This window comes from Corynebacterium doosanense CAU 212 = DSM 45436 (assembly GCF_000767055.1).
Taxonomy (GTDB): Bacteria; Actinomycetota; Actinomycetes; order Mycobacteriales; family Mycobacteriaceae; genus Corynebacterium; species Corynebacterium doosanense.
In genome coordinates this window covers 559,038-671,516 of sequence record NZ_CP006764.1, presented here as the reverse complement: position 1 = coordinate 671,516, position 112,479 = coordinate 559,038, and the positions used below count along the sequence as shown (strand labels likewise).

113 protein-coding genes (2 of these 113 running past the window's edge) are annotated in these 112,479 nt (G+C 67.8%); 30 read left to right on the top strand and 83 right to left on the bottom strand.

Annotated features, from left to right (window positions below):
* The 4 genes in view from CDOO_RS03390 to CDOO_RS03375 are tightly spaced (at most 14 nt apart) and all read left to right on the top strand, a layout consistent with a single transcriptional unit that may run on beyond the window.
* Positions 1-139, top strand: partial view of an acyl-CoA carboxylase subunit beta gene (locus CDOO_RS03390; protein ID WP_018021155.1) — the 3' portion only. It extends 1,403 nt beyond the left edge of the window; the window shows 139 of its 1,542 coding nt (coding positions 1,404-1,542); its start codon lies beyond the left edge, outside the window; the stop codon is at positions 137-139.
* A gap of 14 nt (positions 140-153) precedes the next feature.
* Positions 154-360 (top strand): acyl-CoA carboxylase subunit epsilon, encoded by a 207-nt coding sequence (locus CDOO_RS03385; RefSeq protein ID WP_018021156.1) that lies wholly within the window; start codon positions 154-156, stop codon positions 358-360.
* Positions 361-999 (top strand): Maf family protein, encoded by a 639-nt coding sequence (locus tag CDOO_RS03380; RefSeq protein WP_018021157.1) that lies wholly within the window; start codon positions 361-363, stop codon positions 997-999.
* Between the two features lie 14 nt (positions 1,000-1,013).
* On the top strand, positions 1,014-1,427 hold the full coding sequence (locus tag CDOO_RS03375) for a DUF3151 domain-containing protein (RefSeq protein ID WP_018021158.1): 414 nt from the start codon (positions 1,014-1,016) through the stop codon (positions 1,425-1,427).
* Positions 1,428-1,429: 2 nt separating this feature from the next.
* Here CDOO_RS03375 and CDOO_RS03370 read toward each other — a convergent pair whose 3' ends face one another.
* The gene (locus CDOO_RS03370; protein WP_018021159.1) at positions 1,430-2,524 is read right to left on the bottom strand and encodes an MFS transporter; all 1,095 of its coding nucleotides are present in this window, start codon (positions 2,522-2,524) and stop codon (positions 1,430-1,432) included.
* 249 nt (positions 2,525-2,773) lie between these two features.
* Here CDOO_RS03370 and CDOO_RS03365 point away from each other — a divergent pair, with 249 nt between their 5' ends.
* From CDOO_RS03365 to CDOO_RS03355, 3 genes are all read left to right on the top strand, one after another.
* Positions 2,774-3,649: a sulfurtransferase gene (locus CDOO_RS03365; protein ID WP_018021160.1), complete on the top strand. Its 876-nt coding sequence runs from the start codon at positions 2,774-2,776 to the stop codon at positions 3,647-3,649.
* 95 nt (positions 3,650-3,744) lie between these two features.
* Positions 3,745-5,316 carry an alkaline phosphatase D family protein gene (locus tag CDOO_RS03360; protein WP_018021161.1) on the top strand — a complete coding sequence of 524 codons (1,572 nt, stop codon included), beginning with the start codon at positions 3,745-3,747 and terminating at the stop codon, positions 5,314-5,316.
* Between the two features lie 286 nt (positions 5,317-5,602).
* Complete coding sequence (locus tag CDOO_RS03355; RefSeq protein ID WP_018021162.1) at positions 5,603-7,372, top strand: acetyl-CoA carboxylase biotin carboxylase subunit; 1,770 nt, start codon at positions 5,603-5,605, stop codon at positions 7,370-7,372.
* A 58-nt stretch (positions 7,373-7,430) separates the two neighbouring features.
* Here the strand turns inward: CDOO_RS03355 and CDOO_RS03350 are convergent, their stop codons facing one another.
* The 6 genes from CDOO_RS03350 to prpD all read right to left on the bottom strand — a co-directional run bounded on the left by CDOO_RS03350 (position 7,431) and on the right by prpD (position 16,325).
* On the bottom strand, positions 7,431-8,072 hold the full coding sequence (locus tag CDOO_RS03350) for a PadR family transcriptional regulator (protein ID WP_018021163.1): 642 nt from the start codon (positions 8,070-8,072) through the stop codon (positions 7,431-7,433).
* 133 nt (positions 8,073-8,205) lie between these two features.
* A complete protein-coding gene (locus tag CDOO_RS03345) occupies positions 8,206-9,153 on the bottom strand; it encodes a Dyp-type peroxidase (RefSeq protein WP_018021164.1) in 948 nt (315 codons plus the stop codon).
* A 25-nt stretch (positions 9,154-9,178) separates the two neighbouring features.
* On the bottom strand, positions 9,179-12,604 hold the full coding sequence (locus CDOO_RS03340; RefSeq protein ID WP_018021165.1) for a pyruvate carboxylase: 3,426 nt from the start codon (positions 12,602-12,604) through the stop codon (positions 9,179-9,181).
* A 107-nt stretch (positions 12,605-12,711) separates the two neighbouring features.
* Entirely contained in the window at positions 12,712-13,851 is a 1,140-nt protein-coding gene (locus CDOO_RS03335) for a bifunctional 2-methylcitrate synthase/citrate synthase (protein WP_018021166.1), read from the bottom strand.
* Positions 13,852-13,863: 12 nt separating this feature from the next.
* Complete coding sequence (gene prpB / locus CDOO_RS03330; protein WP_018021167.1) at positions 13,864-14,823, bottom strand: methylisocitrate lyase; 960 nt, start codon at positions 14,821-14,823, stop codon at positions 13,864-13,866.
* Positions 14,824-14,825: 2 nt separating this feature from the next.
* Complete coding sequence (gene prpD / locus CDOO_RS03325) at positions 14,826-16,325, bottom strand: 2-methylcitrate dehydratase PrpD (RefSeq protein ID WP_018021168.1); 1,500 nt, start codon at positions 16,323-16,325, stop codon at positions 14,826-14,828.
* A gap of 176 nt (positions 16,326-16,501) precedes the next feature.
* On the opposite strand from prpD, the gene CDOO_RS03320 reads away from it, so the two are divergent.
* Positions 16,502-17,824: a helix-turn-helix domain-containing protein gene (locus CDOO_RS03320; RefSeq protein ID WP_018021169.1), complete on the top strand. Its 1,323-nt coding sequence runs from the start codon at positions 16,502-16,504 to the stop codon at positions 17,822-17,824.
* Between the two features lie 5 nt (positions 17,825-17,829).
* Here CDOO_RS03320 and CDOO_RS03315 read toward each other — a convergent pair whose 3' ends face one another.
* From CDOO_RS03315 to upp, 4 genes are all read right to left on the bottom strand, one after another.
* Positions 17,830-19,236, bottom strand: coding sequence for an NAD(P)H-quinone dehydrogenase (locus tag CDOO_RS03315; RefSeq protein ID WP_018021170.1), 1,407 nt, complete (start codon positions 19,234-19,236; stop codon positions 17,830-17,832).
* A 78-nt stretch (positions 19,237-19,314) separates the two neighbouring features.
* Positions 19,315-20,481 (bottom strand): amidohydrolase, encoded by a 1,167-nt coding sequence (locus CDOO_RS03310; RefSeq protein WP_018021171.1) that lies wholly within the window; start codon positions 20,479-20,481, stop codon positions 19,315-19,317.
* A 100-nt stretch (positions 20,482-20,581) separates the two neighbouring features.
* Positions 20,582-20,944: a helix-turn-helix domain-containing protein gene (locus tag CDOO_RS03305; RefSeq protein ID WP_245616239.1), complete on the bottom strand. Its 363-nt coding sequence runs from the start codon at positions 20,942-20,944 to the stop codon at positions 20,582-20,584.
* 115 nt (positions 20,945-21,059) lie between these two features.
* Positions 21,060-21,695 (bottom strand): uracil phosphoribosyltransferase, encoded by a 636-nt coding sequence (gene upp, locus CDOO_RS03300; protein ID WP_038573601.1) that lies wholly within the window; start codon positions 21,693-21,695, stop codon positions 21,060-21,062.
* Positions 21,696-21,762: 67 nt separating this feature from the next.
* Between upp and CDOO_RS03295 the strand changes: the two genes are divergently transcribed.
* Genes CDOO_RS03295 through CDOO_RS03285 form a run of 3 tightly spaced genes read left to right on the top strand, consistent with a single transcriptional unit; the run spans position 21,763 to position 24,194 of the window.
* Positions 21,763-22,062, top strand: coding sequence for a hypothetical protein (locus CDOO_RS03295; RefSeq protein ID WP_018021174.1), 300 nt, complete (start codon positions 21,763-21,765; stop codon positions 22,060-22,062).
* Entirely contained in the window at positions 22,059-22,937 is an 879-nt protein-coding gene (locus CDOO_RS03290; protein WP_018021175.1) for a C40 family peptidase, read from the top strand. Before CDOO_RS03295 ends, CDOO_RS03290 begins: the two co-directional genes overlap by 4 nt.
* A gap of 21 nt (positions 22,938-22,958) precedes the next feature.
* Positions 22,959-24,194, top strand: coding sequence for a hypothetical protein (locus CDOO_RS03285; RefSeq protein WP_018021176.1), 1,236 nt, complete (start codon positions 22,959-22,961; stop codon positions 24,192-24,194).
* A gap of 11 nt (positions 24,195-24,205) precedes the next feature.
* On the opposite strand, the gene CDOO_RS03280 is transcribed toward CDOO_RS03285, so the two are convergent.
* Complete coding sequence (locus tag CDOO_RS03280; protein ID WP_155861282.1) at positions 24,206-25,171, bottom strand: adenosine deaminase family protein; 966 nt, start codon at positions 25,169-25,171, stop codon at positions 24,206-24,208.
* 38 nt (positions 25,172-25,209) lie between these two features.
* Between CDOO_RS03280 and CDOO_RS03275 the strand changes: the two genes are divergently transcribed.
* Positions 25,210-26,424, top strand: coding sequence for a D-alanyl-D-alanine carboxypeptidase family protein (locus CDOO_RS03275; RefSeq protein WP_018021178.1), 1,215 nt, complete (start codon positions 25,210-25,212; stop codon positions 26,422-26,424).
* A gap of 5 nt (positions 26,425-26,429) precedes the next feature.
* Here CDOO_RS03275 and CDOO_RS03270 read toward each other — a convergent pair whose 3' ends face one another.
* Together CDOO_RS03270 and trpS are read right to left on the bottom strand one after the other, a co-directional pair.
* Entirely contained in the window at positions 26,430-27,512 is a 1,083-nt protein-coding gene (locus CDOO_RS03270; RefSeq protein ID WP_018021179.1) for a YhjD/YihY/BrkB family envelope integrity protein, read from the bottom strand.
* Between the two features lie 88 nt (positions 27,513-27,600).
* Positions 27,601-28,611 (bottom strand): tryptophan--tRNA ligase, encoded by a 1,011-nt coding sequence (trpS, locus tag CDOO_RS03265; RefSeq protein WP_018021180.1) that lies wholly within the window; start codon positions 28,609-28,611, stop codon positions 27,601-27,603.
* A gap of 151 nt (positions 28,612-28,762) precedes the next feature.
* Here trpS and CDOO_RS03260 point away from each other — a divergent pair, with 151 nt between their 5' ends.
* Complete coding sequence (locus tag CDOO_RS03260) at positions 28,763-30,001, top strand: SLC13 family permease (RefSeq protein WP_018021181.1); 1,239 nt, start codon at positions 28,763-28,765, stop codon at positions 29,999-30,001.
* Positions 30,002-30,054: 53 nt separating this feature from the next.
* Here CDOO_RS03260 and CDOO_RS03255 read toward each other — a convergent pair whose 3' ends face one another.
* The 4 genes from CDOO_RS03255 to CDOO_RS03240 all read right to left on the bottom strand — a co-directional run bounded on the left by CDOO_RS03255 (position 30,055) and on the right by CDOO_RS03240 (position 33,020).
* A complete protein-coding gene (locus CDOO_RS03255) occupies positions 30,055-30,243 on the bottom strand; it encodes a hypothetical protein (protein ID WP_018021182.1) in 189 nt (62 codons plus the stop codon).
* A gap of 90 nt (positions 30,244-30,333) precedes the next feature.
* Complete coding sequence (locus CDOO_RS03250; RefSeq protein WP_018021183.1) at positions 30,334-31,227, bottom strand: exodeoxyribonuclease III; 894 nt, start codon at positions 31,225-31,227, stop codon at positions 30,334-30,336.
* Positions 31,228-31,236: 9 nt separating this feature from the next.
* Positions 31,237-31,791, bottom strand: coding sequence for a DUF4126 domain-containing protein (locus CDOO_RS03245; RefSeq protein ID WP_018021184.1), 555 nt, complete (start codon positions 31,789-31,791; stop codon positions 31,237-31,239).
* On the bottom strand, positions 31,791-33,020 hold the full coding sequence (locus CDOO_RS03240) for an MFS transporter (protein WP_245616237.1): 1,230 nt from the start codon (positions 33,018-33,020) through the stop codon (positions 31,791-31,793). The genes CDOO_RS03245 and CDOO_RS03240 overlap by 1 nt, the downstream gene beginning before the upstream one ends.
* A gap of 152 nt (positions 33,021-33,172) precedes the next feature.
* Here CDOO_RS03240 and CDOO_RS03235 point away from each other — a divergent pair, with 152 nt between their 5' ends.
* Together CDOO_RS03235 and CDOO_RS03230 are read left to right on the top strand one after the other, a co-directional pair.
* A complete protein-coding gene (locus tag CDOO_RS03235; protein WP_018021186.1) occupies positions 33,173-35,362 on the top strand; it encodes an NADP-dependent isocitrate dehydrogenase in 2,190 nt (729 codons plus the stop codon).
* A 167-nt stretch (positions 35,363-35,529) separates the two neighbouring features.
* A complete protein-coding gene (locus tag CDOO_RS03230; protein ID WP_018021187.1) occupies positions 35,530-36,843 on the top strand; it encodes an O-acetylhomoserine/O-acetylserine sulfhydrylase in 1,314 nt (437 codons plus the stop codon).
* Between the two features lie 262 nt (positions 36,844-37,105).
* Here CDOO_RS03230 and CDOO_RS03225 read toward each other — a convergent pair whose 3' ends face one another.
* Genes CDOO_RS03225 through CDOO_RS03215 form a run of 3 tightly spaced genes read right to left on the bottom strand, consistent with a single transcriptional unit; the run spans position 37,106 to position 41,040 of the window.
* Entirely contained in the window at positions 37,106-37,897 is a 792-nt protein-coding gene (locus CDOO_RS03225; RefSeq protein WP_018021188.1) for an SPFH domain-containing protein, read from the bottom strand.
* A gap of 10 nt (positions 37,898-37,907) precedes the next feature.
* Positions 37,908-38,534 carry a hypothetical protein gene (locus tag CDOO_RS03220; RefSeq protein WP_018021189.1) on the bottom strand — a complete coding sequence of 209 codons (627 nt, stop codon included), beginning with the start codon at positions 38,532-38,534 and terminating at the stop codon, positions 37,908-37,910.
* A 7-nt stretch (positions 38,535-38,541) separates the two neighbouring features.
* The gene (locus CDOO_RS03215) at positions 38,542-41,040 is read right to left on the bottom strand and encodes a nitric-oxide reductase large subunit (RefSeq protein WP_018021190.1); all 2,499 of its coding nucleotides are present in this window, start codon (positions 41,038-41,040) and stop codon (positions 38,542-38,544) included.
* Positions 41,041-41,261: 221 nt separating this feature from the next.
* On the opposite strand from CDOO_RS03215, the gene CDOO_RS03210 reads away from it, so the two are divergent.
* On the top strand, positions 41,262-41,510 hold the full coding sequence (locus CDOO_RS03210) for a hypothetical protein (protein WP_018021191.1): 249 nt from the start codon (positions 41,262-41,264) through the stop codon (positions 41,508-41,510).
* Between the two features lie 132 nt (positions 41,511-41,642).
* Positions 41,643-42,788 (top strand): homoserine O-acetyltransferase MetX, encoded by a 1,146-nt coding sequence (metX, locus tag CDOO_RS03205; protein ID WP_018021192.1) that lies wholly within the window; start codon positions 41,643-41,645, stop codon positions 42,786-42,788.
* Here the strand turns inward: metX and CDOO_RS03200 are convergent.
* Both CDOO_RS03200 and CDOO_RS03195 read right to left on the bottom strand, forming a co-directional pair.
* On the bottom strand, positions 42,785-43,120 hold the full coding sequence (locus tag CDOO_RS03200; RefSeq protein WP_018021193.1) for a DUF3017 domain-containing protein: 336 nt from the start codon (positions 43,118-43,120) through the stop codon (positions 42,785-42,787). The two genes, metX and CDOO_RS03200, sit on opposite strands and share 4 nt — an antisense overlap.
* Before the next feature lie 6 nt (positions 43,121-43,126).
* The gene (locus CDOO_RS03195) at positions 43,127-43,981 is read right to left on the bottom strand and encodes a bifunctional methylenetetrahydrofolate dehydrogenase/methenyltetrahydrofolate cyclohydrolase (RefSeq protein WP_026159256.1); all 855 of its coding nucleotides are present in this window, start codon (positions 43,979-43,981) and stop codon (positions 43,127-43,129) included.
* A gap of 24 nt (positions 43,982-44,005) precedes the next feature.
* Between CDOO_RS03195 and CDOO_RS03190 the strand changes: the two genes are divergently transcribed.
* The gene (locus CDOO_RS03190) at positions 44,006-44,476 is read left to right on the top strand and encodes a tRNA (cytidine(34)-2'-O)-methyltransferase (protein WP_018021195.1); all 471 of its coding nucleotides are present in this window, start codon (positions 44,006-44,008) and stop codon (positions 44,474-44,476) included.
* Here the strand turns inward: CDOO_RS03190 and CDOO_RS03185 are convergent.
* The 4 genes from CDOO_RS03185 to CDOO_RS03170 are packed head-to-tail and all read right to left on the bottom strand — an operon-like array spanning position 44,473 to position 50,027.
* Positions 44,473-45,111, bottom strand: a complete 639-nt coding sequence (locus CDOO_RS03185; protein ID WP_018021196.1) for an MOSC domain-containing protein — start codon at positions 45,109-45,111, stop codon at positions 44,473-44,475. The genes CDOO_RS03190 and CDOO_RS03185 overlap by 4 nt on opposite strands.
* Positions 45,071-46,435, bottom strand: a complete 1,365-nt coding sequence (locus tag CDOO_RS03180; protein ID WP_018021197.1) for a PH domain-containing protein — start codon at positions 46,433-46,435, stop codon at positions 45,071-45,073. Before CDOO_RS03180 ends, CDOO_RS03185 begins: the two co-directional genes overlap by 41 nt.
* The gene (locus tag CDOO_RS03175) at positions 46,432-46,881 is read right to left on the bottom strand and encodes a PH domain-containing protein (protein ID WP_018021198.1); all 450 of its coding nucleotides are present in this window, start codon (positions 46,879-46,881) and stop codon (positions 46,432-46,434) included. The genes CDOO_RS03180 and CDOO_RS03175 overlap by 4 nt, the downstream gene beginning before the upstream one ends.
* Positions 46,882-46,898: 17 nt before the next feature.
* Entirely contained in the window at positions 46,899-50,027 is a 3,129-nt protein-coding gene (locus CDOO_RS03170) for an error-prone DNA polymerase (RefSeq protein WP_425389148.1), read from the bottom strand.
* Positions 50,028-50,154: 127 nt separating this feature from the next.
* Here CDOO_RS03170 and CDOO_RS03165 point away from each other — a divergent pair, with 127 nt between their 5' ends.
* The 4 genes from CDOO_RS03165 (at position 50,155) to CDOO_RS03150 (ending at position 53,460) form a co-directional block, all read left to right on the top strand.
* Positions 50,155-51,018, top strand: coding sequence for a MetQ/NlpA family ABC transporter substrate-binding protein (locus tag CDOO_RS03165; RefSeq protein WP_018021200.1), 864 nt, complete (start codon positions 50,155-50,157; stop codon positions 51,016-51,018).
* Positions 51,018-52,022, top strand: a complete 1,005-nt coding sequence (locus tag CDOO_RS03160) for a methionine ABC transporter ATP-binding protein (RefSeq protein ID WP_018021201.1) — start codon at positions 51,018-51,020, stop codon at positions 52,020-52,022. Before CDOO_RS03165 ends, CDOO_RS03160 begins: the two co-directional genes overlap by 1 nt.
* A complete protein-coding gene (locus tag CDOO_RS03155; protein WP_018021202.1) occupies positions 52,019-52,699 on the top strand; it encodes a methionine ABC transporter permease in 681 nt (226 codons plus the stop codon). Before CDOO_RS03160 ends, CDOO_RS03155 begins: the two co-directional genes overlap by 4 nt.
* A 173-nt stretch (positions 52,700-52,872) precedes the next feature.
* Entirely contained in the window at positions 52,873-53,460 is a 588-nt protein-coding gene (locus CDOO_RS03150) for an AMIN-like domain-containing (lipo)protein (protein ID WP_026159258.1), read from the top strand.
* Here CDOO_RS03150 and CDOO_RS03145 read toward each other — a convergent pair.
* The 3 genes from CDOO_RS03145 to CDOO_RS03135 all read right to left on the bottom strand — a co-directional run bounded on the left by CDOO_RS03145 (position 53,457) and on the right by CDOO_RS03135 (position 56,968).
* Entirely contained in the window at positions 53,457-54,692 is a 1,236-nt protein-coding gene (locus tag CDOO_RS03145) for an HNH endonuclease signature motif containing protein (RefSeq protein ID WP_018021204.1), read from the bottom strand. The two genes, CDOO_RS03150 and CDOO_RS03145, sit on opposite strands and share 4 nt — an antisense overlap.
* Before the next feature lie 103 nt (positions 54,693-54,795).
* On the bottom strand, positions 54,796-56,313 hold the full coding sequence (locus CDOO_RS03140) for a DNA polymerase Y family protein (protein ID WP_018021205.1): 1,518 nt from the start codon (positions 56,311-56,313) through the stop codon (positions 54,796-54,798).
* 1 nt (position 56,314) lies between these two features.
* Positions 56,315-56,968 (bottom strand): hypothetical protein, encoded by a 654-nt coding sequence (locus CDOO_RS03135; protein WP_018021206.1) that lies wholly within the window; start codon positions 56,966-56,968, stop codon positions 56,315-56,317.
* 55 nt (positions 56,969-57,023) lie between these two features.
* Between CDOO_RS03135 and CDOO_RS03130 the strand changes: the two genes are divergently transcribed.
* Positions 57,024-57,446 (top strand): hypothetical protein, encoded by a 423-nt coding sequence (locus tag CDOO_RS03130; protein WP_018021207.1) that lies wholly within the window; start codon positions 57,024-57,026, stop codon positions 57,444-57,446.
* A gap of 3 nt (positions 57,447-57,449) precedes the next feature.
* Here the strand turns inward: CDOO_RS03130 and CDOO_RS03125 are convergent, their stop codons facing one another.
* Together CDOO_RS03125 and CDOO_RS03120 are read right to left on the bottom strand one after the other, a co-directional pair.
* Positions 57,450-58,097: a LuxR C-terminal-related transcriptional regulator gene (locus CDOO_RS03125; protein WP_018021208.1), complete on the bottom strand. Its 648-nt coding sequence runs from the start codon at positions 58,095-58,097 to the stop codon at positions 57,450-57,452.
* Positions 58,094-59,266 (bottom strand): ATP-binding protein, encoded by a 1,173-nt coding sequence (locus tag CDOO_RS03120; RefSeq protein WP_018021209.1) that lies wholly within the window; start codon positions 59,264-59,266, stop codon positions 58,094-58,096. Before CDOO_RS03120 ends, CDOO_RS03125 begins: the two co-directional genes overlap by 4 nt.
* Before the next feature lie 123 nt (positions 59,267-59,389).
* Here CDOO_RS03120 and CDOO_RS03115 point away from each other — a divergent pair, with 123 nt between their 5' ends.
* Entirely contained in the window at positions 59,390-60,730 is a 1,341-nt protein-coding gene (locus CDOO_RS03115; protein ID WP_018021210.1) for a PspC domain-containing protein, read from the top strand.
* Here CDOO_RS03115 and thpR read toward each other — a convergent pair.
* Genes thpR through guaB form a run of 5 tightly spaced genes read right to left on the bottom strand, consistent with a single transcriptional unit; the run spans position 60,714 to position 67,386 of the window.
* Positions 60,714-61,256: an RNA 2',3'-cyclic phosphodiesterase gene (thpR, locus tag CDOO_RS03110; protein WP_018021211.1), complete on the bottom strand. Its 543-nt coding sequence runs from the start codon at positions 61,254-61,256 to the stop codon at positions 60,714-60,716. The genes CDOO_RS03115 and thpR overlap by 17 nt on opposite strands.
* A gap of 1 nt (position 61,257) precedes the next feature.
* A complete protein-coding gene (gene guaA, locus CDOO_RS03105) occupies positions 61,258-62,817 on the bottom strand; it encodes a glutamine-hydrolyzing GMP synthase (protein WP_018021212.1) in 1,560 nt (519 codons plus the stop codon).
* A 25-nt stretch (positions 62,818-62,842) separates the two neighbouring features.
* The gene (locus CDOO_RS03100; RefSeq protein ID WP_018021213.1) at positions 62,843-64,669 is read right to left on the bottom strand and encodes an APC family permease; all 1,827 of its coding nucleotides are present in this window, start codon (positions 64,667-64,669) and stop codon (positions 62,843-62,845) included.
* Between the two features lie 47 nt (positions 64,670-64,716).
* Positions 64,717-65,847, bottom strand: coding sequence for a GuaB3 family IMP dehydrogenase-related protein (locus CDOO_RS03095; protein ID WP_018021214.1), 1,131 nt, complete (start codon positions 65,845-65,847; stop codon positions 64,717-64,719).
* Between the two features lie 18 nt (positions 65,848-65,865).
* Positions 65,866-67,386, bottom strand: a complete 1,521-nt coding sequence (gene guaB, locus CDOO_RS03090) for an IMP dehydrogenase (RefSeq protein WP_018021215.1) — start codon at positions 67,384-67,386, stop codon at positions 65,866-65,868.
* A gap of 107 nt (positions 67,387-67,493) precedes the next feature.
* Between guaB and CDOO_RS03085 the strand changes: the two genes are divergently transcribed.
* Positions 67,494-67,883: a DUF5319 domain-containing protein gene (locus CDOO_RS03085; protein WP_155861283.1), complete on the top strand. Its 390-nt coding sequence runs from the start codon at positions 67,494-67,496 to the stop codon at positions 67,881-67,883.
* A gap of 7 nt (positions 67,884-67,890) precedes the next feature.
* Here the strand turns inward: CDOO_RS03085 and CDOO_RS03080 are convergent, their stop codons facing one another.
* Positions 67,891-68,664: a hypothetical protein gene (locus CDOO_RS03080; RefSeq protein WP_018021217.1), complete on the bottom strand. Its 774-nt coding sequence runs from the start codon at positions 68,662-68,664 to the stop codon at positions 67,891-67,893.
* Positions 68,664-69,248, bottom strand: a complete 585-nt coding sequence (locus CDOO_RS03075; protein ID WP_018021218.1) for a sigma-70 family RNA polymerase sigma factor — start codon at positions 69,246-69,248, stop codon at positions 68,664-68,666. The genes CDOO_RS03080 and CDOO_RS03075 overlap by 1 nt, the downstream gene beginning before the upstream one ends.
* A 330-nt stretch (positions 69,249-69,578) precedes the next feature.
* On the opposite strand from CDOO_RS03075, the gene CDOO_RS03070 reads away from it, so the two are divergent.
* Positions 69,579-69,878: a WhiB family transcriptional regulator gene (locus tag CDOO_RS03070; protein ID WP_018021219.1), complete on the top strand. Its 300-nt coding sequence runs from the start codon at positions 69,579-69,581 to the stop codon at positions 69,876-69,878.
* A gap of 70 nt (positions 69,879-69,948) precedes the next feature.
* Here the strand turns inward: CDOO_RS03070 and groL are convergent, their stop codons facing one another.
* From groL to glmS, 10 genes are all read right to left on the bottom strand, one after another.
* Entirely contained in the window at positions 69,949-71,571 is a 1,623-nt protein-coding gene (gene groL / locus CDOO_RS03065; RefSeq protein ID WP_018021220.1) for a chaperonin GroEL, read from the bottom strand.
* A gap of 21 nt (positions 71,572-71,592) precedes the next feature.
* On the bottom strand, positions 71,593-71,892 hold the full coding sequence (gene groES, locus CDOO_RS03060; protein WP_018021221.1) for a co-chaperone GroES: 300 nt from the start codon (positions 71,890-71,892) through the stop codon (positions 71,593-71,595).
* A gap of 149 nt (positions 71,893-72,041) precedes the next feature.
* Positions 72,042-72,467, bottom strand: a complete 426-nt coding sequence (locus CDOO_RS03055) for a hypothetical protein (protein WP_018021222.1) — start codon at positions 72,465-72,467, stop codon at positions 72,042-72,044.
* 72 nt (positions 72,468-72,539) lie between these two features.
* The gene (gene tsaD / locus CDOO_RS03050) at positions 72,540-73,586 is read right to left on the bottom strand and encodes a tRNA (adenosine(37)-N6)-threonylcarbamoyltransferase complex transferase subunit TsaD (protein WP_018021223.1); all 1,047 of its coding nucleotides are present in this window, start codon (positions 73,584-73,586) and stop codon (positions 72,540-72,542) included.
* Positions 73,583-74,074, bottom strand: a complete 492-nt coding sequence (gene rimI / locus CDOO_RS03045) for a ribosomal protein S18-alanine N-acetyltransferase (RefSeq protein ID WP_018021224.1) — start codon at positions 74,072-74,074, stop codon at positions 73,583-73,585. Before rimI ends, tsaD begins: the two co-directional genes overlap by 4 nt.
* Positions 74,071-74,733: a tRNA (adenosine(37)-N6)-threonylcarbamoyltransferase complex dimerization subunit type 1 TsaB gene (gene tsaB, locus CDOO_RS03040; RefSeq protein ID WP_018021225.1), complete on the bottom strand. Its 663-nt coding sequence runs from the start codon at positions 74,731-74,733 to the stop codon at positions 74,071-74,073. The genes rimI and tsaB overlap by 4 nt, the downstream gene beginning before the upstream one ends.
* Positions 74,734-74,751: 18 nt before the next feature.
* The gene (locus CDOO_RS03035; RefSeq protein WP_018021226.1) at positions 74,752-75,225 is read right to left on the bottom strand and encodes a hypothetical protein; all 474 of its coding nucleotides are present in this window, start codon (positions 75,223-75,225) and stop codon (positions 74,752-74,754) included.
* A 13-nt stretch (positions 75,226-75,238) separates the two neighbouring features.
* Entirely contained in the window at positions 75,239-75,727 is a 489-nt protein-coding gene (gene tsaE / locus CDOO_RS03030) for a tRNA (adenosine(37)-N6)-threonylcarbamoyltransferase complex ATPase subunit type 1 TsaE (protein ID WP_018021227.1), read from the bottom strand.
* Positions 75,724-76,815 (bottom strand): alanine racemase, encoded by a 1,092-nt coding sequence (gene alr / locus CDOO_RS03025; protein ID WP_018021228.1) that lies wholly within the window; start codon positions 76,813-76,815, stop codon positions 75,724-75,726. Before alr ends, tsaE begins: the two co-directional genes overlap by 4 nt.
* A 13-nt stretch (positions 76,816-76,828) precedes the next feature.
* Positions 76,829-78,706: a glutamine--fructose-6-phosphate transaminase (isomerizing) gene (gene glmS, locus CDOO_RS03020; protein ID WP_026159259.1), complete on the bottom strand. Its 1,878-nt coding sequence runs from the start codon at positions 78,704-78,706 to the stop codon at positions 76,829-76,831.
* Between the two features lie 108 nt (positions 78,707-78,814).
* Between glmS and CDOO_RS03015 the strand changes: the two genes are divergently transcribed.
* Entirely contained in the window at positions 78,815-79,675 is an 861-nt protein-coding gene (locus CDOO_RS03015; RefSeq protein WP_051063991.1) for a poly(ethylene terephthalate) hydrolase family protein, read from the top strand.
* A 7-nt stretch (positions 79,676-79,682) separates the two neighbouring features.
* Here CDOO_RS03015 and CDOO_RS03010 read toward each other — a convergent pair whose 3' ends face one another.
* The 10 genes from CDOO_RS03010 to rplM form a co-directional block, all read right to left on the bottom strand.
* A complete protein-coding gene (locus tag CDOO_RS03010) occupies positions 79,683-79,892 on the bottom strand; it encodes a hypothetical protein (RefSeq protein ID WP_018021231.1) in 210 nt (69 codons plus the stop codon).
* Positions 79,889-81,247 carry a hypothetical protein gene (locus tag CDOO_RS14140; RefSeq protein ID WP_018021232.1) on the bottom strand — a complete coding sequence of 453 codons (1,359 nt, stop codon included), beginning with the start codon at positions 81,245-81,247 and terminating at the stop codon, positions 79,889-79,891. The genes CDOO_RS03010 and CDOO_RS14140 overlap by 4 nt, the downstream gene beginning before the upstream one ends.
* The gene (locus CDOO_RS03000; RefSeq protein WP_018021233.1) at positions 81,244-81,552 is read right to left on the bottom strand and encodes a hypothetical protein; all 309 of its coding nucleotides are present in this window, start codon (positions 81,550-81,552) and stop codon (positions 81,244-81,246) included. The genes CDOO_RS14140 and CDOO_RS03000 overlap by 4 nt, the downstream gene beginning before the upstream one ends.
* A gap of 139 nt (positions 81,553-81,691) precedes the next feature.
* Positions 81,692-83,035, bottom strand: a complete 1,344-nt coding sequence (glmM, locus tag CDOO_RS02995) for a phosphoglucosamine mutase (RefSeq protein ID WP_020384553.1) — start codon at positions 83,033-83,035, stop codon at positions 81,692-81,694.
* A gap of 28 nt (positions 83,036-83,063) precedes the next feature.
* On the bottom strand, positions 83,064-85,202 hold the full coding sequence (locus tag CDOO_RS02990; protein ID WP_018021235.1) for a beta-glucosidase: 2,139 nt from the start codon (positions 85,200-85,202) through the stop codon (positions 83,064-83,066).
* Between the two features lie 102 nt (positions 85,203-85,304).
* Positions 85,305-86,342 carry a MinD/ParA family ATP-binding protein gene (locus CDOO_RS02985; protein ID WP_018021236.1) on the bottom strand — a complete coding sequence of 346 codons (1,038 nt, stop codon included), beginning with the start codon at positions 86,340-86,342 and terminating at the stop codon, positions 85,305-85,307.
* 100 nt (positions 86,343-86,442) lie between these two features.
* Positions 86,443-86,682 carry a hypothetical protein gene (locus CDOO_RS13875; protein ID WP_155861285.1) on the bottom strand — a complete coding sequence of 80 codons (240 nt, stop codon included), beginning with the start codon at positions 86,680-86,682 and terminating at the stop codon, positions 86,443-86,445.
* Complete coding sequence (locus CDOO_RS02980) at positions 86,601-87,152, bottom strand: cytidine/deoxycytidylate deaminase family protein (RefSeq protein ID WP_051063993.1); 552 nt, start codon at positions 87,150-87,152, stop codon at positions 86,601-86,603. Before CDOO_RS02980 ends, CDOO_RS13875 begins: the two co-directional genes overlap by 82 nt.
* A 110-nt stretch (positions 87,153-87,262) precedes the next feature.
* Entirely contained in the window at positions 87,263-87,832 is a 570-nt protein-coding gene (rpsI, locus tag CDOO_RS02975) for a 30S ribosomal protein S9 (protein ID WP_018021238.1), read from the bottom strand.
* Positions 87,832-88,275 (bottom strand): 50S ribosomal protein L13, encoded by a 444-nt coding sequence (gene rplM, locus CDOO_RS02970; protein WP_018021239.1) that lies wholly within the window; start codon positions 88,273-88,275, stop codon positions 87,832-87,834. The genes rpsI and rplM overlap by 1 nt, the downstream gene beginning before the upstream one ends.
* 424 nt (positions 88,276-88,699) lie before the next feature.
* Between rplM and CDOO_RS02965 the strand changes: the two genes are divergently transcribed.
* A complete protein-coding gene (locus CDOO_RS02965; RefSeq protein ID WP_018021240.1) occupies positions 88,700-89,044 on the top strand; it encodes a hypothetical protein in 345 nt (114 codons plus the stop codon).
* A 224-nt stretch (positions 89,045-89,268) separates the two neighbouring features.
* On the opposite strand, the gene CDOO_RS02960 is transcribed toward CDOO_RS02965, so the two are convergent.
* The 4 genes from CDOO_RS02960 to CDOO_RS02945 form a co-directional block, all read right to left on the bottom strand.
* The gene (locus CDOO_RS02960; RefSeq protein WP_018021241.1) at positions 89,269-89,556 is read right to left on the bottom strand and encodes a WXG100 family type VII secretion target; all 288 of its coding nucleotides are present in this window, start codon (positions 89,554-89,556) and stop codon (positions 89,269-89,271) included.
* 44 nt (positions 89,557-89,600) lie between these two features.
* Positions 89,601-89,918, bottom strand: coding sequence for a WXG100 family type VII secretion target (locus tag CDOO_RS02955; RefSeq protein WP_026159261.1), 318 nt, complete (start codon positions 89,916-89,918; stop codon positions 89,601-89,603).
* A gap of 116 nt (positions 89,919-90,034) precedes the next feature.
* Positions 90,035-91,051: a type VII secretion-associated protein gene (locus tag CDOO_RS02950; protein WP_018021243.1), complete on the bottom strand. Its 1,017-nt coding sequence runs from the start codon at positions 91,049-91,051 to the stop codon at positions 90,035-90,037.
* Entirely contained in the window at positions 91,048-94,707 is a 3,660-nt protein-coding gene (locus CDOO_RS02945) for a type VII secretion protein EccC (protein ID WP_038573227.1), read from the bottom strand. The genes CDOO_RS02950 and CDOO_RS02945 overlap by 4 nt, the downstream gene beginning before the upstream one ends.
* Positions 94,708-94,876: 169 nt before the next feature.
* Between CDOO_RS02945 and eccD the strand changes: the two genes are divergently transcribed.
* Both eccD and CDOO_RS02935 read left to right on the top strand, forming a co-directional pair.
* On the top strand, positions 94,877-96,244 hold the full coding sequence (eccD, locus tag CDOO_RS02940) for a type VII secretion integral membrane protein EccD (protein WP_162138659.1): 1,368 nt from the start codon (positions 94,877-94,879) through the stop codon (positions 96,242-96,244).
* Positions 96,245-96,420: 176 nt separating this feature from the next.
* Positions 96,421-97,482: a S8 family serine peptidase gene (locus tag CDOO_RS02935; RefSeq protein WP_018021246.1), complete on the top strand. Its 1,062-nt coding sequence runs from the start codon at positions 96,421-96,423 to the stop codon at positions 97,480-97,482.
* On the opposite strand, the gene CDOO_RS02930 is transcribed toward CDOO_RS02935, so the two are convergent.
* The 20 genes from CDOO_RS02930 to rpsH all read right to left on the bottom strand — a co-directional run.
* Positions 97,400-97,834 carry a TIGR02611 family protein gene (locus tag CDOO_RS02930; RefSeq protein WP_026159263.1) on the bottom strand — a complete coding sequence of 145 codons (435 nt, stop codon included), beginning with the start codon at positions 97,832-97,834 and terminating at the stop codon, positions 97,400-97,402. The genes CDOO_RS02935 and CDOO_RS02930 overlap by 83 nt on opposite strands.
* An 81-nt stretch (positions 97,835-97,915) precedes the next feature.
* On the bottom strand, positions 97,916-99,148 hold the full coding sequence (gene eccB / locus CDOO_RS02925; protein ID WP_026159264.1) for a type VII secretion protein EccB: 1,233 nt from the start codon (positions 99,146-99,148) through the stop codon (positions 97,916-97,918).
* Positions 99,149-99,221: 73 nt separating this feature from the next.
* Positions 99,222-101,351, bottom strand: a complete 2,130-nt coding sequence (locus tag CDOO_RS02920) for a DUF6541 family protein (protein ID WP_018021249.1) — start codon at positions 101,349-101,351, stop codon at positions 99,222-99,224.
* A gap of 50 nt (positions 101,352-101,401) precedes the next feature.
* Positions 101,402-102,280 carry a tRNA pseudouridine(38-40) synthase TruA gene (gene truA / locus CDOO_RS02915; RefSeq protein ID WP_018021250.1) on the bottom strand — a complete coding sequence of 293 codons (879 nt, stop codon included), beginning with the start codon at positions 102,278-102,280 and terminating at the stop codon, positions 101,402-101,404.
* 99 nt (positions 102,281-102,379) lie between these two features.
* A complete protein-coding gene (gene rplQ / locus CDOO_RS02910; protein WP_018021251.1) occupies positions 102,380-102,988 on the bottom strand; it encodes a 50S ribosomal protein L17 in 609 nt (202 codons plus the stop codon).
* Positions 102,989-103,044: 56 nt separating this feature from the next.
* Positions 103,045-104,061 (bottom strand): DNA-directed RNA polymerase subunit alpha, encoded by a 1,017-nt coding sequence (locus tag CDOO_RS02905; protein WP_018021252.1) that lies wholly within the window; start codon positions 104,059-104,061, stop codon positions 103,045-103,047.
* 130 nt (positions 104,062-104,191) lie between these two features.
* Positions 104,192-104,797, bottom strand: a complete 606-nt coding sequence (rpsD, locus tag CDOO_RS02900; protein ID WP_018021253.1) for a 30S ribosomal protein S4 — start codon at positions 104,795-104,797, stop codon at positions 104,192-104,194.
* Positions 104,798-104,817: 20 nt separating this feature from the next.
* A complete protein-coding gene (gene rpsK / locus CDOO_RS02895) occupies positions 104,818-105,222 on the bottom strand; it encodes a 30S ribosomal protein S11 (protein WP_018021254.1) in 405 nt (134 codons plus the stop codon).
* A 3-nt stretch (positions 105,223-105,225) separates the two neighbouring features.
* Positions 105,226-105,594, bottom strand: coding sequence for a 30S ribosomal protein S13 (gene rpsM / locus CDOO_RS02890; RefSeq protein WP_018021255.1), 369 nt, complete (start codon positions 105,592-105,594; stop codon positions 105,226-105,228).
* Positions 105,595-105,770: 176 nt separating this feature from the next.
* On the bottom strand, positions 105,771-105,989 hold the full coding sequence (infA, locus tag CDOO_RS02885; protein ID WP_018021256.1) for a translation initiation factor IF-1: 219 nt from the start codon (positions 105,987-105,989) through the stop codon (positions 105,771-105,773).
* Between the two features lie 156 nt (positions 105,990-106,145).
* Positions 106,146-106,907 carry a L,D-transpeptidase gene (locus CDOO_RS02880; protein ID WP_026159265.1) on the bottom strand — a complete coding sequence of 254 codons (762 nt, stop codon included), beginning with the start codon at positions 106,905-106,907 and terminating at the stop codon, positions 106,146-106,148.
* A gap of 63 nt (positions 106,908-106,970) precedes the next feature.
* Positions 106,971-107,759: a type I methionyl aminopeptidase gene (gene map / locus CDOO_RS02875; protein ID WP_026159266.1), complete on the bottom strand. Its 789-nt coding sequence runs from the start codon at positions 107,757-107,759 to the stop codon at positions 106,971-106,973.
* 85 nt (positions 107,760-107,844) lie between these two features.
* Entirely contained in the window at positions 107,845-108,390 is a 546-nt protein-coding gene (locus CDOO_RS02870) for an adenylate kinase (protein WP_018021259.1), read from the bottom strand.
* Positions 108,390-109,712, bottom strand: coding sequence for a preprotein translocase subunit SecY (gene secY / locus CDOO_RS02865; RefSeq protein ID WP_018021260.1), 1,323 nt, complete (start codon positions 109,710-109,712; stop codon positions 108,390-108,392). The genes CDOO_RS02870 and secY overlap by 1 nt, the downstream gene beginning before the upstream one ends.
* A gap of 249 nt (positions 109,713-109,961) precedes the next feature.
* A complete protein-coding gene (gene rplO / locus CDOO_RS02860) occupies positions 109,962-110,411 on the bottom strand; it encodes a 50S ribosomal protein L15 (RefSeq protein WP_018021261.1) in 450 nt (149 codons plus the stop codon).
* A gap of 7 nt (positions 110,412-110,418) precedes the next feature.
* A complete protein-coding gene (gene rpmD / locus CDOO_RS02855; RefSeq protein WP_018021262.1) occupies positions 110,419-110,604 on the bottom strand; it encodes a 50S ribosomal protein L30 in 186 nt (61 codons plus the stop codon).
* Positions 110,605-110,607: 3 nt separating this feature from the next.
* Positions 110,608-111,285: a 30S ribosomal protein S5 gene (rpsE, locus tag CDOO_RS02850; RefSeq protein ID WP_018021263.1), complete on the bottom strand. Its 678-nt coding sequence runs from the start codon at positions 111,283-111,285 to the stop codon at positions 110,608-110,610.
* Between the two features lie 37 nt (positions 111,286-111,322).
* The gene (gene rplR, locus CDOO_RS02845) at positions 111,323-111,727 is read right to left on the bottom strand and encodes a 50S ribosomal protein L18 (RefSeq protein ID WP_018021264.1); all 405 of its coding nucleotides are present in this window, start codon (positions 111,725-111,727) and stop codon (positions 111,323-111,325) included.
* Positions 111,728-111,730: 3 nt separating this feature from the next.
* Entirely contained in the window at positions 111,731-112,267 is a 537-nt protein-coding gene (gene rplF / locus CDOO_RS02840) for a 50S ribosomal protein L6 (protein ID WP_018021265.1), read from the bottom strand.
* 15 nt (positions 112,268-112,282) lie between these two features.
* On the bottom strand, positions 112,283-112,479 hold the final stretch of the coding sequence (rpsH, locus tag CDOO_RS02835) for a 30S ribosomal protein S8 (RefSeq protein ID WP_018021266.1). 202 nt of this gene lie beyond the right edge of the window; 197 of the gene's 399 nt are visible here — the last part of the coding sequence; its start codon lies beyond the right edge, outside the window — the gene reads right to left on this strand; it ends in the stop codon at positions 112,283-112,285.

The window sequence follows — 112,479 nt, the reverse complement described above, 5'->3', positions numbered from 1 at the left end:
CCTCGCCGCCGAGTCCGGCCTGGTCGACACGGTCATCGAGCCGTCGGCCACCCGATCGCACCTCGTGGAGGGCCTGCGCCTGCTCGACCGCAAGGTCATCACCCGTCGCCCCAAGAAACACGGGAACATCCCCCTGTAGGAATGAGGAACACCATGACCGACCCCAACCCCCTGTTCACGGTGACCAAGGGCAACCCCACCGACACGGAGATCGCCGCCCTCACCGCCGTGCTGTCCACCCTCGCCGCCGAGGCGCGCTCCGGGTCGGACTCCGTGCGCAACCTGTGGGGCCGGCGTGAGATGCCGCACCGCGACACGGTGTTCAACCCCAACGCGTTCCGCAACGTCTCGTTTTACTAGATGCCCCGGATAGTCCTCGCCTCCCAGTCGCCGTCGCGCCTGGCCATCCTCCGCTCCGCGGGCGTGGAACCGGTCGTGCGCCCGGCACACGTCGACGAGCGCGCCATCGAGGCCGCGCACACCGATCCCCGCGAGACCGTGCAGGCACTGGCCGTGGCCAAGGCCGCGGCGATCTCCCCGGACTTCCCCGACGATGTCGTCATCGGCTGCGATTCCCTGCTGCTTATCGACGGCCACCTGCAGGGTAAGCCGCACACCCCTGAGGCCACCGTCGACAGGTGGCACCAGCAGGCCGGCCGCAGCGCCGAGCTGCTCACCGGCCACTGCATCACCTTCCGCGGGGAGTCCTTCGTGGACACCGGCGCGACCCGCATCGACTTCGCCGCCGCCTCCGACAACGACATCGAGGCCTACACCCGGACCGGAGAGCCCCTGGAGTGCGCGGGTGCCTTCACGCTGGAGGCGCTCGGCGGCTGGTTCATCGACCGCATCGAGGGCGACCCCTCCTCCGTCATCGGCCTGTCCCTGCCGCTGGTCCGGCGCGCGCTGTATTCGTTCGGCCTGGATGTGTCGGATTTTTGGGGACGGGATGCCGGAGGCGCTGACGCCGGGATCGACCGTCGAGATGCGCTCTTCTGATTAAGGTGGCGGGCATGGACATCAACGACATGCTCGCCCCCGCCCCCGTCGAACTCCCGCAGGATCCCGCGGCGGGCAAGGATCTCACCGACCCCGCCACGCTCATCGCACACCCGCAATCTCCCCTGGCCTGGGCCGTGCGCGCCGAGACCGCGCTGGCCGCGGCAGAGTCCGACGAGGACAAGCTCGCCACCTACGCCTTCGCACGCACCGGTTACCACCGCTCGCTGGATCGTCTGCGCGCCAACGGGTGGAAGGGCTGGGGCCCTGTGCCCTTCACCCACGAGCCCAACCAGGGCGTGCTGCGTGCCATCGCCACCCTCGCGCTCGCCGCTCGGGCCATCGGCGAGAACGACGAGTACGACCGCTGCCGGCAGATGCTCTCCGACGCGGATCCGGCGAGTGTGGAGAAGCTTCTCGACGCCTGAGATCAACCCCTCGCTCTAGCGCCAGACCACGCCTGCAGGCCGAGGATGCCCAACAGGCCGGCGGAGATGGACCAGAACGCCAGGTGGTGCGACTCCAGGAAGACCGGGAGCACCACCAGCGGCGTCAGCGCGGCCCCGTAGAAACGGAAGGCCTGCACGCTGGAGAGCAGGCTCGATCCGCCCGGTGAGCCGAGCACGATGAGGTTGACCGTCATCTGCAGGCCCTGCGCGGCGAGGATAGCCAGCGCCCAGCACACCGCGACCAGCCAGACCATGGGGGCCACGGGGATTAACGCCGTCGCCGCGGCACCGACCAGCAGACTGCCGAGCAGGACGGGGCGGGGGCCACGGGCGTCGGCAAGCTTTCCTATCCGGCGCGAGAGGAAGAACGCGCTGAGGCCGCCACACATCACCACCAGCCCGCGGCCGAAGGGATCCAGTCCGAATCTTTCGCCGACGATGAGCGCCACCAGCATGCCCGCGCCGATCAGGCCCAGTCCGATGGCCAGGCAGGTGAGCATGTGCACGACGGTCGCGCCCCAGCGGATGCGGCCGCTGATCTGCCGGTCCGCGAGCACGGGCGGCGGGGTGTCCGGCAGCCCCACGAGCACGACCCACACCGCGGCTACGAGCACCACCAGGAACATCAGCTGCCAGTGCACCGCGGCGGCAAGACCCGCGACGACCGGCGCGAACAGCATGCCGAAGGACTGCATCGCCGCGTAGGTGCCCAACGCGGAACCCAGGCGGGAGGGCGGCACGAGCTGGCGGATCATCACCTGGAACACGGGCATGGTGAAGGCGTTGGCGATCCCCATCAGCGCGAACGCGACCGCGAAGAGCCACCAGTACGGCGTGAGAATCACCACGAGGGTGCAGGGGATGGTCACCGCGTAGGCGGCGAGGATGACCCGGCGCGGGCGCAGCGAACGCACGAGGCGGGTGGACACGAGCATGACCGTGGCGAAGGGCACGAGGTACACCGACATCGTCAGCGCCGCCTGCTCCAGCGAGATCGCGAACGTTCCCGCGACGACGGGGAGGATGACGGCCAGGGACTGCCCGGCGAAGGGCCCGATGAACCCGCCGAGATACATCGTCCACATCTGCAGACGGCTCGCGGCTTCGGGCGCTGGGCGAGAGGTCACGGGCCTGCCTTTCTTCCCGGGGAGGTGCTGGTCGGTGATCCGTCTGAATCTAGCGCACGACCGGCACTGGCCCAGTCCAGTGATGAACGCCACTTTCCACCCCGTCACGTGAGCAACTTCCCCGGTGCCGGGTATCGTGGACGCAGTTTCGCCCATCACGCCCACCTCCGGGCAGAAAGGTGCCCAGGTACCGTCATCGTGGCCATTGATTTTGACCCCTCCTCCACCGAAGCGGGCTTCGCGCACCCCCATCGCATCGTCTCCGCCGCCTGGCTCTCCGCTCGCCTGGGCACACCCGGACTCAAGGTCGTCGAGTCGGACGAGGACTCCCTGCTGTACAACATCGGCCACATCCCCGGCGCGGTGCGCATCGACTGGGCAGCCGACCTCAATGACCCCGTCACCCGCGACTTTATCGACGGCGAGGCCTTCGCAGCCCTCATGGACGCCAAGGGCATCGCCCGCGACGACACCGTGGTGATCTACGGCGACAAGTCCAACTGGTGGGCCGCGTACACCCTGTGGGTGTTCGAGCTCTTCGGCCACGAGGACGTCCGGCTTCTCGACGGCGGCCGCGACGCCTGGATGGGCGAGGAACGCGACACGTCCTTCGAGGTCCCCGACTACACCTCGACCGGCTACCCCGTCGTCGAGAGAGACGACACCACCCACCGGGTCTTCGCCCCCGAGATCCGTGAGGCCCTCGGCTCCGAACTGCAGATCATCGACGTGCGTGAGCAGGACGAGTACATCGGCCGCGACGCCCTGGGGCCGGAATCAGCCATCGCCCCCGGTGTCCTGCGCACCGGCCACATCCCGGGTGCGGTGAGCATCCCCTGGGGCGAGTCGGTCTACGCCAACGCACGATTCCGCAAGGTCGACGACATCCGCCAGCGCTACGCCGACCTCGACCCCGAGGCCGACACCCTGGTGTACTGCCTGCTCGGCGACCGTTCTGCGCACACCTGGTTCATTCTCAAGTACGTGCTGGGATTCTCCCGGGTGCGCAACTACGACGGCTCGTGGGCCGAGTGGGGCAACGCGGTGCGCGCCCCGATCGCGCGTGGCAACTGAGTTCCAGACCTGTTCAACTCAGGTTCATGAGCTAGCGATGTCACACCTTTAGCCTCAAGCAGGTTGCTCTCCCCTTTCCTAGGAGTTTCCTGCTCATGGCTCTTTCTCGCCGCGGCTTCCTCGCCGCCTCCGGCCTCACCCTCGCCAGCGGCCTCATCCTGCCCTCCGCATCGGCCCAAAGCTCCGTCACCTCGTCGTTGTCCGGCGGTTCCTCCCTCTCCCCCGGCCTCCTGCTCAACCGCCCCGCGATCACCCACGGAGTCGCCTCCGGAGACATGCGTATCGACGGCGCCACCATCTGGACCCGTTCCGACCGGCCCGCCCGCATGGTGGTGAGCACCTCCGCCACCGAGTCCTTCGCCAACCCGCAGGTCTTCCGCTCCGCCGCGGTGCTCAGCCCGGACACCGACGGCACCGGCAGTCTCCGGCTGACCGGACTGCCTGCGGGCCAGGACATCCACTACCGCGTCCACCTGGAGGATCTCTACACCGGGATCCGCTCCGAGCCCGTCGACGGCGTCTTCCGCACCGCCCCCGCCGAGGCCGCGGACATCCGCTTCCATTGGTCCGCGGACGTCGCGGGACAGGGCTACGGCATCAACCCGGACCTGGGCGGCATGATCGGGTGGAGCGCCATGGCCGCGCGCGACCCCCACTTCTTTCTGCACTCCGGCGACGTCATCTACGCCGACGGCCCCATCGAGGCCGAGGTCCCGCTGAAGGACGGCCGGGTGTGGCGCAACGTCACCACGGAGGCCAAGTCCCACGTCGCCGAGACTCTGGATGATTTCCGCGGCAACTACGCCTACAACCTCCTGGACGAGAACTACCGGGCCTTCAACGCCAAGGTGCCCCAGATTGTCCAGTGGGACGACCACGAGACCACCAACAACTGGTACCCGGGCGAGATCATCACGGACGAGCGCTATACCGAGCGCAACGCCGACGTCCTGGCCGCCCGCGGCTACCGGGCGTTCAAGGAGTGGCAGCCGGTCGACGAGCAGATGACCGTCGACGGGCGGGTCTACCGCAAGGTCTCCTATGGGCCGCTTCTCGACATCTTCGCCCTCGACATGCGCAGCTACAAGGATTCGAATTCCCGCCACACCGCCGGCAACACCGAGGCGGGCTGGATCCTCGGGGGCGCCCAGCGCGACTGGCTCATCGACGCCGTCACCCACTCCACTGCCACATGGAAGGTCATCGCCAACGACCTTCCGCTGGGCATCATCGTCCCCGACGGCGAGGAGCAGGAGAGCGTCTCCTCCGGCACCCCGGGTGCGCCGGTCGGCCGTGAGGCGGAGCTGGCCACCGTCCTCGCCGCGCTGAAGGACGTGCCCAACATCGTCTGGCTGACCGCCGACGTGCACTACTGCGCCGCCCACGAGTACCACCCGGATCGCGCGGCCATCCAGGACTTCTCCCCGTTCTGGGAGTTTGTCGCCGGCCCGCTCAACGCCGGCGCGTTCGGGCCGAACAAGATGGACCCGACCTTCGGGCCGCGCGTGGACTTTGTCCACGGCCCGGAGCACCCGAACCAGTCCCCGCTCGATGAGATCCAGCACTTCGGCGAGGTCAACATCGACGCGGAGAGCAGGGAGCTCAGAGTCAGCCTGATCACCACCCGGGGGAACACCCTGTACACGAAGACCCTGCCTGCCCGTTGACGGCTTCGTCGGTTCTAGTGTCGGTTACCATGAGTGTGTTTTGAATGGTTTCACCCGACGGAAAATCTGGCCCGAAATCATTTTGCGCGCCAAACCTGGCTATTGTTACGCTATCGTAGGTTATAGCGATGTACATCAGTGAGGTCCTTGCGCCGCACATGCCCGTGCGCGCAGTGACAGAGCAATTCCCCCGCCTCCACCAGGAGGTGGGCCAACCAATTGAGTAGTGGACACCTTCACCGGCGACAGCAGGTTCGCTGCCGGGGATCCCAGGAGGGTTACGTAAGTGGCTGTTGAGACGAAGAAGATCACCAAGGTGCTGGTGGCGAACCGCGGCGAGATCGCCGTGCGTGTGTTCCGCGCCGCCAAGGACGCCGGCCTGGCCTCGGTCGCGGTGTACGCCGAGCCGGATGCGGACGCCCCGTTCGTCGAATTCGCCGACGAGGCCTTCGCCCTCGGCGGGCAGACCTCGGCCGAGTCCTACCTGAACTTTGACAAGATCCTCGACGCCGCCCAGCGCTCCGGCGCCGACGCGATCCACCCCGGCTACGGCTTCCTCTCGGAGAACGCCGACTTCGCCCAGGCCGTCATCGACGCCGGCCTCATCTGGATCGGCCCCCCGCCGAAGGCCATTGCCGACCTCGGCGACAAGGTCACGGCCCGCCACATCGCGGAGCGGGCCGGCGCACCCATGGCCCCGGGCACCAAGGACCCGGTGGCCGACGCCTCCGAGGTCGAGGCCTTCGCCGACGAGCACGGCCTGCCCATCGCCATCAAGGCAGCCTTCGGTGGCGGCGGACGTGGCATGAAGGTCGCCTACGAGCGCGGCGAGGTCGCTGAGCTCTTCGAGTCCGCCACCCGCGAGGCCGTCGCCGCCTTCGGGCGCGGCGAGTGCTTCGTCGAGCGTTACCTGGACAAGGCGCGACACGTCGAGGCCCAGGTGCTGGCGGACCAGCACGGCAACGTCGTTGTCGTGGGCACCCGCGACTGTTCGCTGCAGCGGCGTTTCCAGAAGCTCGTCGAGGAGGCGCCTGCCCCGTTCCTCACCGACGAGCAGCGCGAGCGCATCCACTCCTCCGCCAAGGACATCTGCCGCGCCGCCGGTTACTACGGCGCCGGCACGGTGGAGTACCTCGTCGGATCCGACGGCCTGATCTCCTTCCTCGAGGTCAACACCCGCCTGCAGGTCGAGCACCCCGTCACCGAGCAGACCGCCGGCATCGACCTCGTGCGGGAGCAGTTCCGCATCGCCGAGGGCCAGCAGCTGCGTCTCAGCGAGGATCCGGAGGCCCGGGGCCACTCCTTCGAGTTCCGCATCAACGGCGAGGACGCCGCCGCCGGCTTCATGCCCGCGCCGGGCACCGTCACCGCCTACTCCGAGCCGACCGGCCCCGGCGTGCGTGTCGATTCCGGCGTGCGCCAGGGTTCCGTCATCGGCGGGCAGTTCGACTCCATGCTGGCCAAGCTCATCGTCACCGGCGAGACCCGGCAGGAGGCGCTGGAGCGCTCCCGCCGCGCACTCGCCGAGTTCCGCGTCGAGGGCATGCCCACGGTCATCCCCTTCCACCGCGCGGTCATCGAGGACCCCGCCTTCGTGGGCGACGAGAACGGCTTCGACGTCTACACCCGGTGGATCGAGGAGGAGTGGAAGAACGAGCTCGCCCCCTACGTCGACCCCGCCGACATCGACGAGAACGAGCCCGCCCCGAAGCAGAAGTTTGTCGTCGAGGTCGCCGGCCGACGCATCGAGATCGCCCTGCCCGCCGGCTTCGGCGTGAGCGGCGGCGCCACCAAACCCAAGAAGCGCAAGCGCGCCAAGGGTGGGGCGGGCAACGCGGCCTCCGGTGATCAGGTCACCGCGCCCATGCAGGGCACCGTGATCAAGGTCGCCGTCGAGGAGGGTGCCGAGGTCTCCGAAGGCGACGTCATCGTCATCCTCGAGGCCATGAAGATGGAGAACCCCGTCAAGGCGCACAAGTCGGGCACCGTCACCGGCCTGGCGGTCGAGGCTGGCCAGCAGGTCAACAAGGGCGTCGCCCTGCTGGAGATCAAGTAGCCGCAGCAATGCCCCGGGGAGTCCACACGTGTGGACTCGCCGGGGCATTGTTCTCTTCCTAGGAGAGCTTCTCGACGTCCTTGGCAGCCCGTTCCAGAATGGCCACCACCTCGTCGCGACGGTCTTCGTCTACTGCGCTAACGGCCTTGAACAGCCGCTCAAACGCGGACCGCCAATCAACAGGATCCGAAGCAATACCGAAAAATCGTCTGGCCTCCTCGATGATCGGACTCGACCCAGGGCGGCCGTATGGTTCCCGCGGCCCTCGCCCACCATGTCGGGGCCCCTCGTCCCCCGGCTGCGAATACGCCTGCCAGAGCTGCTCGCGCTCCGCGGTGAACTCCTCGGCGGCCACGCGTCCCTCGTCGGTGAGGTGGGCAACCTTCTTGCCGTCGACAGGCTCGGTGCGAATGAGGCCCTCATCCTCGAGCTGGCTGAGCTGCGGGTAGATCGCGCCGGCGCTGGGCTCCCAGCGCTGCTCGGTGCGCTCGGCGATGGTGGTGATGATCTCGTAGCCATGCATGGGTTTGTCGGCGAGGAGGATGAGGATGACCTTGCGCAGGTCCCCCCGGCGGGCGCGGCCGCCGCGTCCCCTGCCGCCGCCGAATCCCGGGTGCGGGAACTCACGGTGCTGCTCGTGTCGGAGGTGACGTCCGGAGAAAAAGTCGGCGCCGCCGTTGAAGTAGAAGTTGTTGTGCATGAGTGTGAACCTTTCGTGTGCGCGCCTCGACTCGGTGCCGCGGCGTCTGGCTAAACGATATATCGCTATCGTTATTATGTCAACGATATATCGTTAATTTGCATAAACCGCTGGTCACACCGCCAGCGGAAACTTAGCGCCGGGCCACGCCGTCGTTGTTGGCGGTCGCCAGGAAGTCGTACGTGGGCACGAAGAACGTCGCCCCGGTGTGCGCCGTGGAGTAGTCGAGGATCCGGTCGTAATTGCCCTCGGGCCGGCCGATGAACATGTTGCGCAGCATCATCCGGATGATCTCCGGCTGGTGGGTGTATCCAATGGAGAACGTGCCGAAAGTCCGCTCCGCCATCGACCCGAACGGCATGTTCAGCCGGTAGATCTTCAGCTCCTCCCCCGATTCGTCCGTCACGGTGTTGAGCGCCACGTGCGAGTTGCTGGGCCGTTCGTGGGCGGGGAAGGCGACGTCGGAAAGCTTTGTTCTCCCTATCACCCGCTCCTGCTCCTCCACGGTCTCCGCGTTCCAGCTGGAGAGGTCGTGGGAGTAGCGCTGCACCGTGACATAGGTCGAACCCTCCCAGGGCTCACCCTTAGGGATGTAGACGGCCTCGAGGGAGCGCTCGGTGCGCGGGTTGGCCGTGCCGTCGACAAATCCCAGCAGGTCACGTTGATTGAAGTACTTAAATCCCCGCACCTCATCGGTCACCCGCGCGCCCTCGCCGAGGTTGTCCAGCGGGATGCGGGCGAGCTCGAAGCACATGTCCTCGTGCTCGGCGCGCAGGTGGATGAGCAGGTCTCCCCCGGTCGCCGGCGCGACGTGCTTCGCGCCCCGGATCTCCTCGAACTCGGTGAGATCCACCGGGCGCGGCAGGGAAAACAAGCGGTCCCAGGCCCGCGCGCCGATGCCGACCACGGCGGTGAGGCCGTCCTCCGGGTGCCGGAAGCCGACGGATCTGGTGAAGGCGTCGAAACGCGAGAGGGTGTCGCGCGCGGCCTCCTCCGCCTCCCGGGTGTGGTCGATCTCGACAACAAGAAAGACACCCGACCGGGACGGCTTCTCCACAATGTCCTGCCGCATGATTCCCATGTCCGGGTGTCCTTTTCTTCGGGGGCTACTTCTCCCTGATCACCACGATCAGGTCTCCGCCCTCGACCTTAGTCGCCTCGTTGAGCGCGACCTGATCGATGGTGCCCGTGACCGTCGCGGAGATGGTGGCCTCCATCTTCATGGCCTCGATGGTGGCCACGGGATCGCCCGCGGAGACCTCGTCACCCACGGCAACGGTCACGTTGACCACGCCGGCGAAGGGGGCGGGAACCTGGCCGGGCTGGGAGGTGTCGGCCTTGCGCACCTCGGCGACCCGCGACTCGACGCTGCGGTCGCGCACCTTGAGCGGGCGGATCTGACCATTGACGTTGAGCACGACCCGGCGCATGCCCTTCTCGTCGGGCTCGCCGACGGCGTCGAGACGCACCACCATTCCCGCGCTGGACTCGCTGTGCGCCCCGGTGCGCAGAACGGACTCCTCGCCCTCGACGAGGCCGTAGAAGAAGAGCTGGTCCTCGAGGCGGGAGAGGTCGCCGTAGGTGCGGCGGTGCTCGACGAACTCGGCGGCCTGCTTGGGGAACATCAGCCGGTTGAGTGAGGAACGGCGGGTCGCCTGATCCTCGGATACGAGCTTGTCGGCCTCCTCCGCGGGTACCTCGACCATGGCCTGCTGGCCCTGGCCGCGGCCGGCGAGGATGCGCTCGGTGATCTCCGGCCAGCCACCGGGAGGGGTTCCCAGCTCGCCGCGGAGGAAGGAGATGACGGAGTCGGGGATGTCGTACTTCTGCGGATCCGCCGCGAAGGTCTGCGGATCCACGCCGGCACCCACGAGCGAGAGGGCGAGGTCACCCACCACCTTGGAGGAGGGGGTCACCTTGGTCGGGCGGCCGAGGATCTCGTTGACCCCGGCGTAGGTGTCCTCGATGAGCTCGAACCGGTCCGCCAGGCCCAGGGCCGCGGCCTGCGTGCGCAGGTTGGAGAGCTGACCGCCCGGGATCTCGTGCCGGTAGACCCGGCCCGTGGGACCCGGGATGCCCGACTCGAAGGGGGCGTAGACCTGGCGCACGCCCTCCCAGTAGGGCTCCAGCTCGGAGACCGCCGCGAGCGAGATACCCGTGTCCCGCTCGGTGTCGGCGAAGGCCGCGACGATGGCGGACAGCGAGGGCTGCGAGGTGGTGCCGGCGAGCGGGGCGGAGGCGCCGTCGACGACGTCCGCGCCGGCCTCCGCGGCCGCGAGGTAGGTGGCCAGCTGGCCGCCGGCGGTGTCGTGGGTGTGGATGTGGATGGGCAGGTCGAACTCGGCGCGCAGGGCGGTGACCAGCTTCTTCGCCGCTGCCGGGCGCAGCAGTCCGGCCATGTCCTTGATGGCCAGGATGTGCGCGCCGGTGCCGACGATCTCCTCGGCCAGCTTGAGGTAGTAGTCCAGCGTGTACAGGTCCTCCTTCGGGTCGAGGAGGTTGCCGGAGTAGGCCATGGCGACCTCGGCCACGGAGGAACCCGTCTCCAGGACCGCGTCGATGGCCGGGCGCATCTGGGAGACGTCGTTGAGCGCGTCGAAGATGCGGAAGATGTCCACGCCGGACCGCGCCGCCTCGTTGACAAACGCCGTGGTCACCGACTCCGGGTAGGGCGTGTAACCCACGGTGTTGCGCCCGCGCAGCAGCATCTGGATGTTGGTGTTGGGCAGGGCCTCGCGCAGCGCGTCGAGCCGGGCCCAGGGGTCCTCGTAGAGGAAACGCATGGCCACGTCGTAGGTCGCTCCGCCCCAGGCCTCCACGGAGAAGAGCTGCGGGGTGAGCTGCGCGGTGGCCACGGCGGCGTGCACGAGCGTGTCCGTGCGGATGCGGGTCGCCAGCAGGGACTGGTGGGCGTCGCGGAAGGTGGTGTCGGTGATCCCCAGCGCGCTCTGCCGGCGGATCTTCTCGGCGAAACCGGCGGGGCCGAGCTCGAGGAGGTCGTTGCGTGAGCCGCGCGGGGCGGTTTCGTCCAGCTCGATGTGCATGAGCTTGCGCCACGGCTGGATCAGCGTGGGGGCGGCGCCGTGGGGTTTGTTCACCGTGACGTCGGCGACGTAAGCGAGGATGCGGTCGTTCTCGTCGATCTCGACCGGTGCCTCGAGGATCTCCGGGTGCTCGGCGATGAAGCTGGTGGGGATGCGTTTGTTCTGGAAGTCGCTCTCCTTGAGCAACGCGCGCAGGAAGCCGATGTTGGTGGACACGCCACCGACGTTGAACTCGTTGAGCGCGCGCAGCGAACGCTGGACCGCCTCGCGGAAGTTCACGCCGCGGCAGGTCATCTTCACCAGCAGCGAGTCGAAGTTCGGCGTGATCTCCGTGCCCACGGCCACCGATCCGTCGAGACGCACACCCGCACCACCCGGGGAGCGGTACGCGGTGATGGTGCCGGAGTCGGGGCGGAACCCGTTGTGCGGGTCCTCGGTGGTGATGCGGCACTGCAGCGCGGCGCCGGTCAGGGTGATCTCGTCCTGGCGCAGGCCGAGGTCCTCGAGGGAAGCGCCGGCGGCGATGTAGAGCTGGGACTTGACGATGTCCACCCCGGTGACCTCCTCGGTAACCGTGTGCTCCACCTGCACGCGCGGGTTCATCTCGATGAAGACGTGGTTGCCCTGCTCATCCACGAGGAACTCCACCGTGCCGGCGCCCTCGTACTTGATGTGCTGACAGAACTTCACGGCGTCGGCGCAGATCTCGTCGCGCAGCTCCTCCGTGATGTGCTGGGCGGGGGCGATCTCCACGACCTTCTGGTGGCGCCGCTGCAGCGAGCAGTCGCGCTCGTAGAGGTGGATGACGTTGCCCTGTGCGTCGGCGAGGATCTGCACCTCGATGTGCTGCGGGTTGATCACGGCCGTCTCGAGGTAGACATGGCCGTCACCGAACGCGGCCTCGGCCTCGCGCGAGGCCTCGGCGATCCTGTCGCGCAGCACCTCGGGCTTCTCGACGAAGCGCATCCCGCGCCCGCCGCCTCCGGCGACCGCCTTGACGAACAGCGGGTAGGTGAAGTCCTCCGAGTAGCAGGCCAGCTCGTCGATGTCCTCGGACGGCTTCGAGTCCTGCAGCACCGGCAGGCCGGCCTCGCGGGCGGCCTCCACGGCCGCGGACTTGTCGCCGGTGAGGTCGAGGGTCTCCGGGGTCGGGCCGATGAACTTGATCCCGTTGTCGCGACATGCCGCGGCGAGCTCGGTGCGCTCGGAGAGGAAGCCGTAGCCGGGGTAGATGGCGTCCGCCCCGGTCTCCTTGGCCGCGCGGATGACCTCGTCGATGTCGAGGTACGCCTTGACCGGCGCTCCTTCCACGCCGATGCGTACGGCCTCGTCGGCGAAGGGGCGGTGGAAGGAGTTTCGGTCCTCGCGCGGGTACACGGCGACGGTTTTTGCCCCGGTCTCGAACGCGGCGCGGAAGGCGCGGACGGCGATCTCTCCGCGGTTGGCGACCAGCACTTTGATGAAGGACGGGAGGTTGGAGGTGTCCACGCAGAACTTCCTTTCATAGGAGACCCTATCCAGGGCCTAAGCATTTTCATCTTAACGCACGAACCGGCCCAGCCACAGGTGGTGGAGGGCCGGCACATGCACTGGTACTACGGGCGGGCGGGAACCTCACGCTGGTCCGGCCCGACGTACTCGGACAGCGGGCGGATGAGCGAGTTGTTCTCGTACTGCTCGATGATGTGCGCGGTCCATCCGGTGATGCGCGCCATGACAAACAGCGGGGTGAAGAACGGGATGTCGAAGCCCATGAGGTAGTAGGCCGGGCCCGCCGGGAAGTCGAGGTTCGGGCGGATCCTGATGGAGGTGTTCTCGTACATCGTCTCGGCGAGGATGTCGTACATCTCCACCCACTTCTCCGAACCCTCGTGCTCGGTGGCGAGCTTCTTGAAGGCGGCCTCCATCGTCGGAACGCGGGAGTCCCCCTTCTTGTAGACGCGGTGCCCGAAGCCCATGACCACGTCTTTGGCGGCGAGTTTGTCCTTGGCCCACTGCTCGGCCTTGGCCGGATCATCGATCTCGATCATGTTGTGCATGACCGCCTCGTTGGCGCCGCCGTGCAGCGGGCCCTTCAGTGCGCCGATGGCGCCGGTGACCGCGGACCACGTGTCGCCGCGGGTCGAGGTGATCACCCGGGCGGTGGAGGTCGAGGCGTTGAAGGAGTGCTCGGCGTAGAGGATCATGGACTTCTCGAAGCACTCGACGTCACCCGGCTTGTTCAGCGGGGAATCCGGGCCGTCGCCGAACACCATCCACAGGAAGTTCTCCGAGTAGCCCAGCTCCGGGTTGGGTTCGACGTATCCCTCGCCCCGGCGCCGGCGGATGTCCAGGGCGACGATGGTGGGCAGCTTGGCCAGCAGCTCCAGGCCGATCTCCCGGATGTGGTCGCTGTTCGGCGTGAAGTGCTGGGGATCCAGAGTGCCGAGGAACGAGACCGCGGTGCGCACGGCGTCCATGGGGTGGCAGTCCTTCGGCATGGCCTCGATGACCGCGATGGTCGCCTCGTCGAGTCCGCGCCGCGCGCGGCCGGCATCCTGGAACTCGCTCAGCTGCTCCGCGGTGGGCAGCTCCCCGTTCCACAGGAGGTAGGCCACCTCCTCGAACCTACGGTCCTTCGCCAGCTCGTCCACGGGGTAGCCGTAGTAGAGCAGGGAGTTCGTCTCCGGGTTGACCTTGGAAACCTTGGTGGTGTCGGCGTAGACGCCGGCGAGACCCTTCTTGATGTCGGCCATGATGAGTTCTCCTTAACTCGAGGGATCGCTGGTGGGGCTGGTGGGGATGTTGAAGGTGGGCTGGTAGCTGTCGGCGGAATAGGTGAACACCTGCTGGTCGAACTCGTTGTAGTCCTCGTAACGCACGAGCTCGTAGAGCCGCGAGCGGTGCTGCATCCGGTCGACCCAGTCGCGCTGGGTGCCGGTCTCGGCGATGTCGCGCAGCGCGTCCTCCGTGGCCCCCATGGCGATGCGCAGCGTGGTCACCGGGTAAATCACCGCGTTATAACCCAGGTCCTGGAGCTCGCCCGCGGACAGCAGCTCGGTCTTGCCGAACTCCGTCATGTTGGCCAGCAACGGCGTATCGACGGCCTTGCGGAACTTCTCGAAGTCCGCGGGCGAATAGAGTGCCTCGGTGAAGATGAGGTCGGCGCCCGCGTCGGCGTAGGCTTTCGCCCGCTCGATGGCGGCGTCGATGCCCTCCACCCCGGCGGCGTCGGTGCGGGCGCAGATGACGAAGTTCTCGTCGCGCCGCTCCTTCACTGCCGCGGAGATCCGGCGGACCATGAGGTCGGTGGGGATGACCTCCTTACCGTCGAGGTGTCCGCAGCGTTTGGGGTTGACCTGGTCCTCGAGGTGGCAACCGGCCAGGCCGGCGTCCTCGAACTCGGAGATGGTGCGGGCGGCGGACATGGGTTCGCCGAAGCCGGTGTCGGCGTCGACCATCACCGGCAGGCTCGTGGCGCGGGCGATCTGGCGTGAGCGGGCGGCCACCTCGGTGAGCGTCGTCAAGCCGATGTCCGGCAGGGCGAGGTCGTTGGCGAGCACGGCGCCGGAGACGTAGACACCCTCGAAGCCGCCGATGTCCTCGATCAGCCGCGCGACCAGCGGGGAGAAGGCGCCCGGCAGCTTCTGGATCGTGCCCGAGTTCAGGCCCGCGCGAAACGCCTTACGTGCCTCGGCGGGATTGCTGGAGTTGTACAGCCCGGCCATGACTAAAGGAGTCCTTCCTGGGTCTCGGGCGCCTTCGCCAGCACGTCCGGGTCGATGGTGATGTTGAGCTCGGAGAGGTCGGTGAGCTCGGCGGTGTTCTCCGCGGCAGCGAGGAAGCGGTCCTGCTCCTCCGGCGCGATGACACCCTCTGCGAGCGTGCGGAACTTGTTCACGTACTGCTCACGGGCGAAGGGACGGGCGCCGAGGGGGTGGGCGTCGGCAATGGCCAGCTCCTCCTGGACGACGCTGCCGTCCTTCATGGTGACGATGGCCCGGCCACCGAACGCCTTCTCCGCCGGGTCGGTGCTGAGGTAGCGACGGGTCCACTCGGGATCCTCGACCGTGGTGATCTTGTGCCACAGCTCGACGGTCTCGGGGCGGTGCGCGCGCTCCGGGGAGTAGGAGCGCTCGTGGTGCCACTCGCCGTCCTCGAGGGCGACGGCGAAGATGTACATGATGGAGTGGTCCAGGGTCTCGCGGGTGGAGTCCGGGTCCATCTTCTGCGGGTCGTTGGCGCCGGTGCCGATGACGTAGTGGGTGTGGTGCGAGGTCTGCAGGACGATGTTGTCCACCTGCGTGAGGTCGTCGATCCGGCCGCGCATGAGCCGGGCCAGGTCGATGATGGCCTGCGCCTGGTACTCCGCGGAGTGCTCCTTGGTGAAGGTGTCCAGGATGCCGCGCTTGGCCTCACCCTCCTCCGGAAGCGGGATGGTGTACTCGTGGTCCGGGCCGCCCAGCAGCCAGGCGATGACGCCGTCCTCGCCCTCCCAGATCGGGGCCGGCGCGCCCTCGCCGCGCATGGTGCGGTCGACGGCCTCGATGGCCATCTTTCCGGCGAAGGACGGGGCGTAGGCCTTCCAGGACGAGATCTCGCCCTTGCGGGACTGGCGGGTGGCGGTCGTCGTGTGCAGCGCCTGGCCGATGGCCTGGTAGATGCGGTCGACGTCGAGGCCCAGCAGGGTGCCGATGCCCGCGGCCACCGAGGGGCCGAGGTGGGCGACGTGGTCGATCTTGTGGGCGTGCAGGCACATGCCCCGCACGAGGTCGACCTGGATCTCGTATCCCGTGGCCACGCCGCGCAGCAGGTCACGGCCGTTTTTGCCCGAGGTCTGCGCCGCGGCGAGGATCGGCGGGATGTTGTCGCCGGGGTGGGAATACTCCTCGGCGAGGAAGGTGTCGTGGAAGTCGAGCTCGCGCACGGCGGTGCCGTTGGCCCAGGCGGCCCACTCGGCGGAGTAGGTGCCGGAGAGGCCGAAGACGCTGGCGCCCTTGCCGGAGGTGGGGTGAGCCTCGGCCTGGCGGCGGGCCACGGTGACGGGCCGGCGCAGGACGGAGGCGGCGGAGACGGAGGCGTTGTCGATGATCCGGTTGATGATCATCTCCTCGACCTCGGGGAGGACATCCACGGGGTCGGCGGCGACACGGGCAATCTTGTGGGCCAGGTGTTCCTCGTAGGGGAACTCCTCGGCGGAGCGGCGGGTGCGGACACTGTGGTTGATCAAGACTTCTCCCTCAGAGACAGATTCGGGGTTTTTCCGGTTGTGACCCCCAACCCTAGGAGCTTTGGTTGTGTGATTCGACACCCTCACGTGGTGTAAGTTTGTGAACGTAACTTGCGGGTTCGGTGAAACCTGTGGAAATCACTGCACACAGGCGCTTTCAGAGGGGGGCGAGGTCCATGACCAAACACTTTGCGGGGGCAAAGATCCGCACCCTACGCAGACAGCACGAGCTCACCCAGACCGACATGGCCGCGCGCCTGGGCATGTCCACGAGTTACCTCAACCAGCTCGAGAACGACCAGCGCCCGCTCACCGTCGCGGTGCTGCTCTCTCTGACCGGCACGTTCGACGTGGACACGTCGTTCTTCTCCGGCGACCGCGAGGCCGCCACGGTCGCCGAACTCGCCGAGGCGTTCCCCCTGGTACCGGGCACGGAGCTCGCCGACCTCGCGGCCCGCTACCCCACGCTTGTCGACGACCTGCTCACCCGTACGCGGGAAACCACCGGAGACGGCCTCAACCCCTACGAGCGGGTGCGCGACTACTTCTTCGACGCCCGCAACTACATCCACGAACTCGACACAGCGGCCGAGGAGCTGGCCGGCTCCCTGGGGCGCCAGCAGTTCCGGGTCAGCCGCCTCGCCGCCCTCTTCGACGAGAAGTTCGGCGTCACCGTGCGTTTCCACGGCCCCACCGACGGCCCGCGCCGCCACTTCGACCACCTCAACCGGGAACTCACGCTGCGCACCGGGCTCACGGAGGCCCAGCAGTGTTTCCAGCTCGCCCTGCAGTACGCGCTGACACGCCACCGGGACCTGCTGGGGGAACTCTCCGCCATGCTTCCCGACGACGGTTCCCGCGATCTCGCTGCGCTGGGCCTCGCCCAGTACTTCGCCGGCGCGGTGACCATGCCCTACACCGAGTTTCTCGACTACGCCGAGCAGGTGCGCTACGACATCGACCTGGTCGCCGAGCGCTTCGGCACCAGCTTCGAGTCGACCTGCCACCGGCTGTCCACGCTCCAGCGGCCGGGCTCACGCGGGGTTCCGCTGTTCTTCATCCGCACAGACCGCGCGGGCAACATCTCCAAGCGGCAGTCCGCCACCCGGTTCCACTTCTCCCGCCGCGGCGGATCTTGTCCCTTGTGGGTGCTGCACCGGGCGTTCGAGACCCCCTCACGCATCACCCGGCAGGTGGCGGCCATGCCCGACGGGCACCATTACCTGTGGGTGGCGCGCTACGTCTCGGGCGCGACGAGCGGCTTCGGCCGCCCGCGCAAGGAGTTTGCCGTGGCTCTGGGCTGTGACCTGGACCAGGCTCACCGGCTGATCTACTCCGACGGCCTGGAACTGACCTCCCAGGCGGCCACGCCGATCGGGCCCGGCTGCACGGCGTGCCCCCGCACGTCCTGCCCGCAGCGGGCCTTCCCCGCCACGGGCCACGGGATCGGGGTCGACTTCAACGTCTCCCACGAGGCCCCGTACGTGACGGGGAGCTAGCTCAATTAATCCAGGTGCTCGTGCTTGACCAGGCGACGTGCCGCCTCGGTGATCGAGCCCGACAGCGACGGGTAGACCGAGAAGGTGTTCGCCAGGTCCTCCACGGTGAGACCCTTGGCCACGGCCAGGGTGACCGGGAGGATGAGCTCGGAGGCGGTGGGGGCGACGATGACGCCACCGAGAATGCGGCCCGAGTACTCGGAGGCGAAGAGTTTGACAAAACCGTGGCGCAGGGAGCGCATCTTCGCGCGCGGGTTCGAGGTCAGCGGCAGCATGATGGTGCGGGTGCCGGCCCCCTGATCAGAGATCTCGCGCTCGCTGACGCCGACGGTGGCGATCTCCGGGCGGGTGAACACGGCCTGGGAGGCGGTCTTCAGGCGCAGCGGCTGGACGCTGTCGCCGAGGGCGTGGTTCATGGCGATGCGTCCCTGCATCGCAGCGACGGACGCCAGCGGCATGAGGTCGGAGCAGTCGCCGGCGGCGTAGATCTCAGAGATGTTGGTGCGTGAGACCCGGTCGACGTGGATGTGGCCGGACTCGGTCACCTCCACCCCGAGGTTCTCCAGGCCCAGGCCCTCGGTGTTGGGGATCGCGCCGATGGACATCAGGCAGTGCGAGCCGGTGATCTCGCGGCCGTCCTGCGTGCGCACGATGACACCTTCGCCGGTGTTCTCCACCGACTCCACTCGCGCGTCCTTCTCCAGGAGCACGCCGCGCTCACTGAGCACCTTCTCCAGGGTGTCAGCGGCATCCGCGTCGTCGTGGGGAAGGATGCGGTCGCGGGAGGCGACCATGGTGACCTTGGTGCCCAGCTCGGCGAAGGCGGAGACGAACTCCGCACCCGTGACACCGGAGCCGACCACGACGAGGTGGGACGGCATCTCTTTGAGGGAGTAGATCTGCTGCCAGTTGAGGATGCGGTCGCCGTCCGGCTTGGCGGAGGGGAGCACACGCGGGTGGGACCCGGTGGCGATGAGCACGATGTCCGCCTCGATGACCTCCGTGTCACCGTCCGCGAGATCCACGGCGACGCGGTGCAGTGTCGTGGTCGACTGCTCCTCGGCGAAGTAGGCGCGGCCGGTCACCACGCGCACCCCGACGCGCTTCATCTGCGCCTGGATGTCCGCGGACTGGTTCTGCGCGAGCTCGGTGACACGGGCATTGAGCGCGGTCAGCGACAGCTTCGCCTCGGCGAGCGCGTCGTTGAGGCCCATCTCGTCGGCACGACGGAGGTCGGTCTTAATGTTGGAGCCGGCAATGAAGGATTTCGAGGGGACGCAGTCTAGCAGGACGGAGTTTCCGCCCATCCCCTTGTCTTCGACGATCGTGACATCCGCGCCCTGCGCGTATCCGACCAGGGCAGCCTCGTAGCCGCCCGGACCACCGCCGATGATGACAACTCGCTTCTTCACTACGTCGATTCCTCCGTTGATGCCTATAAGTCAGTTACGCAAAACTGACTCTACAGTCCACGGGGGCTGTGCGCGCAGTCAGGGAGCGGCGGAATACTCGTCGAGAAGCGCAGCGAACACCGACACCCCGACTGTGATGGCACCCTCATCCACGAGAAGATCTCCCTGGTGGAGGTCGTGCCTGTCCCCCTCGCCCGACCAGCAACCCAGCCGGGCCATCGACCCGGGCACGTGCTCGAGGTACCACGAGAAGTCCTCGCCACCCGAGGACTGCGGCGACTCGACGATGGACTGCGGGTCCATGCGTTTGCCGGCGGCGGCGAACAGCGCAGTGGCCACGTCGTCGTTGAGCACCGGGGGAACACCCCGCGTGTACTCGAGTGTGTGGCTGCAACCGGTCGGCGCGAGCACCTGACCGATGAGCTCGGACAACAGCGGCTCCATCGTCCGCCACGTGTGAATGTCCGCGGTGCGCAACGTGCCGCGGAGCCGGCCGGTGTCAGGCATGGCGTTGGGGGCGATGCCGGACTCAATCTGGCCGAACACCAGCACCGTGCCCGTGCGCGGATCCACCCGGCGCGAGAGCAGCGCGGGCAGCTGCGTCGCCAGCGCGCCGAGCCCGTAGATGACGTCCGCGGAGAGGTGCGGGCGGGAGGTGTGCCCGCCGGGGCCGTGGACCACGATGTCGATGACGTCGGAGGCCGAGGTGATCGCCCCGGCGCGGATGCCGATACGACCAACCCGCAGCTTCGGCTCGACGTGCAGGGCGAAGATGGAGTGCACGCCGTTTAGCACGCCGCAGCGGATGACCTCCTCGGCGCCGCCGTCCATGACCTCCTCGGCCGGCTGGAAGATCATGCGCACGCCGTACTCCAGCTCCACGTCGGCCAGCGCGCAGGCCAGGGCCAGGACGACGGTCGTGTGCACGTCGTGCCCGCAGGCGTGGGAGATGCCGTCGTTGAGTGAGGAGAACTCCAGCCCCGTGGACTCCGGCAACGGGAGGGCGTCGATATCGGCGCGGAAGGCCACCCGTTCTGTGTCGTTCGGCCCGATGTCCACCATGAGGCCGGTGCCCGGGAAGAGCACGGGCTCAAACCCGTGGGCACGCAGAACGGTGGCGAGGAACTCCGTGGTCTGGTGCTCCTGGTTGGACAGCTCGGGGTGGGCGTGAATGTGGCGACGCCAGCCGAGGACCTCGTCGCGGTGGGCGCGCATCCATGCCTCAACCTGGGCGGTGACAGACATGGCGTGGTCCTTTCGTCCTATCGCTTCTGCGCCTGCCGGGAAGGCACGCGCGGTCCGGGGAGACTCTCCGCAGAAGTCTACAACTAGACCAAGCGGTTCGTTAATCGCCCCCGGGGACCACGAACTCGGGCTCGTCGCCCGGCTCGGCCAGGGCGAGATGCCGTGGTGAGAACCGTCGGAGATCCGCCGGGTCCGCTGGCCAGCGCATCGCCACCGGCAACTCCTCCGGCGGGCACACGTGGAGGATCCGCTCCCCCACACCGGGCAGCAGCGCAGCGGGCGGGACGGCCAGCGCCTGCGCCAGGCGGTACACCGTGGACAACTGCGGATCGGAGGGTTTGCGCCCCGCGTTCTCATTCCTCTCCAGGTTGGAGATGACGTTGCGCGAGACTCCCGCGAGCTCGGCGAGCCGGGTCTGGCTCATCCCCCGTGCCGTCCGGACCGCGCGCAGCCGTCTGGCCATGGTGTGGCCGTAACTCCCCCAGTGTGCCCATTGCCCCGCCATGTGAACGTCCCCCCGACAACCACCCGACCTGTGCCCCCGAGTCTAGGGGCTCACCAGGTCTGGCGCAGGGTTCTCACAGGTCGATGTTGCGCGGTCCGTAGAGCCGGTCGCCGGCGTCGCCCAGCCCGGGGACGATGTACGCGTCGTCGTTGAGCTCGGGATCGATGGCGGCGGTGACCAGGCGCACCGGCAGGCCGGAGTTGGCGAGCGCGTCCACGCCCGGCTGGGCGGAGACGACACACACGGCGGTGATGTCCGTGGCGCCGCGTTCGGCGAGCAACCGGACGGCGTGCAGCAGCGAACCGCCCGTGGCCAGCATGGGGTCGACGACGAAGACCGGCTGGTCGGTGAGGTCCTGCGGCAGCGCCTCAAGGTAGGGCACGGGCTCGTGGGTCTGCTCATCCCGGGCAAGACCGATGAAACCCACCTGGGCGTCGCGGATCATGGCCAGGGCAGGATCGATCATGCCCAGCCCGGCGCGGATCACCGGAACGATGATCGGCGGCTGCTCCAGGCGGGTGCCCTCCGTCTGTGCCACGGGCGTCGCCAGCGGGAACTTCTCCACCGCCAGGTCGCGGCTCGCCTCGTACACCAGCATCATGGCCAAGTCCGAGAGCGCGGAGCGGAAGGCCGCGTTCTCGCTGCGTGCGTCGCGCAGGAGGGTGAGGCGGGAGGCTGCGAGCGGGTGATCGACCACGGTGATGTCCATGGCCTCCATGCTAGGCCACGGGTGGATGGCCGGGAACCATTCCCGCAGGGGGAGGGTCTAAGAGACCATGAGCATGCTTGACCACGACCACGACCTCGACATCGACACCGAACGCACCCGCGCGCTGGCCCGGGACCTCCGCTCCGCCGCCACCCTCACTCCCCTGCCGGCCTATTCCCTGCCCGCTCTCCCCGGCCCGACTGCCGCAGTGACTTCCTCCCTCGGCTCGGCGTTGGGGGCACTGCAGCGACGCTCGCGGATCTTCGCCTCGCATCTCGACGCCCTCTCCACCGACGCCGAGACCTTCATCGGCAATGTCCGCAGCACTGATTCCTCGCTGGGCGGGACGTTTGGGGCGACGCTGTGAAACAGGTCGTCGACGCGCTGCACACCCTGTCCGCCCTCGAACCACCCCGCCTGCCCGCGCCGTCGATCCCGGCGCTGCCCGATCTCGCCGCGGTGGGACCGCTCGCGGCCGACATGAGCGCGGACGCCACTGGGCTGCTCTCCGCACTCGAGCTCCATGGCCGGGAGCGGGACACGGTGACCGAGCTCGTCTCCCGGGCCGGTCCCCTGATCGAGGCCGCCGCGCGCGACCTCATTGCCATCGGCGTCGGCCTAGTGCGGCGGGCGATCCCCGTCGCGGCGGGCTTGCTCACTCCCAGCCTGGCCGGCAACGCCGCGGCGCACGCCGAGCTGACCCTGCTCGCCACCGAGGCCGTGGGCAGCGCGCAGTCCCGCCTGCGCCAGCTCGAACTAGAACTGCAGCCCGTGGTCGCCGGGCTGGACCGGGTGAGCGATGCCGAGGAACCCCGCCTGCGCACGGTTCCCGAACTGCAGTCGGTCACCGGTGCCGGGCACCCGCCCACGCCGGCACCCTCCACCCCGACCGGTGGCTCGGCGGCGGGGCAGGCGGCGGCCGATGCCGCGCTCAGCCAGGTGGGCACCCCCTATGCCTGGGGCGGGACGGGAAACGGCGGGTACGACTGCTCCGGTCTGACGCAGTGGGCGTACCGGCAGGCTGGGGTGGAATTGCCCCGCCTCGCCCAGGAGCAGGACATCGGCCGGCAGGTGAGCGCCGAGGAGTTACAGCCCGGGGACCTGGCCGTGTGGGACGGTCACGTGGCCATGTACACCGGCAACGGGATGATGGTGGAGGCTGGCGATCCGGTGCAGACCAACCCGGTGCGCACCTCCAATATCGGGATGGGTTTCCAGGGCTTCTGGCGACCGACCGGGTAGTTGTCCTCTAGACTTCCGGCCATGAACAACCGCACCATCGTGCCTGTCCAACTCTCCCTGAAGTCCGGCGACGTCTACACCCTGTGGGCGCCCACCTGGACGGAGCGGGGATCCGAGTGGCAGGCCTTCCTCGGGGACCGGGACAACATTCTCGCCTTCCCCACCACGGAGGACCTGCTGCTCTACATCGAGACAAACGACCGTCACGATCTCGTCGACCACCCGCACTGGGCAGCCTTCTCCGCCCGCCCGGACGACCGTGTCGTGCCCGGCAAGAAGGACCACTACGACCTCGTCGGCCTGCCCGACGCGCTGGCCGGTCGGGCCTCCTACGAGAACGTCTCCACCGCCGCCGGGGTCTTCGAGATCACCGAGGCGCTGGCGAACGTGGGCACCGCCGAGGAGGCCTCGATCTTCTTCGCCTCCCATTCGGTGCTCCGCGGAGCCCAGCTCGGTTCGGAACACTTCAGTGGCCCGGAGGGCCTGATCGAGTGGACCGCCATCGGCCGCGCCGTGCTCTCCGGCTGGGCCAAGGTCCTCGATTCCGTCGACGGTGTCGTCCGTGTGGTGGAGACGGATTTCACCGAGGACCGGCGCGCCGAGGCGCAGTCACGGATCTCGGGCGCCGCGGCCAGCGCGGAGGCCGCCCGCCGGGAGGCCGAGGAGCGTCGCCAGACGGAAATGGACCGGGCGGATCCCTACGACACCTCCGTGTGGGCGCAGGCCGGCATCGATCCCGTGAAAATCTCCCTGCAGGGCAAGAGTGTGTACACCCTGCGCACCTACCTGGGTAAGGATCCCGTGTTCCTGGGGCGCTACGGGGACATCTTCACGTTCCCCACGGCCAAGCAGCTGAGCCGCTGGATCCTGGAGAACGACGAGCACGACCTCGCCGGCCTGTCCACCTGGGAGGACATCAAGACCAGCGCGACCGCCGGTGAGCTGGAGGTCTCGGTCCATGAGGACAACGCCTACTCCTTCGCCGGCCTGGCCGACGACATCGCTACCGGGCCCGAGGCCGTGGACAAGGTGCAGATGAACCGCGCCTACGAACTCATGGCGGACGCGGCGGACTGGGCCAACGACGATTCGCTCAATTCCTACCTGCTGGCCAACCCGCGTTTCCAGGACTACCTCTCCTACATGCTCGGCGGCTCGGGTTCCTCCGGCTACGTGCCGTCGAAGCCGTTCACCGATAAGGCGAACAGCTGGAAGGATCTGGAGAACATGCTGGTCAAGCGCTTCACCAAGTTCTAGGCCCGCGTGCTTCAGGAGGGGTCCGCCAGCTGGCTGAAGCTGGCGTCCTCGTTGTAGGCGCCGGAGAGCTCGTCGTAGGCGGGGAGGATGCGCTGCGCGAGGATGGCCGTCCGCTGGGGAACGGGGGCGAAGGCGTTCTCCATGGCGGTGCGGGTGAGCTCGAAGAGCTCGTCGTAGCCGTAGTCGAAGGTCTCCACCAGCCGCATCATCTCGTCGGTCAGCGAACTCACCGTGGACTGGCCGGGGTTGAGCGTGCACGTGAAGCCGAGCTGCTGCAGCAGGCTGAAGGGATGGTCCTCGTAGGAGTCGACCACCCCCATCTCCACCTCGAGCGCAGGGGCCATCTCCAGGACGATGCCGCGGTCGCGGACCCAGGAGGCCACCGGGCCCGCGCCGATACCGTCGATGTCCGCCGTGAGGTCCTCGAAGATCCTCGTTCCATGGCCCAGCCGCAGCGCCCCGAGGCGGAGTGCCTCGGCGATGGAGTCAACTCCCTCGTGTGCCCCGGCGTGGAGCGTGACGGGGATATAGGCGTCGCGTAGTTTCTCCAGCGTCTCGGCGTGCGGAGCCGGGGAATCCTCCGGCCCGGCCAGGTCGAAGCCGACCACGATGCCCCGCGGGTACGCGGCAAGGGTCTCGTCCGCGACGTCGGCGACATGACTGGCGTGGCGCATCGCCGTGAGGATGAGCCGCGCATCGATGCCCTCGACGCTGGTGGCGCCCCGCTCGGCGGCCGCGACGATCTTGTCCAGGGGGAGCACGTCGAGGTTGAGCTCGGGTGAGATCCGGAGCTCCGCGTAGACGACCCCGTCCGCCGCCAGCGCCCGCACCCCGGCCCGCACCGCGGCCTCCACGTCCGCCTCTCCGCGGGCGCCGGTGGTGTCGACATGATCGTGGAGGACCACCTTCGGCAGCGCGGCGACCTGCTCGCGGGTGACCTGCTTGTGCAGCGGACTGACGTTTGGCGAGTTGCGCATGCGGCCCATGGTAACCGGCGGTCTAGGATGTCACTGCCATGAAATCCCACCTTCACCGAATCACCGCAGCCAGTGTCTCCGCCTCCCTGCTCCTCGCCCACCCGGCGACGGCCCAGGAGTCCGAGACCCCCGGGGTTCAGACCACCATCGAGTCCACGACCAGGGAGCAGGCGCCGAACACCGACGACTGCCCCAACGCCCTGGTCCCCCCGGAGCCGACCACCACCTCGGAGGCTCTGGCCCCGGGGATGAGCAGCCCCGCTCCCCTGCCTCCCGCCGGCGACACGCAGTGCGGAGTCTCGGCCATCCCCGGTTTTGTCGTCCCGAACGAGGTCCTCGCCAGCGCGTGGATCGTCGCGGACCTGGATTCCGGCGAGATCATCGCCCAGAAGGACCCGCACGGGCGCTACCGCCCGGCATCGATCATCAAGGCGCTCCTGGCGCTGGTTGTCATCCACGAGCTGGACCCGGCCAAGCCGGTGACCGTGAGCCACGAGTCCGCGTCGCAGGACGGTTCCGCGGTGGGCATCGGCGAGGGCGGGGTCTACACCGTCGAGCAGCTGCTCGAGGGCCTGCTGCTGGCCAGCGGCAACGACGCCGCGCACGCGCTGGCGCAGGAACTCGGCGGCGACGAGGCGACGTTGCGCAAGGTCAACGACCTCGCCGCCCAGCTGGGTACGACCGACACCCGCGTGGTCACCTACTCCGGGCTGGACGCCCCGGGCATGTCCTCCTCGGCGCACGACCTGGGCCTGATCTACCGCGCCGCGTTCGCCGATCCCACCTTCGCCCGGATAGTGGGCACCGAGTCCGTCGATTTCCCCGGTTACGAGGACCACGAGGGTTATGAGGTCTGGAACGACAACGGCCTGTTCATGAACGACCCCGACGGCATCGGAGGCAAGACCGGGTTCACCGACGACGCCCACCACACCTTCGTCGGCGCGATGGACCGCGGCGGTCGTCGTCTCGTGGCCATTCTCCTCGACACCACCATCGACAGCGGTCGTGCCTGGGAGCAGGCCCAGCGGCTCCTGCACGAGGCGTACACGCACCCGGCGGGCACGAATGTCGGCACCCTCGCCCAGCCGGCGGCAGCCACCGGCACCGCCGCGGCCCCCTCCACCGAGGCGACCCCGGTTCGTGCCGGGGCACAGGAAAACCGCGGGATCCCGCTCCTGGGAGTCGGGATCACCGCGGTGGTGATTCTCCTTCTGCTGGCGGCCGCCGCGCTCATGCTGCGGCGTCGCTAGCGGGCTTATCGACGCCCGGTTGCCCACGTCGCCAGCGCGGCACCCGCCACGCCGATGGCCGCGCCGAGTCCGACGAGAGCACCGGATCCCGGTGCCTCCTTGACCTCGGTGCGCACGTGGATCACGGCCGGATCCGGGGCGTGCCGCGGGGCGATGGCGAGGGATTCCTCGGTGGTCGCGGCCCAGGCGGAGAGGTACATGACCACGCGCCAGATCAGGTAGAAGATGAGCATGAGACCGATGACGGGGCCGAAGACCGCGCCGGCGGGGTTGCCCAGCAGCGCGCCGAAGATCAGCGTGGAGAACTGTTTGATCACCTCGAAGAGCAGCGCCCCGATGAGGGCGGCCTTCACGCCGGAGTTGCGCGGCACCTTGGTGCGCGGCAGTGCGGAGAGCATCCAGTAGAAGACCAGGAAGTTGGCCAGGATGCCCACGACGAGGCCGACGAAGAAGATGACGATGCTCATGCCGGGGAAGCCGTCGATGTGCATGCGCTCGAGCACCCTCTCGGTCAGTCCCGAGGAGCCGATGATGGTCACGCCGAAGGCGACGAGGAAGGCCAGGAGCAGGCCGATCAGGGCGACGAGGTCGGCGATCTTCTTCATCAGGAAGTTGCCGCCCTCGGTCGGGTCGAGGTGCCACATGGCGGACACGCCCGCGCGCAGGTTGGTCATCCAGCCGAGGCCCGACCACAGGGCGGTGAGGCCGCCGATGCCGATGACGGCGCTGCGCTGCTCGATCGCCTGCTCGATCACCTGGTTGACGGTGCTGCCCAGGTCGTCGGGCAGACTGCCGGCCACCTGGTCCTGGATCTGCTGGAGCACGTCCGGGCGCCCGGCCAGGAAGACGGCCAGCCCGCCGAAGGAGAGCATGGCCAGCGGAATGATGGCCATCACGGAGAAGTAGGTGATGCCCGCGGAGAACTGGTTGCCGCCCTCGGAGGCAAAGCGGTCGTTCATCCGGAGGAGATGGTCCAGTACGGGGGACTTCTCCCGGACCTTCTCCACCGCGCCGGGCTCGTCCGCGTTGACGCGTTCGATTCCGTAATGGTCGGTGTGCCGGCTGTCGGGTGCGGTTCTCGTCGCCATGGCTAGGGGTGCCTCGTCTTCTTGATTGTCGGGTTCGTCAGACTCATCAAAGGTAGACAATACCGGGCGACGACGCACCCCCGGGTTCTCAGCGACGCGGGGCGAGGAAACCGACCTTCTCGTAGACGTCCGCGAGCACCGGCTCGGCGACCTCACGGGCACGCGCGGCACCGCGGGCGAGGATCGCCTCGAGCTCGCCGGGGTCGGACATGAGTTCGTCGTAACGCGCCTTGAGCGGGGTGGTGAACGCCTCCAGCGCCTCGGCGGTGTCCACCTTCAGCGAGCCGTAGCCCTTGCCCTCGTAGCCGGCGACCAGGTCATCGACGGATGTGCCGGTCAGCGCCGACTGGATGACCAGCAGGTTCGACACACCGGGTTTGTTCTCGCGGTCGAAGGCGATCTCGCTGCCGGCGTCGGTGACGGCGGACCTGATGCGCTTGGCGGAGGTCTTGGGATCATCGAGCAGGTTGACCATTCCCTTGGGGTTCGACCCGGACTTGCTCATCTTCGCCGTCGGTTCCTGCAGGTCGTAGATCTTGTTCGCGCCCTGGGGGATGAACGCCTCCGGCACGACGAAGGTCTCCCCGAAGCGGGAGTTGAAGCGCTCCGCGAGGTTGCGCGTGAGCTCCAGGTGCTGGCGCTGGTCCTCCCCCACGGGCACGAGCTGGGGTTTGTACAGCAGAATGTCCGCGGCCATGAGGACGGGGTAGGTGAACAGGCCGACGGTGGTGCGGTCCTGGCCCTGCTTGGCGGACTTGTCCTTGAACTGGGTCATGCGACCGGCCTCGCCGAAGCCGGTGAGGCAGTTGAGTACCCACGTCAGCTCCGCGTGCTGGGGCACGTGCGACTGCACGAAGAGGGTGGACTTCTCGGCGTCGATGCCCAGGGCGATGAGCTGCGCCGCGCCGGCGATGGTGCGCTGGCGCAGCTCCGCCGGGTCCTGGTCGACGGTGATGGCGTGCAGGTCGGGGATGAAGTAGAACGCCTCGTACTGGTCCTGCATGTCGATCCACTGTTTGACCGCCCCGAGGTAGTTACCCAGGTGGTAGGAGTCCGCGGTGGGCTGGATTCCGGACAGGACGCGCTGCAGAGTGCTCATGGGCTAGGAGTCTAACCGCCCTGCGTGAGGCGATGACGGCCTGACCCCGGCCCCGCCCTAAGGTAAGACGACACACCCCCGCACCATCCCCAGCGGCACCACCCCTCGTCGCCGGTTGCACCCGCAGACCCGTCAGATTCAGGATCCCCCCATGCAGCTGGAACTTGTCACCATCGCCGTCCTTGTCATCATGTTCATCATCGGCACCGTCCGCGATCTCAACATGGGGGTGCTCGGCCTCGCGGCGGCTTTCGCCGTCGGCCTCGCCGGCGTGGGGATGGAGGTGGACGACATCTTCGCCGGCTTCCCGGTGGATCTCTTCCTCGCCCTGATGGGCCTGACGTTCCTCTTCGGCTTCGCCCAGCAGAACGGCTCCATCGACCTCATTCTGCAGTGGAGCCTGCGGGCGGTCCGGGGCCGGATCGCCGCGGCCCCGTGGATCTTCTTTGCCCTCGCGGGCCTGCTCATGGGCATCGGCGCCATCTTCGCCATCGCCGTGGTCGCCCCGCTGGCGATTCCCTTCGCTCGGAAATACCGCATCAACCAGTTGATGATGGGCATGATGGTCGTGCACGGTGCCATGGCGGGCGCGTTCTCCCCGATGAGTGTCTACGGGGTGTTCATCAACGGCTTCCTCGCCCAGCAGGGCATCGTGCAGGACAGGTTCCTGCTCTTCGCGGCCTCGTTTGTGTTCAACACGGTTATCGCCGTGATCCTCTACGTGACGCTCGGCGGGCGCTCCCTGCTCGGGCGGCGTATCGACGACACCGACCCCGCCGACCCCTCCCCCTCGCTGCGCCCCGATGCCTACCAGGTGCTCACGCTCGTCGGACTCGCCGCAATGGCCGTGGGCACCGCGGTCTTCGGCCTCGACATCGCCGTCCTGTCGATCGGCATCGGCACCCTGTTGGGCATCGTCAACCCGGGGGACGCCAAGACCTCGCTGGCTGGAGTCAGCTGGGGGACGGCGATTCTCGTCTCCGGCGTCGTCACCTACATCCACGTGCTCCAGGAGGCGGGCACGGTGGAGTTCACCAGCAACGGGATCGCCGCGCTGGGCATGCCGCTGCTGGCCATCCTCCTGCTGTGTTACCTCGGGGGTGTGGTGTCGGCGCTGGCGTCGTCGATAGGCACCATCGGGATCACCGTGGCAATTGTGGCCCCGTTGCTCGCGGGCACCGAACTCAATCCCGTCGCGGTCGTCGCGGCGCTGGCGATCTCGGCGACGGTCGTCGATGTCAGCCCCTTCTCCACCAACGGTGCCATGGTGCTGGCCAACGTGGACAAACAGCAGCAGGGGCTGTTCTTCCGCCAGATGATGATCTATTCCGGAATCATCGTGGCGCTTGGGCCGCTCGCCGCCTGGCTGGCCGTCTTCCTCCCGGCATGAGAAAAGGGCCGGGTGGGAGCGAACTCCCCCCGGCCCTCAACTGAGGCAGGGTGTTAGATCTTCCTGCTGGTGGGCGCGAACAGATCCAGGCCCACCGCCATGCCGGAGATGCTCAGCGCGCCGCCCGTGGCGGTGGTCAGCATGGCCAGGATGGCCCACACGGAGTGGCCGGCATCGTTGATCCACCAGATGCCGGCGGCCAGCAGGATGAGGCCGGGGATGAGGAAAATGAGAGCGCGCATCTACGTCCACCTTAAGACTTATACAGGAGCGGTTTGAAACTATCCCGCTCAGATTAGCAGGTCAGTGCTCTCCGCAACCGGTCTGCACCGTCAGTCGGCGTAGGTGACCAGCAGGGGCGAGTGATCGGACCAGCGGGTCTCCACGCTGTCGGCCTTCTCCACCCAGCTGGACTGCGCCTTGTCCATCATTGACCTGGTGGCTGCCTGGACGTCGATACGCCACCCGGCGTCGTTGTTGAAGGCCTGGCCCCGGAAGGTCCACCAGGTGTAGCCGGCGTCTTCGGGGTGCAGCCGGCGGGCGACGTCGAACCACTGCGGGTCGGAAGTGGCCTCACGCACCGGGCGGTGCGGGTAGTCGACCACGCCGAAGAATTCGCCGAGGCCTTTCTTCTCCTGCGGCTGCTCGTCCGGGAAGGCGCCGAAGACGGAATCCATCCAGGCGCGCTCGTCCGCGAGGTGGCCGGACTTCTTCTCGTTGGACTTCGAGTTCTTCAGGTCCTGCACGCGGTGGCAGATGTTCCAGTCGCCGCCGACGACCATGTCGGGGTGAGTTTCGGCCCGTTCGGACAGCACGTCGGAGAACTCGTCGAGGAAGCGGTACTTCTCGTCGAGTTTCGGCGTGCCCACGGAGCCCGAGGGCAGGTAGAGCGATGCAACCCGCACGTCGCCGAAGGTGCCCTCGATCCACCGGCCGGAGCCGAGGAAGTTGCCGAAACCCACCTCGACGTCCGTGAGCGGCTCGCGGCTGAGGATGCCCACTCCGGCGCGCCCCTTGGCCTCGGCGGAGGCCACCTCGAGGTGCCAACCCGCCTCGAGCGCGGGGGCGAGGGACTTCGCCGCCTCCTCCGGGGTGGCGCGCACCTCCTGCATGAGCACGACGTCCGCGCTCGTGCCCTCGAGCCAGGCGAGCATGCCGGGGTTGTCGTCGTTGCGGACCTTGGTGGCCGCACGGATGCCGTTGACGTTGACGCTAGCGATGATCATGGCCACACCCTATCTAATGCGCCGGACACCCAGCACTCCCAGCGCCGCCACCGCGGCGACCATCAGCGCAGCCGCGATGCCCGGCGCGAGCAACGCCAGCAGAGTGACGGTGAGCGAAGTGGTGTCCTCCACGGTGGAGAGCACCGGGGCGCCGACACCGGCGGTGGAGGCGTTGACCACCGGCCGCGCCGTGGACTTCAACAGGTGGATGGCCAGGGCAATGAGCACCCCGGCGATCACCGCCACCCAGTTGATCTCCGTGCGACCGTCGACAACCTCCGCGGCGCCGAGCCCGGAGGCGAAGACGATGCCGCCGGAGGTGGGCCTGACGACGGTCTGGATCACGTCATTGACCGAGTCCACCACCGGGATCTTGTCGGCGACGAGCTCGACCACGAGCAGCGCGGCGACCACCCCGAGCAGCACCGGGTGGGTCAGCCACAGCCACTCCGGGGGAAGATCCACCAGGTCCGTGCAGCGGGCGAGCAGGCCGAAGACCAACAACGGGATGTAGGCGTTGAGCCCGGCCGCACCCGCCAGGCTCAACGCGGTCATGATCGACATCATGCGCCCTGCACCTCGCGACGACGCAGCGCTGCCGTGGGGACCCACAGCGCGATGGCGAGGAGTGCCAGGCCCGCGCCCGCGATGGCCGGGGCGGCGAAGTTGAATCCGGCGGCGATGACCGCGCCACCGATGGCCGCGCCGACGGCGTTGGCCAGGTTGAGCGCGGAATGGTTGAGCGACGCGGCCAGGGTCTGCGCGTCGCCGGCGACGTCCATGAGCCGCACCTGCAGGGACGGCGTGATGGAGGCACCGAAGAGGCCGATGAGCAGGAAGTTGATCGTGCCCAGCACCGGGTCGAGGCTGGTGAAGTAGAAGGCGACCAGGACGATGAGGATCATGATGAGCGAGAAGAGGATGCCCCGGTCCAGGTTGCGGTCGGCCAGCCGGCCGCCGAGCAGGTTACCCAGCACGTTGCCGATGCCGTAGGCCATGAGCACGATCCAGATCCAGCTCTCGTCCATTCCGGCCCGCTCGGTCATGGTCCACGTGATGTAGGTGTACACGGCGAACATGCCGCCGAAACCCACGGTACCGAGCGCGAGCGTGAGCCACACCTGCGGGCGTTTCAGCGCCCCCAGCTCGGTGCGCACCCCGGTGGGTTTCATGTTCACCATGTGGGGCATGAGGAAGAAGAGCAGGAGGAATGTGGTCAGGCCGATGCCGGCGACCAGCACATACGCCGACACCCAGCCGAGCGCCTGGCCCATGGCCTGCGCGGCGGGAACGCCGATGACCGTGGCCACCGAGAGGCCGAGACCGATGAAGGCGACAGCCCGGCCGCGCTGACCGGGCGGGGACAGCGAGGCGGCGGAGAGCCCGGCGATGGAGAAGTACGCCCCGTGCGGGAGCCCGGCGATGAAACGTGCCGCCATGAGTGTCCAGTAGTTGTCGGCGAACAGGGCGAGCAGGTGCGCGAAGGTAAACACCAGCATGAGCGCGAGCAGGATGCGCCGGCGCGGGATCGAACCCGTGAGCGCGGTAATGAGCGGGGCACCGATGACCACGCCGAGGGCGTAGGCGGAGATGACGTGCCCGGCCTGGGACTCGGTGATGCCGAAGTCGCCGGCGATCATGGGCAGCAGGCCCATGGAGACGAACTCGGTGGTGCCGATGGCGAAGGAACCCAGTGCCATGGCGACCATGACCACCCACCGGCGGGTCGGGGATATGTCGGTCTGACGCGGCACGCGGGGTGGGGAATTGGGGTGATCATTGGTTGACGCCATAGCGGCGTACCGTACCCCGGCGACCCCTCCGACGCACGTCAGATGGCCGGAAGCGGTTCCCCGGCCCGGCGCTAACGGTACGGCCGTTCTGCTGGATCGCGGGTTGCGCGGTATGGTAGAGGAAAACATTTGCTAACTCATAGGGAGAAATTTTGAGCACCATCATCTGGACCCGCACCGACGAAGCACCTCTGCTGGCGACCATTTCGCTCAAGCCCATCGTCGAGGCATTCGCGGCACCGGCTGGAATCAACGTCGAAACGCGAGACATTTCCCTCGCCGCCCGCATCGTCTCCCAGTTCCCGGAGCGTCTCACCGAATCCCAGCGCGCCGATGATCACCTCGCCGAACTGGGTGAACTAGCAAAGACCCCCGAAGCCAACATCATCAAGCTCCCCAACATCTCGGCGTCGCTGGTGCAGCTGAAGAAGGCCATCGCCGAGCTGCAGGCCGACGGCTACGACCTCCCCGACTACGAGGAAGCCAGCGAGCGCTACGACGCCGTCAAGGGCTCCGCCGTCAACCCCGTCCTGCGCGAGGGCAACTCCGACCGACGCGCCCCGCAGGCCGTGAAGAACTTCGTGCGCAACCATCCGCACTCCATGGGCGAGTGGTCGGCGGACTCCAAGACCGCCGTGGCCACCATGACCGAGGGCGATTTTCGCCACAACGAGAAGTCCGTGGTGATGCCCGACGCAGACACCCTCACCATCAAGCTGGTCAAGGCCGACGGCACCGAGGACGTGCTCAAGGACGACCTTAAGGTACTCAAGGGCGAGGTCATCGACGGCACCTTCCTATCGGCCTCCGCCCTCGACTCCTTCCTCGCCGAGCAGGTCAAGCGCGCCAAGGACACCGGCGTGCTGTTCTCCGCCCACCTCAAGGCCACGATGATGAAGGTCTCCGACCCCATCATCTTCGGCCACGTCGTCCGCGCCTACTTCGAGGAGGCGTTCCGCACCTACGGCGACACCCTCTCCGCCAACGGCCTCAACGGCGAGAACGGCCTGGCCAACATCCTCACCGGCCTGGGCGGCCTGGACAACGGCGAAGAGATCAAGGCGCTGTTCACCAAGGGCCTGGACGAGGGCCCGAGCCTGGCCATGGTCAACTCCGACAAGGGCATCACCAACCTGCACGTCCCCTCCGACGTCATCGTCGACGCCTCCATGCCCGCGACGATCCGCTCCTCGGGCAAGATGTGGAACAAGGACAACGCGCTCCAGGACATCCTGGCCGTCATCCCCGACTCCTCCTACGCCGGCATCTACGAGGTCGTCATCGAGGACTGCAAGGCCAACGGCGCCTTCGACCCGGCCACCATGGGCACCGTCCCCAACGTGGGCCTCATGGCGCAGAAGGCCGAGGAGTACGGCTCCCACGACAAGACCTTCAAGATCCCCGCCAGTGGCACCGTCCAGGTGGTCAACTCTGCCGGTGACGTGCTCATGGAGCACGACGTCGAGGCCGGCGACATCTGGCGCGCCTGCCAGACCAAGGACGCCCCGATCCGCGACTGGGTCAAGCTCGCCGTCAACCGCGCGCGTCTGTCCGGCATGAAGACGATCTTCTGGCTCGACCCGACCCGCGCCCACGACGCCAACCTCATCAACCTGGTGAACACCTACCTCGGCGACCATGACACCGAGGGCCTGGACATCTCCATCGAGTCCCCCGTCGACGCCACGCGCATCTCCATCGAGCGCATCCGCAAGGGCGAGGACACCGTCTCCGTCACCGGCAACGTGCTGCGTGACTACAACACGGACCTCTTCCCCATCCTCGAGCTGGGCACCTCCGCCAAGATGCTCTCCGTCGTTCCGCTCATGGCGGGAGGCGGCCTCTTCGAGACCGGTGCCGGCGGCTCCGCCCCGAAACACGTGCAGCAGGTGCTCAAGGAGAACCACCTGCGCTGGGACTCCCTCGGCGAGTTCCTCGCCCTGGCCGAATCCCTGCGCCACGAGAAGAACGAGCGTGGCAACGCCAAGGCCGGCGTCCTCGCCGACGCCCTGGACAAGGCCACCGAGCGCCTGCTCAACGAGGGCAAGTCCCCCTCGCGTGTCGTCGGTGAGATCGACAACCGCGGCTCGCACTTCTACCTGGCCGCCTTCTGGGCGAAGGAACTGGCCAACCAGACCGAGGACGCCGAACTCGCCGAGGTCTTCGGCCCCGTCGCTGAGGAACTCGCCGAGAAGGCCGACTCCATCAACCAGGGGCTTATCGACGTCCAGGGCCAGCCCGTCGATCTCGGCGGCTACTACTGGCCGTCCATTCCGAAGATGCTCGAGGTCATGCGCCCGGTCGACGAGTTCAACCAGATCATCAACCAGCTGCGTAAGTAGCTGACCCAGCCAGTCCCCGCCCTCTCCGTGAGGACGGGGATTTGTTGTGCGGCCCTCACCCGAAAGAGACCGCTCGGTCTAATTTTATTCATGCGTATGTACTGGTGATGGCGTCGTCACGCCAGAGGTGCTTAACAAGGCTTGAGAGCCTGCCTAACCTCACAGCCATGCCTCAGTACGACAACTCCAACGCCGCCGAGTGGTCCTTCGAGACCCGTTCGATCCATGCCGGGCAGTCCGTCGACTCCGACGCCGGATCCCGCAACCAGCCCATTCATATGACCACGTCCTACGTCTTCAACGACGCGGAGCACGCGGCCAACCGCTTCAACCTCTCCGACCCGGGCCCGATCTACACCCGCATCACCAACCCCACCCAGGACGCGCTCGAGGCCCGCCTCGCCTCCCTGGAGGGTGGAGTCGCCGCGACCGCGTTCGCCTCGGGCATGGCCGCCGAGCACGCGGCCATCGCGACCCTGGCCTCGGCGGGCGACCACATCGTCACCTCCCCGCGCCTCTACGGCGGCACGGAGACGCTCTTCCAACACACCCTGCCGCGCCTCGGCATCGAGTTCACCTTCGTGGACAACCCCGACGACCCGCAGTCCTGGCAGAATGCGGTGCGCCCCAACACCAGGGCGTTTTACGGGGAGACCTTCGGCAATCCGCAGGCGGATGTCCTGGACATCCCGGCCATTGCCGAGGTGGCCCACGCGAACCAGGTGCCGCTCATCGTGGACAACACCGTGGCCACGGCCGCGGTGGTGCGCCCGCTGGAGCTCGGTGCCGACATCGTGGTCAACTCGCTGACCAAGTTCTACACCGGCAACGGCGCGGCCATTGGTGGAGTCATCGTCGACGGCGGCAGGTTCGACTGGGCCGTCGTGCGCGACGGCGAGCCGGTCTTCCCGTACTTCGTCACCCCCGACCCCGCCTACCACGGCCTGAAGTACGCCGATCTCGGCGCGCCCGCCTTCGCCCTCAAGGCACGCGCCGGCTGGCTGCGCGACACCGGCGCCGCCATCTCCCCCTTCAACGCCTGGGTGTCGTTGCAGGGCCTGGACACGTTGAGCCTGCGCGTGGAGAAACACAACGAGAACGCCGTCAAGGTGGCCCGATTCCTCGACGCCCACGAGAAGGTCACGCAGGTGAGCTTCGCCGGGCTGGAATCCTCCCCCTGGTACCCGGTGAAGGAGAAGCTGGGTCTGAAGTACACCGGCTCGGTGCTCACCTTCGAGGTTGACGGCGGCCGCGAGACTGCGTGGGCCTTCATCGACGCCCTGAAACTGCACTCCAACCTCGCCAACATCGGCGACGTGCGTTCGCTCGTGGTGCACCCCGCGTCCACCACGCACTCCCAGTCCGACGAGGCCGGCCTGAAGCGCGCCGGCATCACCCAGGGCACCATCCGGCTCTCGGTGGGCATCGAGAACATCGACGACATCATCGCGGATCTCGAGCGTGGGTTCGCGGCGATCTAGCCTGCACCGCGTAACGCGGGTCGGGCGGGGAGAGATTGCTGAGGTAGGCGAATACTCCTCGCCGCCCCTCTCACCTCGAAGGAGTTCCCCATGCTCGAAGATCTTCTCCTTCTTTCCTCCGGCCCGCTCGGCATCGTTTTCATCTTCCTGCCCATGCTCTTCGGCGTCCCGTTCTGATCGGCTAAGGCCCCCCGGATTTACCAGCTAGGCAGAATCTCTCCACCTGTCTGATCCGGGGGCCGTGCGCTCTGGCCGGGGGCCTCTAGTTCTGCGGTTCAGTCTTCCTCATCGACCCCAGGTGCTCCATGAACCCGCCCATGATGTCGATGGGCAGCGGGAACACGATGGTGGAGTTCTGGTCGGCGCCGAGTTCCAGCACGGTCTGAAGGTAGCGGAGCTGAAGCGCGGCGGGCGACTTGGACAGTTCCTCCGCGGCCTCCCTGAGCTCCTGCGAGGACTGCAGCTCGCCGTGCGCCGAGATGACTTTCGCGCGGCGCTCACGCTCGGCTTCGGCCTCCCGCGCGAGGGCCCGCTGCATCATCTCGGGGATCTCCACGTCCTTGATCTCCACGATGCGCGTGAGCACACCCCAGCGTTCCGTCTGCGAGTTGATGATCCGCGCGAGATCCTCGTTGAGTGCTTCGCGGTGCGCGAGCAGATCATCCAGACTTGCGCGTCCCAGGAGTGAACGCAACGTCGTCTGCGCAATCTGCGAAGTCGCCACCGCGTAGTTCTCCACCTCCAGCACGGCCTTGACCGGGTCGGTCACCTCGAACATCACCACGGCGTTGACCCGGACGGAGACGTTGTCCTTGGAGATGATCTCCTGGGGCGGGATCGTCAGGGTGACCACACGCAGTTCAATCCGCTCGAGTTTGTCCACCAGGGGGAACAGGAAGTGGACTCCCGGCTGCATGAGGGGTCTCACGTGGCCGAAGCGGAAGGTCACCCCCCGCTCGTACTCCTTGATGATCTTCAGGGAGTAGGAAAGGGCAACGGCGATCAGTGTCACGATGATGCCGATGACAATCGGCCAGAAGACAAATGCGGTCATGGGGGTTCAACTACTCCTTGGAGATACGTCGGTCTGAACCGAACGTCCGCGAATAGCGGTCAATGGCGGCCTCGACCACCGCTTCCCGGTCAGTGCGTTCGGGAAGGTGGGTGACCGGGGCGTTGGACGGGGTGTTCCAGAGATGCCTCGCCAGCGGGATGATTCCCGCGCCGAAGACCACGACGATCACGCCGATGGTGACAAGCACCTCCGTCAGGTTGTGGCCGGTGATCAGCGAGGTCAGGGGAAGTATCAGGCCCATGATGACCACGGCGAGCGCGATCCCACGGTGGAAACGGCCGGAGTCGGAGTGCGGCCACGGATCAAGCTGTCTGGTGACCTCCCGCCCGTGCGGCGTGACGGTGCATGTCTCTTTGACGGGACACGCGTTGCACACCGACGGCTGGGCGCGGTAACGCATGACGCGGTTGTCCGGGTCGTAGCTCGTCGGCCACAGCAGCTGATCCTCGGGGCACTTCCAGGCGTCGTGGGACTCCAGGTAGGTGAAGTTCCCGGTCTGCAGGGTGGTCGAGCGTTGCGAGGTCCGCTCGGCCATCCGGTCGAACCCCCAGCCGACGGCGAGCAGCACGATCGCGTACCCGGCCGCCAGCAGGGTGAAGATTCCTGGTGCGTCCATGGCGGAGCTACTCGTCCCTTCTGCCGTCGTCGCTGTTTCCCGGCTTCACGCGGCTGTCGGACGAGTACGTCTTGTCCCATTTTGTCCTGGTGTCGAAGTCGGGCTCGCGGGGGGCCGTACTAGCGGAGTCGCCACGACCGGCGTTGGGGTCCTCCTGGCGCACGAGCGCTCCCCGCTCGTCGATCGCCACGAGGCCGTCTGCGTTCTCGGGCGTGATCACCGTGAACAGCGGATCAGTGGGGAATTCATCGACGGTGGGCACAAGGTGGCTGTAACGAATTCCGCGGTAGGCCATGATGATGAAGGGGACGATGCCCGCGAGGAACAGGACGTCACCCGGCATGCGCAGCCACTCCATGATGGCATTGCCCGGCTCGGTGAGGTAACCGAGGGAGCGCGACTCGACGTAGCCGGAGGAGACGGACTCGTAGAGCTGCATGATGCCGAGCGGGAGCAGGGCGATGACCACCATCCACAGGAGGCCAATGTTCTGCAGCCAGAATGCCCACGCGGCGAGCTTGTCGGACCATTTGTCGCTGGGCATCAGGTAGCGCAGGGCGAACGTCGCCAAGCCGATGACGAGGAAGCCGTAGACGCCCATCATCGCGCCGTGTGCATGGTTGGCGGTGAGCGCCGTGCCGATCTGGTAATAGGAGACGATCGGGAGGTTGACCAGGAAGCCGAAGACGCCGGCTCCGAGGAAGTTCCAGAAGCCCACCGACACGAGGAAGAGCACTGCCCAGCGGTGCGGGAAGGGCCGCTCGGTGCCTGCGCGCTGGCGGGAGCCGAGCTGCATGAACGTCCACGCCTCCACCGTGAGCAGTGTCAGCGGAATCACCTCGGCGGCGGAGAAGAACGCGCCCAACGCCATGTGCTCGACCGGCGTGCCGGAGAAGTACAGGTGGTGCATTGTACCCAGGACGCCGCCGACGGAGTAGAGGATGATGTCGAGGAAGACGATGCCCAGGGCGATCTTCTCGCGGATCACGCCGAGGAGCACGAAGACGTACGCGACCATGATCGTGGTGAACAGCTCGAGGAAGTCCTCCACCCAGAGGTGGACGACCCAGAAGCGCCAGAATTCGGCGACGGAGAGGTGCGTCTCGGAGCCAGCGAGCATTCCGACGGCATAGAAACCCGGGATGGTCAGACCTGAGAAGAAGAACAACCACGGCATGTTCGACTTGTGCTCGGTCTTCAGCCGCCCGCGGAGGATTCGGTAGATCATGAAGATCCAGAGGAACATGCCCACCGTCAGGAGGATCTGGAAGAAGCGCGGCAGATCAAGGTATTCCCACTGCTGGGAGAACAGGGTGCCCTCCTCGACGTAGCCCATGACGGACAGCCACTCGAAGAGCAGGGAACCGAAGACCACGAAGGCGAGCGCCCCGAGCAGAGCCCAGGACAGCCAGTGCTGTCTGACCGGCTCCTTCTTGGAGATGAACGGGGCAAGGAACAACCCTGCAGCGAGCAGTCCCGCGGCCGGCCAGAGCAGCGAGAGCTGCACATGCCAGGTGCGGGTCACGTTGTAGGGCAAGAGCTCCTGGAGCGGGATGCCGAAGAACCCGGTGAGTTCCACCCGGTAGTGGTTGCTCGCGGCACCGAGCAGCGCCTGAATCATGAACAGGAAGGCGACCACGAGGATGAACCAGGCGATGACCTTCTGCGACTTGGTCAGGCCGACCTCGCCGGGCTGATTGAAGTCGAGGTTGGGCGTTTCGGAGGCGTGCCATCCCATGGACTGCGACCAGCGGCCGTAGATGGCGAAGATCAGACCCGTGCCGCCGATGAGGGCGATGAGGGAGAGCACGGACCAGACGACGATGTCGGCGGTCGGGTGGTTATCGACCCGTGGCTCCGACGGCCAGTTGTTGGTGTAGGAGTAGTCCAGGTTCGGACGCTCGGCCGCCGCCGCCCACGAGGTCCAGGCGAAGAATCCCGTGAGATCGTGGATGTCCTGCTCGTCGGTGATGAAGTTGGAGGGAAGGCCGCTCTCTCCGGAGCTGTGCCCGAAGTAGTCGGCGTAGTAACCCTGGATCTCCTCGAAAGCTGCGACCTGATTGTCTGTCCACTCGAGCACGCCGGTTTCTTCGTTGTACCGGTTGGTACGGAACTCCTCGATGACGGCCTCTTCCGGGGTGACGTCCTCTGGGAGGGCCGCAGCGTCGGTGTTCTCCTCCGCGAATTCGAGGCTGAGGCGGAGGTACTCGGCGGTGTAGTCGGGGCCAAGGTAGGCGCCGTGCCCGAGGACGGATCCGTACTGCTGAAGACCTCGCGACTGGAACAGTGCCTGGCCGCGGGTGATCTCCTCGCCTGTGAGAACTGTCTCACCCGTGGACTCGGAGACGATCTGCTTCGGCTGGGGCATCGAGGCGTCGTACGTGCGGTACGCCAGGAATCCCATCACACAGAAGCCGAGCAGCATGACCAGGGCGACGCCCTGGACCCACGCACTGCTCATGTTGAGAACCGGTCTGCTGCGGTTCTCGCTGGTTACGGTGGCCATTTCTGATTCTTCCTGTCTCGTCGGTGCGTGTCGAGGCCAGGTTCATGTTTGGCCTCGGCACGTGAATCATTGCGGGTTCACCCGCCTGCGTCGATTATGACCGGATAAAGCCGTGTTTTATCAACCACGCGACTTCCGGCTAACCCCGAATTAAGGACACCGGGCCACACCCCCCCACCGGGGAAATTTTTATCCACAGCTTTTGCCGTATTATTCAGGCCATGAACTTTGCGGAACACACCAAACGAAACTGGCTGATCACCGTCTTTGCCGCCCTCTTTTTCGCCACGACGATCACGATGATCTTCCACGACGAACCTCGCAACACCATCGTCCTCATGTCCACGTTCCTCGCCGTAGCAGCCGGCCTCTTCCTCCTCATCCTGGTCACCTGGTATTTCATCCGCGCCAGGCGGGAGAGCCGCGCGCACGCGGAGCAGTCCACGCCACCGGCCCAGGATTCCGTCTAAGAATCCCGCCCGGCCGGCGATCATCTCCACGGCTCCATCCAGCTCGACGGAGGATGAATCCAAGTAGATTTAGACCGAGCTGTCCAGTTAGACTGAGGCCGCATAACGGTCACATCTTCCGGAGGGACATCCATGGCGTACCTCGCCGAGCAGGGCACACTTCACCGGACCCCCATCGGTGACTTCCCCACGGAGGCCGGCGCCACCGTCGTGGGCGCGGAGATCGCCTACCGGCGCTTCGGAGAGTTCCGCGGGACGGCCTACGCCAACAACGTCCTCGTCGTCGAGCACGCCCTGACCGGGGACAGCGACGCCGCCACCTGGTGGGACGGCCTCATCGGCCCGGGCCTCGCCCTGGACACCGACCGCTGGTGCGTCATCTGCACCAACGCGCTCGGCGGCTGCAACGGTTCGACCGGCCCCTCCTCCCCGCACCCCGAGGGCGGTGCCTGGGGTTCGCGTTTCCCCGCGCTGTCCATCCGCGACCTGGTGGAGGCGGAGCGCAAGTTCCTGGAGACCCTGGGCATCTACCACGTGCACGGCATCATCGGCGGCTCGATGGGCGGCGCGCGCACGCTGGAGTGGTCGCTCATGTACCCGACCTATCTCAACGCGGCGTGTGTCATCGCCGTCTCCGCCCGGGCCTCGGCGTGGCAGATCGGCATCCAGTCGGCGCAGATCTCCGCGATCATCCGTGACCCGGACTGGCACGACGGCGACTACTACGACATCTGCCGCGGCCCCGTGACGGGTCTCGCGGCAGCCCGGCGCATCGCGCACCTCACGTACCGCGGCGAGATGGAGATCGACGAGCGTTTCGGCACCATCGCCCAGCAGGGCGAGAATCCCCTGGGTGCTTATCGACGCCCCGACCAGCGATTTGCCGTGGACAGCTACCTCGACTACCAGGGCATCAAGCTCGTCGAACGTTTCGACGCCGGCGCCTACGTCGCCCTCACTGAAGCCCTCAACCGCCACGACTCCGGCCGCGGCCGCGGCGGCATGAACAAGGCGTTGTACTCCTCCGCGGTGCCCACCATGCTCGTCGGCGTGGACACGGACATCCTCTACCCGTTCCACCAGCAGGAGCACCTGTCACGCAACCTGGGCAACCTGCTGGGGCTGTACAAGGTGGTCTCCCCCGTCGGCCACGACGCGTTTCTCACGGAGACGCGGCAGATGGACCGGATCCTGCGCATGTTCATCAACAAGACCACGGACGGCGCGGAGCCCACCGACGGATTCGGCCACGACCCCGAAGGCGTCTGGGCGATCTAGCTGCCCAGGGAGTCCACCGACGCCGCGAGGAAGGTCATCAACCCTCCGGTGACGAGGCAGAAGGCCACGTCGAACTTCACCGAGCGCACGGCGAACACGCCGAGGATCTTCGAGTCGCAGGTCAGGCGCAGCACGCCAAGCCACATCACGGCCACCCCGAGGGAGAAGGTGGCCCGGCGCCAGTGCTCCGTCCCCGACCAGATTCCGGAGGCCACCACCGCGGCGATGAGCAGGGCGATCCCCGCCCACTGCGCCCAGGCGGGCAGCCGGGAGGGGCGGTTTCCCCGGTCGTGGGGATTGTCCAGGTTCAGCTCGGCGGCGTGGCGGCTCATGAAGGGTTACTGCTGAGCCAGAATCTCCGCGCGTTCGACGACGTTGCGTACCAGGAAGGCACGGGTCAGCGGTCCCACTCCGCCCGGGTTCGGGGACACCGCGCCGGCGACCTCCCAGACATCCGGGTGCACGTCGCCGAGCAATTTGCCGTCGACACGCGATACTCCCACGTCGAGCACCGCGGCACCGGGCTTGACCATGTCGGCGGTGAGCATGTGGGGTTTGCCCACTGCGGCGATGATGACGTCGGCGTCGCGGGTCTCCGCGGCGAGATCCTTCGTACCGGTGTGGCAGGACGTGGTGGTGGAGTTCTCGGTCTTGCGGGTCAGCAGCAGGCCGATGGGCCGGCCGACGGTGACGCCGCGGCCGATGATGACCACCTTCGCGCCCTCAAGCTCGACGCCGAAACGGCGCAGCAGGTGGATGCAGCCGTTGGGGGTGCACGGCAGCGGGGCGGGCTCGTTGAGCACGAGTTTGCCCAGGTTGACGGGGTGCAGACCGTCGGCGTCCTTGGTCGGGTCGATGGCCTCGAGCACCGCGTTTTCGTCGATATGCGTCGGCAGCGGGAGCTGCACGATGTAGCCGGTGCAGGCGTCGTCATTGTTGAGCTCCTCGATGACCTTCAGCAGGTCATCCTGCGACACGTCGCCGGGCAGTTGCTTCTGGATGGATGTGATGCCCAGCTGCTCGCAGTCCTTGTGTTTCATCTTCACGTAGGAGTGCGAGGCGGGGTCGTCGCCGACGAGCACGGTCGCGAGGCCGGGCGTCACGCCCTGCTCGCGGAGCTTGTCGACCCTCCCCCTGAGCTCCTCAAAGATCTCGTCGCGGTAGAGCTTGCCGTCCAAAGTTATCGCAGTCACGGTGCCCATCCTAGACTGTCTGCTATGCCTGAGCTCCACGTCATCTTCGATAACCCGGTCATTCCCTCCAACACGGGCAACGCCATCCGCCTGGCCGCGGTGACCGGGGCACGCTTGCACCTCGTGGAGCCGTTGGGGTTCAACTTCGACGACAAGCACCTCAAACGCGCCGGCCTGGACTACCACGACCTGGCGGACATGACGATCTACCCGGATCTGGACGCCTGCCTCGCCGCCCTCCCCGGCTCCCGCGTCTTCGCCTTCACCACCCAGGCCACCACGCACTATCACCGTGTCGACTACCGCGACGGCGACGCGCTGCTCTTCGGCACGGAACCGACCGGACTGCCCGAAGAACACCTCGCGCACCCGCGCATCACCGACCAGCTGCGCATTCCCATGGTCCCGGCCAGGCGCTCGATGAACCTGGCCAACTCTGCGGCCGTGGCCACCTTTGAGGCGTGGCGACAGCTCGGATTCGTAGGCGGGGTCTAAGCGAGCCTGGCCAGCCGCTCGTGCAGGTGCGCGGGAAAAAGACGCTTCTCGACGGCCTGCCCAGCCAGTTCCTTATCCCCCATCTTCGCCGCCACCGCGTCCCCCATGGTGAACCCGTGCCCGGGATCGCCCACGAACTCGATCTCGTCACCCGCGCGGATCGTCCCCGGCGTAATCACCCGGAGATACGCCCCAGCCTCGCCATGCTCCGCGAAGGTCTTCACCCAGCCCTTCTCGTCCATCCAGCCGGCGAAGGTGCGACACGGCGTGCGCGGGACGGACACCTCGAGCACGGCCGTGCCCACCTTCACCTGCTGGTTGATCTGCACGTCCTTCCAGACGATGCCGGTGGTGGTGAGGTTCTCGCCGAAACAGCCGTCGACAAGCGTCCGTCCGAGGCGCTCCTGCCAGTAGTCCAGCTCCTCGCGGGCGAAGGCGTAGACCGCCTTGTCCGCGCCGCCGTGGTGCTCCACGTCGCCGATGACGTCGCCGTCGACGCCGGAGCCGTCGCCGTAGTCGGGGCCCGGCGCGAAGACGTCGATCGCCGGGACGGGGCGTTTATCGATGCCGGAAATGCGGTCCGCCCCTCCCGGGTCACGCTGCGGGCGGGCCAGGTTCGTCGACTGAATGATCATGGGAGGAAGTGTAGGCGGGCAGGCGGCGCTGCCGTAGGGCATCGAGCAGCTGTTGCCCGTCGCGGGTGTCCAGGTCCGCCCCGCCCATGCTCACCGGGCCGGAGATGAGGTCGAAGGTGACGGTGCAGAGGCTTAGCAGGTGCTGCAGCGGACCACGTTTCAGGGTGAGCTCCTGGATGTGCGGGGTCTCGATGATGGACACCCGGCGGGAGAACCTGCCCAGGTGGCACACTGCGACCCCGGGCAGCAGGGTGGTGGACTGCTGGGAGAGATCCACCGGGCTGACCCACCGCGCCCGGCGCGGGGAGGTGAAGTCCGGCGCGGTGTGCCCCTCGGGCCGGGCAAATTCTTCCAGCTCGGCGCGGGTGAGCGGCCCGATGAGCGCCGCCAGGCGCATCGCGGTCTCGCGGTCACCCACCGGGAGCAGCGTCGTTGTCCCCGACTCCTTGTCATTCCCCGATCCGTAGCCCGCGATGGAGACCTTGAGCATCCACCAGCCGGTCAGCCGCCAGAGCACGGGCTGGCGGATGCTCACGCCGTGGATACGGTGCAGCGGAATGGTCTGGCGGCGGCGATCGGCAAGCCCGTAGGTGACGTCGAGTGCGCTGCCGTCCTCGGTGAGCCGGGCGGTGAACCTCCAGGAGTTGTCCACGATCCGCCAGATCGCCGGCCCGAGGCCGACGATGAGCGGCACCGCCGCGGCAATTCCCAGGGGGACGGCCAGCGCGAGCATCACCACGGTGCTCGCCACAGCCCCGATGTTCAGCGCGACCGCGCCCAGCGACCGGGCGATGGGGATCTCCTCAACGACGGTGGTGGACTGCTGCTCCGGCTGGGCAGTGGCCTCGCCCCGGACATGTCCCAGGACCTCCTCACGCAGCGCTGTAGCAACTCGTTTGTCCAGGTAGGAGATCTCGATGACCGAGTTCGACCCGCCGGCCGTCTCGATCCGCACGGCGGCAACGCGGAAGATGCGGGCAATGACGGACTCCACCACGTCGACGGCCTGGATCCGGTCATAACGTGCGCTGCGCTCCTGCCGGGAGAGCACGCCCCTCTTCAGGGAGACCTCCTCCTCGGTGAGCCGGTACCCCTCGGCCCGCCACCAGGCACCCGAGAGCAGCCAGACCGCCGCGCAGAGCAGCGCGAAGGCGCCGACGGCGAGGAGGATGGGGAGCAGGCTGCCGTCGCCACGCAGGAAAGTACCCAGCGACGCCAGGGTGCTGGCATTGAGGTTGACCACCGCCACGGCGATCAGCGCGAGGACGAGCGTCCACAGCCTGAGCAGCGGGGTCAGCCGATGGACGGGGCGGTAGTCGTTCACAGGCCGCTCATCCGTTCGCGTGCCTTGTCCGCCAGGCGTTCGCGCAGCGCGTCGGCGGTCTCGGCGGGCAGGCCGGGTATCGACGAATCCGATGACGTGGACGCCGTGTGCAGCTCAATCGTCTTCATGCCCAGGCGCCTGGCGATCGGCCCGGAGGAGACGTCGACGAACTGGATGCGGCCGTAGGGCACGACGGTTAACGTGCGCCAGAGCCGGCCCTTGGTGATGAGCAGCTCATCCTCGGCCTCCTCCCACCCCAGGAGCCTGACCTGCGCCGGAATGAGCCACAGCAGCCACAGTGTGAGCGCCGCGAGCACGGCCACCCCGATCCAGGCCCAAGTCCACCAGAGCACGGCGACCACAGCCAGCGCGAGCGCCGGAATGACCAGCCACGGCAGAACGACGAGATAGCGGGCCTGGGTGAGCTTCGGGGAGACCGGGTGCATGCCCTCGTTTGTACCAGTCAGTGAAAGTCCCGAGAACCCCTGGACAGCCACTGCCCCAACGCCAGTTCCTCCAGCCGGTCGGCCACCACGGTGACCGCCCCCGAGGCGTTCTGCACCTTGCCGCGCACGATGAGCACCTTCGCTGTACGGGCGATGACGTGCTGGGATTCCCACAACCCCACCGAGACCATGGCGTTGATCAGCCCGGTCTCGTCCTCCATGCCGAAGAACGTGATGCCCGACGCGGTCTGCGGGCGCTGCCGGTGGGTCACCACTCCGGCGACCCGCACCCGGGTCCCGTCCTCGACCCGCCGCAGCTCCTCCGCGGTGACCACCCCCTCGGCGCGCAGCTGCTCGCGGACCATGACCAGGGGCTGCTTGTCGTGGGTGACCCCGGTGGCGGCAATGTCGGCGACCATGAGCTCGAAGGCGTTCATCCCCGGCAGTGCCGGCGCGCTGATGGCGGACATGCCCGGCAGCATGTCCTCCTTCTCCGTGGCCGCGACCCCGGCCTGCCACTGCGCCTGCCGTCTCGTCAGCCCGAAGCAGTCCAGCGCCCCCGCCTTGGCCAGCCCCTCCACCTGGGCGACGGAGAGGTCTGCCCGGCGGGAGAGGTCCGGGACCCCCGAATACGGCGCGTGTTTCTGGACGCGTTCCGCAGCCTCCTGCCCCAGACCCGCCACGAGGTTGAGGCCGACACGGATCCGCCCGTCGACCACCCGGGCCTCGGCACCCGAATTGTTCACACACGCCGGCAGGATCTCGATCCCGTGGCGGCGGGCATCCTGGATGAGCGACTGCGGCGAGTAGAACCCCATCGGTTGCGCGCGCAGCAGTCCAACGCAGAACTGCGCCGGGTAGTGGCACTTGAACCACGCAGAGAAGTACACCAACGAGGCGAAGGACTGGGAGTGCGACTCCGGGAAACCGTAGGCGGCGAAGGCGACGATCTTGTTCCACAGCCGGTCGGCCACCTCGCCCTCGATGCCGTTGGTTTCGCGCAGGCCGTCGTGGAAGCGGCGTCGCAAAGCTTCCATCTTTGCGGTCGAGCGTTTCGAACCCATCGCGCGGCGCAGGATGTCGGCCTCCGTGCCGGTGAAGCCGGCGGCGTCGACGGCGATCTGCATGAGCTGCTCCTGGAAGAGCGGAATACCCAGCGTCTTGCCCAGGGACTTCTCCAGCACCGGGTGGTCGTAGGTCACCGGCTCCTGGCCGCTGCGTCGACGCAGGTAGGGGTGCACGGATCCGCCCTGGATGGGCCCGGGCCGGATGAGCGCCACCTCCACCACCAGGTCGAAGAAGATCCGGGGTTTCAGCCGGGGCAGGGTGGACAGCTGCGCACGGGACTCCACCTGGAACACCCCGACGGCGTCGGCGCGGCACAGCATGTCGTACACCCGGGCGTCCGCGAGATCGAGCTCCCACAGGTTGACCTCCCGACCCTCGGTCTCGGCCACGAGGTCGATCATGTGGTGCAGCGCCTCGAGCATGCCCAGGCCCAGCAGGTCGAACTTCACCAGGCCGGCAGACGCCGCGTCGTCCTTATCCCACTGGATGACGGAACGTTTCTCCTTGCGCGCCCACTCCACGGGCACCACGTCGGCGATGGGCCGGTCGCAGATGACCATGCCGCCGGAGTGGATACCCAGGTGACGCGGCTGCCCCCGGAACTGCTCGGCGAGCTCGGAGACGATCTCCGGCGGCTCGGACAGCCCCTTCGACCAGGCGTCCTCGGATCCCGGCGGATAACCCAGGGCGCGGGTGGCGTCGCGGATCGCCCCCTTGCGCCGATAGGTGATCACGTTGGCTACCTGGGCGGCGCGGTCGCGGCCGTAGGTGTCGTAGACGTACTGGATGACTTCTTCGCGACGCCCCGATTCGATGTCGATGTCGATGTCCGGCGGGCCGTCCCGCTCGGGTGAGAGGAAACGTTCGAACAGTAGCCCGGCGGTGATCGGCTCGGCGTTGGTGATGCCCAGGGAGAAACACACCGCGGAGTTCGCCGCCGAGCCGCGCCCCTGGCACAGGATGTTGCTCTCGCGGCAGAAATCCACCAGCTCGCAGACGATGAGGAAATAGCCGGGGAAGTTCAGCTGCGCGATGACGTCGAGCTCATAGTCGATCTGCGCCAGCGCCCGTTCGCGGACCTGCGCCGGGCGGGTGGCGTAGCGCTCCCGCGCCCTGGCCAGTGTCTTCTCCCTCAGCCAGGACATCTCCGAGTGCCCCTCGGGGACGGCGAAGTCCGGCAGCTCCGGGGCCACGAGGTCGAGGGTGAAGGCGCACTCGGCGGCGAGGCGCAGGGTTTCGTCGATAAGCTCCTCCCTGCCCGGGACCATCGCGGCGATCTGGTCCCCGGAGCGCAGCCACGGCGCGCCCATGGGGTGCAGGTCGCCGTAGGCGTCCTCCATGCTGCGCCGGCTGGCCAGCGCCCGTTTCGCGGTGGCCAGGCGCGCGTCGTGCCGGGTGGCGGCTGCGGGCCGGGCGGTGACGATCCCGCGCAGGTTGTTGAAGGCGTCGAGCTGCTCGTGGTGGTCGGCGTTCTCCGGGGTCATCGTCGCCTCGTACTCGAGCACGACGTTGTCCTCGCCGAAACAGTCCACCACGCGGGAGATCTCCCCCAGCCACTCGTGCCCGAGCAGGACCACGCACGTTCCCCCGAGCTGGTCGGCCACAAGTTCGAGGGGCGGGTAGGACACCCTGCCCTTCTCCCCCGCGGCCATCCGGGAATCCGCGATGGTGTGCGAGAGGCGCCGGTAGCCCTCCGGCCCCCGCGCGAGAACGGTGAGCACACGTCCGTCCAGGGTGAGCTCCGCCCCGAACACGGTGGCGATGTCGACGCTGGCCGCGGCCTCGGCGAACTGCACCGCCCCGTAGAGCCCGTCGCGGTCGACCAGGGCGATGGCGGATAAACCCAGTTCCACTGCCCGGTCCACCAGCGCCTCCGGGGAGCTGGCCCCGTCGAGGAAGCTGTAGGAGCTCACGGCGTGCAGCTCGGCGAATGGTCTCGATGTTCCCCGCTGCGGCAGCGCGCGTTCCGGGCCCCAGACCGGCACGGGCGTGGCTGTCGGGCGGCCGGCGAGAATGCGCTCCAGCCGCGACCAGCCCAGTGGCGCTCCCCCGTTGAATCTCACACGGATCAGAATAATCGAACGCCTGTTCGCCAGCAATACTTCGCCGAACTAGACTAAGCGGTATGTCGAGTGTTATCTTCTCTGCTAGTTAATCACCCCTCCGATGAACAGCTTGTTCTATCTACTCAAGAAAGGGTTCACCATGAAGTTGAACCACATCGTCGCCGGCCTCGCAGCCGTCACCATCTCCGCCACCGGCCTGGTCGCCTGCTCCAACTCCGACGGCGGCGACGGTCCCATCCGCGTCGGCACCACCGACGCCAACCTGCGCGAGTGGGACGTCTTCGCCGACCTGGCCGAGGAGAAGGGCATCGACATCGAGATCGTCGCGTTCTCCGACTACAACACCCCGAACGACGCACTCGCCCAGGGCGAGATCGACGTGAACAAGTTCCAGCACCTGAAGTTCCTCTCCGGCTACAACGCCGGCGCAGACGAGGACCTCGAGGCCATCTCCGCCACCGAGATCTACCCGCTGGCCCTCTTCTGGCAGGACCACGACTCCCTCGACGGCATCGAGGGCGAGAACGTGGCCATCCCCAACGACGCCACCAACCAGGGCCGCGCCATCAACGTCCTCGTGCAGGCCGGACTGGTCACCCTCCGCGAGGAGGGCCTGGTCGACCCGACCCCCGCCGACATCGACACCGCCGCCTCCAAGGTCGAGGTCACGCCCATCGACGCCGCGCAGACCACCACCGTCTTCCGCGAGGGCACCCCGGCGATCATCAACAACTCCTTCCTCGAGCGCGCCGGCATCGACCCCGACGCCGCGATCTTCCAGGATGACCCGAACAACGCCCAGGCTGAGCCCTACATCAACGTGTGGGTCACCACCCCGGAGAAGGCCGACGACGAGACCATCAACCAGCTCGCCGAGCTCTGGAAGGACCCGAAGGTCAAGGAAGCCGTCCTCGAGTCCTCCGGAGGCACCGCCGTCTCCGTCGACCGCACCAAGGAAGAGCTCGCCGCCATCCAGGACCGACTGGAAGCAGAAGAGAAATAGTGGCCGGCACCCGAATTGAGTTTCGCGGAGTCACCAAGGACTTCGGCAGCGTCAAGGCCGTCGACGACGTCACCCTCACGGTCGAACCGGGAGAGATCCTCGGCGTCATCGGCTACTCCGGCGCGGGCAAATCCACGCTGGTCCGCCTGATCAACGGACTCGACACCACCACCGGTGGGCAGTTGCTTCTCGACGGCACCGACATCGTCGGCATGTCCGAGAAGAAGCTGCGGAGCGTCCGTCGCGAGATCGGCATGATCTTCCAGCAGTTCAACCTGCTGTCCTCCCGCACCGCCGCACGCAACGTCGAATACCCGCTGGAGATCGCCGGCGCCAAGGACCGCAAGGCCCGCACGCAGGAACTCCTGGAGTTCGTCGGTCTGGGCGACCGCGGCAAGAGCTACCCCGAGCAGCTCTCGGGCGGGCAGAAGCAGCGTGTCGGCATTGCCCGCGCGCTGGCGACCAACCCGCGCCTGCTGCTCGCCGACGAGGCCACCTCGGCCCTCGACCCGGAGACCACCCATGAGGTGCTGGAGCTGCTGCGCAAGGTCAACCGCGAGCTCGGCATCACCATCGTGGTCATCACCCATGAGATGGATGTCGTCCGTTCGATCGCCGACAAGGTCGCCGTCATGGAGGCCGGTCGGGTCGTGGAGTACGGCTCTGTCTACGAGGTGTTCTCCCACCCGCAGCAGGCTGTCACGAAGCGGTTCGTCTCGTCGTCGCTACGCAACACCCCCGACGAGGTCGAGTCCGATGACCTGCTGGCCAAACCCGGCCGCCTGTTCGTGGTCGGGCTGACGGAGGAGTCCGGCTTCTTCGACGCGGTGTCCCGCGTCCGCGAGGCCGGCGTCTCCGTGAACATCGTCCACGGTGGCGTGACCACGCTGCAGAAACAGTCCTTCGGCAAGATGACCGTGCGGCTCGCGGGTGACGACTCAGCCATCGACGAGTTCCACCGCACCCTGACCGCCACCACGGAGATTACGGAGCTGACCAGATGACCGACACCATGATTCTGGCGGCCGACTGGGACCGCCTGGGCGACACCTTCCTCGAGGCCATCGGCGACACGCTCTTCATGGTCGCCGTGACCATGATCGTCGGCGGGTTCCTCGGGCTCGTCCTCGGCGTGCTGCTCTACACCTCCCGCAAGGGTGGAATCCTGCAGAACCGCCCCACCTACTGGATCCTCAACTTCCTGGTGAACTTCGTTCGCCCGATCCCGTTCATCATCCTCATCGCGATGATGTTCCCCATCACCCTTGCGGCAATGGGCACGACGATCGGCCGCGACGCCGCGACGTTTGTCATGTCCGTGGCGGCGACCTTCACCGTTGCCCGCATCGTCGAGCAGAACCTCGTGAGCATCGAGCCCGGCAAGATCGAGGCGGCCCGTGCGATGGGCGCCAGCCCCTGGCGAATCATCCGCACGGTGATCCTCCCCGAGGCGCTCGGCCCCCTCGTGCTCGGTTACACGTTCATCTTCATTGCGGTGGTGGACATGTCCGCCATGGCCGGTTACGTCGGCGGCGGTGGTCTCGGTGACTTCGCCATCGTCTACGGCTACCGCGCGTTCGACACCGAGGCGATGTACGCGGCCGTGATCGCCATCATCATCCTGGTGCAGGCCGCCCAGCTGTTCGGCAACTGGCTGTCGCGCCGGATAATGCGCCACTGACGCACCCTGCCGCCACCCTTCACAGGTGGCGGTATTTTTTTGGCTTATCGACGCCCGCCTGCCCTGCCTATCTATATATTAGTGGTTGATTGTCTATAACGATTAACCCACGATGTGGCAGGTTTCCGTCGTTCTGCTTGGCGGATTCCGGGCACCCCGTTAGGGTATACGGCATGAAATTTCGGCAGCGAGGATTCAGAGCGACGGTGACCGCCACGGCCGCTGCCCTAACTCTCAGTTCCTGCTCCGTGGATCCGGGCAGCCAGCAGCTCAGTACCCTCGGGGCCGGGGTTCAGACACCCGCCGACGCCGGTCTCCGCCCGCTGGGAGACGCCAACAGCTCCATGAAGACGTTCCGGCCGGACGAATCCTCCCGGCTCCTCGTGACGGATGTGCGCACCGGCTCGCATTCCGGCTTCGACCGTGTCGTCTTTGACCTGGAGGGGGAGGGTGAACCCGGTTGGTTCATCGACTTCACCACCTCCGCCTCCCAGCAGGGATCCGGAAACCCGATCCCGTTCACCGGCACCTCCGCGCTCAACGTCAACATCGACGGCACGGTCTACCCGCACGAGGTCGGGAAAGAGATCCCCAATCTCAGCACCTCCGAGGGGGCAGGCAACATCACCGAGGTGATCAGCGCAGGCACCTTCGAGGGCAGGTCGCAGTTCATCGTCGGCCTCAACAGTGCCGTCCCCTACTCGGTTCAGGTGCTGGACAACCCCAAACGTCTGGTCATCGACCTGGTGCAGTCCTCCTAGAATTCGGGCTGTTCGGTCGGGCCCTCCTCCTGCTCCCGGTCGGGGGCGTGGTAGTGCTCCCGACGGCGGGTGATGCGCTGGCCCAGGGTCTGCACCCAGTTCTTCGCCTTCGCCGACAACGGACCCTCCGGCACCGAATGTACCCACGACCCGTCCTCGAACAACCACACAATCTCCCCCTCCGGCAACCGCACCGGAAACATCCGCCCATCCGTCTTGATGTTGTGACAGTGCGCGCATAAGGACGCGAGGTTGTCCGCACACGTCGGCCCACCCGCAGCCCAGTCCACGGAATGATCCATCTGCGCCCCGGCTGCACTGCGGTTGTCCCCCGGGCCCCGGCACGTACCGTCACGGCCGACGACAAACGCCCGGATGTCCTCCGGGGTCTGATACCCCGCCGCCACCTTGGTGGCGACCTTGTCCATGTCACGTACCTGGGTGGCGGTGTCGGCCAGGGCGTTACTGACCTGGGGTGTCAGCCAGCCCGCACCGAAGACGTACGCCGGGGCATCCTCGACGTCGTGGGCGCGGTAGAGGTTGAGCACCACCCGCACCCGGGCAGCCCCGGTGACCAGGTCCCGCAGCGCCTCTGCCTCGCTGCACCCGGCCTCGGCGGCCCGGGTACGCAGCGCGGCCTCGATGATAAGGGCCACGTCGGTGGGGGCGTCGAGATTGAGGTACGAGCGCCCGTCGTCGCCGTGGTGGGCGGTGAAGGTCGGTGGCGCGGGTGGATCGGGTGTGTGGTCCACGTCGAGGGTGGGGGCGAGCAGGCGGATCCAGTCGCGGATGCGTGCGGTGATCTGCCCGGCGCTGGGTAGTAGCTGGTTGAGGCGGGTGGGCAGGAGATACAGGGCGAGTCTGGTGTCGATCAGGGCGATGAGTGTGTCGTCGGTGAGCAGGCACAGGGCTTTGTCGATGGCGATCAGGCGGGAGAGATCGAGGCGGTGGGTGGTGTCCTGGATCTCGCGTACCAGGGGTAGCTCGGTGAGGCGGTGGACGGCGGCGAGGGCGTTGCCGATCTGGAAGCGGCCTTTGCTGGTGAGGCGGTGGATGGCGGTGACGGCGAGGTCGTAGTCGGCGTCCTCGTCGGGTAGGAGGGAGGTCCAGAGTTGGTATTCGCTGCGGCGGATCTGGTGGGCGAGGTGTGCTGTGGGGTTGTCTGCCTCGGTGGCGTAGTAGGCCCCGGGGTGTTTGTCGTGGTGTGTGGTCAGGACAGGTGAGGTGTACATGATCCCCCCGAATCAGTGTTCTATCTTTCCTTCTATCGCCACTAAACCTACCTGCATGACCGGTCGACCGTCAATACTTTTTCGAAAGTTTGTTCGTGTTATTTTACGCGTAGGTCGCCTCGACCCGCCACTGCCGGCGCACCCAGAGCAGTAGCCACGCCCGCGCACGGTCCTCCGCGTCCATCCCCACCACCTGCAGGCGGGCGAGATGATTCTCCCCCGCCCACCACCGTCCGCCGACGGGCCACGGGCCGGCCCACCCCACGACGACAAACCTGTCCTTGCCCCAGCCCAACGCGTAGGGCGCGGCACTGAGCAGCGCCTCCGCGGTGACGTAGACATCCGCCGCCTCCGCGGTGATGAGCCGGATCCTGGCCGACGGGTGCGCCGGCCCCCCGCCCAGCCGGGCAGGCAGCGGCGCGGGGAGACGCCCGGGCCAGCTGGCCTGCCGGGCCGGCTCCCGGATCTCCCCGTAGGGAACCAGCTCAATTCGCTCGGCCACTCCCCTGCCTCCGACGGCACGGGGCTGGACCACCGCGTCAATACCCAGGCTCGACTGCACCCGCTCGATGACCCGACGTGCCCGCTGGCCCGAGGCCGCCGCGCCCCACAGCTGGGTGGCCTCGGGCGGCCCCGCCTCCAGAGGGGTGAGCTCGAGGCGGTGGATCGCGCCCGCGCCCCCGGCGGTGAGCCAGCCGTCGAGCTGCCAGCGGACCCTGTCGGCGGTCGCCGCCTCCGTCAACGCTTCCCGCGTGCGCCAGACCCGTTCCAGGACGGTGCCGTCGCCGAGCTCCACGCGCACCCGCAGACGCTGGCAGGCCAGCGCCGCCCGGCCCAGGCGTTCGTGGAGCTGCGCCGCCAGCGCGCGGGCGAGGAACGCGGCCTCGTCGACACGCTCGATCGGATCCTCCGGGGCAATGGCCACCGTCAGGTCGGCGACGGGCAGCTCGGGTGCCACCCGCCGGTCCGGTTCCGCCCGGGCGATGCGGTGGCACCGCTGGCCCGCGACCCCGAAGCGGGAGGCCACCGCCGCGGAGGGAAGATCGGCGAGATCACCCAGCGTGGCCACCCCGAGCTGCGCCAGGGTGGCCACCACGTCCGGGTCGCATCCCAGGGCCTCCTCGGCCGTGAGGACACGCACCGGCTGGTCGGCCAGGAACTCCCGTGAGTCGGTCACGACGGCACCCCGGCGCGCGGCGATGACCGCGGTGGCGATCTCCCCGGCCACCCCGGTGAAGACATCGATGCCCCGGCGCGCGGCGGCGTCGATGAGCATCTCCGTGGCCCGCTCCCCGTGGAAACGCCGCGCCGCCCCGGCATCCACGATGACCAGTCCCGGACGCAGGATCTCGATGGACGACGCCACATCATCCAGCCCGTCCGCCACCGGGGCGAACACCCGCGCATCCCGCTCCGGATCGTCGTCGACCACGGTCAACGACGGGCACAGCGCCTGCGCCTGCCGCACCTTCATGCCCCGGCGCACGCCGAGGGGGCGGGCATCCGCGGAGCACACCCGGATCCGGTGGTGGGCGGCGACGGCGAGCGGGCCGGTGATCTCGTCCTCCAGGCGCGCCGCCTGGACGGGCCAGTCGGGAAACCACAGGGCGGCAACCTCCATGTCACACCGCCCGCAGGTGGGGCCGCTGCCCCACGACAACCGTGGTGCGCACCTTCTCCGCCTTCGCCGTCATGGACACGTCGATGTCCATGCCGCTGATGCGTCCCGTCCCCCGGCCGATGCCGCGGTAGGTGGAGACCCGGGCGTCGATACGCAGCGCCGGCGACGGCGCGTGCAGGCCCACCAGCAGGAGCGCGGCCTCCCCGCCGCGCAGTCGGCCGGTGAGCGGGCGGGCGCGGACCGGGGAGAGGTTGAGTTCCACCGCGCTGTGGTGCACGACAAGATCGAGCCCCTCCACGAGCACGGAGGTGATGCCCAGCGGGTCCGGCCCCGGATCGGGCACGGCAATGACCTTGTCCAGGTGTTCGATTGCCGCGAGAGAGAGCTGCGGCCAGCTCACGACGCCGACGTGTCCGCCGGCGGCGGTAACCTTGGCCAGCAGATCGACGACGAGCGCCGGGCAGTCACTGATCTCCGTGACCGCCCGACGGGGGATACGCAGGGGAAGTCCCACGTCGAGGGCGTCATCCTCCTCCGGCGCAGACTGCTTTTCCGGGACCACCCCGGTGACCGCCTGCATGCGGGCGCGCAGCTCGTCGATCTGTCCCAGGCGATCCAGCCCGGACAGGTCTTTTCGAACAGACGTTCCCCTCATGGGTTGAAAGTATGCTCCGCGTCGCCGCCCGCGTCAACTGTTAGGGTTGACCAGCATGACTTCCCCCGCCGACGCCTACCGCGACTTCCGTACCCGGAAAACTCCCGTTCCCACGCCTCCCGGGGTCAGGATCGCGGCCTCCGCGTTCGCCGCGTTCTCCGTCGCCGTGCTCACCACGGGCATGGGCTTCCCGGTCGCCGTCCCCCTCGCTCTGGGATGCGTCGTGGCCGCGGTGGTCATCGTGCTGCGCCACCCCTACCGGCGGGAACTGCGCGCCTACGCACACGCCCACCACGTCTCCACCACCCCGAGCGTCGGTCAGCTGGTTCCGCTCATGGTGTGGTGGGCCCTGCTCATGGCCGCCGTGGTGTTCACCTTCCCCGTGTGGGGAAGCTTCCTGGTCTGGCTGGTCCTCTTCGGCGCCGCCTCCCTGCTCCTGCCGCATATCGACGGCTCGCGCAGGCTCGCGTACGCCTGAGGCCTAATCCCCCAGCCCGTGGGTGTTCGCCCACCGGGTCAGCTGGTGGCGGTTCGACTGCTGCGTCTTGCGCAGGATGTTCGAGGCGTGGGTCTCCACGGTCTTGATGGAGATGAACAGCTGCTTGCCGATCTCCCGGTAGGTGTACCCCCGCGCCAGCAGGCGCAGCACCTCCAGCTCGCGGCGGGTCAGGGCGTCCACGGCGGGGTCGTCGATCTTCGTCGGCTCTCCCACGGGATCCTCCACCACGTCGCCGCCGGAGAACGCGTCGAGCACGAATCCGGCCAGCCGCGGCGAGAAGTAGGCGTCGCCGCCGTGGACCCGGGCGATGGCCTCGGCCAGCTCAGAGCCCTCGATGTTCTTGGTCACGTAGCCGCGCGCGCCGGCCCGGATGAGCGAGATGACGTCCTCGGCGGCGTCGGAGACGCTCAGCGCGAGGTACTGCGGGCCCGGCGCGGAACGCAGGACGGCCACGCCGCCACCGTCGGGCATGTGGACGTCGAGAAGCACGACATCCGGGGTGGTCTCCCTGATCCCGGCGATGGCGTCGGCCACGGTTCCGGCGTCGCCCACCACCTCCACCCGTCCGGCGAGCTCGGCGCGCACGCCGGCGCGGAAGACGCTGTGATCATCGACCAGGAAGACTCTCATGAACCACACGTTAGCGTGAGCACCACCTCCGTGCCCTCCCCCGGCGCGGAGGTCACGCTCGCCTGCCCACCGGCCTTCTCCACCCGGGCGACGATGGAGTCGGCGATGCCGTGGCGGTCCCCCGGCACCGAAGCCGGATCGAACCCCCGTCCGCGGTCGCGCACGAAGACGGACAGCTCCCCGCCGACCAGCTCCGCGTAGACGTCGACGGTGTCCACCCCCGCATGTTTGGCGGCGTTGACCATCGCCTCTCGCGCGGCCATGACCAGGGCCTTGCCCGTCTCGTCCAGCGGCCGGTCCTCGCCGACCGTCACCGGCGCGATGCGCACACCGAACATGTCCTCCACCTCGCCGGCCGCCTTATCCACCGCCGCCAGCACCGTCTGCTCGTTCTTCTTCTCCCCGGCGTCGAAGAGCCATCCCCGCAGCTCCCGCTCCTGCCCGCGGGCCAGCCGGGCCACCTCGTCCGGATCCTCCGCACGCTTCTGGATCAACGCCAGGGTCTGCAGCACCGAATCGTGCAGGCGCGCGGCGATCTCCGCCCGCTCCTCCGCGGCGACCTTCTCCGCCCGGGAGGACGCGGCGGACTCCCACAGCCGCAGCGCCGCGGGACCAGCAAGCACAACGACCCCGGCCAGGGTGAGCACCACCGCGGCCAGCGAACCCGCCATTCCGCCGGTGTCCCACCACACGATGGTGACGCCCAGGCCACCGATGACCAGGCCCGCGCCCACGAAGAAGGCCACCACGCCGACTCCGCTCGACGCGCCGCGGTCATACGCCTGCCAGGCGAGGAAGGCACCCACGCCCACCACGACCAGCGGAATGACCAGCGCCACCGACCCGCCGGAGAAAAACAGCGCGGACAACAACGCGGCGAGCACACCGAGCCCGGCCAGCGCCAGGTTCGTCGACGGCTTGAGCTTCCGGCTGTCCGGCGGTTCCGGCGCCTCCTCTGACGCGGTGGTGAAGATCCACAGCCCGGCATAGACGAACACCCCCAGCCCGGAGATCAGCGTCCCGGCCAGCAACGCCATCCGGACGTAGAAGACATCCACGCCCAGGTGGCCGGCCAACCCCGAGGCGACACCTGCCAGCACACTGTGTTTCTTCGAGCGCACGAAGACGGGATAGGCCCGGGGGATCTCGGGCACGTACGGGGAAGTCATGCCCGATATGGTGCCACGGGACAACCCCCGGCACATCGGGGACGACCCTGAGGTCCGGGGGTCCCGAAAGATCAGGGCCTTTCCCGATTCCGCCTGCGCCGCGTCGCCGACAGAATGAATGCCATGAGCACCTTCACCGACACCGTCAACCGCATGTGGGAGACCCGCCCACCCCGTATACGCAAGGACCAGGGTGGCAGAAGCTACGTGGCCGGCGTCTGCGAGGGCATCGGCGTCCGCTACCAGATCGATCCCACCCTCGTCCGCATCGCTTTCGTCGTCACCGCCCTGGCCGTCGGCGGAGGCATCGCCGCCTATCTCCTGGCCTGGATGTGCATGCCGCGCTACGGCATGACCACCTCCCCCGCACAGGCCGTCTTCCGCCGGAAGGATCAGCTCACCGAGCAGGAGCGTGGGGAGCGCCCCGCTGGCTGGTGGCTGCTCATCGGCTTCATTCTCCTCTCGGGCCTCTTCACCGTCTGGGACAGCGACTACCTCGGCTCCACCGCGATCATCGCCATCGCCCTGCTGCTGCTCGCCTGGTACGGCCTGCACCAGCGCCTCCCGGAGCCCCCCGCCGGGCTGCTTCCCGGCGAGGATTCCGGGCAGAGCGTGAACCTCTCCGCCTACACCTCGATGAACCCGCAGCCGGCCCCGCCGGCGTGGGATCCGCTGGGCACCGCCCCCTTCGCCTGGCATCTCCCGGAGCCTCCCGCCCCGGAGCCTGCCCGGAAGAAGACCAGCGTGTGGGCCTGGGTCCTCGGCGGGTTCGGCATCACCGTGCTGGTCGTCGCGCTGGTCGGCGCGGCGGGCGGGTTCCTGTGGCTCCTCACCGGCGACACCGGCCGCGAGACCATCACCCCCACCTCCGCCGAGGAACTCTCCGCGAGCTACCAGACCGGCGATCAGCCGCTGACCCTCGACCTCTCCCACCTGCCCGCACTCACGGAGGACCGGGAGGTCACCGCGACGGCGACCGACCAGGATCTCCGGCTGGTCCTGCCCGAAAACATCCCCGTCACCGTCTCCTGCGACGACGCGCCGGACTGGGAGTGCACGCCCGGCAACCGGAACCCGGGAGCGGAGGGCGAGACGTTGAAGGTCACGCTTATCGACGGCCCCGGCGACGGAGCCGCCTCCATCACCACCCCGCTCATCGACCCCGACGCCCGTCCCACCAGTGAGAACCAGCTGCAGGACACCTACGACAGCGAGGCTGGCCCGGCCACCTTCGACTTCAGCCGCCTGCCCACGCTGGAGAAGGAACACACCGTCGAGATCGACCACGGCGTCGGCCCGCTGACCGTCCTTCTCCCCCGCGGCCCGGTCGAGCTCGTCTGCGAGGACGGCCTCGGCGCCACGAACTGCACCGAGGGCACCTACCACGAGGACGCGGAGGGCGAACTGCTCACCATCAGGATCGACGGCGGCGTCGGCCCGGTGCACGTCAGCGGCCTAAACTGACACTTCCCACCGTCTCGTGCAGCGCCCCGCCACTGCGCCCGGCCCCCAGGGTCGAGCGCACGAGGTCGATGCGGTCGGCGAGAAACTCCGGCCCCTCGTACACGGACAGCGCGTGCACGACGTCGCCGAGAAACGGATCCCAGTCCCGCCCGCGCACCCGGTTGCGCGCCACCGTGAGGTGCGCGCGTTGCCGGGTGCTTTCCGACGGGTCCAGCAGACACTCCGCCATCAGGCGCTTCAGCTCGCGGGTCTCCCCGCCGACGCCGATCCACAGGTTCTTCCGGTTGAACGACCCTGCCCCCTTGAGCGAGAGGGTCATCGCCCGGGCGTCGGTCCTGGCCAGGTGCGCCAGCAGGTCGTCGACCGCGCCGTCCGGCTGCTCGCCGTAGAAGGCGAGCGTCAGGTGCCACTGCTCCGGATCAGTCCACGCCAGGTCCGTGCCCAGATCCGCGCGGATCGGGCGCAGAGCCCGGACCAGGTGTTCCCGGGCCTCCTCCGAGGGGCTCAGCGAGGCGAAGAGCCGCACGTCACTCCCACTCGATGGTTCCCGGCGGCTTGCTGGTCACGTCGAGCACCACGCGGTTGATCTCCTCGACCTCGTTGGTGATGCGCGAGGAGATCCTCTCCAGCACGTCGTAGGGCACCCGCGACCAGTCGGCCGTCATCGCGTCCTCCGAGGAGACCGGGCGCAGCACGACGGGGTGGCCGTAGGTGCGGCCGTCGCCCTGCACACCCACGGAGCGCACGTCGGCGAGCAGCACGACGGGACACTGCCAGATCTCGCCGTCGAGACCCGCCCGGGTGAGCTCCTCGCGGGCGATGAAGTCGGCGTCGCGGAGAATCTCCAGGCGCTCCCTGGTCACCTCGCCGATGATGCGGATGCCCAGGCCCGGGCCCGGGAAGGGCTGACGCCCGACGATCGCCTCGGGCAGACCCAGCTCGCGGCCGACGGCACGCACCTCGTCCTTGAACAGCAGGCGCAGCGGCTCGACCAGCTCGAACTCGACGTCGTCGGGCAGTCCGCCGACGTTGTGGTGGCTCTTGATGTTCGCCGTGCCCGCACCGCCGCCGGATTCCACGACGTCCGGGTACAGCGTGCCCTGCACGAGGAACGCGGTGTCCTGTCCCTCCAGCGCCTTATCGACGGCGCGTTCAAACGACCTGATGAACTCCGCACCGATCGCCTTGCGCTTGGCCTCCGGCTCGGACACACCCTTGAGCCTGGCCAGGAACGCCTCCGACTCGTCGACGGTGATCAGGCGAACGTCGGTGGCGGCGACGTAGTCGGTCTCCACCTGCTCGCGCTCGTACTTGCGCAGCAGACCATGGTCGACGAAGACGCAGGTGAGACGGTCGCCGATGGCACGCTGGACGATCGCGGCGGCCACGGCGGAGTCGACGCCGCCGGACAGACCACAGATGGCGTAGCCGTCACCGATCTGGTTGCGGACGTCGTCGATAAGCTGCTCCGCAATGTTCTCCGCGGTCCACGTGGGCTCGAGCCCGGCGATCTCGTGAAGGAAGCGGGTGAGCACCTCCTGGCCGTGCGGCGAGTGGCCGACCTCGGGGTGGTACTGCACGCCGGCCATCTTCTTGTCCACGTTCTCGAACGCCGCTACCGGGGCGCCCGGGGAGGTGGCCGTGACGGTGAACCCCTCGGGAGCCTCAGTGACGGAGTCGCCGTGACTCATCCACACCTGGTGCACAGGCTCGAGCCCCCGGTGCAGGTCGCCGCCGTCGGCCGTCAGCTCGGTGCGGCCGTACTCGCGGGCGCCGGTCTTGGCGACGGTGCCACCCAGCGCATTCGCCATGGTCTGGAAGCCGTAGCAGATGCCGAAGATGGGCAGGCCCAGCTCGAAGATCTGCGGGTCAATTCCCGGCGCCTCGTCCGCGTACACGGACGACGGTCCGCCGGAGAGGATGATGGCCGCCGGCTCCTTGGCCACAATCTCCTCGATGGTCGCGGAATGCGGGATGACCTCGGAATAGAGGTTGGCCTCACGCACACGCCGGGCGATGAGCTGGGCATACTGGGCGCCGAAATCGACGACGAGGACTGGGTGGACTGAAACCGTATTCGCACTCACGAACGGTGATGTTACCCGGCGAAGGCTAGTCCACGTGAATACGTGGGCGGCGGTCCTCATCGGCCTCCGCTCGGCGCAGAATCTCCTGGGTCGCCGTGGCGTTCTGTCCCCGGCCGGTGAACAGATACCGGGCGGCCTCACGCAGTGGGCTGCCGCTGGACCACTCGAAGTAGACATCGGGGGTGATGCCGGTCATCGCCTGGATGCGCAGCGCGATGACCGCGACGGCGTTGGCCACCGAGGGGGCAGCCACCCGTAACACCGGGACGCCGTCGTCGTTGCCACCCCGCACACACAGTTCCTCCGCGTAGGAGGAGGGGTCCACGAGGGTGACCTCGAGCAGGACGACCGGGCCGCGCACCCTGCCCCGCATCCGCATCCCCCGCACCTTGGCGTCGCCGCCCCCGGGTGCGGAGGGGATGATGGTCAGGCTGGAGCCCGTGGAATGCGCCTGGAGGATGCGCTCGGCGGAGGGGTTGAAGGTGACGCCGACGTCGCGAAGCTCATAACCACGGCGCCACCGCGAGAACAGCGAGACCGCGACGATGGCGGCGATGAAGAAGGCCGCGACCTTCAGGCCGTCCGGGCGTTCGACGACGTTGGCCAGCAGCGTCACCCCGAGGACGAGCGCGGTGAGCACGGGCAGCAGCTTCCGGTCCGACAGGACGGCGACACTCACCGCGCCCGACACCAGCAGCACCAGGACGCCGGTGGCGTAGGCCCCGGACTGCGCGTCCACGTCCGCGCGGAAGATGAGCACGATGACGATGGCCAGCGCCGACAGCAGCAGGACCATCGGGCGCGAGCGACGCGCCCACTCCGGCGCCATGCCGTAGCGCGGGAGATACCGCGGGATGAGCGCCAGCATGCCCGCCATCGCCGAGGCACCCGCGAACCACAGGATGGCCACCGACGCGATGGCGTAGACGAGGCCGAAGGCATCCCCCAGGTAGAGCTGCGCCAGATAGGCTAGGGCGCGGCCGTCCGCGGCACCGCCAGGGCTGTACTGCGTTTCCGGAATGAGCAGCGCGCACACGAAGGCCGAGGAGATGAGGAAGACGCTCATGATGGCGGCGCTGACCGTGACCAGCAGCTTCCCCCGGTGGATGCGCTGCTCCAGGTTGTCTGCCCGGATGAGCGGCATGACCGACACGCCCGTCTCAAAGCCCGACAGGCCGAGGGCAAGTTTGGGAAAGACGATGACCGCCACGAGCAGCACCATCCAGGGGTTGCCCTGGGAATGCCACAGCGATGCCCACCACGCGGACACCACCGCGCCGTCGGTGACGACGTGGTACATCGCCACCGCGATGACCACGGTGGTCAGCGAGAGATACACGCCGACGATGACCACCGCGACGGACACCGCCTCGGTGAATCCCCGCATGAACACGGCGGCCAGCACGACGATCAGCCCCACCGTGAGCGGGATGAGCCAGGGGCTGGACGTGGAGTGCAGCAGGTGCGCCGAGGCGTCGGAGGACGAGAGCGTGATGGTGACCATGAAGTCCGTGAGCGCGAAGCCCAGGAGAACGAGGATGAGGAACTTGGCCTTCCAGCCGTGGACGATGTTCTCCACCAGCGCCACCGACCCCAGCCCGTGCGGCGACTTCGCGGCCACCGCCCGGTAGACGGGGACGGCGCCGAGGAGCGTCACCGCCACGAGGATGAGGGTGGCCAGCGGGGCCAGGGCGCCCGCGGCCAGCAGGGCGATGCCCGGCTGGTAGCCGAGGGTGGAGAAGTAGTCCACGCCCGACAGGCACATCGTCTGCCACCAGGGGTAGGTCCCCTTCTTACGGGAGGGGACCGCCGTGAAGTTGTCGCGGCGTACCGGGAAGTGAGGCTTGCTCACCTGAGTTTTCACAGAGGGAGAATCTACTCCCCCTCCGAGTCAAAAACTCAAGATACGGCCAGATCCACCTTCTGGAAGCTCTTGAGGTCGGTGTATCCGCACTTCGCCATCGCCCGGCGCAGACCGCCGCAGAGGTTCTCGTAGCCGAAGGCGTCCGAGGACGGGCCGTGCAGCAGGCTCGCCAGGGAGACGGGTTCCTCGGCTGCGAGGGCAAACTCGTCGCGCTCGATGACCCCGCGGGGGAAACGCGGGTGAGCGGCGGAGGACTGCCAGTAGTGGCCCGCCGCGGGAGACTCGCTGGCCGCCGCCAGCGGGGCGCCGAGGATGACCGCGTCCGCGCCGCAGGCGATGGCCTTGGCGATGTCACCCGAGGTCTCGATCTCCCCGTCGGCGAGGATGTGCACGTAACGTCCACCGGTCTCGTCGAGGTACTCCCGGCGTGCGGCGTTGGCGTCGGCGATGGCCGTGGCCATGGGGGTCTCGATGCCCAGCGCGGCGGCCGAGGTGTTGCGTCCGCCGCCGACGATGATGCCGGCCGCTCCGGTGCGCATGAGGTGCATGGCGGTGGTGTAATTGCTCACCCCTCCGGCGATGACCGGGACCTCCAGCTCGGAGATGAACTCCTTGAGGTTGATGGGGTCTCCCCCCTTGGCCACGTGTTCCGCCGAGATGATGGTGCCCTGGATGAACAGCAGCTCCACCCCGGCCTTGACCAGCGCGGGGGTCAGCTCGCGGGCGCGCTGCGGGGAGACACGCACGGAGAGGGTGGCATCGGTGGAGCGGGCCTCGGCGAGGCGCTCGGCGAGCAGCTCCGTGTCGATGGGCGCGGAGTGCAGCTCCTGGAGCACCCGCGTCGCGGCGGGAGCGGACTCGGCGGCAGCCTCAGCCAGCCGGGCGAAGGCGGCGTCAAGATCCGCCTGCCTGCCCCACAGTCCCTCGGCGTTGATCACACCCAGTCCGCCCTGTTCGTGCATGGCGGCGATGAAGTCGGTGCTGCCGGCGAGGGCGTCCGTGGGGTGGGAGACGAAGGGGACGTCGAAGCTGTAGGCGTCGATGTTCCACGACGTGTCGACGTCCTTGGACGACCGGGTCCGCCGGGAGGGGACGAGATTGATGTCGTCAAGGTGGAAGGTGCGGCGGGCCTCGCGGCCGATGCCGATTTCGACATTGTCACGCATGGTGGTTTCTGTTTCCCTCTAGCGGTAGTTCGGGGCTTCGACGGTCTGGGTGATGTCGTGCGGGTGCGATTCCTTCAGGCCGGCCGCGGTGATCTGCACGAACTGCTTGGTCTGGAGCTCCTCGATGCTGGACGCACCCGTGTACCCCATGGCCGCGCGCAGTCCGCCGACGACCTGGTGGCAGATGGTCTCGATCTCGCCGCGGTAGGGAACCCGGCCCTCGATGCCCTCGGGAACCAGCTTGTCCTCGCTCTTGACGTCCGCCTGGAAGTACCGGTCCTTGGAGTAGGAGCGCTTCTCCCCGCTGAGGCCGCGGCCCTGCATGGCACCCATGGATCCCATGCCGCGGTAGCGCTTGTACTGCTTGCCGCCGATGACCACAATGTCGCCCGGGGACTCCATCGTGCCGGCGAGCATGGATCCCAGCATGACGGTGGAGGCGCCGGCGGCCAGGGCCTTGGCCACGTCACCGGAGTACTGCATGCCGCCGTCGGCGATGATGGGGATGCCCGCAGCGTGGGCGGGGACGGAGGCCTCGAGGATGGAGGTGATCTGCGGGGCGCCGACACCGGCCACCACGCGGGTGGTGCAGATGGAGCCCGGGCCGATGCCCACCTTGATGCCGTCGGCACCCGCGTCGATCATGGCCTTCGCGGCCTCGCGGGTGGCGAGGTTGCCGCCGACGACGTCGGTGCGGTCACCGAAGTCGCGTTTGACGCGGGAGACCATCTCCAGCACACGGTTGTTATGTGCGTGGGCGGAGTCGACGACGAGCACGTCCACGCCGGCGTCGACGAGCGCGCCCGCACGGGCGTACGCGTCGTCACCGGTGCCGATGCCCGCGGCGACGAGCAGGCGGCCGGAGGCGTCCTTGGAGGAGTTGGGGAACTGCTCCGTCTTGACGAAGTCCTTCACCGTGATCAGCCCGCGGAGGTGGCCGTTGTCGTCGACGATGGGCAACTTCTCCACCTTGTTGGTGCTGAGCAGCTCCAGGGCTTTGTCCTTGGCCACGCCCTCCTCGGCGACGATGAGCGGGAGCTGGGTCATGACCTCGGAGACCTTGCGGTCGAAGTCGCGCTCGAAGCGCATGTCCCGGTTGGTGATGATGCCCACCAGCTTGCCGGCCTCGTCCGTCACCGGCAGGCCGGAGATGCGGAAGCGGGCGCACAGCTCGTCGACCTCGGCGATGGTCATGTCCGGACGGGCGGTCACGGGGTCAGTGACCATGCCGGATTCGGAGCGTTTGACAATCTCGACCTGGCCCGCCTGCTCCTCCGCCGAGAGGTTTCGGTGCAGCACGCCGATGCCACCCTGGCGTGCCATGGCGACGGCCATGCGCGCCTCGGTCACCGTGTCCATCGCCGCGGAGGCGATGGGCATGCCCAGCCGGATATTGCGGGTGAACTGGGCGGAGGTGTCCACGTCGCTGGGGACCACGTGGGACTCGGCGGGCAGCAGCAGTACGTCGTCGAAGGTCAGTCCGGTCAGCGCGACCTTGGAGGGGTTGTCTCCGCCGAAAGAGATGGGCTGGTCAGTCATGGGTGGGGAACACTCCTGCAGGTCGTCGATCGCCGTCGTTGATGGCCTTCACTGTAATGCCTCTGCCGCACGGGCGAGAATTGCCCGCGGGCTCGGAGACAAATAGGGTGACCTGTGTGAACTTCGACTCGATGATGCCGCGTGACCCGTTCGCCGATGACCCGAATGACCCGGCCTCGTTCCTCGAGGACGACGCCTCGGAGGACGTGCCGCCGCTTTCCGACGAGGAACGCGCCCATGTCCTCGAGGATCTGCGCATCGTCCGCGAGTGCAAGAACATCCTCGAGCCGCGCGGGATGCGGGGGATCTACTTCCTCTGCGAGGACTGCGACATCATGCACTACTACGACTGGGACATCATGGCCGGCAACATGCAGGCCTCGCTGAAGGGTGAGCTCGGACCGGTGCACGAGCCGAGCGCGGAACCCGACGTGGACGCCTACGTTCCCTGGGACTACGCGGTCGGCTACCTCGACGGCCTGGAGGGCCGCCGCTGACTCAGGCTCAGCCTGCGTCGCCCAGCACGACCGGCTCATCATCGTCCGGCGTGGGCGTGACGGTGACGGTGCCCGCGCGGGTCTCCGTGACGGTGACGACCTGAGTTTCCGTGGCGCGCGCGGTCTCGGTGACCACGGCGGACTCGGTGACGGTGGCTCCCGGGGCGGTGACGGTGACCGGGCTGGCCTCGGCGTCGACGGTCGTGTCGGAGGTCTCCGTGACGGTGGCCGTCTGGTTCTCTCCCCGGATCGGCACGGGCGCCCCGCCGGTGGATTCCGCGGCCGGGTTGTTCTTGCTGTCCAACCTGGCGACGAGCCGCTGCGCCTCATCAAGAAGCTCGCGGGTGCCGCTGATGTCACCCTCCTCCGCACGGGTCTGGATCTCCTCCAGGGTGCCGGCGAGTTCCACCACGGTCGGGTCATCATGCTGCTGCCCGATGAGCCCGGAGCCGACGAGCACCGCGCCCGAGCCCGCGATGAGCACGGTCGCTGCGGCCGCACCCACCAGGCCGTGGAGCAGGGCGCCGGAACGGCGTCGGCGCGAGGCCAGCGGGATCACGGTGGTGTTCCCGTCCGTCTCCTCCTCGTCGATGAGGGGTGCCGGCGGCATGGGTGCGGAGACGTCGTCACGCAGCTGCAGCAGAAGTGCGGCGAGTTCGTCGGTTCCCTCGGAGGGATCCTGTCCCTGGGACAGCGCGGTGAGGAATTCGTCGTCCCTGGCCAACGGTGCAAACTGGTCGGCGAAATCTTCACCGGACCCGGACCTGTATCGGCGATCCATCAGTCATGCACTCCTTGGCGGTCGAGAGATTGTTCGTCCACGAGTTTTCGCAGCGCGGCGAGCGCCCGGTGCTGTGCTACCCGCACTGCACCCGGGGTGCTGCCGACGACGATTGCGGTCTCCTCGGCGGACAGGCCTGCGTAGATCCTCAGGATGAGGATCTCCCGTGCCTTCTCACTGAGTGAATCGAGCAGCTCACGCACTCTGTTACTTCCGTCGAGTGTGAGGGCCGCCTCTTCCGGGCTGAATCTCGAATCCACCGTGTCCGGGACATCCTCGGTGGGATTGGACTTGTCGCGGGACATGGCCCGGTGGGCGTCGGCGACCTTGTTGAAGGCGATGCCGTAGACGAACGCCATGAACGGCCGGCCCTTGTCCACGTAGTTCTCCACCGACGTGGCCACCGCGAGACAGATCTCCTGCGCCACGTCCTCCGGGGTGGGAGCCCGGCCGCCGCCGATGCGCGCCCGGGCGTAGCGCAGCACCTTGGGGTGAATGAGACGGATGATCGACTGCAGCGCCCGACGATCGCCCTCTCGTGCCTTAGGCACGAGGACGGCCAGTTCGTCGTCGATCTCGCTCACGGATCCTCATTCGGTGGGGAGTAGGGCTGGGAACAAGCACAGGGATAGCGGTGGTCCCTGAATATGCTGCGACGGCTCACTGTACCCCCCTCGGGCCTGTTCCGGGCCGTTCGCAATGTTCACAAACTCTTAACCTTCGCTGAAAACGCAGGCTAACGGCGGTAAATCCACCCTAATCCGAGGCGGGGAACTTTGTAGTAACACCTTCGTCATGTGTTGTTCACCAGTGAGTACCACACTCCCTATCGAAGCGCCCGGCGAGCATGACGGCCACACCAGTTGCCTCGGGCCACGGTATGAGAACAGTTCCCCACGAAGGAGTCCCACCCTATGTCGCAACCCCATCTCCTCCCCGGCCCCAACGCCGACTTCTGGGACTGGCAGCTTCACGGCCTGTGCCGGGGCGAGGACTCCGACGTGTTCTACCACCCCGACGGTGAGCGCGGCCGTGCCCGGGCGCAGCGGGAGAACCGCGCGAAGGCGATCTGCCAGACCTGCCCCGTGATCGGCAACTGCCGCGATCACGCCCTCAAGGTCTCCGAGCCCTACGGCATCTGGGGCGGGCTCTCCGAGTCGGAGCGCCTGAGCATGCACCGCGGCCGCACCTCGGCGTCGCACACCGGCGCCTGAGCCTGGCCGCACACGGAAGGCCCGTCCAGATTTCTCCGGACGGGCCTTCACGCTGGCGTCGTGTGCCTACCTAGTGATGGTGGTGGCCGTGCACGCCCTGGGCGGCAGCGGCCTCCTCCTGCGGCTTCTCCACGACGGAGGCCTCGGTGGTGAGCACCATGCGCGCCACCGACGTGGCGTTGACCACGGCGGAGTGCGTCACCTTGACGGGGTCGATGATGCCCTGCTCAATGAGGTTGCCGTACTCGCCGGTGGCGGCGTTGAAGCCCTCACCGTTGGCGAGCTCGGAGATGCGGTTGACCACGACGGAGCCGTCGAGGCCGGCGTTCTCCGCGATCCAGAACGCGGGGCGGCGCAGCGCCTTGGCGACGGTGAGCACGCCGATGCGCTGCTCCCCCTCGAACTGCTCGGCGAAGGACTCGAGCTCCTTGGCGATCTGCACGAGGGCGGAACCGCCGCCGGCAATGACACCTTCCTGCGCCGCCGCGCGGGCGGCGTTGATGGCGTCCTCGACGCGGAGCTTGCGCTCGCTCATCTCGGTCTCGGTGGCAGCGCCGACCTTGATGACGGCGACGCCGCCAGACAGCTTGGCCAGGCGCTCGCCGGCCTTCTCCTTGTCCCAGCTGGAGTCGGTGTTCTCGATCTCGCGGCGGATCTGCTCGCGGCGGGCGTCGACCTCCTCGGAGGAGCCGGCGCCGTCGACGATGACCGTCTCATCCTTGGTGACGGTGACGCGGCGGGCGGAACCGAGCACGTCGATGTCCGCCTCCTTGAGGGTGACTCCGACCTCGGGGTCGACAACCGTGGCGCCGGTGACGACAGCCAGGTCATCCATGAACGCCTTGCGGCGCTCGCCGAAGTACGGGGACTTCACGGCGACAACCTTGAGCGCGCCGCGGATGGTGTTGACCACGAGCGTCTGCAGCGGCTCGCCGTCGACGTCCTCGGCGACGATCAGTGCCGGCCGGGACGACTCGACGATCTTCTCCAGGATGGGCAGGAAGTCGGGCAGCGAGGAGATCTTGCCGCGGACCAGCAGGATGGCCGGGTTGTCCAGCGCGGCCTGCTGCGAGTCGGCGTCGGTGACGAAGTAGGGCGAGAGGAAACCCTTGTCGAAGGAGACACCCTCCGTGACATCGACGGAGGACTCGATGGACTGGGACTCCTCGACGGTGAGGACACCGTCCTTGCCCACCTTGTCCATCGCGCCCGCGACGACGTCGCCGATCTCCCGGTCGCGGGAGGACACGGTGGCGACGTTGGCGATCTCCTGGCTGGAGGACACCTCGGTGGCGCGGGCCTTGAGCTCCTCCACGGCCTTCTCCGCCGCGGCGGCGATGCCACGGTTGAGTTCGACCGGGTTGGCACCCGCGGCGACGTTGCGCAGTCCCTCGAAGATGAGGGCCTGGGCGAGCAGCGTCGCGGTGGTGGTGCCGTCGCCGGCGACGTCGTTGGTCTTGACGGCGACGGACTTGACCAGCTGTGCGCCGAGGTTCTCGAACTTGTCCTCGAGATCGATCTCGCGGGCGATGGTCACGCCGTCGTTGGTGACCAGCGGGCCACCGAAGGCCTTGGCCAGGACGACGTTGCGGCCCTTGGGGCCGAGGGTGACCTTGACGGTGTCGGCGAGTACGTCGACGCCGCGCTGGATGCCCTCGCGGGCCTCTTGATCAAATGCGATGAGTTTAGCCATGAAGGCTCATGCCCTCCTTGGTTACTTTTCGACGACGGCAAGCAGGTCGCGCGCGGACAGGAGCAGGTACTCCTGGCCGTCGTACTTCAGCTCGGTGCCGCCGTACTTGGAGAACACGACAACGTCGCCTTCCTTGACATCGATCGGGGCGCGCGTTCCGTCGTCGTTCTGCTTACCCGGGCCGACGGCGATGACGGTGGCTTCCTGCGGCTTCTCCTTGGCGGAGTCCGGGATGACCAGGCCGGAGGCGGTGGTGGTCTCGGCCTCGAGGATCTGGACGAGGACCTTGTCTTCGAGCGGGCGAATGTTGACGTTAGCCACGGGAATGCCTTTCGTTGGAAATTCTTAAGTGTGTTGTGCGCGGTTGTAGGGCCATCGCAGCCGTCGTCGCGGGTGAACAACTGTGTGCCAGCAACCTATTTAGCACTCTAATCATTTGAGTGCCAGCGCTCAACCTTGAGCGGGGAGTGTCAGCCGAGGTTCATGGCCGCGTTGTGCCACAGCTGGAACTCCTGCGGGTAGTCCTCGCGGTAGTTCGCCGTGGCGCGCAGCCCCTCCTCGACCTGCTCCTGCCCGGCCTCCGTGATGTCGGAGACGGCGCCGACGGAGCCGGAGACGACGATGACCGGGCCGGTGATGGCGGCCGTGGGATCGGAGAAGAAGGCGGAATTGCCGGTGTTGGCGTGGTTCTTTCCCAGTGAGGCGAAGGCGTTGGGCTCTTCCAGGCCAGCGTTGGGCGCCGAATTGACGATGGCCACGAGGCCATCCTGGCCCTCGTCGAAGGAGACGGCGACATGCTCGGTGGTGCTGCCACCGAGCAGCTCGGCGAGCTGGTTGTCGTCGAAGCTGACGGGGCGGGTGGACAGGTCAGGATTAACGAGAATTCCGTTGGTCATGGCTCATTCTTTCGTACGTAGTTTCACGGGCCACTAAGGCTACTGCGACGGAGAGAAAAGCGCAGCGCAACGCTAGCCGACGAGCGGAACCTCGACCGCCAGCCCGGGAGCCGTCGCGGCCGCCAGGGAGGACGGTTCCGCACCCTCGTGAATGAGCTGTCCCGCCAGCGCGGCGATCATCACGCCGTTGTCGGTACACAGGCGGAACTCCGGCGTCAGCAGCTCGATGCCGGCCGCCGCGCACCGCTCTCCCAGCAGCGAGCGCAGCCGGGAGTTGGCCGCCACTCCGCCGCCGAGCAGCATGGTCCGCGCGCCGGTGTCCTCGGCGGCGAGCACGGCCTTGCGGGTGAGCACGTCGGCCACGGCCTCCTGGAAGGACGCGCAGACATCCTCGACCGAGATGACCCGTCCCTCGCGCTCGGCGGCCTCGACATAGCGGGCCACGGCGGTCTTGAGCCCGGAGAAGGAGAAGTTGTAGCGCTGCTCCCCGCGCAGGTCGTCGGCCCTGGTCAGGGCTCGGGGAAAGGCCACGGCACCCGGGTCGCCCTGGGCGGCGAGGCGGTCGATGACCGGGCCGCCGGGGTAACCCAGGTGCAGCAGACGCGCGACCTTGTCGTAGGCCTCGCCGGCGGCGTCGTCCAGCGTCGACCCCAGTTCCTTCATGGGCCTGCCCACCGCGTCGACCTCGAGGATCTGCGTGTGCCCGCCGGAGACCAGCAGGGCGATGGAGTGGCCGAGGGTGGTGCCGCCGAGGTTGGCCACGGCGACGTGGCCGCCGAGGTGATTGACGCCGTAGAACGGGACTCCCCACGCGGCGGCGTAACCCTTGGCCGCGGCGGCGCCGACGAGCAGCGCGCCAGCCAGCCCCGGGCCCACGGTGGCGGCGACGGCGTCGGGGCGCTCAATGCCGGCCTCCGCCAGCGCTGCCGCCATGACCTGGGGCATCGCCTCCAGGTGCGCGCGGGAGGCGATCTCGGGCACCACACCCCCGAACCGGGCGTGCTCGGCCATGGACGAGGCGACCCGGTCGGCGAGGACGCGCATCGTGCCGTCCTCCGACAGCTCGACGACGCCGACACCGGTCTCGTCGCAGGAGCTCTCTATTCCGAGGACCTTCATTCGCCGTTCCTTTCCGGGCTGGATGTGCGGGGCTGGCGTGACATGGTGAAGGCGTCCGTGCCCGAGGGTTGGTAGTAGTTCTTGCGGGTGGTCAGGGTGGTGAAGCCGAAGGACTCGTACATGGCGATCGCCGCGGCGTTGTCCGTGCGGACCTCGAGAAACATCGGCCCGCCCATGGTGTCCGCGGTGTGTGTGAACTGATCCATGAGATGACGGCCGATGCCGCGGCGCTGGTAGGCGGGATCCACTCCGATGGTGTGGATCTCGAACTCGGGGTCGTCCGGCCGCCCGAGCATGGCCAGGCCGGCGTAGCCGACCATGAGGTCGGTCTCGGTGTCGAACACCCCGAGGTAGAAGGTGTGCGGGTGGGCGAACTCCACCGAGAACACCCGCTCCGGCCAGGGGTTGTCCCCGGGAAAGAGCACCTGCTCCAGCTCGGCGCAGCGCGAAGCATCCCCGGCGCGCAGCTCGCGGACCTCAAAACTCACGGGCGTACCTCCGGGATCGCCGCCGAGCGGGGCGTCGGCGTCGGCGGTACGGCATCGGGCCGGCGCAGATAAGCGGGGGTCAGCGGCTCCGGCTGGGCGGAAAGATCGGCGCAGGACACCAGCCCCGCGGCGCGGGGGGTGAGCTCGACGTGCGGCACCGCTGCCAGGTGCGCGGGAAGCTTGTCGACGAGGTGTTCCGGCACCACGACCGCATCCACCTCGATGTTGTCCGGCAGATTGCCGGGCTGATCGACCGACGGGCCCGACACACGGACGCCGTCGACGTAGTGGGCCCAGTACACCTCTCGACGGCGGGCGTCGGTGGCGACCAGGAGGTTCTTCGCGTCGTGGCGGGTGGCGATGGCGTCCAGCGAACTCACGCCGAAGACGGGGATCCCCCGTGCCTGCGCGATGGCGGAGGCGGTGGCCATGCCGACCCGCAGACCCGTGAACGGCCCGGGGCCCTGTCCGACAACGACCGCGTCGAGGTCGGCGAAGGCGTGGCCGGAGGCGTCGAGAAGCTCTGTCACCGTGGGCATGAGCAGCTCGTTGTGCCCGCGGGTGGCGGGGAGGACCCGGTCGGTCGCGACACCTGATTCGGTGTCGACGAGGCCGGTGACCAGGTCATGGGTGGCGGTGTCGAGAGCGAGGACTAGCACGCCACCCAGGTTAGACGCTTAGGAGGCGAGGACCCAGCCGCCCTCGTCGGTCTTCATCAGCGGCAGCATCTGCGCCGCGTTGAACGGCGGGAGCTGGCCGGAGGCACAGAAATCAACGGCGGAGCGGGAGATCTCGTCGGCGGCGGAGGTGCCGTCCTCGCGGATGAGCACGAGGTAGTTGGACTCCAGGCCGACCCTGTCCGGCAGCCCCTCGGGCGCCTCCGGCAGACCGAAGGTGTCCACGACCAGCTGCGGAGTGGTGCCCGGGCAGACCGGCACGGCCGCGACGAACTCCTCGCCGTAGGCGTCCATCGGGGACACTGCGGTGAGCCTCAGCCCGGCGTCATCGGCCGCGGCGGTGGCACGCTCCACGCCACCGGTGGGGAAACTCGCCTGCTCCGGGGCGCGGGTGGAGAGGAAGATCAGCCCGGCGACGGCCAGGAGGAAAAGGACGATGATGACGCCAGCTAGCGTCTTGAGGCTCTTCGACATTTCTGTCACGTTACTACACGGGCTGTCGGATGCCCCACGAGACGATGCGGGCCTCGGAATCCGGGTCCTGCTCCACCGCGGTCGTGCGGTCGAGCGAGACGAAAAGGTAGGTCTCCGCGATCTGTTCCACCAGTCCCCCGCCCCATTCGGCGACGACGACGGCGGATTCCAGGCCCGTGTCCAGGTCGAGGGCGTCAAGTTCCCCCACCGGGTCGCCGCTGCCGCCCACCAGCCGGTAGGCGTCCATGTGGATGAGCGCTGGACCCTCACCTGCGGAGGGATGCTCGCGCGCGATGACAAACGTGGGCGAGGTGACCCGGCCGGTGACACCCAGGCCGTCCGCCAGCCCCTGGGTCAGCGTGGTCTTGCCCGCTCCCAGGGGGCCGTCGAGGATGACCACGTCCCCGGCCTCGAGCGCGCCGCCGAGCTCACGGCCGAATCCCCTGGTGTCCTCGGCGGTCTCCAGCCTGCGTGTCCCCTCTGCGGGAAAGGTCGGCTTCACCGGTACTGCCTCCGCGTGCGGCCCTTGGGCAGGCAAGCGACCTCGTAGTTGATGGTGCCCAGGGCGTCGGCAAACTCGTCCACACTCATCGCGCCCGGCCCGAAGAGCACGGCCTCCGCCCCGGGCATGACGGCGTGCGGGTTGTCACCGAGGTCGACGACGATCTGGTCCATGCACACCCGCCCGATCTGCTGGTAGCGCCGGCCGGCGATGGTGACCTGCAGCTTGTCCTGCATCGCGCGGGGAAGCCCGTCGGCGTATCCCACCGGCAGCACCGCGGTGTACCCCTGCCGGTCCGCGGTGAAGGTGTGGCCGTAGCTCACGCCGTCCCCCGGCGCGAGGGGTTTCACGGACACCACGTCCGCGGCCCAGGTCATCGCCGGCCTGAGGTCGTACTCCCCCGGCAGCGGGTTCATGCCGTAGAGCGCCAGTCCGACCCGGACCTGATCGTGGTGAAGGTCCGGCCTGCTCAACGTCGCCGGGGAGTTGCACAGGTGGTTGACGGGCAGCTCCAGCCCGAGCGACCGGCCGATCTCGATGGCACGCGCGAAGTTCGCCGCCTGGAGGTCGTTGGCCGGGTCATCCGGCTCATCGGCGCGGGCCAGGTGGCTGAAGATTCCCGTGACTGTGAGGAAGGGGGTGTCCCTGGCCAGGGAGAAGGCCTCGTACCAGGCGGCTTCGTCGATGCCGGAGCGGTGCATGCCTGTCTCCAGCTTGAGGCAGATCCGCGCGGGGATCTCCATCGCGACCAGCGCCCGCAGGTGCACGAGGCTGGGCACGCCCAGCTCCACCCCGGAGGCGAGCGCCTCGGTGACCTCGTCCCCCGGATCGTCGGGGCTCCACAGCCACGCCAGGATCGGCTTATCGACGCCCGATTCCCGCAACCTGCTGCCTTCGGCGGCCGTAGCGACCCCGAACGCGTCGGCCCCGTTCTCCGCCATCACCGCGGCGACCTCGGCCGCGCCGTGGTTGTAGCCGTCGGCCTTGACCACGGCCATGAGGCGGGTGCCCTCCGACAGGCGCGCCTTCACGGCGCGGGTGTTGTGGGCGATGGCGTCGAGGTCGATCCGGGCGCGCAGTTGGCTCATGCTCACGCGACGGTTATTCGACGGTGACGGACTTGGCGAGGTTGCGCGGCTTGTCGATGTCCTCGTTGCCGCATTCGCGGGCGATGTCCGCGGCGAGGAACTGCAGCGGAACGGTGGCCAGCAGCGGCTGCATGATCGACGGGGTGGCCGGGATGCGGATGAGCCAGTTGGCGTAGGGCTCGACCGCGGTGTCGCCCTCTTCGGCGATGACGATGGTCTTGGCTCCGCGCGCCCGGATCTCCTGGATGTTGGAGACGATCTTGGAGTGCAGCTGCTTGACCCCGTGGGGGCTGGGCACCACGACGACGACGGGCAGGCCGTCCTCGATGAGCGCGATCGGGCCGTGCTTGAGCTCGCCCGCGGCGAAGCCCTCGGCGTGGATGTAGGCAAGCTCCTTGAGCTTGAGCGCACCCTCGAGAGCCACAGGGAAACCAACGCCGCGGCCGAGGAAGAGCATGGTCGGCACCGCCCCGAGCGCGGAGGTCAGTTTTCCTACCTCCTCCTGCGAAGCGAGGACTTCCTCAACCTTGCCCGGGATCTCCTCGAGAGAGGCCCAGATGTCGCTGATCTCGTCCGGGTACTTGGTGCCCTTGGCCTGCGCCAGCGCCAGGCCGACGATGTAGTTGGCCACCACCTGGGCGAGGAAGGCCTTGGTGGAGGCCACGCCGATCTCGGGGCCGGCGTGGGTGTAGAGCACGGCGTCGGACTCCCGCGGGATCTGCGAGCCGTTGGTGTTGCACACCGCGAGCACCTTGGCGCCCTGGGACTTGGCGTGGCGCACGGCCTCGAGGGTGTCGGCGGTCTCGCCGGACTGGGAAATGGCCAGGACCAGCGTGCGCTCGTCGAGAACCGGGTCGCGGTAGCGGAACTCGCTGGCCACCTCGATCTGGACCGGGATGCGCACCCAGTGCTCGATGGCGTACTTGGCCAGCAGGCCGGAGTGGTAGGCGGAACCGCAGGCGACGACGAAGACCTGGTTGAAGGACTTGAGATCGGACTGCGAGAGGTTGCTCTCGTCGAGAATGACGCGGCCGTCCTCGAAGTGACCGGCCAGGGTATCGCGCACGGCGGCGGGCTGCTCGTGGATCTCCTTCATCATGAAGGAGTCGAATCCGCCCTTCTCGGCGGCCTCGAGGTCCCAGTCGATGGTGAAGGGGCGGCCCTCGGCGGCGGTGCCGTCGAAGTTGAGGATCTCGTAGTCGTCCCTGGTGATGATGACCACGTTGTCCTGGCCCAGCTCCACGGCGTTCTTGGTGTGCTCGATGAAGGCGGCGACGTCGGAGCCGAGGAACATCTCCCCCTCGCCGACGCCGACGATGAGCGGCGTCGAGCGGCGGGCGGCGATGATCTGGTCGGGGTGGTCGGCGTGGGTGAACAGCACCGTGAAGGCGCCCTCGAGCCGGTTGAGCACCTTGAGCGCGGAGGCGCGGAAGTCGCCGGCCGTGTCGCCGTCGTTGTAGGCCAGCGCCAGCAGGTGGGTGGCGACCTCGGTGTCGGTGTCGGACTGCAGGGTGATGCCTTCGGCCTCGAGCTCCGCGCGCAGGGGCGCGAAGTTCTCGATGATGCCGTTGTGCACCACGGCGACCTTGTTGTCGAAGCTGACGTGCGGGTGGGCGTTCTCGTCCGTCGGCCGGCCGTGGGTGGCCCAGCGGGTGTGCCCGATCGCGGTGGAGCCGGTCAGCGTCTCCGCCCCTACCTCGGCGATCTTGTCCTCGAGGTTGGCGAGCTTGCCGGTGCGCTTGACCGCCTTGAGAAAGGACTCCCCGTTCTCATCCGTACCGACCAGCGCGATGCCCGCCGAGTCGTATCCGCGGTACTCCATGCGACGGAGCGCATCCACGGCCAAGTCCAGGGCCTGACGGCCACCTACATATCCGACGATTCCACACATGGGTGCCACAATAAACCACCGCGTCAACTCTTCTCTAGTTGATACGTCCGCGCCGTCCCTGGCCCGTCTACCGCCAGAGCACCGGGGTTTTCCACTATCGTGGTGTGCGTGTCTGTGAATCTGAAGAAACCCCTGGCCAATCTGTCCAAGCGTGGCCCCCACCGGGTCCTAGTCGGCGATCTCGGTTACACCGGTATCGAGGGCAAGGTCTACACGCCGGCCGAGGGCAACGGCCTGCCGGCCATCGCCTTCGGCCACGACTGGACCAAAAAGGTGAAGAGCTACCACGCCACGCTGCGCCACCTCGCCAGCTGGGGCATCGTCGTCGGCGCCCCCAATACCGAGACCGGCCTCAACCCGGACCACTCGGGATTCGCCGCCGACCTCGACTCCACCCTGCAGATCCTCGCGGGTGTCAAGCTCGGGGAGGGCAACGTCACGGTCAACCCCGGGCGACTCGGCGTCGTCGGCCACGGCATGGGTGGCGGCGCGGCGGTGCTCGCAGCGGCCAACAACCCCCGCGTTCAGGCGGTGGGTGCCCTGTTCCCCGCCGTCGTCTCCCCCTCCGCGGATGCTGCCGCCCGCTCGCTGAACGTGCCGGGCCTGGTCATCGCGTCCGAGGACGGCGAGGTCTTCGGCGCGGGTAACCCCGAGCGCCTGGCCTACAACTGGGGCAGCGACGTCGCCTTCCGCAAGGTCGACGGCATCAACCAGCAGGGATTCACCGAGGACATGCTCTTCCGCCTCACCGTCGGCATGGGTCTGCCGCAGGGTGCCGGCCAGGAGCGGGTCCGCGGACTGCTCACCGGCTTCCTCCTCCACCAGCTGGGCAAGGAGAAGAAGTACGAGGACTTCTCCGCAGAGATCGCGGAGGCCAAGCAGGTCACCAGCCTCAGCCGGCTCGAGCTGGCCGACCGCGTCTCCAGCACCTACACCTCCGGTTCCACCCCGGCGCGTATCGACGACTAACAGCCCCCTAGTCTCGGCGCAGCACGCTCTTGACCTGGCCTGATCTCGGGGCCGGCCGAGGTGTGCCCGCTCGGGCTCGTGGCCGGCGTTCCGCCGCCTGTTCGGCCGCGCTCTTCTCCACGTCGCGCTGGATCTTGTCCATCGTCGCCTCGAACTCCAGCATCCGTGCTGCCGTTCGCCGACGAAACTGCCGGGCGAATTCATCGAAGTCGTTCACCAGGTTCCTGCCTTTCGGGTCCTGATCTCGGTGGGTTCAGCTGCCGTCGCCTGAGTGCCCAGGTGCTCGAGTTTCTCCGGCGGGGCCGGAGGCTCGGGGACCTCCGCCAGCTCCGGCGGCGGGGCGATGACACCCTCGGGCGCTGGTTCCGGGGCGGGCGGTGGCGGCGGATCAGGTGCAGGCGGTGCGGGTTCCGGTGCGGGCTCAGGTTCCGGTGCGGGCTCAGGTTCCGGTGGCGTCGGCGGCGCAGGCTCGGGGCAGTCCGGCTCCTCCGGGGGCGCGCACTCCTCAAGACAGCAACAGCACGCGCTGGCGTCGATCTGGATGACCGCGGCGCCCGACGATCCGAGCACGCCCAGGAAATTGTTGGTGGACGACGCTGTCGCCGAGGACACCGCCTCCTGGATGCCTCGATCGAAGCTGGCGAGACACGCCTCCGCGGACGCCTGCATGGATCCCGTCATCGTCGAGGCCGCTTCCAGGAGCAGTGACCCGAAGGGACTGACGGAGGAGCTCACCACCGGCTCCGGGCAGGGCGCGGGAGCCGGCACCGGTGCCGCCGGTGCGGGTGCAGGTGCGGGCACGGCCGTCGGCGCAGTCGGTACCGATTCCACGACCGGCGCCGGACCCGCCGGCTCGGGTGCCGGGTTCGGAACCGCGGGGCCCGGCGCGCAGGGCGTGGGAGCACAGGGCTCCGGCGCGGGAGCGGGCGGGTTGGCCGCCTCGCTGTCGCAGTGACTCTCACACTTCTGCGCCATCTTGTCCAGGCATCCGGTTACCTGGGTGTCCCGCTCCCGGCAGGTCTCAACGCCGGTGGAGACGGTGCTGTCGATGAGCGCGGAGCCCGCGGCGACCGCCACCGAGAGAACCCTTCCCGCCGGGGTGGCGCGCAGCAGCATGGCCAGCGGCCCCAGCAGAGAGGTCGCGGCCAGGAGGATCTCCTCCAGCGCCGTCGCGGAATCCCCGACGATGGTGTCCACCGTCTCGCAGCACGCCCGGAGATCCTGCTCCAACCCGCCGGTGCATTCCCGCTCGTTCTCGTAACCGTCATTCTGTCTGATGAAGAAGTCGCTCAGTACGCTCCCGGCCACGTCGACGAGCAGCTCCGACGCCATGTCGACGATGTCGAAGCGGTCGGGTCCGCTCCCCTCCGAAGGGCCCCGGCCTCCTCGCGCACCCAGCACACCCGCCCGATGGATTTCCCCCGTGTCCAGCCCGTCGAGGGTGCCGACCGCCGAGCGCAGCGCCTCGATCCCGGCCCGCCCACCGCCGTAGGCCCCCGCCGAGGCGGCGGTGAAGTCCGCCACCGCGCGGTCGAACTCCGCCAGCATGGGCAGGTTGAGATCCACGCTCATGGCTGACCCGCCTGAAAGCTCTCGGCTATGTCCTCGTCGGCGCGGGTGAAGTTCTCCACCTGGCTTGTTCCGGCCGCCAGGGATTGCGCCAGCACATCAACCCGCCGCTGCCCGGTCTCATGGACCCGCAGAAACGCCGACTGCAGGCGCTCGGCCAGAGCGGTGAACTCTTTTCCGGCCGCTGACACGGGCATCGCCGGCCGGGCCTGGGAGTGGGACGCAGAGGCATCCCGGGCCTGAGCCTCGGCTCGGGACAAAGCGTGCAACACCTCATCATGATCGTAGTGGATCCGTGATTGGGACATCCGCCCTGCCGCCTTCTTCGTCGTGTGTTTCCGTCAGTTCCTTTGACTGGGCACGACGCGGCCTGGTTCCCTGCCGCAGAAAAAATCCTCCGCCGCGCCCCGGCGGAGGGGGCGCAGCGGGGCGTCGATAAGCGGGTATCTAGACGGCCGCCACCACGGCGGCGATGCGACCGGCGACCTTGCGGGCCTGCTCCTTGTTCTCCGCCTCGACCATTACACGGAAAAGTTCCTCCGTGCCGGAGGGGCGCAGGAGTACTCGGCCGGAGTCGCCCAGCTCGTTCTCGGCCTCGGTTTTCGCGGCGACCACGGCGTCGTCGGACAGGACCGCGGACTTGTCGGATACGGGCACGTTGATGAGCACCTGCGGGAGGACGGTCATCACGCTGGCCAGCTCCGCGAGCGACTTGCCGGTCGACGCCATGCGCGCCATGATCCGCAGGCCGGACAGGGTGCCGTCGCCGGTGGTGGCGAAGTCGGGAAGCACGATGTGGCCCGACTGCTCCCCACCCAGGCTGTAGCCGCCGCGGCCGAGTTCCTCGAGGACGTAGCGGTCGCCGACCTTGGTCTCCACCATGTTGATGCCCTCGCGCTGCATGGCGAGCTTCAGGCCCAGGTTGGACATCACCGTGGCCACGAGCGTGTTGTGGCGCAGGTCGCTGTCCTCCTTCATGCCAACCGCGAGGATGGCCATGATCTGGTCGCCGTCGACGACGTTGCCCTGTGCGTCGACCGCGAGGCAGCGGTCCGCGTCGCCGTCGTGGGCCAGGCCCAGGTCAGCGCCGTGTTCGAGCACCGCAGCCTGCACCTTGTCGATGTGGGTCGAGCCGCAGTTGTCGTTGATGTTGTAGGCGTCGGGCTGGTTGAAGATTGCCACGACCTCGGCCCCGGCGGCCTCGTAGGCCAGGGGCGCGACGGCACTGGCCGCACCGTTGGCCGCGTCCACGACCACCTTGATCCCGGAGAGGTCGGTGGTCACCGACTCGGCGAGATGGGCGAGATAGCGCTGCCGGGCGTCGCCGGCCTCCTCGATGATGCGGCCCACGCCGGTGCCCGTGGGGCCCTGGTCGGAGAGTTCGGCCATCGCGGCCTCGATCTCGTCCTCCACGGAGTCGGGCAACTTACGCCCGCCGGCGGAGAAGAACTTGATGCCGTTGTCGGGCATGGGGTTATGCGAGGCGGAGATGACCACGCCGAGCGCCGCGCCGTAGTCCTTGGTGAGAAACGCGACGCCCGGGGTGGGCAGAACGCCGACGCGCAGGACGTCGACACCGGCATAGGCCAGGCCTGCGGACAACGCGGCGGCCAGCATTTCGCCGGACGCACGCGGGTCGCGGCCGATGACGGCGGTGGGGCGGCGCTCGTCGGAACGCCGGTCCTTGGTGAGCACCTGCGCCGCCGCCGCGCCCAGCTTCAGCGCCAGCGCGGCGGTGAGGTTCTTGTTCGCGAGGCCGCGAACACCGTCAGTTCCGAACAGTCGAGTCATAAGGGACATTATGCACAGCGGCCCCTCACTAGCCGACGGCCACCTCCGCGCTCAGCGGGGTGTCGTCCGAGGACGTGCCGATGTGCAGCGTGTACGTCCCCGGCTTGACCACAAAGGACTGCTCATTCGCGTCCCACACCCCGAACGGATGCGAAGCGGCCGCCAGATCCAGCACGATCCTCGCCTCGGCGCTCTGGCCCGCGGCGACGTGCACCTTGGCAAAGCCGACCAGCCGGCGCGGGGGCTGCCCCTTGACCGGGATCTCCAGGTACGCCTGCACGACCTCGGAGCCGTCGTACTCGCCGGTGTTGGCCACGGTGGCGGTGATCTCCACCTTTCCGTCGGCATCCGCCCCGCCGACGAGATTCCTGCCCTCAACCGCCAGGTCAGAGAGCTCGAAGCTGCTGTACGAGAGGCCGTAGCCGAAGGGGAACAGCGGCGCGATGTCCTGGCTCTGGTGCCAGCGGTAGCCCATGTTGAGGTTCTCGGAGTAACGCATGACCGGGTAGCCGGCGCCCTCGTCGACGCCCGGGTAACGCGACTCGTTGCCCGCGTAGCAGGTGTCGGACTCGCTCGCCGGGTAGGACATGGGCAGCTTCGCCGACGGGTTGTGCCTGCCGAACAGGGTGTCGGCGACGGCGTGTCCGTCCTCCTGGCCCTGGTTGAAGCACTCGAGCAGGGTGTGCGTCTTGTCCACCCACGGCATGAGGACCGGGTCGCCGTCCTTGAGCACGGTGACCGTGCGGGGGTTGGCGTCGGCGAGGGCGTCGATAAGCTCGTTCTGTCGCTTGGGCAGGTTCATGTCCTCCTGGTCCGCGCCCTCGGTGGTGACCAGCCCGGCCATGATGACCACGGTGTCGGCGGCCTGGGCGGCCGCGCGGGCCTCCGCGAGGTTGGACATGTCGTCGGCGACGGTGAACACCTCGACCTCGTTGTCTGCTCCGAGCTCGGACAGGACGTCCGTCATGCCCTCGAGCGGCGGAACCTCCTTCGTGGGAATCACCTGGGACGAGCCGCCGCCGCAGTTGCAGATGTTGTTGGCGAAGTCGTCGATGCCCACGATGAGGATCTTCCCGGAGGTCTCGGGCTTGAGCGGGAGCAGACCCCACTCGTTCTTCAGCAACACGATGACCTCGGCGGCGGCCTCGCGCGCGAAGGTGGCGCCGCGCTCGACGTCGATGCCCGTGACCGGCGACTCGTTGTCGAACTGGCCCATGCGGAACATCTGGGTGTAGCGGCGGATGAGCGCACGGTCGATGGTCTTCATCTCCAGGATGCGCTGGTCCAGCGCATGCTCGATGTTCTCCATGTTCATCCAGTTGTGGTCCGGCATCTCGTGGTCCAGGCCGGCGTTGAGCGACTGCGCGGTGGAGCGGGTCGACCAGAAGTCGGACTGCACGTAACCCTCGAACCCCCACTGGTCACGCAGCACCGTGGTGAGCAGCCAGTAGTTCTCCGTGCCGTAGGTGCCGTTGAGCCGCTGGTAGGAGCTCATGACCGACGCCACCTCACCGTCCTTCACCGTCATCTCGAAGGGCAGGAGGTAGAGCTCGCGCATGACGTACTCGTCGGCCTTGACGTCGTAACGGAAACGCTCGCGCTCCTCGTCGTTGAGCGCGAAGTGCTTGGCCATGGCGATGATGTTCTGGGACTGCACACCCCTGGTCACCTCGACCCCCATGACGCCGGAGAGGTAGGGGTCCTCGGAGAAGTACTCGAAGTTGCGCCCGCCGAGGGTGATGCGCGCCAGGCACATGCCCGGGGCCTCGAGGAGGTGCTGGCCCAGCGCCTTCATCTCCAGGCCCATGTGCTCGCCGTAGCGCCGCGCCAGTCCCGGGTCGAACGTGGCGGCCAGCCCGAGGGTCGCCGGTAGCGCGGTGGCTGCCGGGGACGGGGTGCCGTCGCCCATGCCCACGCCGACGGGTCCGTTGGTGATGTTCAGCCGCGGGATGTTCAGTTCCTCGATCGGCTCGGCGTGACGCCACACCTCCAGCTGATTGAGGTCCAGGTCCGGGTCGGTCATGTCGAGGTTGTACGGGTTGATGGTCTTCATCGCACCGCCGAGCTGGTCGACCTTCTGCTCGAGTGTCATCTCCGCCACGAGCAGGGCGGCGCGTTCACGCGGGCTTTTCGACGTATCCATCCACGGCTGGTTGTTCTCGGTCATTGTTTCCTCACTTCACGACGGCGGTTTCTCCACCCCACGCTAGGCCGGCAGCACGGGGCTACACACCACTTGCAGGTTGTTGCAGAGCCCGGGCCGCGGGGGTCACACACCCGCGTGCCGGTGCCAGTTGTCAAAATCCTCCGCGACCGTGGCCGCCAGCTCCATGTAGGCCCGCGTGGTCGGGGGAGCGAGCAGATCCATGTCCACCACGGCACCCTCGGACAGGTGTTTGTCGAAGGGGATGAGATGCACCGAGCGGGACCGGGCCCGGAAGTGCTCGACCACCTGATCCAGATCAATGGTGGCGCGGGAGGGTGCGCAGGCGGAGACGACCACGATGGACGTGGCGGCGAGGTGCCCGTACCCGTGCACGTTCAGCCAGTCCAGGGTGGCGGAGGCGGACTGCGCGCCGTCGAGGGCCGGAGTGGTCACGAGGATGAGGGTGTTGGCCAGGTCCAGCACCCCGGCCATCGCCGAGTGCATCAGTCCCGTGCCGCAGTCGGTGAGCAGGACGTTGTAGTGGTGCTGGAGGATGTCGATGGCCTGGCGGTAGTCGCCCTCGGAGAAGGCCTCCGACACCGCTGGATCCCGCTCGGAGCCGATCACCTCGAGCCGGGAGGGCGCCTGGGTGGTGAAACCGCGCACCGTCGCGTAGCGCGAGGTGTCGTCCGCTGCCAGGAGATCCCGGATCGTGGCCGGTCCCGGTGCCGCTACCCGCTGGGCGAGGGTGCCGAAGTCCGGGTTGGCGTCGATGGCGATGACGCGGTCACCACGGACCGAGGCGAACACACCGCCCAGCGCGACGGTGGTGGTGGTCTTGCCCACTCCGCCCTTCAGCGACATCACGGCGATGCGGTAGTCACCCCGCAGCGGGCGGCGGATGCGCTCGAGGAGGTCGCGCTGCGACTCCTCCCCCGGCGACTCCCCGAGGTTGATGCCACCACGGGACACCTGGTGCACCAGTTTGCGCCACCCCTTCGCCGGGTGGCGTTTGACCCGGTTGACCAGGTTGGACTGGTCCAGGGCGGGAGGCGGCGTGAGCTCGTGTGCGGTGGCGCCGCGGTGTTTCCCCGCCCCGGCAGCGTCCCCGTTCCCCCACCACGACGGCGTGGCCTCGGCAGAGTGAAATTCTGTGGTCATGTGCGATCCCCCATCGTCACAACAACTCAATCTTGGGAGGCGATGCCTCACTCCCACAGAACTCTAACCGCGCCGGGTCCGTTGCGCCGGGCGAGCGGTGTCAGAGCCGGAAACTCACCACATCGACCGCCCTGTCCTCCTCGAGGTGGTCGTAGTAGTGCGTCAGTGCTCCCCGGAGCTCGGCCAGGTCGGTGAATCCGGCGAGCCCGGCGTCCTCGTCGGTCAAGTCCTTGAGCTGTGTGTGTCGCACCTCGGTGATCATGACCGGCAACCGGTCGTCGGGCGGTTCCACCCCGTCAAAGATGAGCACGGCCGGCCCGCGGCGGTACGGGTCATCCACCCGGATGGCCTGCACCTTGTCCCCGGACAGAACCAGCCCGTGTGTCCCCCGGCAGCCATGTGCATCTCCTGCGGGCTCTCCAACCGTGCGGAGGAGTACGCGTTGGGCAGCAGCTGCTCGACGGGCAGCTCCACCAGTCCGGCGGGTTCGCGCACCACGAAGCAGATCTCCGGGTTGCGTTCAAAGAAGATCTGCCGGCATTTCCCGCACGGGGAGATGACCTGCCCCGAGGGGCCGTGCACCGCGGCGACCGCGACGATCGGGTCGTCCGGCATGGTCGCGGCGTGCAACGCCAATGCGGACACCTCTCCGCAGGGGCCGCCGGTGAAGTGGTGGGCGTTCATCGCCGTGAGGATCTCCCCGGAGGCGGTGAGTATCCCGCCCGCCACGGTGTGCCGGTCCCCGTCGTTGCCCCTCCTGGCGGCGTCCGCCGTTGCCTCGATCAACCGCCTGGTTCCACTGCTCAACATGAAACCCAGCGTAACTGAACCCTTCCGGGGAAACGGCGAACGCCGCCCTCCCCCACCGGGTGGGAGTGGACGGCGTGAACCGAAAAGGACCGTGAGCAGTCCAGGCGTGATTAACGCTTGGAGTACTGCGGGGCACGACGTGCCTTGTGCAGACCGGCCTTCTTGCGCTCGACGGCGCGGGCGTCACGGGTGAGGTAGCCGGCGGCCTTGAGGGCCGGGCGGTCACCCGGGTTGTACTCGATGAGAGCACGGGCGATGGCCAGGCGCAGGGCGCCGGACTGGCCGGTGGGGCCGCCGCCGCCGATGTTGACCTTCATGTCGAACTGGCCTTCGCGGTCAAGCAGAGCCAGCGGGGACAGGATGTCCTGCTGGTGCAGCTTGTTCGGGAAGTAGTCGTCGAGATCGCGGCCGTTTACCTTGATCTCGCCGGAGCCGGCCTTCATGAGCAGACGGGCGATGGCGCGCTTACGGCGACCAACGGTCTGGATCGGGCCATCGTTGATGACGTAGTTGGATTCCTCGGCCTCGGTCTCGGATTCCGTGTTCAGTGCGTCACCGATGGTGTAGCCGAAGTCCTCGCTGGCAGCCTGGGCTGCGGCGATGTCCTCGGCGGAAGCGACGTTGTCCTCAACCTGCGAGGTGGTGTTCTCGAGGTTGTCGGTGTTGTTCGGCTCAGTCATTACTGGGTCACCTGCTTGAACTCGAATTTTTCGGGCTGCTGGCCGGCGTAGGGGTGCTCGGAGCCGGTGAAGACGTGCAGCTTCTTGACGGAGGCGTCGGAGAGCTTGTTGTGCGGCATCATGCCCCGGATAGCTTCTTCGACAACGCGGTCAGGGCGCTCGTCGAGAGCCTTGCCCAGCGTCATGGAGCGCAGTCCACCCGGGTAACCCGAGTGGCGGTAACGCATTTCGCGCTCGCGCTTGTTGGACGAGATGTGGACCTTGTCCGCGTTGATCACGATGACGTGGTCTCCCACGTCGGTGTTCGGAGCGAACTGGGGCTTGTGCTTGCCGCGCAGCAGGTCTGCTGCGGAGGAAGCGAGCTTGCCCAGGACCACGTCGGTAGCGTCGATGACGTACCACTTACGGGTGATGTCACCGCTCTTCGGGTGGTAGGTAGACATGCATGACTCCTTAAAAAGTCTGTCTAGAGATGGTGCCGGCCAACGAAGCGACACGTAGCTGCGCCTGACCCGCGGCGGCCGGTGGGGACCCGCGGAGGCGATGCCGCGGCCCTGTTCCAAGAGGAACTGACCACGGCGCGTTACGCACACAGGGGAAAAACTTTACGTCACGCAGGCAGATAACCCAAACCGCCCGTCGGTAGCGGGACGGCCTCCCCGCCTCCCGGTGGGGACTTCCCCCCATTCTCCTTGTCGGGTCGAGTGGATAGCAATACGTTCAGCTTCGACAGCGCGATTCAATCCCCTACCCAGGGAGGCCGACCTTCACCTCAGCTTTCCCCCGCCCACAGAAACTTTGCTCCTCGCCCCATCGATACCGACCCCAGCAATCACTCTCACCCCGTTTCCAGAATGGAGTTCTGCCATGAACATCTCGAAGACCCGCCTCATGTCCCTTGGCCTGGCCGCCGCGGCCGCCGGTACCGGCCTGCTGGCCACCTCGGCACCCGCGTCCGCCGGAACCTGTTACTACAGCGAACGAACCCACGCACTGGTTACCCTTGGCTCCTCCCACGGCGTCGTGGCCACCGGTGAATGCGGAATGATTTACCCCGGCGCTGGTCTTAAAGGCGAAGGGACAACCCCGAACGCCATTTCCCTGGGCGCCATCACGCTCCCCGGCGGCGAATGGATCGTGGGATTCATCAACGACTTCAGTGGTCTCTACCCGGTCAACAACGGCCCGGAAAACTTCTGGATCGAGCGGTAGCAAAGCGACGAAACCGCCCGTCAGTACCGGAACCTCCGGTACCGACGGGCGGTGTGGCGTGACCGCGGGGCTGGGTCGCGGTGGACATATCCCCCGATTTGTCCGTTCCGCGTCCCGGGGAACACCGTTTCGGCCAGCTGGCGCATCCGCCCCCGGTTAGTGGAGTGAGTGCTGGCCTCTGACGGCTCCCGCGCCCGCGCGCGGCCCGTGTGCGAAGTACGCGGTTACTGCCAGGAAGCGGCGGCGCGGCGGTTGATGTCGCTCATGTTGCTGTTGCCTTCCGACAGGGTGTCGGCGATGGTGCTCAAAATCGTGTTGAGTTCCAGGGCTGCCTGGTCCCACTGCGCCTGCGCAGCCTGGTAGGCGGTGCTGGCATCGCCCTCCCAGGACTCGACCATGGGCTGGAGCTGGCGTTTGAGGTCGTCGAGTTCGGACCCGATCCGCGCAGACGTGGAGCGGATGTCTCCGGAAGAGGCCTCGATCTCACCGAACTGGTACTTGATTGCGCTCATGACTGTTCCTTTTCGTTAGCTGGGCTGGGTTGGATCTGCCGGTGTCAGAGTGCGAGACCCTGGGAGCCGACCTGGTTGAAGGCCTGCTCGGTGGATGCCTCGGTGTCCGCGAAGTTGCTGCTGTTGCTGCGGAGGTTGTCGGAGATGGAGGTGAGAGCCTCCTGCAGGCGGTTCGCCGAGGAGTCGTAGCGCTGCATGAGGTTGTCGAAGCTGATCTGCGCGGTACCGGCCCAGGAACCACGGAGCGTGTCGACAACCCCGCGCACCCGACCCAGTTCGCTCTGGACGTTGGCGTTCACGTTGTCGACGTTGCCCGCGGTGGTGATCATGACGTCGGCTTCGGTTCTGAACAATTGGCTCATGTCGGAGTGACCCTTTTCTGTCGGTGTGAGGTGGACGAAGGAGCGGGCGAGTGGTCCCTTCCCGCTCTATTAGGACTGCCTCCGCCGCTCTGCGGTTCCCTCCAACGCCAAAGTTCTCATTCTCCGCCGACGGTGAAGGTCCGGGTGGCCATCGTGCAGGCGGCGTGCTGGCTGACGGACGGCTGTTCCCGGGTGTGGCACCCGACGCTGAGCTGGTTCCCGCCCTCCACCCACGTGGTCCACCGCACCCGGGATCCGTCTCCGGGATCCTCCACATAGGACATGGTCTCTTCTCCGCGGTCCGGCTCCGAGAGCTGCGGGTCCTCCTCGACGAGGCGCTCCACCTCGTCGAAGAGGACACCGGCGCCGATGCTGTACACGGGGTCGCGGGTGAGATGGATCCGCAGGTCCGGGTCGTCGCCGGTGGCGACCACGGACGACTCCGACTGCGTCAACTCGAAGTCCGCCGGCAGCGACACGGTCGTATCGCCGAGCTGCAGCTGCACCATTGCTGCCGCCGGCTCCAGCGCAGACGTCGGAGCGGTCGGCTGAACCCGGGGAGTCGTCGGCGGTGCGGACTCGCTCGACTCCCCCATCACCTGGGCAACGGGGTCCGGATTCCCGCCCCCGGGCGCTCCCCACCACCGCAGACCCACCACCACCGCGCCCACCAGCAGCACCAGGACCGCACTCGCGACCACCACCGCCGTCACACCGGGACGCTCGCCGGAGAGCCGGCCGCGCAGGAACGACTCCCGCTCGACTTTACCCCGCAGCCGGTGGCGGCCCACCGGAGGAAACTCCCCGGTGTCCGGGTCCTCCTCGGGCGCCGGCTCGTCCGTCTCCGCGGCGGAGCAGGCCACCCCCTTGTTGGCCAGCAGGCGCTGGAGGGTCGCGGTGGCCTCGGCATCGGCGTCGATACGCACGTGGACATCTGGCCAGGACTGCGCCGCGAGCTGGCGCACCTGATCGAGCACACTCGTCCCGGCCCAGCCCTCCGTCACCCCGGTTCCGGGGAGGTCATAGCGGTAGATGACGTCGCTGGGGGTGAGCCCCTCGAAGACGGTGGCGGAGTCGAAGACCGCGATGGTGATCGTGGGCAGACCCGTGCGCGGAGCGGTGGGAATGGTCATGGCAGGGAGACCTCCTGGGTCAGTGCGACGTGGCAGGCTCCCCGGTTCACACCCCGGGTGACCCAGGTGGCGCGGCCGGGGGGCAGGAGTTTCGGGCGGATGCCGAAGATCGGTCCGTCATCCCGGTCGGCGGAGAGAATGAGGGCGGCGGGTTGTTCATCGTGTAGCGCGGCGAGCATTCCGCCGAACATTGCCCGCCCGATTCCACCGGACTTTCGGGCGACGACAAGGTGCAGGCCGATGTCGCGGGCGAAGGGCAGGAGTTCGCTCAGCAGGTGAAGCTCGGCCGCGGCGACGAGGTCGAGGTCGTCGATGGCGATGTAGATGTCCGGGCCCGTCCACCAGGAACGCTCGCGGAGCTCGGCGGGTGAGATGTCGGGGCCGGGGAGCCGATCCCGCAGGGTGGTCACGGCGCTGCGCAGGGTCTGGGCCGCCGCGGAGGCGGAGGCGGCGTAGGCGGCGACCATCTCGTCCGGCAGCTCTCCCAGGTGGGAGCGCCTCGGGTCGACGACCACCAGGCGGGCGCGCTCCCTCCCGAGCCTGCAGATACCGGACATGACCGTGCGCAGCGCCGCGGATTTGCCGGACTGGGACGCACCCACGATCACCAGGTGCGCGTCCGCCACCGGGTCCCAGGTGAGGGTGGTCAGTCGCGCTCCACCGATCCCGATCGGCACGCCCGGGGTCTCCGCGGCCGCGAGCTGCGATACGTCCACCGAGGTGGGAAGTACCCGCAGCGCCGGCACGGACTGCTGCCCCCGGGACTGCGCTTCTCGACGGATGTGTTCAAGGTCCTGGCCCGAGGTGAAGGCGACGAGCATGTGCGCGCCGTCCGCCGACAACCCCCGACCCGGAGCGGCGGGGAGTTTCTCCTGGGCCTTGCGGTCGATGACCGAATCGAGAGCATCGACCAGGCGGAGTTCGATGCGGTGGGTGATCAGGTCGCGTATCGCCGGCCGTAGCGTCGCCCACCGCGGGGTGCTGATCACCAGGTGCACCCGCGCCCCGGGGCCGTCGGCGGCGATCCCGGACACGACGTCGACGAGATCGTCCAGGTCGGACCCCGTCGTCGCGATGGCGTGCCAGCCGTCGATGAACAGGAAGGTGTGCCGCGGCTCGGGGAGGTCCACCAGCGCGGTGACCTCGTCGATGATGCGCCGGATCTTTTCGTCGTCACCCCGCCCGGCGTAACCGGCCACGTGGGGCAGCCGCTCCAGCTGGCTGAGGCCCCCGTCGCCGAGATCGATGACGTAGAACCGGACCTCATCGGTGGAATGGCCCGCTGCCAGCGCCGCGGCAAGCGTTCGCAGGGTGCCGGTCTTGCCGGTCTGCGGGCCGCCACTGACGGCGACGTGCCCGCCGCTCTCGGACAGGTCGAGCTCCAACGGGTCCTGCCGCTGGTGGTAGGGGCGGTCGATGATCCCGATCGTCGCACGCAGCGTCCCCGCCCCGTCCGGCCGGACCACCGAGGACAGCTCGATCCGCGCGGGGAGAGGATCCAGCCAGATGCGGTGTGCGGCGAGTTCCCGGACCGCCGCGGCCTCCCGTGCGGCCTCGACGATCGCGTCCAGCACCGTGATGGACTGATCCAGGCGGACGTTGTCCGCCTTCTCCCCCACCTCGTCAATCTCGTCGGCCGCGGTGAACAGGGAGACCTCGGGCACGGCGATGCGGTGACGGGATCCGCTGTCCCGGCGCGGAAGTGGTCCGGAGACGTAGGCGGCCTGGAATCTCGTCAGCGCATCCGCGTCGGTGCGCAGGAAACCCGCTCCTGGCTGCGCGGGGAGGTGGTAGGCGTCGGGCACGCCGATCACCTGCCGGGACTCCCCGGCCGAGAAGGTCTTCAGCGAGATCCGGTAGGACAGGTGCGAGTCCAGCCCCCGGAGTTTCCCCTCCTCCAGCCGCTGGGACGCGAGCAGCAGGTGGACGCCCAGGGACCTGCCGAGGCGCCCTACCGCCACAAACAGGTCGGCGAAATCCGGGTGGTGGACCAGGAGCTCGGAGAACTCGTCGACGATGATCACCAGGCTCGGCAGGGCGGGCAGATCGGGCCGGGTGCTGGAGCGGGCAAGTGCGTAATCGGTGACGTTGGCGAAGTTTCCCGCCGAGCGCAGCGCCTCCTGCCTGCGGTTGAGCTCGCCCGACACCGCGTCGTACATCCGGTCCACCAGCACCGCCTCCTCCTCGAGGTTGGTGATCACCGCCGAGGTGTGCGGCAGCCCCTCGCACCCCAGGAAGGTCGCGCCTCCCTTGAAGTCGACGAGCACCAGGTTGAGCTCCTCCGGGCTGTGGGTCGCCGCCAGCGCGGTCACCAGCGTGCGCAGCAGCTCGGACTTTCCGCTGCCCGTGGCGCCGATGCACAGCCCGTGTGGGCCCATCCCGCCGTGCGCGGCCTCCTTGAGGTCGAGACGCACCAGCCCGCCAGCCTCGCTCAACCCGATGGGCGCGGTCAGCCGCGACCGCGCCTGCCCGTGGAGCGGCCACATGGTCTCCGGCGCCAGATCGTCGATGTCACCGATTCCCACCAGGGAGAGCAGGTCCCCGCGGGTTCCGTTGCCGCCTGTCGACGGCCGCATGTACGCCGCCATCGACCGGGCGAACAACACCGCTTCCCGGTCCGTGAGACCGTCGGGCACCCCGAGGCTCTCCACCCCGCTCGCGGTGAGTACGGATATGTCCTCGTCGACCTGCAGCGCCAGTCCTTCGGATTCCGCCCGCAGCGCGAGGGCGCTGGCGGCGGGGCGCGACGCCACGTCGAGGACACAGGCCCAGGAGGCGTCGTCGATGAAGTCCTCCGTGCCGGTGGTGGCCACGTCATCGACGACCAGGACGGGGAACCTGGCCCGCTGCGGCTGCCGGGAATGGGGCAGCCACTTCAGCCATTCCCATGCCCCGCCCTCCCGCTCGCCGACGACCTGCACGCCCACGACCTCCGGGCCGTGCGCCGAGACGAGCTGGGCGATCATGGCCCTGGCCAGGGGCCGTGCGGCGGGTCCGGACAGCGCGAGAAAACGGAAGGCCCGCAGCTGGATGATGATGGGCATCTCCCCCACCGTGGAGATCGCCTGCAGCGTGCGCCGCAGGCTCACCGCACACACGGGCTCCAGGTCCTCGGTGGCGCCGCCGTCACGGACCTCCAATGCGGTGCTGAGCAGGGCGTCGCCCAGCCCGATACGCACCTCCATGGCATCGCTGTCCGCCTCACCGCGTTCCCACATCCGCCGCGAACCGATGCGGGACTCCAGGTCGGCCGGCCCGGGATGGCGGTGCAGTTCGTGAAGGCGCTGAAGGTGCGCGTCGGCGAGGGCCTTTTCCCTGACGATCCCCAGGTGACGCAGGTAGGCGCGCCGGGTCTCGTCCACCTCGCCTTCCGTCTGGGGAGGGGAAAACATCATGAGCATGGACACACCCATCATCAGCGGCAGCACCAGCGTCATCGGGCTGGCACCGCGCCCGCCCGCGAACATGACCGCCACCATCGCCACCATGGCGGCGACCATGATCACCGGCATGAGGATTCTGACCACGGGCATGGGCTGTGGCCGCTGAGCGGGTGGCACGGCCTCGACGTTCAAGGTCCCGGAAGGCTTCGGCGGTGCTGGTTCCCGCTCCCCGGGCATGAGTGGTTCAACGACGGTGCCGAACGTCACGGGCATGCTCACGCTGGTACTCCCCCAGGTACAGGTGCTCCCCACAGTTGCCCGGCCCCCCGACCGGATCCACGCGGAACTGTGGACACGGGTCGAATCCTAGGCCATGATGAGCACATCGGCAGGCGGGGGCCTGCCGGTCTGTGGAAAGCATCAGACTCGGGGGAGAAAAACTGTGTCCACGTCCTTGTCAGGCCATGATTCGGTGTCGCTGAGCGACGTCCGCGGCCACACCTTGCGCATCAGCGTGCGGGCCCATGTCGGCGTGTTCGTCCGCGAGGTCGATCTGTCCGTCCCCGCGGTTTCCGCGATTTCGGAGATGCTCCCGGAGATCACCGAGCTCTGCGGCGCCCCGCAGATCACCCGGCCCTGGCGGGCGTCGACGGCTGCGGGCCAGGGCATCGACATGGCCGTCCCGCTGCATGCCACCGGGCTCACCCACGGGTCAGTGATCATCCTCAGCCCGGCGGAACCCGTCGACGCCCCCATCCTGCGTGATTCGGCCGAGGCGCTGGTGGTCCATTCCCGGGGAAGCGGCGCCGCGGGTGCGCTGACGGGTGCGGCCGCGGTGGGCAGCATTCTGGTGGTCGTCCTGCTCCTCCCCTTCATCGGCGTGCCCTACGCACTGGCCGCCGGGGCGGGGACGGCGTTGCTGGTGCTCATCTGGTTCCGCCGGCGCACGCTGCTCGCGCCCGTGATCACGCTGCTGGCGGCCGCGTCCGCGGCGACCTTTGTCCTGGGAGGTTCCGCTCCCGTTCCCGGGGTGGAATGGGCCTGGGTGGTCCTGGCCGCGACTGGTACGACCGTGGCGACCCTGACGTTGCTCTCCGCCCTTGGCGCGGTGGGGTCCCGGTTTCTGGCCGCGACCGCGACGGCCGCGCTGCTGGTCTCCGTCTGTTGCCTGGGGTTCGCCGTGCCGGCGGGCTCTGCCACTCCGACCCCTGTGTCGGTCGTTGCCGCCCTGGGCGTGGTGGCTGGGCTCGTGGCCATCAGCGCGACCCCCTCTCTGGCCACGACGCTGGCCGGGTTGGAGGTGCCGCGCCTTCCCACGGCCGGGCAGGATCTGTCCATCGCCGACGGGAACCAGCCGGACGTGGACGTACGTGCCCGGTGCGCCGGGTTGCTGGCGGACGGGATGGCCCTGGGAACCGCCGCGGTCATGGTCCCGTCCCTTCTGGCCTTCTCCTGGGTCGGCGGGCTCGGCCCACAGCTGCTGGCCCTGGCCACGGCCGGAGCGACCGTGTTACACGCGGCGCGTTACCGGCCGACAGTGCCCGCCTACTCGCTGGCAGTGACCGCCTTCGCGGGGATGGCGGGGGCCGTACTCGCCGCGGCTACCCAGCCGACGACCGCCACGGTGCTCATCGCAGCTGCCACCGTCATTGCGCTCACCACCGCCGTGGGCTGGGCCGGCCGGGTGAGCACCGTGGAGCCGACCACCGCGGTGTGGTGGGAGCGCATGGAGATCGCGTCGATCGTCGCCGCTCTCCCGTTGGCGGCCTGGGTGGGCGGGCTGTTCGCCCTGGTTCGGGGACTGGGGTGAAACGGGCGTCGACAGTTCTGGCCCTTCTCCTACTCCCTTTGACCTGCCGCCTGCCCGATGCCGGGGCCCAGCCCGTGGTCACGCCGTGTGTCCGGCCGGTACCGGTGCCCGCACCGCAACAACCTGCCCGACCCGCCAGTGAGACGAGCCTGCACGAGCTCGCCACCGGGAGTGGGGTGAAAGTCGCCGTCATCGATACCGGGGTGGCGCCCCACGCCGAGCTTCCCGGGCTGCTGCCCATCGCCGACCTCGTGGCGCGGGAGACCCCGGATCCACTCCTGGACTGCGACGGCCACGGCACCATCGTCGCCGGGGTGATCGCCGGTCAGACCCTGGGTGTTGCGCCGGGTGCGCAGATTCTGTCGGTGCGTCAGACCAGCGCGCACGTCGCCGTCGAGAACGCGGACACTCCCGAGGGCCGCTCCGGGGGAACGCTCGCCTCGCTGGCGGAGGCGGTGCATCTTGCCCTCGACCAGGGTGCGCAGGTGATCAACATCTCGGTGGTCGCGTGTGTGGATCCGGACACGGCAATCCGGCTGAACTCCGGCGTCCTCGACGACGCCCTCGCCCGGGCTGAGGCGCAGCAGACGGTGGTGGTCGCCGCCGCGGGCAACATCTCGCCGGAGTGCCAGCCCGGATCGGTCGTCTACCCGTCCCACTCTCCGACGGTGCTCAGCGTCGGCGGTCGGGAGAACACCCACACGATCGCGGAGTATTCCCTGCCGGAGCCGGAGGGCCGCCCGGCGGTCTCCGCCCCGGCATCGGTCCCGGTCGCACTCTCCCCGGATGCCAACGGGTGGGTCAGTGGCGTGCAGCCCGAGACCGGGGAGGCGAGGGAGTTCCATGGCACCAGCTTCGCCGCGCCGGTGGTGTCCGGTACCGCCGCCCTACTCAGGCAGCGCCACCCCGACTATTCCGCCGCGGAGATCCGCGCGCAGATCCTCGCCTCGGCGGAGCCCTCCGGCGGGGCGGTGGATCCCCTCACGGCGCTGACCTATGTTCCTCCCGCGGACGTCGAGATCACTCCCCGTCACCTCGCCTTCGCCTCCCCGCCCCCGGCAGGTCAAGAGATCCGCGCCCGGTTGGCGTCGCTGCTGGCGTGCCTGTCCCTGGTCGCCGTGGCCGGCCTGGCGGTCGCGGGGGTGGGTCGGCCGGTCAGAACCTCGTCATTCCCAACCGGTCGTCGAGCACCGGGTTCAGGAAGTCGAGCCCTCCCAGGCCCCAGGTCACCCAGGTGATCGCCAGGAAGGTCAACCAGCACAGCAGGAGCAGCAGGGCGATCATCGTCCACCGCGTCGCGCGCGGCTGTCGGTCGAACCAGGTGAAGAACCTGTCGTAGACACCCACGCCCCAGTGGAGGATGGCCTTGGCCCACCTGACCTCCAGGGAGAGAATGCCGATGGACAGAAACACACCGAGCCATCCCGGGCCGGGCAGGGGAATCGCCGCGAGGCTCAGGACAAACAGCAGCGAGCCGACCACGAGGATCGCCGGGCGCACGAGCCAGCCGTAGCGGCGGGTCTTCAGGCTCTGGTGATAGTCCTCCAGGCGCGTCACGCGCTGCTCGACCCTGTGCCGCATCGTTGCCATGATTACCTAACGCGCTAGCACGCCGGAAAAGTTCCGCCGTGGAGTGATATTCGTCCAGACGTCTGGACTCCCAGGAAGAATCTAGTACACCGCGCGCCGGGCGTACTCGGCCGACAGCGTCGGCCCCTCGGGCAGGACGGCGACGATCGACCAGTCCACCGCCTCCGCCCCGGTGATCCCCAGCGCGGCCAGCGCCTCGGGCGAGGCAGGAAATCGCATCCCCTCCGGGGACACAACGTGGAGCCCGTGTCCCGAGTCCACCGCGACAGCACCCTGCGCCAACCCCGCAAAGTAGCTGGCCGGCGCGTCCCCGGACAGCGCCACCGCGCCCGGTACGAGTACCAGCCCGTCCCTGCCCACGGTCCCATCAGACAGACCGCAGAGGCGGGATCCGACGGGATCCAGGAATTCCGGTGCTTCGGCGGGAAGGTTGACGGGCACTGCATCGGCGTACCGGGAGATGTCCCGGGCAGCCACCTCCCTGCGTTCGGCGCCGAGGCCGGTGAGGATGTCCGCCTGCGTCGGTGTCAGTCCCGCCACCGCAGAATCCGAATTCAGCGCCCAGGACTGCTCCCCGGCCGTCAACACGGTCGGCAGCGGTTCGGGCGCCGCCCAGGCCGGGCGTTCGGTCATCGCGGAGAGCACTTCCGCAGGCACCGCCAGGCGAGGGGTCTCCGGGGTGATACCCAGCCCGCGCCGCAGGACCCGGCCCTGCGACAAGGTGTCCGCGGGGAGCTCGCGCCGCCCGTCCGCCGTGAGCACCCAGTCGGAGGTCGGCCCCTCGGCCAATACCGCCCCACCGTCCGGCAGACGCACCGGAGCCCCGTCGGCGAGGACGGTGATCACGCCGTCGACGCTCGTGCAGGAGGCCCAGATCCGGGAGGAGTCCTCCGGGTCAGCGATCACTCCCGGGGCCGGGTTGATGCCCACGGGTACCCCCTTGTCCGCGGCGGCGAGATAGTCGCTGCCCACCGCGACCGGGTCCGCCGGCGATCCCACCGCCAACCGCGCCGAGGCGAGGTTGATGACGGGGTGGAGGTGGTCGTCGATACGCACAAACAATGCACCCGATTCCGAGCGCAGTATCGGGGCGTCGCCGGGGTCGGGCTGCGGGTTGAGCCAGGCGAACAGGCCCGCGCCGAGCATTCCCAGCACGACCGCGACGGTGCCGAAGATCATTCCCCGGGCCCGGGCGGCGAGCGGGTCGTGGATCATGCGGATGTCGCCGAACGCGAGGCCGTGCTCGACCCGACGGCGCAGGAACCGGTGTCCGGAGACCTGCGCGCGGGTCGTCGGCTGAAGCGGTGTGCTCATGTCTCCCCCGTAGATCACGAATCCGCCACCGCTCCCCCGAGGGGTGGCATCTTCCGGGAAGACTATCCCAGGTCTAGCTCCGGGGCAGCGGTTCCGGGGACTCCGCGCGCATCTCACGGAGCTCGGCCAGGGTGAAGTTGTCGTCGACGGCGAAGATGACCACCCGCCCGTCCTTGTAGACGGGGGTCACGCCCTTCGCGGTCCACAGGCCGAGCTGCTGCTCCCAGAGGGGAGGATCGGTGGCCCAGTAGCCGTGCGGGGAGAGGACGATGTAGTTGACCCCCAGTTCCTCCACGGCCTCATCGGCCATGTTGGTGGCGTCGGGCTCCCCTCGCTGACCCTGGCCGATGAGGTTGGCGTTCCAGAAGCTGCGGTCGGTGGCGGAGTCGCGTCCGGAGGTCGGCCAGAAGTAGTGGCGGTACAGGCTGGGCAGCCGGTTGTAGGCGTACATCCAGCCGGAGCCGTCACCCGGGTCGCCGGCGATGTACCCCTCGTAGGCGCGGGGCTGCTGCGCCAGCCAGTCCCATGCCCGCACGTCGGCGGCGGTGACCATGCGGTTCTCCAGGCGGGGCGACTTCTGGATGATCTCGGCGCCGTCCGCCGTCTTCGCCAGGGACCAGGCCCCGACACCCCAGGCCAGCGGGAGGGACAGCACGACGGCGGCGATCGCCGTGGCCCGGCGGGTGAGGGTGCGGGCGCGGGTGTTCTCCGGGTTGAGCAGGGCCGCGACCGGGCCACCGGTGATCAGCCGCAGCGCGACCGCGAGGCCGACTCCGGCGAAGGCCGTGGCCATCATGGCTACCGGGATGATCAGACGGTGCGGGGTGGCGTAGTGCAGCCCGCCGATGAGGGTGAGCACGTCGGACACGACGGGAACGTCGAAGGGTTTGAGGGCGTGCACGGTGAGGCAGACCGAGACGAACCAGAAGACGGGCGCCCAGAGGTTGCGCCGCCACAGGATCAGCGCCACGGCGCCGATCCCGGCGACCCACAGCAGAATGGTGGGGTCGTAGCCGGGGAAGAACTCCTCCACGTGCCGGGTGTTCATGGTCAGCGCCTTGATCCAGGACTCCGTGCGGGAGACATCCTCGGTGGCGGTCCACGTGACCAGCGTCTCCGCATCGTCCGCACCAGCGATGACCTGCGGCAGCATGAGCAGGAACCCCAGGATGCCCGCGCTGGCGAGCACAGCGAGGTCGCGCAGCCGCGAGCGTGACCCGCCCCGGTCGGCGGGTGCGAACACCAGGTACAGCAGCCAGTACAGGCCGACGAGCAGAACCACGATGGTCGAGGCGGAGGGGTGCAGCTGGGTGAGGCCGGTCAGGCTGAGCGCGGCGGCGAAGATGAGCACCGGTTGGCGCGGGGCCGACAGGAACAGGGCGACCACGAGGCCGCTCGACGCAACGGCAGCGAGGTAGGGCCAGGCGCCCACGTAGTGGCTGGTCCACATGACCGCCGGCAGGGCGAAGCTCAGCACCGCGGACAGACCGGCCGCGATCTGGGCGGTCAACCCGCCGTTGCCGACCATCTTCCAGGCCAGCAGTGCCACCGACATGGGCATGGCGACAGCCGGGATGACGATGCCCATGATGCTCGTCGCGGCGATCGGGCTGAGCCCCGCCAGGTGACCGAGCAGCGCCGCAGCAGCGTGGAACGCGGCGGGGTAGAACATGGGCGCGGAGGTCTCGATGTTGTGCAGCTCGCCCATGCGGACCGCCGAGGCCACGCCCTCGTCCATCATGAAACGCACGACATTGGCGTGCCAGTGCACGTCCCAGCCCTGGATGATGTTCTCCCGACCGCCGGGCAGCTCCTCGAGCCACTCCACCATGCGGGTGATGAACATCGTGGAGCCGGCCGCCACGCCCGCCGCCGGCAGTATCCACCGGGGATCCAGCGCGCTACCCACCCGCCAGCTCGGCGCATCGGGGACGGGGAATCTGCGCCCCAGTCGCCGGGCCCCGTAGCGCCACAGGGCCGCGACTACGGTGACGAACAGCGCGAACAGGGCGGCGCTGAGCACGCCGAAACGGATGTCGACCAGCCCGAAAACCCAGCCGGCAACGCCGTAAACGGCGAAGGACACGGGAATGGCGGCGACGGCGGCGTAGGGCAGCTTCGCCCCGGACACCCAGGAGATGACGGCACCGGGGAGAAAAATCACTCCGATTGCCGTCAGCACGGCAATGGTCGTCGTATCCATGACTGTCCTCAGTACTTCTCTTGTCCGGTCGCGCGATTACCCGGCACAGTTTAGCGCGGGGCTTCGGCGGACCCGTCGGCAACATTCGCTTCTCGACGAGCGCGGGTCGCCGTCGCCCGATCGGCCAGCTCCGCTGCGGAGGGGTAGTCCACCCGGGTCAGCGTGAGCCCCTTCGCGGGTGCCACGGGGATGTCCGAGGAGCGCGTGGTCTCGCCTAGCAACCGGGCGGGCAGGGAGTCGTCGCGACGCCCCTCCCCCACGGCCAGGCACGCGCCGACCAGGGAGCGCACCATGGACCAGCAGAAGGCGTCGGCGACGACGTGGGCCTCGTAGACCTCCGGTTCCGTCGCGGTGGAGGCGTCGCGCCAGGTGAATGACTCCAGGTCTCGAATCGTCGTGGCGTTGGGTTTGGCCTTGCAGAACGCGGCGAAGTCGTGCAGCCCGAGGAGCGCGGCGGCCGTGCGGGCCATGGCGTCGAGATCCACCGGCCGGCGCCACACCGCGGTGTCCCGGGCGCGCACGGGCAGCGCGCCGGAAGGATGGGTGGTGAGGCGGTAGACGTAATGCCGCCGCAGGGCGGAGAAGCGGGCGTCGAAACCGTCCGGCGCGACGGTGATGTCGCGGATGGCGATGTCCTCGGGCAGGAACCGCCCGAGGCGCCGGACCAGGCGGGAGGGATCGCCGTCCACGGAACGTTGCCACAGCGCGGACTCAGGCACGTCAACGTGGGCGACCTGCCCGGAGGCGTGCACGCCGGCGTCGGTGCGCCCGGCCACGGTCAACGCGGCCTCGGTGCGCAGGATCAGCGTCAGCGCCCGCTCGATCTCCCCCTGCACGGTCCGCAGGCCGGGGTCCTTCTGGGCGGCCCAACCGTGGAAGTCCGTGCCGTCGTAGGCGAGGTCGAGGCGCAGCCGGAGCATGGTGGACATGCCTGCACACGCTACCTGCGCGCGGGGCGGACAGACGAAAGCCCCGGCCAGGAAAACCTGGCCGGGGCGATTCGGTGCCGGGAGGGCGTCCGAGAAGAATTACTTCTCCTCAGCCTCGACGGCATCCTTCTGCGCGTCGAGAGCCTCGGCGGGCTCGTCGGCCGGAGCCTCGGTGTCGGAGACGGCCTGCTCGTCGGTGGCGACTGCAGAGTCGTCCTCGACGGGCTCGGTGTCGGCGACGGCGACGTTCTCCTCGGAGGCCGGGGTCGCGGACGTGTCGATGTCCGCATCCTCGGTCGCCTGGCGGGACGCTGCCGCGCGGGTGGCGCGGGTCGCCTCGGTGGAGACGGTCTCCTCGAGAACCAGGGAGATCTGGGTCATCGGGGCGTTGTCACCGGAGCGGTTCTCCAGCTTGATGCTGCGGGTGTAGCCACCCTCGCGGCCGGCGAACTTGGGGGCAAGCTCGTCGAACAGGTAGGCGACGACGTCCTTCTGCGGGACCTGCGCCAGCACCAGGCGGCGGTCGGCGACGGTGCCGGACTTGGCCTTGGTGATGAGCTTCTCGGCGAAGGGACGCAGCAGCTTGGCGCGGGCGTCGGTGGTCTTGATTGCACCGTGCTCGAACAGCGCCGCGGCCAGGTTAGAGAGAATCCTCTTCTGGTTATGCGCGGAGCCGCCGATACGGGCGCCTCTCTTGGGGGTAGGCATGTGTTACTCCTCGTGTGCGAAACAGATGATGGGCGTGCTTTGAGCGCGTGAGCGTTCTACTCGGAATCTTCGCCGCTGGGGTCGACGTAACCGCCGGTCTCAGCGTCGTAGCCCTCAAGCTCCGACGGGTCAAAGTCTTCCGGCGCATCCTTGAGCGTGATGCCCAGCTGAGCCAGCTTGATCTTGACCTCGTTGATGGACTTCTGTCCGAAGTTGCGGATGTCCAGCAGATCGGACTCGGTGCACTCTGCGAGCTCACCGACGTTGTGGATCTCCTGGCGCTTCAGGCAGTTGTAGCTGCGCACCGAGAAGTTGAGGTCCTCGATGGGCATGCCGTAGGCGGCGATGTACTCGGTCTCCTGCGGGGACGGGCCGATCTCGATACCCTCGGCGGCGGTGTTGAGCTCGCGAGCGAGTCCGAACAGCTCCACCAGGGTTCCACCGGCGGACGCCAGGGCGTCACGGGCGGAAATCGAGTTCTTGGTCTCCACGTCGATGACCAGCTTGTCAAAGTCGGTGCGCTGCTCGACACGAGTTGCCTCGACCTTGTAGCTGACCTTGAGAACCGGGGAGTAGATCTGGTCGACCGGGATCCGGCCGATGTCCGCCGTGGTCGAGTTCGCGGCGGCGGGGACGTAGCCACGTCCACGCTCGACGATGAGCTCGATGTCCAGCTTGGCCTGCTCATTCAGAGTCGCGATGTGCAGATCCGGGTTGTGGATCTCCACGCCGGCCGGCGGCTGAATGTCGCCGGCGGTGACGGCGCCCGGGCCCTCCTTGGAGAGGTACATGACCACCGGCTCATCCGAGTCGGAGGACAGCACCATGCTCTTGACGTTGAGGATGATCTCGATGACATCCTCCTTGACACCGTTGATCGTGGTGAACTCGTGGAGCACACCGTCGATCTTGATGCTGGTCACTGCTGCGCCCGGAATGGACGACATCAGCGTGCGACGCAGGGAGTTACCGAGGGTGTAGCCGAAACCAGGCTCGAGCGGTTCGATGACGAAACGCGAACGAGCGGAGTCGATGAACTCCTCGGTGAGGGTGGGGCGCTCTGAGATGAGCATGTCTTTCTCCTTCTTCGGCGACCGCTATTTGACGCCGGCTAGGAACTGCGCTGAATGAACTGAACGTGAGGGTGAAACGAAACTCCTCCCGCTCTTCCCGGCCGTGGCCGGGAAGAGCGGGCAAGAGAAACTACTTCGAGTAGTACTCGACGATGAGCTGCTCCTGCAGCGGAGCGTCGATCTGGGCGCGCTCGGGCAGCTGGTGCACGAGGATGCGCAGGGTAGAGGGAACGACCTGCAGCCATGCGGGGATGACCGCGTTGGTGAGCGCGTCCTGAGCCTCTTCGAACCACATCATCTTGCGCGACTTCTCACGCACGTCGACGATGTCGTACTGGGAGACACGGTGGGACGGGACGTTGGTCCTCTTACCGTTGATGGTGAAGTGTCCGTGGGACACGAGCTGACGTGCCTGTCGACGCGTGCGGGCGAAGCCTGCGCGGTAGACGACGTTGTCGAGACGGGTCTCGAGCAGGATCAGCAGGTTGTCGCCGGTCTTGCCCTTGAGGCGGTTGGCCTCTTCGTAGTAGCGACGGAACTGCTTCTCCATGACGCCGTAGGCGAAACGGGCCTTCTGCTTCTCCTGGAGCTGGAGGAGGTACTCCGACTCCTTGATGCGTGCGCGGCCAGCCTGCCCCGGGGGGTAGGGGCGACGCTCGAAGGACATGTCTCCGCCGACGAGGTCGACGCGCAGACGGCGAGATTTACGGGTTGCGGGGCCGGTATAACGAGCCATAGTTGTTTACCTTTCCTTCTCTAGACGCGACGGCGCTTCGGCGGGCGGCAGCCGTTGTGCGGCTGGGGGGTCACGTCCGAGATCGAGGACACCTCGAGGCCGGCGGCCTGGAGGGAACGGATGGCGGTCTCGCGACCGGAACCCGGGCCCTTGACAAAAACGTCGACCTTCTTCATGCCGTGATCCATTGCCTTGCGGGCAGCGTTCTCAGCGGCGAGCTGGGCAGCGAACGGCGTGGACTTACGCGAGCCCTTGAAGCCCACGTGTCCCGACGAAGCCCAGGCGATGACAGCACCGCTCGGGTCCGTGATGGACACGATGGTGTTGTTGAAGGTGGACTTGATGTACGCGTGGCCCTGGGCCACATTCTTTTTGACGACGCGACGGCCGGTACGGCGCGCGTTCGTGCGAGTCTTCGGAGGCATCTGTTACTTCTTCTTTCCTGCGATCGTCTTCTTCGGGCCCTTACGGGTACGCGCGTTGGTCTTCGTGCGCTGTCCGCGGACGGGCAGGCCACGACGGTGGCGCAGACCCTGGTAGGAGCCGATTTCAATCTTGCGGCGGATGTCAGCGGCGACCTCGCGGCGGAGGTCACCCTCGACCTTCCAGGTCGATTCGATGACGTCACGCAGCGCGGTGAGCTGTTCGTCGCTCAGGTCATCCGTGCGCAGGTCAGGGGAAATCTCGGTGCGCTCGAGAAGCTCTTTGGAACGGGTGGGACCAATTCCGTAGATATAGGTGAGTGCGATCTCCATACGCTTGTTACGCGGGAGGTCAACACCAGCAAGACGTGCCATGAGGTACGTGCCTTTCGGGTTGTATACGGTGGTTTTCTCCCCACTCGTCCCCGCCTGACACTGACGTGAAAAGGCGAGGCTCCAGCCACCGTGGCCGGAGGTGTGATGGCACGCGTGGGCACACAATCAAGCGTGCTCCAGGGAGTGCGTGCCCTGGGTGAGGAGAGAGTCAGGTTTTACTTGTAGCGGTAGACGATGCGGCCGCGGGTCAGATCGTACGGGGACAGCTCCACCACGACGCGGTCCTCGGGGAGGATGCGGATGTAGTGCTGGCGCATCTTGCCGCTGATGTGGGCGAGCACCTTGTGCCCGTTGTCGAGCTCGACACGAAAGTTTGCGTTGGGCAGGGGCTCGACGATGCGACCCTCGACCTCGATTGCGCTTTCTTTAGCCATGTCCTCTTACATTCCAGTGCTGGCTGCACCATTTTTGCCGGTAGTCTACAAATCAGCGAATGCGCGAACAGCGCAGACACCAACGGCCAACCCTACATGCCCGGAGGTGGAAAGCAAAAAACCTCCCGAAGGAGGTTAGTGCCGTTCGCGGATGTCCTAGAAGATGAACACCGAGTCGCCCACGTTGAGGGTCTCGAAATAGTGGGCAGCGTCCGCGGTGTTCATGCGCACGCAGCCGGCCGAGCGGCTGTCCAGCGTGCCCGCGTGGAAGGCGTGGCCGTTGTTGGTGAAGTAGGTGGCGTAGGGCATCGGAGCGTTGTTGAACTCGCGCGAGATCTCGTCCTTGACCTGGCGGGTGACGTAGAACTGGCCGCGGGGCGTCGGGGTGGCCGCCTTACCGGGCGACTGTCGGACCGGGCCGTAGGTGATCTGGCCGTTCTCCTGCAGCCAGGTGACTCCGCCGTCGAGGTCGACGCAGGCGTCTGCGGTCGCGGGGCACGGGGAGGTGTTGACGCGGGGAGCCGCGACGGGTTCCGGGGCCGGTGCGACGGCCGGAGCCGGTGCCGGGGCGGGAGCCGGCGCGGTGCGCTCGGCGATGAGACCCGGGAACGCGGCCTCGATGGCCTGGTCGAGCAGCGCGGAGAACTGTGCGGCCTGGGCCTGCGGCAGCAGGCTGGAGATCTGCGAGTTGAGCTGGAGGCGGGTGTTCCAGGCCTGGTCGCGGGTCTGCTGCCCGATCGAGTCGATCTGCGCCTGGAACTGGTTGCCCAGATCGGCGGGCGCCTGGGCGAGGTCCGGCAGCGCCTGCGCGTGCGCGGCCACCGGGGTGACAAGCGTGGTCACGGCGATGGCGGCGCTGGCGGCCACCGCTGCTACTCGACGACGGACGGACACTGCCTGGCGCTGGTTCTTCGACATGAACGAAACTATATACACTGCGCGCCGGTTTTCCGCCTTGACTCCCACATCCCCCTACGGTGCTTACCCCCGCGGGGTGAGAATCCGCGGGCCCGACGCCGTCGCGGCCACGGTGTGCTCCCAGTGCGACGCCGCGGAGCCGTCGAGGGTGACTACGGTCCACTCGTCCTCGAGCGTCTCATTCTCCTCGGTCCCCAGCGCGAGCATGGGCTCGATGGCCAGCACGGATCCCTCGAGGATCTCCGGCCCCCGGCCCGGGCGTCCCTCGTTGGCGAGGTAGGGCTCCTCGTGCATCTCGCGGCCGATGCCGTGGCCGCCGAATCCCTCGACGATGTAGAGCTCCACCCCGAAACGTTCCTCGGCGTCGGTGGTGGCCTTCTCCAGGGCGTGGGAGACGTCGGTGAGCCGGTTGCCCGGCACCATCGCCTTCAGCCCCTCGTGCAGGACAAACTCGGTCGCTTGGTTGAGCTTCTCGACGTCCGGTTCCAGCTCTCCGATCCCGAAGGACCAGGCCGAGTCCCCCACCCAGCCGTCGAGCGTCGCCCCGCAGTCGATGGAGACGAGATCCCCGTCCTTGAGCACCGTGTCCGGGCCCGGGATGCCGTGCACGATGACGTCGTTCACTGACGCGCAGATGGACCCGGGGAATCCGCCGTAACCCAGGAACGTGGGCACCGCTCCGGCGTCGCGGATGACGGATTCGGCGATGGCGTCGAGATCCGCCGTGGACATCCCGGCCTTGGCCTGATCGCGCACCTCCACCAGGGCACGGCCGACGATCTCCCCTGCCGCCTGCATGGCGTCGAGCTCTCCCGGAGTTTTGGCGGACATCTTCCTGCGTCTGAATCCCATGGTGGGCCATGGTACGCGGGGGCCACGCAAGACAAAACGTGCCGTCCCCGCGGAATGCGGGAACGGCACGTCGATAAGCGAAGTTCTACTTGCCCAGAGCTTTCAGCACGCGGGCGTTGATCTCCTCGACCTCGCCCTCCGCCTCGATGTTGATGATGGCGTCGCCGTAGTGGTCGATGAGCGGGGCCGTCTCGTCGCGGTAGACACGCAGGCGGGTGCGGATGGTCTCCTCGTTGTCGTCGGCACGGCCGCGGGCGAGCATGCGCTCGACCACGACGTCCTCGTCGACGCGGAAGTTGAGCACGCCGTCCAGGGCGTGGCCGGAGTTCTCCAGCAGGCCGGCAAGAATCTGGGCCTGCTCAACGGTGCGCGGGAAGCCGTCGAGAAGGAATCCCTCCGCCGCGTCCGGCTCCTGGAGACGGGACTCGACCATGCGGGCGGTCACCTCGGTGGGGACCAGCTCGCCCGCGTCCATGTACTGCTTGGCCTCGATGCCCAGCGGGGTGCCCTCGCCGATGTTCGCGCGGAAGAGGTCGCCGGTGGAGATGTGGGGGACGTTGAGCTTCTCGGAGAGAAGCGCTGCCTGAGTGCCCTTGCCTGCGCCGGGAGGGCCGAGAAGTACGAGTCGCATTATTTGAGGAGTCCTTCGTAGTTGCTTTGCAGGAGTTGGGATTCGATCTGCTTGACCGTGGTCAGCGCCACCGAGACCATGATGAGGATCGCGGTGCCGCCGAAGGCGGACATGCCGCCCGCAGCGGATCCGACGCCCATGTCCATGGCGAGGTTCGGGAGAACCGCGATGAGGCCGAGGTAGATGGCGCCGACGAACAGCAGCCGGTTCATGACGTAGCCGAGGTACATCGCGGTGGGTCGGCCCGGACGGATGCCCGGGATGAACCCGCCGTACTTCTTCATGTTCTCCGCCTGCTCGTTCGGATCATACTGAACCGAGACGTAGAAGTAGGAGAAGAAGATGATGAGCACGAAGTAGAGGAGGATGTACTGCCAGGACGACGGGGTCTGCAGCCACGCCATGACGTTGCGCTGCCACCAGTTGTCCGGCGGGGCCGTCTGGCTGGAGTAGACGATCTGCGTGATCAGCACGGGGACGTACATGAGGGACGACGCGAAGATGACCGGGATGACGCCCGCCTGGTTGACCTTGAGCGGGAGGTACGTCGAGGAGCCACCGTACTGGCGGCGACCGACCATGCGCTTGGCGTACTGCACCGGGATGCGGCGCTGGCCCTGCTCGACGAAGACCACGCCGATGACCAGCACGATGATCGCGGCGACGACGAGCGCGAACACGAGGCCGCCCGACTGGGACAGGATGTTCGCACCGTCGGTGGGAATGCGGGTGGCGATGCCGGCGAAGATGAGCAGCGACATGCCGTTTCCCACACCCTTCTCCGTGATGACCTCGCCGAGCCACATGATGAACATCGCGCCGGAGGTCATCACCACGACCATCATGATGAGGTCGAAGATGCCGCGGTCCTCCACGAGGACACGCACGCCCTGGCCGAGGAGCTGCTCCCGGTCGGCGAGGGCCACGATGCCCGAGGACTGCAGCAGGGCCAGGCCGAGGGTGAGGTAGCGGGTGTACTGGGTCATCTTGGTCTGACCCGCCTGCCCCTCCTTCTTCAGCTCCTCGAATCGCGGGATGACCACGGTGAGCAGCTGCACGATGATCGACGAGGTGATGAACGGCATGATGCCGATGGCGAAGATCGACAGCTGCAGCAGCGCACCACCCGAGAACAGGCCGATGATGGAGAAGAGGTTGCCCTCCCCGTCATCCATGCCAGAGAGACGGCTCTGAATCGCCGCGTAATCAACGCCGGGCGTCGGAATCTGCGCGCCGATCCGGTACACGATGATCAGAGCAACCGTGATGAGGATCTTCTTACGTAGATCCGCGTCCTTGAACGCCTGAATGATGGCGGACACTTAGCCTCCTGGCCCGGCCACAAACGAACGACGTCGTTCACGGACTGGGTTGATAATTTCTCAGGCGCGTTTCGCCCGCCGATTTACGGCAGCACAGAAACGGCACAACGATTAGACGGGACTACCCTACCAGCCCGCCAGAGGACCGGCGTCACCCCGGTACGGACAACGACAAGTCCCCCGCCCTCCCCTACGCCACCAGGTGGCGCTGAACGGGGAGGAACGGGGGACGTGCAGGTCAACGCAGGCTTAGGCCTGGGTGACGGCGCCTCCGGCAGCCTCGATCTTCTCGACCGCAGACTTGGAGAACTTGGTGGCGGTGACGTTCACCTTGACGGTGAGGTCGCCGGTACCCAGCACCTTGACGGGCTGCTTCGGGCGGACAAGTCCGGCCGAAACGAGATCCTTCACGGTGACGTCGCCACCGTTGGGGAATGCCTCGTTGAGGTCCTGGACGTTGACGACCTGGAAGACGACACGGTTCGGGTTCTTGAAGCCCTTGAGCTTCGGCAGACGCATGTGAAGCGGCATCTGGCCACCCTCGAACGCGGCGGAGACCTGGCGACGAGCGCCGGTTCCCTTGGTACCGCGACCGGCGGTCTTACCGCGCTTGCCGCCTTCACCGCGACCGACACGGCGCTTGGCCTTGTTGGCGCCCTTGGCCGGGCGCAGATCGTGGAGCTTGATGATTTCGCTCATGGTTTACCTACTCCCCTGCAACTTCTTCAACCGTGACCAGGTGGCGCACGATGTTGATCATGCCGCGGGTGGCCTCGGTATCCTGCTTGACCACGGAGTGGCGGATCCGACGAAGACCCAGCGACTCCATGTTGGCTTTCTGCTTGGCGTTGGCGCCAACCAGACCCTTGATCTGAGTAACTTTCAGTGCCATGGGTTAGGCCTCCTGACCTGCGCGTGCGCGCAGCATACGAGCCGGTGCGACCTCTTCGACGGTCTTGCCGCGACGGGCAGCGACCTCTTCGGGGCGGACCAGCTGCTTCAGACCGGCGACGGTCGCATGCACGACGTTGATGGCGTTGTCGGAGCCCAGGGACTTCGACAGGACGTCCTGGACGCCTGCGCACTCAAGCACCGGGCGGACTGCGCCGCCGGCGATGACGCCGGTACCCGGTGCAGCCGGACGAAGCATGACGACGCCAGCCGCAGCTTCACCCTGGACCGGGTGGGTGATGGTGCCGCCGATCATCGGGACGCGGAAGAAGTTCTTGCGAGCCTCTTCGGAGCCCTTCTGGATGGCAGCGGGGACCTCGCGGGCCTTGCCGTAGCCGACACCGACCATGCCCTGGCCGTCGCCGACGATGACGAGAGCGGTGAAGCTCATGCGGCGACCGCCCTTGACGGTCTTGGCGACGCGGTTGATGGTGACCACGCGCTCGATGTACTTGTCCTTCTCGGTGTCCTGCTGACGACGATCGTCGCGTCCACGGCCTCGGCCGCGTCCACCCTGATCGCCGCGGCCGCCCTGCTCGCCGCGGTTGTTGCTGGAGTTCGAGTTGTTCTTGTTCTGGTCGCCGGCGGAAGCTCCGCCGTCACGCCGTTCACGTCCCGGCATTACGCAATCCTTCCGTTGATGGTGTTGATAGTGGTCATTAGAACTTCAGACCACCTTCACGGGCTGCCTCAGCGAGAGCTGCGACGCGGCCGTGGTACTTGTAGCCTGCGCGGTCGAAGACGACGGACTCGATGCCGGCTGCCTTGGCACGCTCAGCGATGAGCTGACCGACCTTGGCACCCTTGGCCTTCTTGTCGCCTTCGAGCGTGCGCACGTCCGGCTCCATGGTGGAGGCGGCGACCAGCGTGTGGCCGGCCAGGTCGTCGATGACCTGGACGTGCATGTGGCGCGAGGAGCGGTGGACGACCAGGCGCGGCTGCTGTGCAGTGCCACGCAGGGTCTTGCGGATGCGGAAGTGGCGGCGTGCGCGCGCTTCGCGGCGGCGGGAGGAGATGTCCTTGCCGACCGGCTTGCGGTTGGTGTTCTCTGCAGTGTTGCTCATGGTTTACTTACCCGTCTTTCCGACCTTGCGGCGGATCTGCTCACCCTCGTAGCGAATACCCTTGCCCTTGTAAGGATCGTCCTTACGGAGGCGACGGATGTTCGCTGCGATCTGGCCGACCTGCTGCTTGTCAATACCCGAAATCGAGAACTTCGTGTTGCCGTCAACAGCGAAGGTGATCCCTTCCGGAGCCTCAATGAGGATCGGGTGGGAGTAGCCGAGGGCGAACTCGAGGTTCTTGCCCTTGGCCTGGACGCGGTAACCGACGCCGAAGATTTCCATCTTGATGACGTAGCCCTCGGTGACACCCACGACGAGGTTGTTCACCAGGGAGCGCGAGAGGCCGTGCAGTGCGCGGCTCTTGCGGTGGTCATCGGGACGGGAGACGATGATCTCGTCTTCCTCGACTGCGACGGTGATCGGCTCCGGCAGATCGACGGACAGGGTGCCCTTAGGGCCCTTGATCTCGATGGAGCTGCCGTCGATCTTGGTTTCGACGCCCTTGGGGAGAGCGATTGGTGCTTTACCAACTCGAGACATGGTTAGCTTCCTCCCTTACCAGACGTAGGCGAGGACTTCTCCGCCTACGCCTTTCTCGTTGGCCTGACGATCAGTCAGCAGGCCCTGCGACGTGGAAATGATGGCGATGCCAAGTCCGCCGAGCACCTCGGGGATGTTCGTGGTCTTGGTGTACACGCGCAGGCCCGGCTTCGACACGCGGCGCAGGCCGGCGATCGAGGTCTCACGGGACG

Coding starts and splice junctions, on each gene's coding strand:
- tsaD (WP_018021223.1), bottom strand. CDS start 73,586: ATGAAGGTCCTCGGAATAGAGAGCTCCTGCGACGAGACCGGTGTCGGC.
- guaB (WP_018021215.1), bottom strand. CDS start 67,386: ATGACTGACCAGCCCATCTCTTTCGGCGGAGACAACCCCTCCAAGGTC.
- CDOO_RS03280 (WP_155861282.1), bottom strand. CDS start 25,171: ATGCGCAACTCGCCAAACGTCAGTCCGCTGCACAAGCAGGTCACCCGC.
- CDOO_RS03215 (WP_018021190.1), bottom strand. CDS start 41,040: ATGGCCACCGTAACCAGCGAGAACCGCAGCAGACCGGTTCTCAACATG.
- CDOO_RS03285 (WP_018021176.1), top strand. CDS start 22,959: ATGAACAACCGCACCATCGTGCCTGTCCAACTCTCCCTGAAGTCCGGC.
- CDOO_RS03305 (WP_245616239.1), bottom strand. CDS start 20,944: ATGGCCAGACGGCTGCGCGCGGTCCGGACGGCACGGGGGATGAGCCAG.
- rpsI (WP_018021238.1), bottom strand. CDS start 87,832: ATGACTGAGCCGAACAACACCGACAACCTCGAGAACACCACCTCGCAG.
- CDOO_RS03370 (WP_018021159.1), bottom strand. CDS start 2,524: ATGTATCTCGGCGGGTTCATCGGGCCCTTCGCCGGGCAGTCCCTGGCC.
- CDOO_RS02985 (WP_018021236.1), bottom strand. CDS start 86,342: ATGACCACAGAATTTCACTCTGCCGAGGCCACGCCGTCGTGGTGGGGG.
- rpsD (WP_018021253.1), bottom strand. CDS start 104,797: ATGGCTCGTTATACCGGCCCCGCAACCCGTAAATCTCGCCGTCTGCGC.
- CDOO_RS03155 (WP_018021202.1), top strand. CDS start 52,019: ATGACCGACACCATGATTCTGGCGGCCGACTGGGACCGCCTGGGCGAC.
- CDOO_RS03275 (WP_018021178.1), top strand. CDS start 25,210: ATGAAATCCCACCTTCACCGAATCACCGCAGCCAGTGTCTCCGCCTCC.
- CDOO_RS02905 (WP_018021252.1), bottom strand. CDS start 104,061: ATGCTCATCTCAGAGCGCCCCACCCTCACCGAGGAGTTCATCGACTCC.
- CDOO_RS03055 (WP_018021222.1), bottom strand. CDS start 72,467: ATGACCAACGGAATTCTCGTTAATCCTGACCTGTCCACCCGCCCCGTC.
- CDOO_RS03220 (WP_018021189.1), bottom strand. CDS start 38,534: ATGGACGCACCAGGAATCTTCACCCTGCTGGCGGCCGGGTACGCGATC.
- CDOO_RS02930 (WP_026159263.1), bottom strand. CDS start 97,834: ATGGCAACGATGCGGCACAGGGTCGAGCAGCGCGTGACGCGCCTGGAG.
- CDOO_RS02870 (WP_018021259.1), bottom strand. CDS start 108,390: ATGCGACTCGTACTTCTCGGCCCTCCCGGCGCAGGCAAGGGCACTCAG.
- CDOO_RS02920 (WP_018021249.1), bottom strand. CDS start 101,351: ATGGATACGACGACCATTGCCGTGCTGACGGCAATCGGAGTGATTTTT.
- metX (WP_018021192.1), top strand. CDS start 41,643: ATGGCGTACCTCGCCGAGCAGGGCACACTTCACCGGACCCCCATCGGT.
- CDOO_RS03165 (WP_018021200.1), top strand. CDS start 50,155: ATGAAGTTGAACCACATCGTCGCCGGCCTCGCAGCCGTCACCATCTCC.
- CDOO_RS03270 (WP_018021179.1), bottom strand. CDS start 27,512: ATGGCGACGAGAACCGCACCCGACAGCCGGCACACCGACCATTACGGA.
- CDOO_RS03150 (WP_026159258.1), top strand. CDS start 52,873: ATGAAATTTCGGCAGCGAGGATTCAGAGCGACGGTGACCGCCACGGCC.
- rplM (WP_018021239.1), bottom strand. CDS start 88,275: ATGTCTACCTACCACCCGAAGAGCGGTGACATCACCCGTAAGTGGTAC.
- CDOO_RS03360 (WP_018021161.1), top strand. CDS start 3,745: ATGGCTCTTTCTCGCCGCGGCTTCCTCGCCGCCTCCGGCCTCACCCTC.
- CDOO_RS03385 (WP_018021156.1), top strand. CDS start 154: ATGACCGACCCCAACCCCCTGTTCACGGTGACCAAGGGCAACCCCACC.
- CDOO_RS03135 (WP_018021206.1), bottom strand. CDS start 56,968: ATGAGGGGAACGTCTGTTCGAAAAGACCTGTCCGGGCTGGATCGCCTG.
- CDOO_RS03230 (WP_018021187.1), top strand. CDS start 35,530: ATGCCTCAGTACGACAACTCCAACGCCGCCGAGTGGTCCTTCGAGACC.
- CDOO_RS03130 (WP_018021207.1), top strand. CDS start 57,024: ATGACTTCCCCCGCCGACGCCTACCGCGACTTCCGTACCCGGAAAACT.
- CDOO_RS03035 (WP_018021226.1), bottom strand. CDS start 75,225: ATGTCGAAGAGCCTCAAGACGCTAGCTGGCGTCATCATCGTCCTTTTC.
- CDOO_RS03250 (WP_018021183.1), bottom strand. CDS start 31,227: ATGATCATCGCTAGCGTCAACGTCAACGGCATCCGTGCGGCCACCAAG.
- CDOO_RS03080 (WP_018021217.1), bottom strand. CDS start 68,664: ATGGATCGCCGATACAGGTCCGGGTCCGGTGAAGATTTCGCCGACCAG.
- CDOO_RS03210 (WP_018021191.1), top strand. CDS start 41,262: ATGAACTTTGCGGAACACACCAAACGAAACTGGCTGATCACCGTCTTT.
- CDOO_RS03070 (WP_018021219.1), top strand. CDS start 69,579: ATGTCGCAACCCCATCTCCTCCCCGGCCCCAACGCCGACTTCTGGGAC.
- trpS (WP_018021180.1), bottom strand. CDS start 28,611: ATGAGCACTCTGCAGCGCGTCCTGTCCGGAATCCAGCCCACCGCGGAC.
- rpsK (WP_018021254.1), bottom strand. CDS start 105,222: ATGCCTCCGAAGACTCGCACGAACGCGCGCCGTACCGGCCGTCGCGTC.
- CDOO_RS03000 (WP_018021233.1), bottom strand. CDS start 81,552: ATGTCCCAATCACGGATCCACTACGATCATGATGAGGTGTTGCACGCT.
- CDOO_RS03225 (WP_018021188.1), bottom strand. CDS start 37,897: ATGACCGCATTTGTCTTCTGGCCGATTGTCATCGGCATCATCGTGACA.
- CDOO_RS02980 (WP_051063993.1), bottom strand. CDS start 87,152: ATGTTGAGCAGTGGAACCAGGCGGTTGATCGAGGCAACGGCGGACGCC.
- CDOO_RS03175 (WP_018021198.1), bottom strand. CDS start 46,881: ATGCACCCGGTCTCCCCGAAGCTCACCCAGGCCCGCTATCTCGTCGTT.
- CDOO_RS02965 (WP_018021240.1), top strand. CDS start 88,700: ATGAACATCTCGAAGACCCGCCTCATGTCCCTTGGCCTGGCCGCCGCG.
- CDOO_RS03115 (WP_018021210.1), top strand. CDS start 59,390: ATGAGCACCTTCACCGACACCGTCAACCGCATGTGGGAGACCCGCCCA.
- CDOO_RS03240 (WP_245616237.1), bottom strand. CDS start 33,020: ATGGCGTCAACCAATGATCACCCCAATTCCCCACCCCGCGTGCCGCGT.
- upp (WP_038573601.1), bottom strand. CDS start 21,695: ATGGACATCACCGTGGTCGATCACCCGCTCGCAGCCTCCCGCCTCACC.
- CDOO_RS14140 (WP_018021232.1), bottom strand. CDS start 81,247: ATGAGCGTGGATCTCAACCTGCCCATGCTGGCGGAGTTCGACCGCGCG.
- CDOO_RS03255 (WP_018021182.1), bottom strand. CDS start 30,243: ATGCGCGCTCTCATTTTCCTCATCCCCGGCCTCATCCTGCTGGCCGCC.
- rplO (WP_018021261.1), bottom strand. CDS start 110,411: ATGAGCGAAATCATCAAGCTCCACGATCTGCGCCCGGCCAAGGGCGCC.
- CDOO_RS03190 (WP_018021195.1), top strand. CDS start 44,006: ATGCCTGAGCTCCACGTCATCTTCGATAACCCGGTCATTCCCTCCAAC.
- CDOO_RS03245 (WP_018021184.1), bottom strand. CDS start 31,791: ATGTCGATCATGACCGCGTTGAGCCTGGCGGGTGCGGCCGGGCTCAAC.
- map (WP_026159266.1), bottom strand. CDS start 107,759: ATGGGATTCAGACGCAGGAAGATGTCCGCCAAAACTCCGGGAGAGCTC.
- CDOO_RS03345 (WP_018021164.1), bottom strand. CDS start 9,153: ATGGGAATCATGCGGCAGGACATTGTGGAGAAGCCGTCCCGGTCGGGT.
- CDOO_RS02880 (WP_026159265.1), bottom strand. CDS start 106,907: ATGTCGAAGAACCAGCGCCAGGCAGTGTCCGTCCGTCGTCGAGTAGCA.
- CDOO_RS02950 (WP_018021243.1), bottom strand. CDS start 91,051: ATGACCATTCCCACCGCTCCGCGCACGGGTCTGCCCACGATCACCATC.
- CDOO_RS03380 (WP_018021157.1), top strand. CDS start 361: ATGCCCCGGATAGTCCTCGCCTCCCAGTCGCCGTCGCGCCTGGCCATC.
- CDOO_RS03310 (WP_018021171.1), bottom strand. CDS start 20,481: ATGTCTGTCACCGCCCAGGTTGAGGCATGGATGCGCGCCCACCGCGAC.
- CDOO_RS03350 (WP_018021163.1), bottom strand. CDS start 8,072: ATGCACAACAACTTCTACTTCAACGGCGGCGCCGACTTTTTCTCCGGA.
- prpB (WP_018021167.1), bottom strand. CDS start 14,823: ATGGCCGGGCTGTACAACTCCAGCAATCCCGCCGAGGCACGTAAGGCG.
- CDOO_RS03335 (WP_018021166.1), bottom strand. CDS start 13,851: ATGGCCGACATCAAGAAGGGTCTCGCCGGCGTCTACGCCGACACCACC.
- eccB (WP_026159264.1), bottom strand. CDS start 99,148: ATGAGCACACCGCTTCAGCCGACGACCCGCGCGCAGGTCTCCGGACAC.
- CDOO_RS03260 (WP_018021181.1), top strand. CDS start 28,763: ATGCAGCTGGAACTTGTCACCATCGCCGTCCTTGTCATCATGTTCATC.
- rpmD (WP_018021262.1), bottom strand. CDS start 110,604: ATGGCACTGAAAGTTACTCAGATCAAGGGTCTGGTTGGCGCCAACGCC.
- CDOO_RS03320 (WP_018021169.1), top strand. CDS start 16,502: ATGACCAAACACTTTGCGGGGGCAAAGATCCGCACCCTACGCAGACAG.
- CDOO_RS02960 (WP_018021241.1), bottom strand. CDS start 89,556: ATGAGCGCAATCAAGTACCAGTTCGGTGAGATCGAGGCCTCTTCCGGA.
- CDOO_RS02955 (WP_026159261.1), bottom strand. CDS start 89,918: ATGAGCCAATTGTTCAGAACCGAAGCCGACGTCATGATCACCACCGCG.
- CDOO_RS03295 (WP_018021174.1), top strand. CDS start 21,763: ATGAGCATGCTTGACCACGACCACGACCTCGACATCGACACCGAACGC.
- alr (WP_018021228.1), bottom strand. CDS start 76,815: ATGAGCCAACTGCGCGCCCGGATCGACCTCGACGCCATCGCCCACAAC.
- infA (WP_018021256.1), bottom strand. CDS start 105,989: ATGGCTAAAGAAAGCGCAATCGAGGTCGAGGGTCGCATCGTCGAGCCC.
- CDOO_RS03095 (WP_018021214.1), bottom strand. CDS start 65,847: ATGCGTGACAATGTCGAAATCGGCATCGGCCGCGAGGCCCGCCGCACC.
- rplR (WP_018021264.1), bottom strand. CDS start 111,727: ATGAGCAACACTGCAGAGAACACCAACCGCAAGCCGGTCGGCAAGGAC.
- CDOO_RS03375 (WP_018021158.1), top strand. CDS start 1,014: ATGGACATCAACGACATGCTCGCCCCCGCCCCCGTCGAACTCCCGCAG.
- CDOO_RS03145 (WP_018021204.1), bottom strand. CDS start 54,692: ATGTACACCTCACCTGTCCTGACCACACACCACGACAAACACCCCGGG.
- CDOO_RS02945 (WP_038573227.1), bottom strand. CDS start 94,707: ATGCCCGTGACGTTCGGCACCGTCGTTGAACCACTCATGCCCGGGGAG.
- groL (WP_018021220.1), bottom strand. CDS start 71,571: ATGGCTAAACTCATCGCATTTGATCAAGAGGCCCGCGAGGGCATCCAG.
- CDOO_RS03185 (WP_018021196.1), bottom strand. CDS start 45,111: ATGATCATTCAGTCGACGAACCTGGCCCGCCCGCAGCGTGACCCGGGA.
- rpsM (WP_018021255.1), bottom strand. CDS start 105,594: ATGGCACGTCTTGCTGGTGTTGACCTCCCGCGTAACAAGCGTATGGAG.
- CDOO_RS03200 (WP_018021193.1), bottom strand. CDS start 43,120: ATGAGCCGCCACGCCGCCGAGCTGAACCTGGACAATCCCCACGACCGG.
- rplF (WP_018021265.1), bottom strand. CDS start 112,267: ATGTCTCGAGTTGGTAAAGCACCAATCGCTCTCCCCAAGGGCGTCGAA.
- rplQ (WP_018021251.1), bottom strand. CDS start 102,988: ATGCCTACCCCCAAGAGAGGCGCCCGTATCGGCGGCTCCGCGCATAAC.
- CDOO_RS03125 (WP_018021208.1), bottom strand. CDS start 58,097: ATGAGAGTCTTCCTGGTCGATGATCACAGCGTCTTCCGCGCCGGCGTG.
- rpsE (WP_018021263.1), bottom strand. CDS start 111,285: ATGCCGGGACGTGAACGGCGTGACGGCGGAGCTTCCGCCGGCGACCAG.
- CDOO_RS03140 (WP_018021205.1), bottom strand. CDS start 56,313: ATGGAGGTTGCCGCCCTGTGGTTTCCCGACTGGCCCGTCCAGGCGGCG.
- glmS (WP_026159259.1), bottom strand. CDS start 78,706: ATGTGTGGAATCGTCGGATATGTAGGTGGCCGTCAGGCCCTGGACTTG.
- truA (WP_018021250.1), bottom strand. CDS start 102,280: ATGTCCACCATGCTCCGGCTGCGCCTCGACCTCGCCTACGACGGCACG.
- CDOO_RS03120 (WP_018021209.1), bottom strand. CDS start 59,266: ATGACTTCCCCGTACGTGCCCGAGATCCCCCGGGCCTATCCCGTCTTC.
- glmM (WP_020384553.1), bottom strand. CDS start 83,035: ATGACTCGACTGTTCGGAACTGACGGTGTTCGCGGCCTCGCGAACAAG.
- CDOO_RS02990 (WP_018021235.1), bottom strand. CDS start 85,202: ATGACCGAGAACAACCAGCCGTGGATGGATACGTCGAAAAGCCCGCGT.